General features: G+C 37.3%; 121 protein-coding genes and 4 tRNA genes (1 of these 125 cut by a window edge). 56 read left to right on the plus strand and 69 right to left on the minus strand.

The genetic code is table 11. The features are described 5' to 3' along the window. Window positions 1–89 precede the first annotated feature (89 nt). The 26 genes from CQA43_RS03580 to CQA43_RS03695 all read right to left on the minus strand — a co-directional run bounded on the left by CQA43_RS03580 (window position 90) and on the right by CQA43_RS03695 (window position 21,428). Complete coding sequence (locus tag CQA43_RS03580; protein WP_115551252.1) at window positions 90–731, minus strand: glycosyltransferase; 642 nt, start codon at window positions 729–731, stop codon at window positions 90–92. Next, window positions 731–1,855 carry an N-acetyl sugar amidotransferase gene (locus tag CQA43_RS03585; protein WP_115551253.1) on the minus strand — a complete coding sequence of 375 codons (1,125 nt, stop codon included), beginning with the start codon at window positions 1,853–1,855 and terminating at the stop codon, window positions 731–733. Before CQA43_RS03585 ends, CQA43_RS03580 begins: the two co-directional genes overlap by 1 nt. An 11-nt stretch (window positions 1,856–1,866) precedes the next feature. Then, window positions 1,867–3,138, minus strand: a complete 1,272-nt coding sequence (locus CQA43_RS03590; RefSeq protein ID WP_115551254.1) for a glycosyltransferase family protein — start codon at window positions 3,136–3,138, stop codon at window positions 1,867–1,869. A 6-nt stretch (window positions 3,139–3,144) separates the two neighbouring features. After that, window positions 3,145–3,378: a phosphopantetheine-binding protein gene (locus CQA43_RS03595; RefSeq protein ID WP_115551255.1), complete on the minus strand. Its 234-nt coding sequence runs from the start codon at window positions 3,376–3,378 to the stop codon at window positions 3,145–3,147. Window positions 3,379–3,380: 2 nt separating this feature from the next. Then, window positions 3,381–4,295 (minus strand): ketoacyl-ACP synthase III, encoded by a 915-nt coding sequence (locus CQA43_RS03600; protein WP_115551256.1) that lies wholly within the window; start codon window positions 4,293–4,295, stop codon window positions 3,381–3,383. A gap of 14 nt (window positions 4,296–4,309) precedes the next feature. Then, on the minus strand, window positions 4,310–4,825 hold the full coding sequence (locus CQA43_RS03605; protein WP_181881613.1) for a hypothetical protein: 516 nt from the start codon (window positions 4,823–4,825) through the stop codon (window positions 4,310–4,312). Continuing rightward, window positions 4,785–4,916, minus strand: a complete 132-nt coding sequence (locus CQA43_RS09865) for a hypothetical protein (protein ID WP_281270098.1) — start codon at window positions 4,914–4,916, stop codon at window positions 4,785–4,787. The genes CQA43_RS03605 and CQA43_RS09865 overlap by 41 nt, the downstream gene beginning before the upstream one ends. Continuing rightward, window positions 4,906–5,535 carry a hypothetical protein gene (locus CQA43_RS03610; protein ID WP_115551258.1) on the minus strand — a complete coding sequence of 210 codons (630 nt, stop codon included), beginning with the start codon at window positions 5,533–5,535 and terminating at the stop codon, window positions 4,906–4,908. The genes CQA43_RS09865 and CQA43_RS03610 overlap by 11 nt, the downstream gene beginning before the upstream one ends. Then, a complete protein-coding gene (locus CQA43_RS03615) occupies window positions 5,528–6,418 on the minus strand; it encodes an LbetaH domain-containing protein (protein WP_115551259.1) in 891 nt (296 codons plus the stop codon). The genes CQA43_RS03610 and CQA43_RS03615 overlap by 8 nt, the downstream gene beginning before the upstream one ends. A 25-nt stretch (window positions 6,419–6,443) precedes the next feature. After that, the gene (locus CQA43_RS03620; RefSeq protein WP_115551260.1) at window positions 6,444–6,728 is read right to left on the minus strand and encodes a polysaccharide deacetylase WbmS family protein; all 285 of its coding nucleotides are present in this window, start codon (window positions 6,726–6,728) and stop codon (window positions 6,444–6,446) included. Then, window positions 6,712–7,164, minus strand: coding sequence for a polysaccharide deacetylase WbmS family protein (locus tag CQA43_RS03625; protein WP_115551261.1), 453 nt, complete (start codon window positions 7,162–7,164; stop codon window positions 6,712–6,714). The genes CQA43_RS03620 and CQA43_RS03625 overlap by 17 nt, the downstream gene beginning before the upstream one ends. A gap of 38 nt (window positions 7,165–7,202) precedes the next feature. Then, window positions 7,203–7,874: a formyltransferase family protein gene (locus CQA43_RS03630; protein WP_115551262.1), complete on the minus strand. Its 672-nt coding sequence runs from the start codon at window positions 7,872–7,874 to the stop codon at window positions 7,203–7,205. After that, the gene (locus tag CQA43_RS03635) at window positions 7,871–8,866 is read right to left on the minus strand and encodes a peptidoglycan bridge formation glycyltransferase FemA/FemB family protein (protein WP_115551263.1); all 996 of its coding nucleotides are present in this window, start codon (window positions 8,864–8,866) and stop codon (window positions 7,871–7,873) included. The genes CQA43_RS03630 and CQA43_RS03635 overlap by 4 nt, the downstream gene beginning before the upstream one ends. A 39-nt stretch (window positions 8,867–8,905) precedes the next feature. Beyond that, entirely contained in the window at window positions 8,906–9,832 is a 927-nt protein-coding gene (locus CQA43_RS03640; RefSeq protein ID WP_115551264.1) for a sulfotransferase domain-containing protein, read from the minus strand. 9 nt (window positions 9,833–9,841) lie between these two features. Next, window positions 9,842–10,447: an acyltransferase gene (locus tag CQA43_RS03645; protein ID WP_115551265.1), complete on the minus strand. Its 606-nt coding sequence runs from the start codon at window positions 10,445–10,447 to the stop codon at window positions 9,842–9,844. 7 nt (window positions 10,448–10,454) lie between these two features. Next, window positions 10,455–11,537, minus strand: coding sequence for a DegT/DnrJ/EryC1/StrS family aminotransferase (locus tag CQA43_RS03650; protein ID WP_115551266.1), 1,083 nt, complete (start codon window positions 11,535–11,537; stop codon window positions 10,455–10,457). Next, window positions 11,534–12,502 (minus strand): dTDP-glucose 4,6-dehydratase, encoded by a 969-nt coding sequence (locus tag CQA43_RS03655; protein ID WP_115551267.1) that lies wholly within the window; start codon window positions 12,500–12,502, stop codon window positions 11,534–11,536. Before CQA43_RS03655 ends, CQA43_RS03650 begins: the two co-directional genes overlap by 4 nt. Then, window positions 12,502–13,464, minus strand: coding sequence for a Gfo/Idh/MocA family protein (locus CQA43_RS03660; protein ID WP_115551268.1), 963 nt, complete (start codon window positions 13,462–13,464; stop codon window positions 12,502–12,504). Before CQA43_RS03660 ends, CQA43_RS03655 begins: the two co-directional genes overlap by 1 nt. After that, on the minus strand, window positions 13,448–13,945 hold the full coding sequence (locus CQA43_RS03665) for an acyltransferase (protein ID WP_181881614.1): 498 nt from the start codon (window positions 13,943–13,945) through the stop codon (window positions 13,448–13,450). Before CQA43_RS03665 ends, CQA43_RS03660 begins: the two co-directional genes overlap by 17 nt. A gap of 66 nt (window positions 13,946–14,011) precedes the next feature. Beyond that, complete coding sequence (locus CQA43_RS03670; RefSeq protein WP_147290082.1) at window positions 14,012–15,142, minus strand: radical SAM protein; 1,131 nt, start codon at window positions 15,140–15,142, stop codon at window positions 14,012–14,014. Continuing rightward, a complete protein-coding gene (locus tag CQA43_RS09470) occupies window positions 15,043–15,300 on the minus strand; it encodes a hypothetical protein (protein ID WP_115551271.1) in 258 nt (85 codons plus the stop codon). The genes CQA43_RS03670 and CQA43_RS09470 overlap by 100 nt, the downstream gene beginning before the upstream one ends. A gap of 65 nt (window positions 15,301–15,365) precedes the next feature. Continuing rightward, window positions 15,366–16,436, minus strand: coding sequence for a radical SAM protein (locus tag CQA43_RS03680; RefSeq protein WP_147290083.1), 1,071 nt, complete (start codon window positions 16,434–16,436; stop codon window positions 15,366–15,368). A gap of 68 nt (window positions 16,437–16,504) precedes the next feature. Next, on the minus strand, window positions 16,505–16,669 hold the full coding sequence (locus CQA43_RS09475; protein ID WP_181881615.1) for a hypothetical protein: 165 nt from the start codon (window positions 16,667–16,669) through the stop codon (window positions 16,505–16,507). A 64-nt stretch (window positions 16,670–16,733) separates the two neighbouring features. Then, entirely contained in the window at window positions 16,734–18,038 is a 1,305-nt protein-coding gene (locus CQA43_RS03685; protein WP_115551273.1) for a radical SAM protein, read from the minus strand. 10 nt (window positions 18,039–18,048) lie between these two features. Then, on the minus strand, window positions 18,049–19,359 hold the full coding sequence (locus CQA43_RS03690; protein ID WP_115551274.1) for a radical SAM protein: 1,311 nt from the start codon (window positions 19,357–19,359) through the stop codon (window positions 18,049–18,051). After that, the gene (locus CQA43_RS03695) at window positions 19,356–21,428 is read right to left on the minus strand and encodes a tetratricopeptide repeat protein (RefSeq protein ID WP_115551275.1); all 2,073 of its coding nucleotides are present in this window, start codon (window positions 21,426–21,428) and stop codon (window positions 19,356–19,358) included. The genes CQA43_RS03690 and CQA43_RS03695 overlap by 4 nt, the downstream gene beginning before the upstream one ends. Window positions 21,429–21,685: 257 nt before the next feature. On the opposite strand from CQA43_RS03695, the gene CQA43_RS03700 reads away from it, so the two are divergent. The 5 genes from CQA43_RS03700 to CQA43_RS03715 all read left to right on the plus strand — a co-directional run bounded on the left by CQA43_RS03700 (window position 21,686) and on the right by CQA43_RS03715 (window position 26,756). Beyond that, window positions 21,686–23,269 (plus strand): flagellin B, encoded by a 1,584-nt coding sequence (locus tag CQA43_RS03700; protein ID WP_115551276.1) that lies wholly within the window; start codon window positions 21,686–21,688, stop codon window positions 23,267–23,269. A gap of 75 nt (window positions 23,270–23,344) precedes the next feature. Next, a complete protein-coding gene (locus CQA43_RS03705; protein ID WP_115551277.1) occupies window positions 23,345–25,306 on the plus strand; it encodes a motility associated factor glycosyltransferase family protein in 1,962 nt (653 codons plus the stop codon). Further along, a complete protein-coding gene (locus CQA43_RS09870) occupies window positions 25,303–25,434 on the plus strand; it encodes a hypothetical protein (protein WP_281270099.1) in 132 nt (43 codons plus the stop codon). The genes CQA43_RS03705 and CQA43_RS09870 overlap by 4 nt, the downstream gene beginning before the upstream one ends. A 273-nt stretch (window positions 25,435–25,707) precedes the next feature. Beyond that, window positions 25,708–26,037: a hypothetical protein gene (locus CQA43_RS03710; protein WP_115551278.1), complete on the plus strand. Its 330-nt coding sequence runs from the start codon at window positions 25,708–25,710 to the stop codon at window positions 26,035–26,037. Next, window positions 26,010–26,756 carry a DMT family transporter gene (locus CQA43_RS03715; protein ID WP_245944206.1) on the plus strand — a complete coding sequence of 249 codons (747 nt, stop codon included), beginning with the start codon at window positions 26,010–26,012 and terminating at the stop codon, window positions 26,754–26,756. The genes CQA43_RS03710 and CQA43_RS03715 overlap by 28 nt, the downstream gene beginning before the upstream one ends. Window positions 26,757–26,913: 157 nt before the next feature. On the opposite strand, the gene pseH (CQA43_RS03720) is transcribed toward CQA43_RS03715, so the two are convergent. From pseH (CQA43_RS03720) to aspS, 10 genes are all read right to left on the minus strand, one after another. Next, entirely contained in the window at window positions 26,914–27,474 is a 561-nt protein-coding gene (gene pseH, locus CQA43_RS03720) for a UDP-4-amino-4,6-dideoxy-N-acetyl-beta-L-altrosamine N-acetyltransferase (RefSeq protein WP_115551280.1), read from the minus strand. Then, window positions 27,434–28,087, minus strand: coding sequence for a formyltransferase family protein (locus CQA43_RS03725; RefSeq protein ID WP_115551281.1), 654 nt, complete (start codon window positions 28,085–28,087; stop codon window positions 27,434–27,436). Before CQA43_RS03725 ends, pseH (CQA43_RS03720) begins: the two co-directional genes overlap by 41 nt. Before the next feature lie 11 nt (window positions 28,088–28,098). After that, a complete protein-coding gene (pseH, locus tag CQA43_RS03730; protein ID WP_181881616.1) occupies window positions 28,099–28,716 on the minus strand; it encodes a UDP-4-amino-4,6-dideoxy-N-acetyl-beta-L-altrosamine N-acetyltransferase in 618 nt (205 codons plus the stop codon). 9 nt (window positions 28,717–28,725) lie between these two features. Further along, entirely contained in the window at window positions 28,726–29,472 is a 747-nt protein-coding gene (locus CQA43_RS03735) for a cytochrome c biogenesis protein CcdA (RefSeq protein WP_115551283.1), read from the minus strand. 24 nt (window positions 29,473–29,496) lie between these two features. Then, on the minus strand, window positions 29,497–30,771 hold the full coding sequence (locus CQA43_RS03740) for a TRAP transporter large permease (protein WP_115551284.1): 1,275 nt from the start codon (window positions 30,769–30,771) through the stop codon (window positions 29,497–29,499). 17 nt (window positions 30,772–30,788) lie between these two features. Continuing rightward, a complete protein-coding gene (locus CQA43_RS03745; protein ID WP_115551455.1) occupies window positions 30,789–31,391 on the minus strand; it encodes a TRAP transporter small permease in 603 nt (200 codons plus the stop codon). A gap of 47 nt (window positions 31,392–31,438) precedes the next feature. Next, complete coding sequence (locus CQA43_RS03750) at window positions 31,439–32,467, minus strand: DctP family TRAP transporter solute-binding subunit (RefSeq protein WP_115551285.1); 1,029 nt, start codon at window positions 32,465–32,467, stop codon at window positions 31,439–31,441. Between the two features lie 170 nt (window positions 32,468–32,637). Further along, a complete protein-coding gene (gene ppa / locus CQA43_RS03755) occupies window positions 32,638–33,156 on the minus strand; it encodes an inorganic diphosphatase (RefSeq protein ID WP_115551286.1) in 519 nt (172 codons plus the stop codon). A 35-nt stretch (window positions 33,157–33,191) separates the two neighbouring features. Continuing rightward, entirely contained in the window at window positions 33,192–33,764 is a 573-nt protein-coding gene (locus CQA43_RS03760; RefSeq protein WP_115551287.1) for an adenylate kinase, read from the minus strand. A 13-nt stretch (window positions 33,765–33,777) separates the two neighbouring features. Beyond that, the gene (gene aspS, locus CQA43_RS03765) at window positions 33,778–35,529 is read right to left on the minus strand and encodes an aspartate--tRNA ligase (RefSeq protein ID WP_115551288.1); all 1,752 of its coding nucleotides are present in this window, start codon (window positions 35,527–35,529) and stop codon (window positions 33,778–33,780) included. Window positions 35,530–35,800: 271 nt separating this feature from the next. Here aspS and CQA43_RS03770 point away from each other — a divergent pair, with 271 nt between their 5' ends. Next, window positions 35,801–36,211, plus strand: coding sequence for a Fur family transcriptional regulator (locus CQA43_RS03770; RefSeq protein ID WP_115551289.1), 411 nt, complete (start codon window positions 35,801–35,803; stop codon window positions 36,209–36,211). Here CQA43_RS03770 and CQA43_RS03775 read toward each other — a convergent pair. The 6 genes from CQA43_RS03775 to CQA43_RS03800 are packed head-to-tail and all read right to left on the minus strand — an operon-like array spanning window position 36,208 to window position 40,678. Further along, a complete protein-coding gene (locus tag CQA43_RS03775; protein WP_115551290.1) occupies window positions 36,208–36,720 on the minus strand; it encodes a YhcH/YjgK/YiaL family protein in 513 nt (170 codons plus the stop codon). The genes CQA43_RS03770 and CQA43_RS03775 overlap by 4 nt on opposite strands. Window positions 36,721–36,729: 9 nt before the next feature. Next, window positions 36,730–37,197, minus strand: a complete 468-nt coding sequence (locus tag CQA43_RS03780) for a SixA phosphatase family protein (RefSeq protein WP_115551291.1) — start codon at window positions 37,195–37,197, stop codon at window positions 36,730–36,732. 17 nt (window positions 37,198–37,214) lie between these two features. Then, a complete protein-coding gene (locus CQA43_RS03785; protein WP_115551292.1) occupies window positions 37,215–37,895 on the minus strand; it encodes a 5'-methylthioadenosine/adenosylhomocysteine nucleosidase in 681 nt (226 codons plus the stop codon). Between the two features lies 1 nt (window position 37,896). After that, window positions 37,897–38,817, minus strand: coding sequence for an ACP S-malonyltransferase (gene fabD / locus CQA43_RS03790; protein ID WP_115551293.1), 921 nt, complete (start codon window positions 38,815–38,817; stop codon window positions 37,897–37,899). A gap of 11 nt (window positions 38,818–38,828) precedes the next feature. Then, window positions 38,829–40,448 (minus strand): arginine--tRNA ligase, encoded by a 1,620-nt coding sequence (gene argS / locus CQA43_RS03795; protein ID WP_115551294.1) that lies wholly within the window; start codon window positions 40,446–40,448, stop codon window positions 38,829–38,831. Next, the gene (locus tag CQA43_RS03800) at window positions 40,448–40,678 is read right to left on the minus strand and encodes a twin-arginine translocase TatA/TatE family subunit (protein ID WP_181881617.1); all 231 of its coding nucleotides are present in this window, start codon (window positions 40,676–40,678) and stop codon (window positions 40,448–40,450) included. Before CQA43_RS03800 ends, argS begins: the two co-directional genes overlap by 1 nt. Window positions 40,679–40,888: 210 nt before the next feature. Here CQA43_RS03800 and CQA43_RS03805 point away from each other — a divergent pair, with 210 nt between their 5' ends. Continuing rightward, window positions 40,889–42,838 (plus strand): methyl-accepting chemotaxis protein, encoded by a 1,950-nt coding sequence (locus CQA43_RS03805; RefSeq protein ID WP_115551296.1) that lies wholly within the window; start codon window positions 40,889–40,891, stop codon window positions 42,836–42,838. 17 nt (window positions 42,839–42,855) lie between these two features. On the opposite strand, the gene uvrA is transcribed toward CQA43_RS03805, so the two are convergent. Next, window positions 42,856–45,696, minus strand: coding sequence for an excinuclease ABC subunit UvrA (gene uvrA / locus CQA43_RS03810; RefSeq protein ID WP_115551297.1), 2,841 nt, complete (start codon window positions 45,694–45,696; stop codon window positions 42,856–42,858). Between the two features lie 247 nt (window positions 45,697–45,943). Here uvrA and htpG point away from each other — a divergent pair, with 247 nt between their 5' ends. Further along, window positions 45,944–47,827 (plus strand): molecular chaperone HtpG, encoded by a 1,884-nt coding sequence (htpG, locus tag CQA43_RS03815; RefSeq protein ID WP_115551298.1) that lies wholly within the window; start codon window positions 45,944–45,946, stop codon window positions 47,825–47,827. A 79-nt stretch (window positions 47,828–47,906) separates the two neighbouring features. Here htpG and CQA43_RS03820 read toward each other — a convergent pair whose 3' ends face one another. The 8 genes from CQA43_RS03820 to purD all read right to left on the minus strand — a co-directional run bounded on the left by CQA43_RS03820 (window position 47,907) and on the right by purD (window position 56,589). Further along, window positions 47,907–49,163 (minus strand): glutamate-5-semialdehyde dehydrogenase, encoded by a 1,257-nt coding sequence (locus CQA43_RS03820; RefSeq protein WP_115551299.1) that lies wholly within the window; start codon window positions 49,161–49,163, stop codon window positions 47,907–47,909. Between the two features lie 87 nt (window positions 49,164–49,250). Next, a tRNA-Leu gene (locus CQA43_RS03825) sits at window positions 49,251–49,334 on the minus strand. A 37-nt stretch (window positions 49,335–49,371) separates the two neighbouring features. Beyond that, window positions 49,372–49,677, minus strand: coding sequence for a F0F1 ATP synthase subunit C (locus tag CQA43_RS03830; RefSeq protein ID WP_026943810.1), 306 nt, complete (start codon window positions 49,675–49,677; stop codon window positions 49,372–49,374). A gap of 104 nt (window positions 49,678–49,781) precedes the next feature. Beyond that, window positions 49,782–51,980, minus strand: coding sequence for a polyribonucleotide nucleotidyltransferase (locus CQA43_RS03835; protein WP_115551300.1), 2,199 nt, complete (start codon window positions 51,978–51,980; stop codon window positions 49,782–49,784). A 15-nt stretch (window positions 51,981–51,995) separates the two neighbouring features. Then, window positions 51,996–52,721 carry a phosphoribosyltransferase gene (locus tag CQA43_RS03840; protein WP_245944207.1) on the minus strand — a complete coding sequence of 242 codons (726 nt, stop codon included), beginning with the start codon at window positions 52,719–52,721 and terminating at the stop codon, window positions 51,996–51,998. A 9-nt stretch (window positions 52,722–52,730) separates the two neighbouring features. Next, on the minus strand, window positions 52,731–54,866 hold the full coding sequence (locus tag CQA43_RS03845) for an LPS-assembly protein LptD (protein WP_115551301.1): 2,136 nt from the start codon (window positions 54,864–54,866) through the stop codon (window positions 52,731–52,733). Beyond that, window positions 54,859–55,329 (minus strand): RDD family protein, encoded by a 471-nt coding sequence (locus CQA43_RS03850; protein ID WP_115551302.1) that lies wholly within the window; start codon window positions 55,327–55,329, stop codon window positions 54,859–54,861. The genes CQA43_RS03845 and CQA43_RS03850 overlap by 8 nt, the downstream gene beginning before the upstream one ends. Window positions 55,330–55,332: 3 nt before the next feature. Continuing rightward, window positions 55,333–56,589, minus strand: coding sequence for a phosphoribosylamine--glycine ligase (purD, locus tag CQA43_RS03855; protein WP_115551303.1), 1,257 nt, complete (start codon window positions 56,587–56,589; stop codon window positions 55,333–55,335). Window positions 56,590–56,995: 406 nt separating this feature from the next. Between purD and CQA43_RS03860 the strand changes: the two genes are divergently transcribed. Beyond that, window positions 56,996–57,499, plus strand: a complete 504-nt coding sequence (locus tag CQA43_RS03860; RefSeq protein ID WP_115551304.1) for a c-type cytochrome — start codon at window positions 56,996–56,998, stop codon at window positions 57,497–57,499. A gap of 121 nt (window positions 57,500–57,620) precedes the next feature. Further along, window positions 57,621–59,027: a glutamate--tRNA ligase gene (gltX, locus tag CQA43_RS03865; protein ID WP_115551305.1), complete on the plus strand. Its 1,407-nt coding sequence runs from the start codon at window positions 57,621–57,623 to the stop codon at window positions 59,025–59,027. Window positions 59,028–59,144: 117 nt separating this feature from the next. Here the strand turns inward: gltX and CQA43_RS03870 are convergent, their stop codons facing one another. Then, the gene (locus CQA43_RS03870; protein ID WP_115551306.1) at window positions 59,145–60,173 is read right to left on the minus strand and encodes an RluA family pseudouridine synthase; all 1,029 of its coding nucleotides are present in this window, start codon (window positions 60,171–60,173) and stop codon (window positions 59,145–59,147) included. Between the two features lie 149 nt (window positions 60,174–60,322). Here CQA43_RS03870 and CQA43_RS03875 point away from each other — a divergent pair, with 149 nt between their 5' ends. The 6 genes from CQA43_RS03875 (at window position 60,323) to pseF (ending at window position 65,844) form a co-directional block, all read left to right on the plus strand. Beyond that, window positions 60,323–60,808, plus strand: a complete 486-nt coding sequence (locus tag CQA43_RS03875; RefSeq protein WP_220271598.1) for an EcoRV family type II restriction endonuclease — start codon at window positions 60,323–60,325, stop codon at window positions 60,806–60,808. A 26-nt stretch (window positions 60,809–60,834) separates the two neighbouring features. Beyond that, the gene (locus tag CQA43_RS03880) at window positions 60,835–61,320 is read left to right on the plus strand and encodes a DNA adenine methylase (RefSeq protein ID WP_115551307.1); all 486 of its coding nucleotides are present in this window, start codon (window positions 60,835–60,837) and stop codon (window positions 61,318–61,320) included. Window positions 61,321–61,500: 180 nt separating this feature from the next. Further along, window positions 61,501–62,829: an adenylosuccinate lyase gene (purB, locus tag CQA43_RS03885; protein WP_115551308.1), complete on the plus strand. Its 1,329-nt coding sequence runs from the start codon at window positions 61,501–61,503 to the stop codon at window positions 62,827–62,829. 165 nt (window positions 62,830–62,994) lie between these two features. Then, on the plus strand, window positions 62,995–63,981 hold the full coding sequence (pseB, locus tag CQA43_RS03890) for a UDP-N-acetylglucosamine 4,6-dehydratase (inverting) (RefSeq protein WP_115551309.1): 987 nt from the start codon (window positions 62,995–62,997) through the stop codon (window positions 63,979–63,981). Next, a complete protein-coding gene (gene pseC, locus CQA43_RS03895) occupies window positions 63,978–65,138 on the plus strand; it encodes a UDP-4-amino-4,6-dideoxy-N-acetyl-beta-L-altrosamine transaminase (RefSeq protein WP_115551310.1) in 1,161 nt (386 codons plus the stop codon). Before pseB ends, pseC begins: the two co-directional genes overlap by 4 nt. A 1-nt stretch (window position 65,139) precedes the next feature. After that, window positions 65,140–65,844, plus strand: coding sequence for a pseudaminic acid cytidylyltransferase (pseF, locus tag CQA43_RS03900; RefSeq protein WP_115551311.1), 705 nt, complete (start codon window positions 65,140–65,142; stop codon window positions 65,842–65,844). Between the two features lie 13 nt (window positions 65,845–65,857). On the opposite strand, the gene CQA43_RS03905 is transcribed toward pseF, so the two are convergent. After that, window positions 65,858–67,309 (minus strand): LTA synthase family protein, encoded by a 1,452-nt coding sequence (locus CQA43_RS03905; RefSeq protein ID WP_115551312.1) that lies wholly within the window; start codon window positions 67,307–67,309, stop codon window positions 65,858–65,860. A gap of 226 nt (window positions 67,310–67,535) precedes the next feature. Here CQA43_RS03905 and CQA43_RS03910 point away from each other — a divergent pair. The 3 genes from CQA43_RS03910 (at window position 67,536) to CQA43_RS03920 (ending at window position 68,595) form a co-directional block, all read left to right on the plus strand. Further along, window positions 67,536–67,613: transfer RNA gene (locus tag CQA43_RS03910), tRNA-Pro, on the plus strand. Between the two features lie 18 nt (window positions 67,614–67,631). Continuing rightward, window positions 67,632–67,708: transfer RNA gene (locus CQA43_RS03915), tRNA-His, on the plus strand. Window positions 67,709–67,830: 122 nt separating this feature from the next. Then, a complete protein-coding gene (locus tag CQA43_RS03920) occupies window positions 67,831–68,595 on the plus strand; it encodes a complement resistance protein TraT (RefSeq protein ID WP_115551313.1) in 765 nt (254 codons plus the stop codon). 24 nt (window positions 68,596–68,619) lie between these two features. Here CQA43_RS03920 and CQA43_RS03925 read toward each other — a convergent pair whose 3' ends face one another. Continuing rightward, the gene (locus CQA43_RS03925; protein ID WP_115551314.1) at window positions 68,620–69,414 is read right to left on the minus strand and encodes a TatD family hydrolase; all 795 of its coding nucleotides are present in this window, start codon (window positions 69,412–69,414) and stop codon (window positions 68,620–68,622) included. Between the two features lie 59 nt (window positions 69,415–69,473). Here CQA43_RS03925 and ribE point away from each other — a divergent pair, with 59 nt between their 5' ends. The 6 genes from ribE to CQA43_RS03955 all read left to right on the plus strand — a co-directional run bounded on the left by ribE (window position 69,474) and on the right by CQA43_RS03955 (window position 74,126). Then, a complete protein-coding gene (ribE, locus tag CQA43_RS03930; protein WP_115551315.1) occupies window positions 69,474–70,097 on the plus strand; it encodes a riboflavin synthase in 624 nt (207 codons plus the stop codon). Further along, window positions 70,097–70,381 (plus strand): EscU/YscU/HrcU family type III secretion system export apparatus switch protein, encoded by a 285-nt coding sequence (locus CQA43_RS03935; RefSeq protein ID WP_115551316.1) that lies wholly within the window; start codon window positions 70,097–70,099, stop codon window positions 70,379–70,381. The genes ribE and CQA43_RS03935 overlap by 1 nt, the downstream gene beginning before the upstream one ends. Window positions 70,382–70,610: 229 nt before the next feature. Further along, window positions 70,611–71,444 carry a flagellar hook-basal body protein gene (locus CQA43_RS03940; protein ID WP_115551317.1) on the plus strand — a complete coding sequence of 278 codons (834 nt, stop codon included), beginning with the start codon at window positions 70,611–70,613 and terminating at the stop codon, window positions 71,442–71,444. Window positions 71,445–71,455: 11 nt separating this feature from the next. After that, window positions 71,456–72,247 carry a flagellar basal-body rod protein FlgG gene (flgG, locus tag CQA43_RS03945; protein WP_034290788.1) on the plus strand — a complete coding sequence of 264 codons (792 nt, stop codon included), beginning with the start codon at window positions 71,456–71,458 and terminating at the stop codon, window positions 72,245–72,247. A 125-nt stretch (window positions 72,248–72,372) separates the two neighbouring features. Further along, on the plus strand, window positions 72,373–73,227 hold the full coding sequence (locus CQA43_RS03950) for an alkaline phosphatase family protein (RefSeq protein ID WP_115551318.1): 855 nt from the start codon (window positions 72,373–72,375) through the stop codon (window positions 73,225–73,227). Window positions 73,228–73,283: 56 nt separating this feature from the next. Continuing rightward, a complete protein-coding gene (locus CQA43_RS03955; RefSeq protein WP_181881618.1) occupies window positions 73,284–74,126 on the plus strand; it encodes a phosphoethanolamine transferase in 843 nt (280 codons plus the stop codon). Window positions 74,127–74,159: 33 nt separating this feature from the next. Here the strand turns inward: CQA43_RS03955 and mnmA are convergent, their stop codons facing one another. Both mnmA and CQA43_RS03965 read right to left on the minus strand, forming a co-directional pair. Next, the gene (gene mnmA / locus CQA43_RS03960; protein WP_115551320.1) at window positions 74,160–75,215 is read right to left on the minus strand and encodes a tRNA 2-thiouridine(34) synthase MnmA; all 1,056 of its coding nucleotides are present in this window, start codon (window positions 75,213–75,215) and stop codon (window positions 74,160–74,162) included. Beyond that, the gene (locus CQA43_RS03965; RefSeq protein WP_115551321.1) at window positions 75,212–75,634 is read right to left on the minus strand and encodes a hypothetical protein; all 423 of its coding nucleotides are present in this window, start codon (window positions 75,632–75,634) and stop codon (window positions 75,212–75,214) included. Before CQA43_RS03965 ends, mnmA begins: the two co-directional genes overlap by 4 nt. A gap of 94 nt (window positions 75,635–75,728) precedes the next feature. Between CQA43_RS03965 and CQA43_RS03970 the strand changes: the two genes are divergently transcribed. Beyond that, window positions 75,729–76,088 carry a diacylglycerol kinase gene (locus tag CQA43_RS03970; protein WP_115551322.1) on the plus strand — a complete coding sequence of 120 codons (360 nt, stop codon included), beginning with the start codon at window positions 75,729–75,731 and terminating at the stop codon, window positions 76,086–76,088. A gap of 169 nt (window positions 76,089–76,257) precedes the next feature. Here CQA43_RS03970 and CQA43_RS03975 read toward each other — a convergent pair whose 3' ends face one another. From CQA43_RS03975 to CQA43_RS03985, 3 genes are all read right to left on the minus strand, one after another. Next, window positions 76,258–77,904: a hypothetical protein gene (locus tag CQA43_RS03975; RefSeq protein WP_115551323.1), complete on the minus strand. Its 1,647-nt coding sequence runs from the start codon at window positions 77,902–77,904 to the stop codon at window positions 76,258–76,260. Continuing rightward, window positions 77,901–79,097, minus strand: coding sequence for a hypothetical protein (locus CQA43_RS03980; RefSeq protein ID WP_115551324.1), 1,197 nt, complete (start codon window positions 79,095–79,097; stop codon window positions 77,901–77,903). Before CQA43_RS03980 ends, CQA43_RS03975 begins: the two co-directional genes overlap by 4 nt. Window positions 79,098–79,221: 124 nt before the next feature. Then, a tRNA-Glu gene (locus tag CQA43_RS03985) sits at window positions 79,222–79,297 on the minus strand. Window positions 79,298–79,379: 82 nt separating this feature from the next. Between CQA43_RS03985 and CQA43_RS03990 the strand changes: the two genes are divergently transcribed. Genes CQA43_RS03990 through CQA43_RS04005 form a run of 4 tightly spaced genes read left to right on the plus strand, consistent with a single transcriptional unit; the run spans window position 79,380 to window position 83,050 of the window. Continuing rightward, window positions 79,380–80,492: an epoxyqueuosine reductase QueH gene (locus CQA43_RS03990; RefSeq protein ID WP_115551325.1), complete on the plus strand. Its 1,113-nt coding sequence runs from the start codon at window positions 79,380–79,382 to the stop codon at window positions 80,490–80,492. Between the two features lie 56 nt (window positions 80,493–80,548). Further along, complete coding sequence (locus tag CQA43_RS03995) at window positions 80,549–80,788, plus strand: DUF2443 domain-containing protein (protein WP_115551326.1); 240 nt, start codon at window positions 80,549–80,551, stop codon at window positions 80,786–80,788. Window positions 80,789–80,836: 48 nt separating this feature from the next. Next, entirely contained in the window at window positions 80,837–81,583 is a 747-nt protein-coding gene (locus CQA43_RS04000; protein ID WP_245944208.1) for an EI24 domain-containing protein, read from the plus strand. A gap of 15 nt (window positions 81,584–81,598) precedes the next feature. Continuing rightward, on the plus strand, window positions 81,599–83,050 hold the full coding sequence (locus CQA43_RS04005) for a replicative DNA helicase (RefSeq protein ID WP_115551458.1): 1,452 nt from the start codon (window positions 81,599–81,601) through the stop codon (window positions 83,048–83,050). Between the two features lie 134 nt (window positions 83,051–83,184). Here CQA43_RS04005 and CQA43_RS04010 read toward each other — a convergent pair whose 3' ends face one another. Then, window positions 83,185–83,967 carry a pyridoxine 5'-phosphate synthase gene (locus tag CQA43_RS04010; protein WP_115551327.1) on the minus strand — a complete coding sequence of 261 codons (783 nt, stop codon included), beginning with the start codon at window positions 83,965–83,967 and terminating at the stop codon, window positions 83,185–83,187. A gap of 82 nt (window positions 83,968–84,049) precedes the next feature. On the opposite strand from CQA43_RS04010, the gene CQA43_RS04015 reads away from it, so the two are divergent. The 16 genes from CQA43_RS04015 (at window position 84,050) to CQA43_RS04090 (ending at window position 97,080) form a co-directional block, all read left to right on the plus strand. Beyond that, window positions 84,050–84,877 carry a 3'-5' exonuclease gene (locus CQA43_RS04015; RefSeq protein WP_115551328.1) on the plus strand — a complete coding sequence of 276 codons (828 nt, stop codon included), beginning with the start codon at window positions 84,050–84,052 and terminating at the stop codon, window positions 84,875–84,877. Window positions 84,878–84,892: 15 nt separating this feature from the next. Beyond that, a complete protein-coding gene (locus CQA43_RS04020) occupies window positions 84,893–85,807 on the plus strand; it encodes a PDC sensor domain-containing protein (RefSeq protein WP_115551329.1) in 915 nt (304 codons plus the stop codon). Between the two features lies 1 nt (window position 85,808). Further along, complete coding sequence (gene hisH, locus CQA43_RS04025; RefSeq protein ID WP_115551330.1) at window positions 85,809–86,417, plus strand: imidazole glycerol phosphate synthase subunit HisH; 609 nt, start codon at window positions 85,809–85,811, stop codon at window positions 86,415–86,417. Window positions 86,418–86,425: 8 nt separating this feature from the next. Next, on the plus strand, window positions 86,426–87,133 hold the full coding sequence (gene hisA, locus CQA43_RS04030) for a 1-(5-phosphoribosyl)-5-[(5-phosphoribosylamino)methylideneamino]imidazole-4-carboxamide isomerase (RefSeq protein ID WP_115551331.1): 708 nt from the start codon (window positions 86,426–86,428) through the stop codon (window positions 87,131–87,133). Window positions 87,134–87,269: 136 nt separating this feature from the next. Continuing rightward, window positions 87,270–87,644: a chemotaxis response regulator CheY gene (locus CQA43_RS04035; RefSeq protein ID WP_115551332.1), complete on the plus strand. Its 375-nt coding sequence runs from the start codon at window positions 87,270–87,272 to the stop codon at window positions 87,642–87,644. 2 nt (window positions 87,645–87,646) lie between these two features. After that, window positions 87,647–88,546 carry a 50S ribosomal protein L11 methyltransferase gene (locus CQA43_RS04040; protein ID WP_115551333.1) on the plus strand — a complete coding sequence of 300 codons (900 nt, stop codon included), beginning with the start codon at window positions 87,647–87,649 and terminating at the stop codon, window positions 88,544–88,546. A gap of 2 nt (window positions 88,547–88,548) precedes the next feature. Next, a complete protein-coding gene (gene ftsH / locus CQA43_RS04045; protein ID WP_115551334.1) occupies window positions 88,549–90,480 on the plus strand; it encodes an ATP-dependent zinc metalloprotease FtsH in 1,932 nt (643 codons plus the stop codon). 9 nt (window positions 90,481–90,489) lie between these two features. After that, entirely contained in the window at window positions 90,490–91,191 is a 702-nt protein-coding gene (locus CQA43_RS04050; RefSeq protein WP_181881619.1) for a phosphatidylserine decarboxylase, read from the plus strand. A 12-nt stretch (window positions 91,192–91,203) separates the two neighbouring features. Next, window positions 91,204–91,944, plus strand: a complete 741-nt coding sequence (gene pssA, locus CQA43_RS04055; RefSeq protein WP_115551335.1) for a CDP-diacylglycerol--serine O-phosphatidyltransferase — start codon at window positions 91,204–91,206, stop codon at window positions 91,942–91,944. A 120-nt stretch (window positions 91,945–92,064) separates the two neighbouring features. Continuing rightward, window positions 92,065–93,606, plus strand: a complete 1,542-nt coding sequence (locus CQA43_RS04060) for a 2-isopropylmalate synthase (RefSeq protein ID WP_115551336.1) — start codon at window positions 92,065–92,067, stop codon at window positions 93,604–93,606. A 78-nt stretch (window positions 93,607–93,684) separates the two neighbouring features. After that, entirely contained in the window at window positions 93,685–94,035 is a 351-nt protein-coding gene (gene secG, locus CQA43_RS04065) for a preprotein translocase subunit SecG (protein WP_115551337.1), read from the plus strand. Window positions 94,036–94,045: 10 nt separating this feature from the next. Next, window positions 94,046–94,606 carry a ribosome recycling factor gene (frr, locus tag CQA43_RS04070; protein WP_115551338.1) on the plus strand — a complete coding sequence of 187 codons (561 nt, stop codon included), beginning with the start codon at window positions 94,046–94,048 and terminating at the stop codon, window positions 94,604–94,606. Window positions 94,607–94,627: 21 nt separating this feature from the next. After that, window positions 94,628–95,239: an orotate phosphoribosyltransferase gene (gene pyrE, locus CQA43_RS04075; RefSeq protein ID WP_115551339.1), complete on the plus strand. Its 612-nt coding sequence runs from the start codon at window positions 94,628–94,630 to the stop codon at window positions 95,237–95,239. A gap of 18 nt (window positions 95,240–95,257) precedes the next feature. Beyond that, complete coding sequence (locus CQA43_RS04080) at window positions 95,258–95,791, plus strand: RDD family protein (RefSeq protein ID WP_115551340.1); 534 nt, start codon at window positions 95,258–95,260, stop codon at window positions 95,789–95,791. Window positions 95,792–95,846: 55 nt separating this feature from the next. After that, on the plus strand, window positions 95,847–96,530 hold the full coding sequence (locus tag CQA43_RS04085) for a F0F1 ATP synthase subunit A (protein ID WP_115551341.1): 684 nt from the start codon (window positions 95,847–95,849) through the stop codon (window positions 96,528–96,530). Further along, window positions 96,514–97,080 (plus strand): thiamine phosphate synthase, encoded by a 567-nt coding sequence (locus tag CQA43_RS04090; RefSeq protein ID WP_115551342.1) that lies wholly within the window; start codon window positions 96,514–96,516, stop codon window positions 97,078–97,080. Before CQA43_RS04085 ends, CQA43_RS04090 begins: the two co-directional genes overlap by 17 nt. 64 nt (window positions 97,081–97,144) lie before the next feature. Here the strand turns inward: CQA43_RS04090 and CQA43_RS04095 are convergent, their stop codons facing one another. From CQA43_RS04095 to CQA43_RS09875, 4 genes are all read right to left on the minus strand, one after another. Next, entirely contained in the window at window positions 97,145–97,822 is a 678-nt protein-coding gene (locus CQA43_RS04095) for an MOSC domain-containing protein (RefSeq protein ID WP_115551343.1), read from the minus strand. Continuing rightward, a complete protein-coding gene (gene trpF, locus CQA43_RS04100; RefSeq protein WP_245944209.1) occupies window positions 97,813–99,330 on the minus strand; it encodes a bifunctional indole-3-glycerol phosphate synthase/phosphoribosylanthranilate isomerase in 1,518 nt (505 codons plus the stop codon). The genes CQA43_RS04095 and trpF overlap by 10 nt, the downstream gene beginning before the upstream one ends. After that, entirely contained in the window at window positions 99,330–99,626 is a 297-nt protein-coding gene (locus tag CQA43_RS04105; protein ID WP_115551344.1) for a hypothetical protein, read from the minus strand. The genes trpF and CQA43_RS04105 overlap by 1 nt, the downstream gene beginning before the upstream one ends. Window positions 99,627–99,817: 191 nt before the next feature. Then, a complete protein-coding gene (locus CQA43_RS09875; protein WP_281270100.1) occupies window positions 99,818–99,952 on the minus strand; it encodes a hypothetical protein in 135 nt (44 codons plus the stop codon). A gap of 167 nt (window positions 99,953–100,119) precedes the next feature. Here CQA43_RS09875 and CQA43_RS04110 point away from each other — a divergent pair, with 167 nt between their 5' ends. The 4 genes from CQA43_RS04110 (at window position 100,120) to trpA (ending at window position 105,436) form a co-directional block, all read left to right on the plus strand. After that, window positions 100,120–101,640: an anthranilate synthase component I family protein gene (locus tag CQA43_RS04110; protein WP_115551345.1), complete on the plus strand. Its 1,521-nt coding sequence runs from the start codon at window positions 100,120–100,122 to the stop codon at window positions 101,638–101,640. Beyond that, window positions 101,637–103,256, plus strand: a complete 1,620-nt coding sequence (locus tag CQA43_RS04115) for a bifunctional anthranilate synthase component II/anthranilate phosphoribosyltransferase (RefSeq protein WP_115551346.1) — start codon at window positions 101,637–101,639, stop codon at window positions 103,254–103,256. The genes CQA43_RS04110 and CQA43_RS04115 overlap by 4 nt, the downstream gene beginning before the upstream one ends. Before the next feature lie 120 nt (window positions 103,257–103,376). Continuing rightward, a complete protein-coding gene (gene trpB, locus CQA43_RS04120) occupies window positions 103,377–104,672 on the plus strand; it encodes a tryptophan synthase subunit beta (RefSeq protein ID WP_115551347.1) in 1,296 nt (431 codons plus the stop codon). Beyond that, window positions 104,669–105,436, plus strand: coding sequence for a tryptophan synthase subunit alpha (gene trpA, locus CQA43_RS04125; protein ID WP_115551348.1), 768 nt, complete (start codon window positions 104,669–104,671; stop codon window positions 105,434–105,436). The genes trpB and trpA overlap by 4 nt, the downstream gene beginning before the upstream one ends. A 27-nt stretch (window positions 105,437–105,463) precedes the next feature. Here the strand turns inward: trpA and CQA43_RS04130 are convergent, their stop codons facing one another. The 3 genes from CQA43_RS04130 to CQA43_RS04140 all read right to left on the minus strand — a co-directional run bounded on the left by CQA43_RS04130 (window position 105,464) and on the right by CQA43_RS04140 (window position 108,369). After that, window positions 105,464–106,432 (minus strand): hypothetical protein, encoded by a 969-nt coding sequence (locus CQA43_RS04130; protein WP_115551349.1) that lies wholly within the window; start codon window positions 106,430–106,432, stop codon window positions 105,464–105,466. A gap of 54 nt (window positions 106,433–106,486) precedes the next feature. After that, entirely contained in the window at window positions 106,487–106,981 is a 495-nt protein-coding gene (locus tag CQA43_RS04135) for a hypothetical protein (RefSeq protein WP_245944210.1), read from the minus strand. Between the two features lie 296 nt (window positions 106,982–107,277). Then, window positions 107,278–108,369, minus strand: coding sequence for a deoxyguanosinetriphosphate triphosphohydrolase (locus CQA43_RS04140; protein WP_115551461.1), 1,092 nt, complete (start codon window positions 108,367–108,369; stop codon window positions 107,278–107,280). 94 nt (window positions 108,370–108,463) lie between these two features. On the opposite strand from CQA43_RS04140, the gene CQA43_RS04145 reads away from it, so the two are divergent. Next, window positions 108,464–109,228, plus strand: a complete 765-nt coding sequence (locus CQA43_RS04145) for an MBL fold metallo-hydrolase (protein WP_115551350.1) — start codon at window positions 108,464–108,466, stop codon at window positions 109,226–109,228. 28 nt (window positions 109,229–109,256) lie between these two features. Here the strand turns inward: CQA43_RS04145 and CQA43_RS04150 are convergent, their stop codons facing one another. Together CQA43_RS04150 and rpsO are read right to left on the minus strand one after the other, a co-directional pair. After that, window positions 109,257–109,892: a Crp/Fnr family transcriptional regulator gene (locus tag CQA43_RS04150; RefSeq protein ID WP_245944211.1), complete on the minus strand. Its 636-nt coding sequence runs from the start codon at window positions 109,890–109,892 to the stop codon at window positions 109,257–109,259. Between the two features lie 125 nt (window positions 109,893–110,017). Then, window positions 110,018–110,293, minus strand: coding sequence for a 30S ribosomal protein S15 (gene rpsO, locus CQA43_RS04155; RefSeq protein WP_115551351.1), 276 nt, complete (start codon window positions 110,291–110,293; stop codon window positions 110,018–110,020). A gap of 188 nt (window positions 110,294–110,481) precedes the next feature. On the opposite strand from rpsO, the gene flhA reads away from it, so the two are divergent. The 5 genes in view from flhA to CQA43_RS04180 are tightly spaced (at most 10 nt apart) and all read left to right on the plus strand, a layout consistent with a single transcriptional unit that may run on beyond the window. Then, complete coding sequence (gene flhA / locus CQA43_RS04160) at window positions 110,482–112,701, plus strand: flagellar biosynthesis protein FlhA (protein WP_245944212.1); 2,220 nt, start codon at window positions 110,482–110,484, stop codon at window positions 112,699–112,701. A gap of 8 nt (window positions 112,702–112,709) precedes the next feature. Beyond that, a complete protein-coding gene (locus CQA43_RS04165; protein WP_115551353.1) occupies window positions 112,710–113,798 on the plus strand; it encodes a DHH family phosphoesterase in 1,089 nt (362 codons plus the stop codon). After that, window positions 113,791–114,024, plus strand: a complete 234-nt coding sequence (locus CQA43_RS04170; protein WP_115551354.1) for a hypothetical protein — start codon at window positions 113,791–113,793, stop codon at window positions 114,022–114,024. The genes CQA43_RS04165 and CQA43_RS04170 overlap by 8 nt, the downstream gene beginning before the upstream one ends. A 10-nt stretch (window positions 114,025–114,034) precedes the next feature. Beyond that, window positions 114,035–114,763: a phosphoribosylglycinamide formyltransferase gene (gene purN / locus CQA43_RS04175; RefSeq protein WP_115551355.1), complete on the plus strand. Its 729-nt coding sequence runs from the start codon at window positions 114,035–114,037 to the stop codon at window positions 114,761–114,763. Next, on the plus strand, window positions 114,763–114,844 hold the beginning of the coding sequence (locus CQA43_RS04180; RefSeq protein ID WP_115551356.1) for a glycosyltransferase family 4 protein. Its footprint extends 1,007 nt past the window's final position; 82 of the gene's 1,089 nt are visible here — the first part of the coding sequence; it begins with the start codon at window positions 114,763–114,765; its stop codon lies beyond the right edge, outside the window. The genes purN and CQA43_RS04180 overlap by 1 nt, the downstream gene beginning before the upstream one ends.

Raw genomic sequence — 114,844 nt, forward strand, 5'->3', positions numbered from 1 at the left:
GAGTGTTTGATAATAATCTCGTTGATAATTTGGAACGAGCATTAAATCAAGGTGGAATCTGGAATCCACATAATCCATTGTTTCAATCATTACTTCAATGCCTCTCTCGGGTGATGCCATTCCGTGATAAATGAGTTTGATTTGTTCTGTTTCTTTGGAATGGGCAAATAATGTGGGGGGGGGGCAAAATAATAGGCTGCTGATGTAATTACATCACATTTTATGCCATAGTTTTTGGTATATTCCTCTGCGATTCCTTGCGAAACAGAATAGACATAATCAGCTTGGGGGAGGTAGGTTTGGCATAGGTAATGTTTATAGGGCGCAAAATAGAATCTCCACCAAAAAGAATGTTCAAATTCCTTTGGGGCATATTCGTGCATATCCACAATAACTTTCGCGCCTTTTTTGTATTTTAGCACAAGTGGCAGGGATTCCTCATTGTGTGCGATGATAATATCAAACTCTTTATCCTTTAGCTTTTTCTCTGCTTCTTTTATTTGTGGTAGATTCCAATAGACTTTTTCATAGCATTTAAAAAACAGCCAAAATCTTTGGATTAGTTTCATCTTAAATGTCCATTTGGGCTTAGAAACTATAATAAAATCAAATTTCCGACTTATACCATAACCTAATCCGCTCATATGATACTTGCTACTTAAAATATCATATTCCCTTCTTGCGCGTGGATCATTGTGATGATGAAAATGTAAAATTAAAATTTTTTTCATTAATTAGTCTCCCAAAAATAAGAAAATGGGAAATAAACATCAAAATACTTTTGTTTTAAAAGATACAATTGATGATTGTTAGCATATTCTGTATAATCCCTTTTGGGTGATTCCATAATGGTTTGCCATTGTGCAGGAGTTAGTTGTAATTTATCAAGAATATTGTTTAAATCTTGTTGCAAAGATTCTTCTGTTGGTGCAACCAAAAGTTGTTTTAAAGCCTCTTCTCTACTCATTCCTCCAGATAGAATCATACTTGAATAATAAGGTTTTCTAACATCATAACCAAATTTTTTCATCAAATAATAGGATTGAAAAAATTTCGTCCAAAGGGATTCCTCGTGCTTCTCTCCATAGTTTTGCCAATTATAACTTGCGTTCAATATAGAAATAGCTCCTTTTTTATTGTAATTGATATAGTTTAATGGGGAAATGATACGAAATTTTTTAATAAAAGGATAATAGAACCAATATTTTAAAAACCCTACAATAGGATAAGTCTTTAAAGGTATCTCGCCAAACTTTTTGTGAATATCTTTGAGTTGCATAGAATCAATGCTAGAATGCACCCAAGAGGTTGGAAATATAGACTCTGTAGCCAAATTGAACCCGCTTAAAACATGGCGAATATTATTTTCAACTGCATAACCATAAAGACTAGCGAAAAACGCATGGTCTTGTGGTGTATCACAATTTGCCACACCGCTTTTGAGAAATGCCACTTGTAAATCCCGCATTTCATTCCAATCAATTGTGATTGTATGCAATGGAATCTGAAGTTTATTTACAAGTTTTTTAATATTCTCATTTGCTATTTGTGTATTCCACCCCGCATCAATATGCACCGCCAAAATACGCAACTCATAATTTGTTTTCATATAATGCAACACATAAGAACTATCCACACCACCGCTTAAACCAATGATGACATCATAAGCCTTATTTTTGCATTCCTCTTTGATTTGTTGTATTTTAGAATCTAACTTTTCTTTTGTGCAATTTTGCCATTGCGGTATCACAAAATCGTCATACCTATGACAATGATTACATATTCCCTTTTCATCAAAATATATTAAAGAATCGCTTGTATCCATTACACAACGACTACAAACTTGATATTTCATACAAACTCTCCTTAAGTAGCAAAATTTAATATATTTTTCTCTAGCTGTGGATTATGTTTTAATAGCAAAGCATATTTGCCTTTCTCTGCTATATATTCTTTTAAAAATTCACGCACTACTTGGTGGCTTCTACCATAGTGCCAAAGCCTCTCATTCTCCAATGGGTTGCACCACCATTCTTGAGGAATGTTATTGCAAATTAATCGTTGAAATTGTTGAGCAACAGCAACTTGATTCCATTGCTCTGTAACAAATTGATATGCTTTTTCTCCCATCGTTATTCTGTATTGCTTATCTTTAAGCAGACGCACAATTAAATCCTCCAACTCTTCAGGCAATCCACACACCACAGGAGGTATTTTTTCTTTATCCTCAAAATCATCATAAAAATAAGGCATATCATAACCCGTTACAATAATAGGCTTTTTTAAAAAAGCTACTTCCCTTGAAAATCCTGCCATATATCCACCACCAGAATAAAGCTGGTCAATTGCAAAATCACAAGTTGCTATATGATACAAAACTTCTTGATTACTTATATCTGAAAGCAAAACAAACTCTATATCATATTTTTTTTTGAGTGATTCAATTACTTCCAAGATAACGGGCGTTCCTTTTGCTACCTGATTTGTAGGAGCGTGTATAATTTTAATTGTTTGCTTTTTATAATAGGAAGTGGGAATGTTTTTTATTTGAATATAACTATAATCCGTAGGCAATCCAAAATAACGATAATCAATATAAGGCAAAGTTTGAAAATGTGATGCTGCTTTGTAGCTAACAATATAGGAAGCATATTTTTCAATAATTTCAACTCTTTTCTTTGTCTCTAAGGTTAATTGATAAATATCCTCTATATTTCTTCCAACAAAAGAACCATTTAAGTAAGGGGGTCTAAAATCTGAACCCATAACTTGAAAGATAATTTTTTTGTTAAAAAATTTTAAAATAGGCAATTCTTTATAGCCTAAAAACCTTGAATATGCCATCAAAATAAACACATCATAAGTTAGCAAACAACGTATAAACAAGATAAATCTTGCCAACCAAGAAAAAGGCGAGAAAAGATGCTTTAATAACAAAGTTTTTTTATATTTGCTATACATTTTAATTGCATACTTAGCCAATGAAATATTCCAATTTCGTGTGATTAGACTTTCATCAACACCAAATTTATAATCATTAAGCAAAATAATATCACTAGGAATACCCAATGAATCAAACCCTCTCTTAAGATTCTGCAAATCATTTGAAATTTCATTTAACCCCAGCAAGATTCGCATTAATTTCTACTCCTTACCTTGCAGATACTCTTGAATCCCCGCAATACTCTGCACCAAATGTAAGTCAGTGTCTGGAATCTTAATCTTGAATTTTTCCTCTAGTTTAAGATATAAATTTGCCATATCCAAACTATCTACGCCTTGCTCCACAAGCCCTAACTCATCGGATAACTCATCAACTTCACTTAAAATATCAATTTCTTTAAGAATCCCTCTAATTGCTTCTTTACTAACTTTCATTTTCACTCCTTTGTTAAAATTGAACTTGCCCAAGAAAATCCTACACCAAAACCACTTATTACAATTTTTCTTGCATTCGCGTGGAGATGATTCCTTAAAACTAGCGGGATAGAAGAGGAAATTGTATTGCCATAATCCAAAATCTCATAAGGCACTTTAGAACTATCCACTCCTAGCCTCTTGCTAATCGTCTCTACAATATAGCGACTTCCTTGATGCAAGATAAATAAATCAATCTCTTGAATGTTCAGATTCTCCATTGTCAAAAGTTGCTGAATCTGTTTTGGCACTTCTGTGGCAGCGAAGCTAAATACTTGTCTTCCATTCATTTCCAATTTTTGATTGCGACAAATTAAAGAATCCCAACCCAAAACACCATCACTACCAAATAAAGTTTTTTTAGGATAAAAAATTGCTCTTTCCCCCAAAAGCGTAACAGAAGCAGCATCACCAAAAAGCAAAGCAGTATCCTTGTCCTTTTTATCTACTATCCGTGAGTAAGGGTCAGCCGTAAAAAGCAACCCGCTTTTAAATCCATTACAAAGCATAAAAGATTGCAAAATAGACAAGCCATAAACATATCCTGAACACCCTAGAGAAACATCAAAACAAGCAGTATTTTTATCCAATCCCAGCTCTTTGTGCAATAAAGCGGAAAGATGAGGTACATTATAATCCGGATTTTGTGTGATGACTGCAACAACATCAATCTTTTCTATATTTACTTGATGCTTTAATTCCTCAAAAGCCTTCAAGCACATTGTTAAAGCAGTCTCACTTTTGTCCATTATGGAGTGATTAAGCACCCCTATTTTATCGTGTAGGAATTTTTCTTCTAAACCATATTCTTTTGCTAAAGCATTGTTAGAAACTCTATTTTCAGGAATATAACCTGCAATCCCTACTATCCCTATCATTTCAAATTATCCTTTTATTCGTCATTCTTACAAGAAAAATAAATTTGTCCTACTTCTTGTCCATCAACAGATATGGCACTTTGCATTAACTGATAATTAAAATGCGCTTTGAAATGAAGTTGTATTGTTTCAAAATCTTTAATAAAGCCATTTTTAAGCTCAAGACGCGAAAAGTAAAACTTTCCCTTAATATCGTCAAAAATTTTAGAAAGTGAAGATTTATTCAAAGAAACAAGATGTTCAATGAAAGAATATTGACTATTTTTGGAAATACTTGCTTCCTCGCCATTAAATATAGCTTCTTTCATAATTACACTCTCATCATATGGAATTCTTTTTGTAATTTCCTTTTCGTATTCTATTCCAAAAACTTTAAAACTTCCTCTTTCTTCATCTTTAAATTTTGCCATACACAAAATCTCTGTTAAATTCTTGGGCTTATCTGTTGTAAAACAAAGATTTCTTTTTGCAAGATGATGAAACACTAAATCAAGCTGCAAAATGCCCCCCCCCCCCGCCGCCGACAACATTTTCTAGTAGAAAATCATAAATACTTGTGCCATGCACATATTGTCTATTGCCCTTAAATACAAAATCACTATAAAGATTCCTAAAACACATAATCCTCTCCTTTAAGCGAAAAATAGATAAATCCTACACTTTTTTGATTGATAAAAATTTCTGTTTTAACAATTTGAAATTCAAATCTTGATAAATATTGCAAATGAATTTCTTGGATTCTACTTTCATCTATCACTTGATTGAGTGTCAATCTTGAAAGAAACCATTTAAAGTTTTCAATTTCGCTTTTAAATAGAAAATTAAGCAATTCTTTATTCATTGCAATTACATAACGCACGACAGAAATCTTTTGAAAAGGAGCGTTCAAATAAATATTGCTATCGTGGATTATCGCTGTTTTTAGAATCTCTTTTTCATCATAAGGGATTCTTTCTTTTATTGTTTGTATCTCCTCTTGATGATAACCATAAAGCTTATAGGTTCTATCCGCACATTTCAAATTTAGAACAACTTTGATAATGCTATTTTCTCGCTGCTTATCAAAAAAAATAAGGTTTTGATGAATAATAGAGCGATAAGTAAAGTCCAAGCTTTTTATATCAGAAAATCTTTGTAAAAGTTTTGGTAAAAAAAGCTCATAAATCGTCCCACCTTGAATATAGTTTCTATCGCCTAGATAATACAAATTATCTAGCAAAATTGGTTGAAATTTATCCATTTCTAAACCTTGCAAAATTACGAATATTTTTAATATGTTCATACGCAAAATTTCCAGAAATATCGGAGTTTTCAGGATAATTTTGCACTACAACACTGCCAATTCTAACCCTTGAATTTGCGCCAATCTTGATTCCGTCCTTAATCGTTACAGAAGGTCCCAAAATTACATTTTCTCCAAGTTTTGCGCTTCCACCTACCAAACAATTCCCTGACATTCGTGTAAGCTTACCAATACTACAATTTGCCGCAATATTACAAAGAACTGATACAGATACAGAATCCTGTAATTCCGTAATCCCCCACACAGACTTGCTCACAACGCTATTATCCATAATATGCACATTGTTGTTAATTTTAACACCACCATAACGTTTAATCATAATTTTTTCATTACCATTATAAGCCAACTCTAACCCTTGCGCACCAACAACCACGCCATTCCCCACATAAGAATCATTCCCCACATAAGAATTAGAGGCAATATAAGCATTCACACCTACTTCTACATTATCTCCCAGATAAACATTCTCTTCAATATACGCAGTTGGGTGAATTTTTACATTGACGCCACGATAGCTTTCTATATGGCAAATATGCTCTTTAAATCTTGAGCCATATTGGTTATGAATACTCCAAAAATAAAACTTTGGGTTGCTTGTGAGGAGGATTAAAATTTCTCTTTTAATGTAAGGCTTCAATTCCAAATAAACAGATTCTGTTGTAAGAAGAATTATGATATTTGGATTAGCAACTGCCTTTAAAAAAAAAGTTTTATTCTCGGCATAGCTTAATGTATTCTCAACCATAGATTCTACCGCACCAAGATGCTCTACACCCCATTTTTCAAGAGAAATTATATCCATATTCAAATGCAAAACCATATTTTATCCTCGTGTATCACCTGAATTAATTTAAAAAAATATTTAAAACACTGCGACTTCCAATGGGAGAATCCCCTTGATACTTCTTAAGCTGCTCATAATTTTGAAAATAACTTCTCGCACTTTCATAACGATTTAGAGATTCCGTGTTCAAAAACAAATTGATTGGGTGAAAAGAAATAATAAAGTAATGATTTTCAAAAAAAGAAAATCGCGTAAAATCAATTTTTTGTTCATACATACAAGCCACATCATCTGCCCAATGATAAGGACATCGGATTAATCTGTCCCAATTAATATAAGGCTTCAAAATACCCCCCCCCCCCCGCAGCCATAGCAGGAATACAAATATTACTCTCGTGCGTAATACCTAGATTTTTAGCCTCTTGCAAGATTCTGCTAGAAATTCCAAGACAATGGCTTCTCATAGATTTAGCCTCTGGGACAATATTTAAAAAATGTTTTAATACCTCTTTATAATTTTTACCATAAGTAAAATCTCCCTCCAACAGAGGATTGAAGTTAGGGTGGATTCCAAGTTCAAAATTTGGATTTGCGCGTAACCGCTCCAAAAGTGGAGTTTCGTGCGTTACAAACCAAGTTGCTTTAACATTAGCTTTTTCTATAATATCAATGCAATATTCCAAAACCTCATCACTTGCCCAATCTATATCAAAGGTTAAAAATATCTTTTGATACGAGCTAGGATTCTCTAAATCAATTTCACCTATATTGCCAAAAAACAAAATTACACCCAATCATTTAAATTAAAGATTCAATTATATCAAAATATTTGGAGCAATTTGGAATCCATTGCATTAAAAAATTTTATGGATTCTATCGGGATTGTTAATTGTGGCTCAAATCCTGTTTTTTGCACTACACCTTTAAGAGTATGAAATGTTTTGCCTAAAGATAATTTATAAATAAAGTCTAGCCCCAAAACCGCCTGATTCACGAATAGTCTATGACGATACAACTCAAAGTCATCTTCTACCCTTTCTATCATACAACGCGCAAGAATCCCTCCGCAATCTACTTCTTTGATTGCATAATGAATACTTGCCCCATAAAGCATATCTTTGTTATCAAAGGCTTGTTGGATAGAATTTAACCCAATATATTTTGGTAAAAGACTTGGGTGAAAATTAAACATTCTTTTACGATTATCCCCATAACACTCCAATAAATCGTAACGCAAAATTTTATTACAAGACAAAAAGACATAATCTATTTTTTCACTCAAAAACCATTCTTTTGCCTGTGATTCAAACTCCATATCTCCACATTTTTTAGCATAGATTGTTTTACTTAATTTCTTATCTTGCAAAAACGTCATTACTCCACAATCCCTATCGGATAGCAAAAGGATTTTATCAACTTTCAACAAATGTTTATTGTTCCAAATAAATTTAAAAAACGAACCCTCTCCCGTGCAGAAAAATGCAATATTCATTCGCTCTCCCTTAAAATGCTAAATGGAACAACATAAAAATAAGGATATTCCCTCAATAGTTCCGAAGCTTCAGCATTTAAAATTTTTTGATTATTCAATTTGCAATAATAATTATAACGTTTTTCCATTGCACCAAATTTTTCTTTAAATTTATATAAGCTTTCCTGACTTCTCCAAGTCCCACCCCAATTCCACCACTGACAACCACTCTCATAAGCTTCCGCCATAGCAATATAAATCAACAAAGGGAGAGCTTGCAGATTCCTAAACTCTAGCAAAGTCGCTGGTGTATAGTATTCTACAATTCCTCCAAAATAAAAGAGTAGCGAAGCTGCTATGGGTTTATTGTTGTAAAATGCCATATAAATTTTATACTCTGTATTTTCAAAATATTTAGCAATTTTTTCAAAGAATCTTTTTTCTTTTGGGATTCCATTATTAGCCAAAATATTCTTTCTATGCGTTTGATATAAAAAATCAATCTCTCTTGTTATAGCAACTTTTATATTCTCTTTAAGGGCTTTTTTGATATTGCGTCTCGCACTAGGAGCAAATGAAGCCAATAAGGAATCCCTATCCACCAATTTCGTCCATTGAGAAAGTCGCCTATCCACAAAATCGTGCAAAATACCGCCAGATTCTATTATCAACGGATTTTGAATATAATTTGCACTCGCAAATACAGAAGCAAGTTGATTATAAGATTCTCTTAAAAGAAAACTAGCCTCCGCATTATTTGCGATAATTCCCCCATTGCTTCCATAGAATGGCAGAGAATTTAAAACTTCTCCATACAAACCATTTTTAGACATCAAGGGCAAGATTCCGCAAACCTTATCTCCCTCCAAAGCAACCATATAGTGAGAACTGCATTGCAAAAAATCTTCTAAAAGATTCTTAAAAGGCAAAGAGTAATAGAGAGTTGCTGACATAGACTCTAAAAATGTATTATATGAGCTATGCAAGCGAAAATGTAGCTTTTCAACTCGCATAACACACCTCGCAAATTGAAAAGCAATAAAAATAATCAGCTAAACGCCCCCCCCCCCAGAAATTGTTTGCCAAGATCTCACATCAAAATCCACCATTTTTTCCAATTCTTCTATGTCAAATTTAAAAATCTCTTGCAAAATTTTTTCACAATCTTGTGGTATTGCTTCTTTTTTGCCTTTGAGATTCTCTTGAAGTTGCAAATATTTTTGTTTGTCTTGAATCTCTACATTTTCCTCTTTGCGAATATCATTTATTAAAAATCTGAATTTATCTCCGCCAAAATAATCTCTTAGCTCCTTTTGCACTTTAGCACTTACCACACTTGGGCTTGCGTGAATTGGTGCAGGTAGTGGCATAAAAGCGGTATCTAAAAGCCCCAAGAAACGATAAATCTTGAAAAGTGGCTCTAAATTGTCATTAGAGAGAGATTCTGACTTAATACATAAAATCTGCTCTTTGGGGAAAAATTCTAAAAATTCTTTAAGCTGCTTAGCATAAAATCCTCTGCCTGTGTAATCATAAGGTTGAATCTCACTCCAAATCCCATGTGATTCTTTGATTCTAATTTTTTCTCGCTTGATTGCATCGTAAAAACTCAATTCCTCTAAACCCTGCAGTGCAGTAAAGCGATAATTCCCCCACGCTCTTTGAATAGGATTGCGCAACATAAAGATAAATTTCATTTGCGGAAAATCCTTAGCAATCCTTTGAGCAACTCTTGCTCCGCCATAGAGATAGGAGCTAGAACGCTCTCCAACAGCCCTTTTATCTTCAGATGCTTCGCTGAAATATTCTTTTAAATACCACTCTAGCCCCTTTGCATATTCCCAACTCTTGTAGTAATAATGAGGCTCTGGGATTCTTCGCTTTGGCAAATAGACTTCGGAATGTTGAATAAGAAGCTCATATAAATAACTTGTTCCACCTGCGGCAGTGCCACCGATAATAAAATTAGGAGTTTTCACGCTGCCCTCCTATGCCACAAGAGGGCTGGGGCTTTTAAGAAATCCCCCCCCCCCACACACTAATGGATTTATATCTTTCATATTTCCTCCTATGTTTGTTGAAATAATTCTTGCAGGACACCCTGCAACTTTTGTATAAGGTGGGACATTTTTATTTACAAAGCTACAAGCCCCTACAATAGCTCCCTTTCCAATTGTAACGCCCATACTTATCACTGAATTAGGACCAATATAGCAGTAATCCTCTATTACAACAGGAGCATATTCAAGTGAGCCACCTCCTTGATGAGACCACTGCACACTATTGTGTGTATAAATCTGCACTCCAGCAGAAATAGAACAAAACTTACCAATTCTTAACCCCCCGCCTCCATCAAGAATACAAAAAGGACCAACAAAGGTATTTTCTCCTACTTGCACATCGCCAAAAACATAGACATTATCATAGCAGTTACTTCCCTCTCCCCATTGTAAATAATTTGCCTTTTCCCAACGATTACTAAGATATTCATTCAAGGGCAAGACTCTATTATATTTTATCTTTTTTCTATCCCTCAAATAAGAAAAGAAACTAAATATCTTTCTTTTTTGCTTTAAAATATTTTTATTTTTCATTGCTTTCCTATGTTAAGAACTTTTGAATAGTTTGAGAAATATACTCTACATCAACCCCCTTATAGCAAGGAAGTGTTAAAGTAGAATCTTCTAAAAATTTTGCATTCTTTTGAATCGCATTGTATTTATTCTTGCAAAAAGTTGTGCCACTTAAACAATAAGTGCCCAAAGTGCTTTCTATACCATTTTGATATAAATAAGTAATTAAATCATCTCTACAAATATTTTTTGGAACAACAAAAACCATAGACTGCACATTAAAAACTACTTCTTTATTAATTTCTTGAGCTTGGAATCCTAAAGGGTTCAAATATTGAATATATGCTTTCCTGATTTGGTTTCTTTCTTGAATGATATTGTCTAGCTTTTTTAACTGCTTGATACCCATAACAGCTTGTAATTCTGGAAGTCTATAATTATAACCAAAATCCACAAAGTCAAATTTATCTTGATGAAACACTGCTCCGTGATTTAATTTGATTTCAAAAAATTCCTTAAAACTTTCCTCATTAAAAACAACCGCCCCTCCTTCTCCTGTCGTTAAGAGTTTTCTAGGGTGAAAACTAAAACAACCCAACTCACCAAATGTGCCGGCTTTTTTACCGCACTCACTGCTGCCTATTGCACAAGCTGCGTCCTCTATCAATGGAATTTTATAATGCCGACATATTTCTTGAATCTTAGAAACACCACTAGGATTCCCTAGTGCATGCACAAAAATAACTGCTTTGGTCTTTTCAGAAATTTTCTTTTCAATCTCCTCTGGAAGCATATTAAAAGTAGATAAACAAACATCTGCAAATATCGGTTTAATTCCTAAATCCTCCAATACATTTGAAGTAGCAGGAAAGGAAAAGTCTGATACAATTACCTCATCTTGACTTTGCAGATTCAATGCCTTAAGGCAAATACTCAAAGCAGTAGTTGCTGATGTGGTTGCATAGGCATATTGGATATTCATGTAATCTTGTAAATTTTGCATAAATTGCTGAATATATTTGCCCTTTGTCAGCCAACCAGAATCAAAAATCTCTTTAAAATCTTCCTTGACTTCGTCAAAATGAATATAAGGTTGAATTAACTTTATCATTTAATATGCTCCCGATACCATTGTATGCTTCGTTTTAAGCCTTCATCAAAAGGAGTTAGTTGATAGTTAATTAAAGTTTTAATTTTCGCATTGCTTGCATTATGGCATTCTACATCAGAATTTCTAGCAGGTTTTTTTAAAATCTCCCCCTTAAAATCCATAAACTTTACAATTTTATTGATGACTTCTTGGATGGAAATTTGCCCCTCTGTTGAAATATTGACACTTTCTCCCCTTGGCATTAAAGGATAAACTTTGATAATTGCGTCAATCGTATCCTCTACATAGATAAAATCCCTGCTCTGCAAACCACTCCCATAAATCTCTGGTGAGACTCCTTTTAATATCCTATAAATTGTAATAGGAATCACTCCTGCTAAATAACCCTTATAATTTTGTCTAGGTCCATAATTATTAAAAGGTCTTACAATAAAAGAATCTAACCCAAACATAGAAACCCAACTTTTCAAAGCTATATCAGCAGCAGCCTTACCTGCTGCGTAAGTTGTAGTTGGGTTAATAGGGTGCTGTTCGTCCATTGGCTCATAAACTGCACTACCATAGACTTCTGAAGTTGAAAAATGCACAAGCGTTTGGAACAAACCCTTTCTTTGTGTTTCTAAAAGGTTGAGCATTATTGCGCTATTGACGCTAAAGCTATTTTTCGGATTCACAAATGAATAATTAAGAGCTTTGGTGGCGCAATTAAAAACAATATCTATTTTATGTCGCTCAAAAATATATTCCACAGATGAAAGAATCTCCATATCGTCTTTATAGAAAATAATTCCTTTTTGAATAGCAGATTTTAGATTTTCTTCATTACCCAAAAATAAATTATCAACCACAATAACTTGTTTTGCCCTTTCTTCGAGCAGTTTATCTACTAAATGACTGCCAATAAAACCAGCTCCACCTGTAACAAGAATCACACTATCATAAATAGGCTTCCTTAAAGATTCCATTATAATCCTCTTTTAATTTGGGATTGAATCTCATAAGCAACTTCCATAGCCACTAAAGCATCTTTTGCCTGAACAACCTCTCTTTGATTGCCCCTACAAACTTCAATAAAATCAATCAATTCTAATAAAAGTGCTTCTCTTGGCTTCACATCAATAGTTTCCATTTTAGAAGTAATAGAAACATTTTCAAGATACTGCTCTAAAGATTGTTTATTTACAAAGACTTCTTTGCTTAAAAGATTGCAATCCACATACATATTATCACAAGTAACACTAATATATCGCATACGCTTTTCTGTGATACGACTAGCGGTAATGGAAGAAAACACACCATTTTTATGTGTAATGATTGCTCTTGCAAATTCTATCATCTCTCTCTCACAACAACCGTAAGCATAAATGTTATCCACTGCACCATTGAGATACAAAGCTAAATCAATATCGTGAATCATCAAATCTATCACAACATCTACATCAGTAATGCGACTGCTAATTTTATTTGTCCTTGTAAAATCCATATTAATCACTACTTGACTATTATGGATTGCTTTTTTTAAGGCAGTAACTGCTGGATTATAACGCTCTATAAAACCTACTTGTAGGCACATATTGTGTTGTTGGACATATTGTGCGATCTTTTTGGTTGCCTCCAAAGTATGCGCTAAAGGTTTTTCAATAAAAATATTTTTTACTAATGGAGCAATCTTAAAGAAATAATCACTATGCGTAAAAGTAGGGGTTACAATAATCACACCATCTACCTTTTTCAAATCTTCATCAAGATTTGTTGAAAGTGGCACTTGATATTGTTTAGCAATCTCTCTAGCAGAATCTTGAGCAATATCGTAAATAAAACTAATCTCAACATGCTTTAACATAGATAAAATGCGCAAATGATTCTGCCCCATTCTGCCAACACCTAGTAAGCCGATTTTTATCCATTTGTCAGTTTGGCTTAGCATTGACTTTATTCCCCATTTTATCAATATAACTATAATGTTTTGCTGGATTCCCTATTACAAGACTATAATCCTCTACATCTTTGGTCACCACGCTACCTGCAGCCACCATTGCATACTTGCCAATCGTAACACCGCAAACAATTGTGGCATTTGCACCAATACTTGCCCCTTTTCTGACAAGAGTTGGTGTTATCTCCCAATTTTCATTGAAAGCTCTAGGAATCTTATCGTTTGTAAAAGCAACATTTGGTCCAACAAACACATCGTCTTCCAAAGTAACCCCTTGAAAAACAGAGACACTATTTTGAATCTTGCATCTTGCACCAATGGAAACATTTTCAGCAATATACACATCCTTAGAAAGGATACAATTTTTACCAATATTAGCAAACTCACGGATTTGGACATTCTGCCAAACCTTTGTTTCCTCTCCAATTTTTGCCTCTTTTGCAACATTTGCAGTAGAATGAATAAAAACCATAAAAAACCTTTTATTTAGGTTTTTTATTATCTCACAAGATAACTTAAAAAAACAATTTTAATTTAACTACAAGATTCCATCTTGCTTCATTTTAGTAACGAGATTGTTTTGATACATATAAAGCAATACATCATCAGGTAACATAGAAATTTTTTCTGGGATAGAAAAATATCTTTTCAACCTTGCATTCGTAATCTCAAAATATCCCTTATAAATATTCATTGTGTTTTTATCTATCACTCTAGTTCTATAAGAGGGACACCTATAACACAATCCATTGAGTGCAGATTCAACAAATTCACTATTAATTGCCTTTATTGCATCATCTAAACTATTGATATAAATATTTTGAGTTTTGCTTTCTAAAGCTTTTGGATAAGATGCCATATAGCAACAAGCCATAATATCACCATTGACTTGGATAATGCATCCTCCAAAATCCTCACATAGCAGAATCGGGTAGCGACTATTTCTATCACTTTGTTGTTCCCTATCATCAAAAGTTGTTTCTCGAATCTTTACAATCTGATTTACATTAGCAGATTTAAAGGTATCTAAAATCGTATCAAATTCATCGTGATTTTGGATTTGCTCTACAAAATTAACTTGCTTATAAACATTGGATAATTCACCAATTAAAAAAGGAGCATTTATTGTATTCTCAAACAACTTTTTATTACCCCCTCTTATGGATTGAAATAAATTAAAATCCAATGTATCAACACTTGCGCAAAGAATGCTTATATTAAAATTCTTTAGTTTTTTTATTGTTTCTTTATCCAACAAAGAAGCATTCGTGGTTACAGATACACTGACACCTAATTTGGTAGTATATTCCAAAAATTCCTCCCAATGAGGATACAAAAAGAATTCGCCTTGTGGCGTCAATCCTATGTTTGTTATTCCATATTCCACAATTTTATCTACAGCCATTTTTGCCATTTCTAAAGGCATATTTTTATTTTTTAATTCAGGATTATTGGAATAATATTTCGTCTTATAAGGATTGTCTTTTCCGTGCCAAGGACACATTGGGCAATAATAATTACAGAAAGTTGTTACTTGTAATGTAATGGTAGTTGGCTTGAATTGAGTAATCAGGAGTTTGGCAATTTCATTGATTTGCTCTTGAGGTAAAAACTTTGGCGGTTCTTTATCCCACTGATTGCTTTCCTCCCAAGATTCAGGAGATTCCAATAAATGATGACACGGATAACGAAAGAATAACCCCCCCCCCCCGCAGAATTAGCCTCTATTAAATTATTGCTTTTATTATAATTTTCGCTCGTTACACAAAAAGATAAATTCTCATTTCTCCATTGTTCAAAAAGCGGTTGTAAAACTGCTGGTGTCATAAAAAGCCTTTGCTTGTTAGGATTCGAAGCTTGATTATAACATAAACTTTAGTTATCTTTCAATACTACAAAATTCCATCTTGTTTCATTTTGGTAACGAGATTGTTTTGATACAACCATAATAAAATATGATTTGGGGTGCTTTGCAAATCTTTTGGAACCTTAAAATATTGTTTGAATTCTTGTTCATTTATAGCAAGATATTTTCCTTCAATAGACATTTCTTTTTGTCGTTTAAAAGTCATTTGATACAAATCGCAGTTACAACACAACTTCATTACATCTTCATCTTTATTTACCATTAAGGAATGTTGATAAGAAATTACTTCCTCTATGGAATGTTCTTTTAAAGAACAAACACCTAGTTTATGCTTGATATATTTATAGCGATTCGCAAAACCACAACAAGTAACAAGATTTCCATCTATTAAAATCACAATATTATTATAAGCTCCACACAATCCGTGAATATATTGCTGTCTATTAATTGGTAGAATCGTCATTTCCTTATCGCAACTTGTATGCAATTCAATGCCACAAGAAATAAATTTCACATTAGAGTTTTCATAAAATTTAAGTACCTCCTCCTTTTCTCCAATATTTGGCTGTTGTTGAACAAAATGCACGTGCGTATAAATTCCTGATTCTGCTGCAAGAATTGGAGCATTAATAGCGGTTTGATAATCCTTTTCTTTTGGGCTTCTCACTTTAGCATAAGTTTCTTGTTTGACAGAATCAATAGAGAAAATCAACTCATCAAACCTTATATCCTTAAGCTTAGCAATCACCTCTTTTGTGAGAAAAGAGCCATTAGTTGTTGCAGAAATCTTTAAACCCTTTGATTTAATGTAGCGACTAATTTCCTCCCAATAAGGATAGACAAAAAATTCTCCACTAGGAGACATTGCAACCATATTCGCACCATAATCCACTATTTTATCCACATAACCTTTCGCTTCCTCTAAGGGCATATTTTGGGGTTTCAAGCTTGGATTATCCTTGAAATATTTTCCCTCGTAACCCTCCCCGTGAAATGGACACATTGGGCAAACATAGTTACACTTTGTAGTTACTTGCAGATAAATTGTTTTGGGTTTGGCATTACACAGGAGACAAGATGCGATTTTTTCTACCAATTCCTTTGAGATAAACAAGGGAGGCTCTCCATTCCAATTATTACGCTCCTCCCAATCTCCAAAAGACTCTAATAAATGGCTATTAGGATAACTAATCCCCCCCCCCCCGACAGATTATTGGAATCTTTGTTATAAATTCCATTTACTTTATTGTAATTTTTGTTATTAACACAAAAACAAACTCCTTCTTTTCTAAGTCGTTCAAAAAGCGGTTGTAAAACTGCTGGTGTCATAAAAAGCCTTTACTTATGAGATTCAAAGCTTGATTGTAACATAAATTTTAGTTGTCTTTCAATATTACAAGATTCCATCTTGCTTCATTTTGGTAACGAGATTGTTTTGATACATATAAAGTAAAACATCATCGGGTAAAGAAGAGATTTTCTCTGGGATACAAAACCAAATCTCTCTACCAAAATTTCTTAAAACAAAATATCCCTTTTCTACCCTTTTTTCTTGAGTGCTTACAATGCTTGGAACATAAGCACCACACTTTTTACACTTATCAATCATTAAAGGATTCTTTGCTAAAAAATTGTGCAACTTGTCTAAAGATTCTCCAAAAGTTTTATCATTTAGCACATTGGGTAGATTGTTTTTAATTTCATTGATAAAATAATACATAGAACAACAACCCACAAGCGTTCCATCTAATAAAATAATGTATTCATTACCTGCGCACAATCCGTGAATATAATGTGTTGCTTCACGAAATTCTCTTACTCTTTTGATATTCTTATCACTTACCTCACATTCAAATCCATTTCTAATCTGTTGGATTCTATGGGGACGATAATATTCAAGAACTTGCTTAAAGCCACCCTTATTGACTTTCTGCTCTGTAAAATGGACAGCAGTATAGATTCCAATATTTTTAGCAATAATTGGAGCTTGCAAAGCATTTTTATAATATTTATGATTGGGGCTTCTTACTTGTTTATAAACTTCTTCATCAATAGAATCTATACTAAAATTAATCTCATCTACTCTAGCATCTTTCAATTTATCTGCCATTTCTTTGTCCATTAATGACCCATTAGAAGTAAAAACAACATAAAAGCCTTTTGCTTTGCAATATTTAATAACCTCTATTAAATGGGGATACAAGAGAGGCTCACCTTGTGTTGTTAAACTAATACGAGAAATACCATAATCAGAAACTTTATCAATAATTTTATACGCTTTCTCCAATTCCATATCACCAACAAATTGTGGATTATCTTGAAAATATGATTTCTCTCCAAGATACCCCTTGCCGTGGAATGTACACATTGGACAAGCATAATTGCATTTGGAAGTTAAATATAAGGTTACAGAATAAATTTTTTTACGATTTTGGAGTAGCCATACTGCTATTTTTTCAACTTGCCAACTAGGCAAATAATCTGGAATTTTATCATTCCAAAGATTGCTTTCTAACCATTTGCCCCCCCCCCCGCACAATTCATCAGGCAAAAAAGGGTATCCTATTTGTGCATTCTCCTTTAGACTATCGGATAAATATAAAGATTCTGTTTTATTATAATTTTCATTTGTTACACAAAATGGAATCCCCTCCTTTCTCCATTGTTCAAAAAGTGGTTGTAAGATTATCGGTGTCATTTTACTCCTTTTATAAAATTTTGTCCTGCTTCATTTTAGCAACAAGATTGTTTTGATACATATAAAGTAAAACATCATCGGGTAAAGAAGAAATTTTACTAGGAATCTTAAAATGTTGCTCATTATCATTATGTCTTATTGCATAATACTTTTTATCAATAAATTTTTGGCAGTCAATATTGGAATAACTATTATACAAATCGCAATGATGACACATATTCATCATATCTTCATCTCTATTGATTAATAAATCATAATTATATTTAATGACTTCAGATAGACTATGATTTTTTAATGAACATTTATCTAGTTTAGGCTTTATTGCGGAATATCTCGTCCCCATTCCACAGCAAGTGATAAAATTACCATCAATCATTATACCACTATCATAGGCATTGCATAAGCCGTGTATATATTCGTGTCTCAATATGGGCAATTTAGCGCGATTTTGGTTGTTATCCGTATATCGTTGGACACAGCAAGAAACACTATTTACCCCTCCCTTTTTATAAAATGTGAATAATTCCTCTTTTTCTCCAATATTTGGCTGTTGCTGAACAAAATGCACGTGGGTGTAAATTCCTGCTTCTGCTGCAAGAATTGGAGCATTAATAGCGGTTTGATAATCCTTTTCTTTTGGACTTCTCACCTTAACATAAGTCTCTTTGTTAATAGAATCAATGGAAAAAACCATTTCATCAAAACCCATATCTTTAAGCTTCTCAATCACTTCTTTGGTTACCAAAGAACCATTTGTGGTGGTAGAAATCCTCAAACCCTTTGATTTAATATAACGACTAATTTCCTCCCAATAAGGATAAGTAAAAAATTCTCCCTGTGGCGACAAAGCCACCAACTCTATCCCATACTCTGCCATTTTATCTACATACATTTTTGCATCTTCTAAGGGCATATTTTGAGGTTTTAAGCTTGGATTATCCTTGAAGTATTTTCCCTCATAACCCTCCCCGTGGAATGGACACATAGGGCAGACATAGTTACACTTGGAAGTTACTTGCAAATACATTGTTTTTAATTTTATATATTTCAACAAATGCATTGCTATTCTTTCCACCATTTCTTTGGGTATAGCTTTAGGAACTTCACCCTCAAACGCATTTCTCTCTTCAAAATCCCCAATTTCTCCCAATAATTCTCCATAAGGATAAACAATAGTGCTAATAATGCCCCCCCCCCCGCTATCTTTCGCTTGGGACTCACGATTTATTATTACCTTATTATAATTCAAGTTGGTTACGCAAAAAGAAAGATTCTCTTTTTTTAACTCATTAAATAATTCCTGCAATATAATTGGCGTCATACCGCTAATACCTCCAAAATCAATTTCATAAAATCATTTTGCTCCATTTTATGATACAAACCATAATGCACCCTAAAAAAGCTAATAAATTTTTCCCGTTTTTCAGCATCATTAAAAATACTTATTATATTATTTAGGTTTTCAATACATTCTAAAGCATTGCTATACCAAGTATTATCTGCCAACCAAAAATACTTTTCAAATTCTTTAAAAGACAAGGGTGAATTTTCTGCCAAAAAGAAATTTTGCTTACATACTTCAATGGATTGTAAGCGAATATTATGTAATTCTTGTTTTGTTATACTTAAAAGTGCCATACAAGAAACACCTCTGAATTTATATGTAAATTCTGTCCTAGATTCTCCCTGTTGCATCGGAAAAGTATCACAAAATATATCAATAATATGCCCATAAATATGTGGATCTACGAATCCGGGCATAAAGAATCGCTCCGAGATTCCAAGCTTTTCAACTTTCTCTCTAATCACAGGGATATTCCCAGCTCCAGCCGCAATGAAAATCGTATTTTTGTGCTTTTGCATTACCTCCGCAATCGCCCCTAAATACGCATCACTATCCACTTTTACAAGCCTTCCAATCACGCCTAGCACAATCGTGTCTTCCCCAATAGGATACTTGGCTTTCTCTGCTGCAATCGCTTCGGGTGCGCGGGGCGGATTATAGAATCTATCCCTATCCATAGGCACAGCAATTAAATCAAATTTGTATTTTTCACCTACTGCACAATGGCTTATCCTCTCATCAATCCCGCTAATATCATACCTGCCATTCCCGTGGCTCCAAAAGATTTGCTTCGGCGCACTTCTTGTAGCAAACAGAAAATCACTCCCATCAATCGTTCCTGTGGAGATGAGAATATCTATTTCATCAGCAAGGATTCTATTTCTAAGCGTCATTGCCTTTTGCAAATGCGGGACATAATAGCTATACTCTTGCACCAAGCCAAACGCAGGACTCACCACAGACGCACCAATCTCCACCAAAGATTGCATAGTTGGAATATCATCAATACTCTTTTGAATATATGCCATAGAATACACCACAATTTCGTATTGACTTGCAAACTCCTCCTCACTTAGCAACGCCTTAATCAGCGAATACTCCACCTTATAAGGCGAATTTGCAACGATTCTATCCTTTAAGATTCCAATTTTTATTTTGCGCCCCGCACTCCTATCCACCGCTTTCTTGCATTGTGGCAAAGTCTTGCCATATTCCACGAAATAAGGCTCTACAAGCTTCACAACCTTATCATTGTATTCCTGCCAATCCTCCTGCGTCTGTGCAGAATTTCCAAATTTATGGTAAATGTAAAATTCCACATACATTGCCAAATCCAAATTTCCCTGCTCCAAAAGCCGCTTTAACACAGAAAGCCACACCGGAAAATTCTCGCGCCATTTTAAGTCATTGAAATAATGCTTGACATTCCAAAAAATATGCATACTCCACAGAAAAATAGTTTTTTTCTTTCTATCTGAAATCTGCCAAAAATACTCCTCCTCCAAAGCCTCTTTTTGAATCTTTAAAATCCACTCAATGGGGAGTTGATAATAAAAGCAAAAATCTAGCACAAAGACATTGAGCCCCTCCATATATTGCTCAACCAAATCCAAATAAATAATATGCCGCAAAAAGAACTTAATCGCCTCTTCCCTATCGCCTCTAAGCAACATTGCCACGCTAATACAATTAATAAATACCAATCGCTCATAGTCAGATTCCGTGCTTTTGACATAACTTACCAAATCTATGAAGCTATCAAACCGCGCGTCTTGTGGAATCTCATAATCTGCACCACAACCCCCAAAGATTCCAAAGCACCATAAAAGATTATAATCAGGAATATCGCCTTTATGATAAATCAAATCTAATGCTTTTTGTCGCAACAATGCGATAATTTCTAAGCGCGTTGCAGATTCTAGCTCCTCTTGCCCTTGCTTCCCAAGGGAGCGAATCAGCAAGATTACCTCATCAAGTGCTGTTTTATAACTTGCCGCCTTTAATTTTGTTAAAATTTCTTGTCCAATTAATTGTGTAGGTTGCATTGTTCGTCTTTAGTTTTAGGATTCTGTAAATATCGGCGGATTTTAGCAAAACTTTAGTTAAAATCAATAATTTTGGTTATTTTGTCCCTGCAAATCTGCAATGCAAGATTCCGTATTTATGGTTTTACACATTGCCACAATTCTTCACAGAATCTCACAACGACAGAGAATTATCTCTTTTGTGAAGCACAATTTTAAAAAGTGGAACACCATTTGCTTTATCCTCTGCAAATTCAAATTTTTGCAAAGGATGCATAATGAGTTATAGGATATACACCAATGTGAATGCGTTAAACGCGCACACTTCAGGAATTGTGAATAATCGCAATATGTCAGAATCGCTAGAGAAATTAAGCTCTGGCTTACGAATCAACAAAGCAGCAGATGACGCTTCAGGAATGGCGATTGCCGATAGTTTGCGTTCTCAAGCTGCCGCTCTTGGACAAGCTACCAACAATGCTAATGACGCAATCGGTATGATTCAAACTGCAGATAAAGCGATGGACGAGCAAATCAAAATCTTGGATTTAATCAAAACCAAAGCAACACAAGCTGCACAAGACGGACAAACTAGAACAACAAGAAATGCTCTCCAAAGTGATATTTTAAGACTTATGGAAGAATTGGATAATATTGCAAATACTACAAGCTTCAACGGGCAACAAATGCTCTCTGGTGCTTTTACAAACAAAGAATTCCAAATTGGTGCTTATTCTAACACCACAGTAAAAGCTTCTATTCAGCCAACAAACTCTCACAAAATTGGACATGTCCGCTATGAAACTGCTGCTGAAATGTCTGTAAGTGCTGGAACAAGTAGCTTGACAGAAGTTACGCTTAGATTCTTAAATACCGATGGCACAAACAACTATGCAATTGAATCTGTGAGAATCTCTACAACTGCTGGAACAGGAATCGGTGCTCTTGCAGAAGCAATCAACAAAAACTCTGACACATTAGGCGTGCGTGCGACTTATATCGTGCAAGGACAAGGAGCAGGCGCAATTGGTTCTGGAACCGTGCGCGGACTTACAATCAACGGAATCAAAATCGGAGACATCAACGATGTAATGAAAAACGACTATGATGGCAAGCTCATTGCTGCAATCAATGCACAAAAAGAGCGCACAGGGGTGCAAGCCTCTCTTAGTATCTCGGGCGCATTGCAACTCACAAGCAACGACGGACGCGCAATTTCTGTGCAAGTAGATGGTGGCTCACACGTGATTAATGGTGTCAATAGTGCAAATGCTCCTCTAACTGCTGGTGGTTCTTTTGCTGGAGTTTCAGGCACAACACACGCAATTGTTGGACGCTTAACCTTGATTCGCCTTAATGCAAGAGATATTTTAGTCTCTGGTGCAAATTTCTCTCAAATTGGTTTGCACTCTGGCGCAGCAAACATTGCAGCAGGCTCTGGATTAGCACAATACACCGTCAATCTCCGTAGCGTCAATGGAGAGTTTGGCGCAGATATTGCCTCTGCGATTGGTGCGAACTACAATACTGCAGTAGCATTTGTCAATAAAGGTGGAATCGGAGCAGGTGTAACAAGTATGGAAGGTGCAATGGCAGTTATGGATATGGCACAATCTGCGCAAGAACATCTAGATAGAATCCGTGCAGATTTGGGTTCTGTGCAACAACAACTTGTTGTAACCATTAACAACATTACCGTAACACAAGTCAATGTCAAATCTGCAGAATCTCAAATCCGTGATGTGGATTTCGCAAGCGAATCTGCAAACTTCTCTAAAACAAACATTCTAGCGCAATCCGGAAGCTTTGCAATGGCGCAAGCTAACCAAGTGCAACAAAATGTTCTTAAACTTTTACAATAACTAAAGCCCAACTTTTTGGGCTTTTTTGCTATAATCTTTTCCGTATTTTATTTTCACCAAACTTAAGGAATCCCTATGTCCCAATCTCTAAATTCCCGTTTTGATAAAAATCTTAAAGCCCTCTTTAAAGTCAATCCCTTACTCGCAGCACAACTCCAAATTTTAGAACCCAATAAAAAATACGAAGTCTATATCGGGCAAGACCCTTTGAATATTAATATTTACGACAAGGAAAACAAAACTGCACTTTATGCCAAAGAACCGCTAGTGCAAACATTAGAAAAAATGAAAGAATTTGAACCTTTCAAGCTCTATCCATTTTTTTATTTTTTTGGCTTTGGCAATGGAATCTTTTATCGTCTCTTACTCAATGAAAATTCAAAAACGATAAAAAAACTTTTTATTTTTGAGCCAGAGCTAGAAATCATCTATATTGCGCTAAATTTCGCAGACTTCAGTGCAGAAATTGCAGCGGGAAAACTTTTGATTTTTTGGACGGGAACAATAAGTTTTGGGGAATTAGATTCATATTTGGCAAGTGAGGGACAATGGATTTATTCTCGCATTTACAACTTACATCTTTACAATAGCTATTATGGACGATACGATAAAGAATGCTTGAATTTAAACTCAATCATCACGCGCTCTCTAGGACACCACGTCATTTCTGTGGGGAACGATTCTACAGACGCACTCATCGGACTAGAACATCACCTACAAAATCTCCCAGAAATGATTACAACACCCTCTATGAAAGAACTTATTTCAAAAGTCAAAAACACAAATACCGCCGTGATTGTTTCTACAGGACCTTCGCTTTATAAGCAATTACCGCTTTTAAAGCAATATGCACCTTACCTCACAATTTTTTGCGTAGATGCTTCTTTCCCAATTCTCACTAAACACGGAATTAAACCCGATATTGTTGTAACCTTAGAACGCGTAGAACCTACTGCGGATTTTTACAAAAAAACTCCAAAATCCGCGCAAAAAAATATTATTTTCGCGCTTACGAGTATCGTGCATCAAGAAACAAAAAACTCTATCACGCAAGGCATAAAAACTTATAGTATGCGCCCCTTTGGTTACACAAGATTTTTTGATTTAAAAGAATATGGTTATGCAGGAATCGGAATGAGTGCTGCAAATATGGCTTATGAGTTAATTGTGCATAGTAAATTTGAAAAATGTATTTTTATCGGGCAGGATTTAGCCTTTTCGCCTGATGGCAAAACACATTCCAAAGATGCGATTTTTGGCGAAAATGAATCTCAATACAAAAAATCCGATAACGCGTTAGAAAAAATTTTAGTTCCTGCTTATGGCGGAAAAGGCTTTGTAGAAACAAACAATGTTTGGAAAATGTTTTTGAATTTCTTTGAAAAAGATATTACTGAAACACCTTATCCACTAGAAGTGATTAATGCCACAGAGGGAGGAGCAAGGATAGAGGGGACAAAAGAGATTCCATTCCAAGAAGTGCTAGAATCCCTACCAAAAGTAAAAAAATCTCTTATTCAGCTTACACCACCTACCAAAGCAGAAATTGCTGCCAACAAAAAACAAATGGAAGCAAAAGTGAAAGAATTTTTAGACTATGGCTACAAAAAGAAAAAAATGGTAGAAAAACTATTTTTAAGAGTTGTCAAAATGACAGAAGAGTTAGAACGATTGAATCGTGAAAATAAACTAGAAAAAATCAATTTTACCAAAATGGATAAATTGCTAGAGGAAATTGATGATGTCAAAAATTTCTTTTTAGAAGACGCTTTTATTAAAGTTTTCATTGACGCTGTGCAATCCTACATCGTGCATCAAGAATTAGAATTTGCTAAAATTGTCGTGCGCCCTGTGCATACCCTTATTGAAAAGCAAGTCAAACAAATTGATTGGCTTTATGCACATAAATATTGGCTTTTTTCTCTTGCAGGTGGAATGGACGCAGCTTTAGAGACTGCTAAACGCGCAGCTAAAACTTGGATGAATATTCCAAAGAAATATGACACTACAAATACCATTACAAAGGAAACTAAATGAAACTTGTTTATGCGCCAAGCTTTAGAGAATCTCAAGACATTCTGCACGCCAATGTTTTATGTGGTTATGACATTTCTGTGCTTGAATGCTTACTAAAAGCAAATAATGGGGGGGGGGGGGCAAAATAAATGAAGTCCTCTATCTTCCAAACCCTAAAACTCCAAAATCTTACAATAAGGTAATTTTAGACTCCCTCCCCTCTATTAAATCCATAAAATCCTTATCGGGTGCTAGAAGCTGTGATACCCTCATCACAGACCTCTCTACACTTGCTCTTATGTTTAATCTACAATTTTTAAAGCCTAGTGTGCTGTTTTTGTTAGGCAAACCCTAAAAGATTTGCCAAATCTAGCACCAACCAAGACGCAAGAGATTTTAAACTTTATTCAAGAGGACTTACTATGAATACTCAATACCAAATCAATACTTTCATTCAACTTACCACCCAAAAAATCAAGGAATCCCTAAGCTCTAAAAGAAAGAATATTGCTATTGTCTCTTATTATCCCACCTATCGTTCCAATTATGGTAATCTCATCACTGAACTAAAGAAAGATTACAATGTGATTACTATTGTAGATAGAATCTTAAATGATGATTTTAAAAAATCCGCACACGCTAACTTTCACTTCCCTTGGCGTATCATAGATGGAGAAACACACTATTACCTAAACACCGATATTCCTAAATTGGTTATTGTTTTTTGTTTATTTTATGTCCAAGATTCCTAAAATCTACCCTAAAGGACGAATCTTATCTAATTCTAGCCGGACTTAGCGGAATCACAATTTACAATCTCTTTTTAAATCTTGCAATGGATTATTCTAAAGTATCAAATGTCAGTGTCATCATTGCAACAGCACCACTTTTTACTGCGCTACTTGCAGCATTTTTAAAAATCGAAAAACTTTCATTTATCTTTTTTGTTGCCTTTATCTTGTGTATGAGCGGAATCGTGCTTTTAAGCTATGAAGATGAGGGATTCTCCTTTAACCCTTTGGGTGATAGTTTTGCGCTTTTATCGGCACTTGGCTGGGCAGCTTACTCACTTTTAATCCTCAAGATTATGCACAAGAGAGGAAATCTTATCTTGATTACACGCCGCATAATCTTTTATGGAATTTTAGGAATGCTGCCGAGCTTTTTATTTTTGGATTTTGCTCCAAATTTAATACTTTTATTAGATCCAAAAATCGCTTTTAATCTGATTTTTTTAGCACTTTTTGCTTCAGGATTATGCTTTTTATTATGGAATCACGCAACACTACTTATCGGTGCTATTAAAACAAATGTTTATGTTTATTTAACACCTCTCATTACTATTATTGTTTCTTTTTTTGTTTTGGGAGAAAAACTCTCTATTTTAGCCCTATTTGGTGCATTCTTAACTCTTCTCGGAGTTATCTTAGCGGAGTCCAAATTCTCAAAACCTATCTCCTTAATAATTTAAGCACCCTTGTAAGCACTTCCCTCTTTCACACTATTCTTTTATTGCCATCACAAGAAAATCTTTAGGCTTTTTGCGACACATAATGCAGAATCTCACCTTTTAGGATTCCATTGTAAAGTTTTCTGTATGCAAGATGACAGATTGTTTCGTTGTTGTTTCACTCCACCCCGCAATGACGAAGTGGCAAGATTCTTGTGTTATCTTTGCACATCTCTAGCACTTTTTCGCCCTTGACTTCCTTTTCTTTACTGATTTGGAAGCCGAATTTCTTATGCAAATTTATTACCTGCTTGTTGAGCGCAAAGACTTCCAAAGTAAGCTGCCTAGCTCCCAAAATATCAAAGGCAAACACCAAGCTCACTTGTTCTAAAACGCGTCCGATTCCGCTTAGGCTTAGGTTCGGATTGCCAAAGAATCCAAACTCCACTTCCTCACTACTTTTCTTACCAAAATTAATACTCCCCAATCCAACCCCACAAAATCGCAAAAGAAAATATTGTTTTTGGGGATTCTGCCTTAAGGATTCTATAAAGGCAAAATGTTCTGCAAGCGAAATTTCCTTTTGATTATAAAGATTTTTGGCAACTTCAGGATGGTTGCGCCATTGCAAAACCTCTTTCTTTTCCAAATCACTTAAAACAACATAATCCTCTAGCTCCAAGCAAAGAATCTCTAAATTATTCCCCCCCCCCCGCAGAATCGGCAGAATCGCAGACATAGATTTTTAGCACAAATTTTTTACCCTCTTTAATAAAAAACGCAGGGAACTCCTCATTGCTCACAATCCTCAAAAGATTAAATTGCGACTCCAAACTTTTTGCAATATCTAGCTCACTATCTTTTGGGCTTCGCTTAGGGTAGAAGCTCTCCTCTCCGCTCTGCGCCTTTGGACTTAAAGTTGGGAATTTTTCCAAAAACTCCAAACATAGCTTTTGGCACATCTTGGCTTGCTTGTCTCTTAGTTCCTCATAAAGCTCTAATCCGCTTAAATGCAAAGTTTCTTGCAAATAAATCGCGCCATTATCTGCTTTTGCATCTGCTCTAAAAAGCGTAAAAACAATGGAATCCTTACCCTCTAGCACCTGCCAAAAAAGAGGCGACCAACCTTTGCCTTTGGGTAGTGCAGACGCGTGAATCACGAGATTGTATTCGTGCAAATCTAAAAACTCTTGCTCTATTAGTTGATGATAGGAGAGGATAAAAACGATTCCATAAGATTCCTTTAAATCTTTATGAGAAAAATACAGCTTGGCATTTGGAATCTTGCTTTCTAGCTCTTTTGCATAAGGGATAAACCACTGGTTTGGAGAAGTAAGAATCGCCACCTTCATCTATGCCACCTTTACGCGCATAGGCTTAAAAATGGGCTTGGAATCGCCCTTAAGCTTTGCGATTCCACATTTTTGGAAGCTTTGTGTATTTTGTAAGCAAGAAGTGAATAATCCTGTGTAGCTAAAATTGTAGTTTGTGTGGAAAAAAAATGGAGTAAAGTGGCTTTTATTGCCCCCCCCCCCGCAGAGAATACGAAATAACTCATTTGCGCGTCCTTATTTGTAAATTGAAAACCAAATCTTTGGTAAAGAGAAATCGCCTTTTGATTCGTGTTCAAGGCACAGGCGTAAATTTTCACAACTCCTAGCGTCTCTTGCGCGTATTTTAGCATTGCTTCCATTAATGCCGCTCCATATCCCTTTAAATCTGGGTTTTGATAGATTCCAAACTCACAAGAGATTCCGTGCTGAATGTCTATAAAGCAAAGCACCCCCAAGATTTCATCGTCTTGCAAAGCCAAAAAATATTGTTTCGTGGAATCCTGCTTCAAGGATTCCATAAATTGCAAGTGTTCTTTTAGCGTAATCGTCTGTGTTCTCATCAAAGGGGCAATTTTTAGGTGATTGCGCCACCCAAACACCAAAACCTTTTCTATCTCATCTAAATCCACAAAATTTTTTAACATCATCACAGAATCCTAGCCCAAAATCCCTACAAGATAAGCGGATAATGCGCTCATTCCTCCACTTACAACAAGGATTCCAATGCAAATCAAAAGCCCTCCTGCACACCATTCAATCCACTTAAAATAAGCCTTAATCCATTCTAAAAAATTAAAAGCATAGCCAATGAGTAGTGCGCAAAACAAGAAAGGGAGCGAAAGTCCAAGCGTGTAAATCACAAGCAATGCAATTCCGCTTCCCTCTTCTAAACTAGCTAGGGAAATAATGCTTGCCAAAATTGGACCCACGCAAGGCGTCCAACCGAGTGCAAAACTCACGCCAAGCAAAAAGGGGGCGAAAAAGTCTTTCAAAAAAGAAAAGTTGTATTCTGTGCAAAAGTTTTTTGTATAATTTAAAAATGGAATCCTCAAAATTCCTAAGATATGCAGCCCAAAGATAATTAAGATTCCACCTGCAAGATAACGCAAAATAGGGCTTAAAAGAATCCATCCTTGTAAGATTCTAGCAGCCACTGCACCCAATAGGACAAAAACGATTCCAAATCCCAAAACAAAAAATACTGCGCTTCTTAAGATTCTAAATCGCTTCCTTAAATCCAAGTTTTTAGAATCTTTCATTTCTCGTAGTGAAATTTCAGAGATATACGAGAGATATGCAGGAATAAGTGGCAAAATGCAAGGGCTAATAAAAGTTAGAATCCCTGCGACTAAGCTGATTAAATGTGGAGCACTCTCAAAAAACCCAAACAGTGATTCTTCCACCCTTACACCTTGCAAACCTTAAATTTAATCAAGTAAATTTGGCAACCAAAGTGAAATTTCTGGCACATAAGTAACAAGCCCAAGCCCTAAGAGCAAGACACAGAGCCAAGGAATTACCGAGAGGGTAACATCTTTGAGACTTAAACCCGTAAGCGAGCTTGCTACAAAGAGATTTAAGCCCACAGGCGGGGTTAGCATACCTAGTTCCATATTGACAATCATTGCGATTCCAAAGTGAATCGGGTCAATTCCTAGTTGTAAAGCTATCGGCAATAATAAAGGTGTCATAATCATCACGACAGAGCTAGGCTCCATAAATTGTCCCATAATAAAAAGTGCGATATTCACTAAAATCAAGAATAACCACCAGCTCATATTCATATTCACTAGCGATTCAGCAATCATATGTGGAATCCGCTCACTTGTGAGGAAATGCGCAAACACAACCGCAAAGCCAATGATAAAGAAAATCATTGCTGTGGTAATTGCTGCGTCCAAAAGCACTCCATAAAGCTCTTTTATCTTAATATCTTTATAAACAAAAATAGATACAATGAAAGCATATACTGCACTAATTCCCGCTGCCTCTGTGGCTGTGAAAAGCCCTGCGTAGATTCCGCCAATCACCACAATCACAATGAGTAATGCCCAAAATGCTTCTTTGAATTTAGCCCAACGCTCACTAAATTTTGCAGGTTCTGTCGCTTTGAATCCTAATCGTCTCGCACCAAAATACGCATAAACCATCATCATTCCACCAATCATTACACCCGGAATAACGCCTGCCATAAATAATTTTTCAATAGAAACTTCCGCAGTTACCCCATAAACAATCATTACAACAGAAGGTGGAATCAAAATCCCAAGACTTCCCGCAGAAGTAATCGCCCCTACTGAATAGCTTTTGGGATAGCCTGCTTGGCTAAGAGCCACAAACATTACAGAACCAATCGCAACAACCGTCGCAGGAGAACTTCCACTCACAGCAGCAAAGATAATACAAGCCAAAATCGCACTCATTGGGAGACCACCGGGTAAATGCCCCACAATGCTTCTTGCAAAATCTACGATTCTTTGTGCAGAGCTTCCTTTGCTCATCAAAGAACCCGCCAAAATAAACATTGGAATCGCCATTAAAGCAGGTTTTAAGCCATTAAGCATAATTTCAGGCACACCCATAACATCATAAGAGCTAAACAACAGCATTGTAATTACCGCACTTACCCCAAGAGAAATGGCGACTGGCACACCTACTAATAACAAACCAAACAATACAATTAGCAAAAATGCAACACTCATTAATTCTCCAAATTTTACTAATCTTTAATCACAGAATCGTGAATCATCTCTTCCTCTGCATTTTTTACAACTTTGTCTGCATCTGTCCAAGAAACTTCATAGATTTTTTCTATGGAACGATAAGTTGCTCCTAAAAATGCAATAGGCAAACAAAGGAGAAACACCCACAAAGGCACTTCGTGTAACGCTTCACTCATATAACCAATTTCATAGTTCAAATAGCAAACCATTAAACTAGCATAAAACATAAAGCCTAGAAAAATAGAATTGAGGATATGTGTTAATAGCACACAAGTTTTGGCAAGTGCTGGTGGAAACTTCTCAACTAGCATAGTTACAGAAATATGCACACCCTTTCTAAATCCATACGCCGCACCAAAAAATGCTGACCACAAAAAACAATATCTTGCTACTTCCTCTGCCCAAGTGAGCGAGCCAATCTCTGGATAGAATCCCGCAATGTAACGCACACTCACATTAATTGCGGTAATTGCGATTCCAAGTGCCATTCCAATGACTGCAACATTTTTATTGATTCCTGCAATAATCTTGTCTAAAATAGCAAAAAGCTTATTGACACCAGAATCCTTATGTGCCCACAAAAAAGGTTTCTGAATCATTAATAATAAATTGCGCAAAATAAACCTTTCAAAAATAATCTGCAAGATTATTTTGTATTCAGCGTTTTCTCAATCAAATCTTTGCCGATTAAATCATAAAACTTAGGGTAGATTGCAATCATCACATCTTGCCATCGTTGTTTTTGTGCTTCATCTAACTCATAGATGGTTGTATTTGTCTTATCATCAGCTTTTAATTTATCTAGCAACATTTTTTCTTCCTTAGCACTCTCTTCGCGTTCAAAAATTGTTGCTTCGCGCATTGCAGTAGAAAATTTCTCTTGCAAATCTTGTGGCAATTCTTTCCAAAACTTCTCACTTGCAACAACTAAATATCCCAAATAACCATGATTTGAAATCGTAATAGAGCTTTGCACTTCATAGAATTTAGAATTATAGAGGTTAGAAAGCGGATTTTCTGCCGCATCTACTACACCTGTTTGCAATGCAGAATACACTTCACCAAAAGGCAAAACTTGCGGAATCGCTTTGACAGCTTTTGTTTGTTCTTCTAGCACTTTAGAACTCATAATTCTCATTTTTTGCCCTTCTGCATCACTTGGTTCTATGATTGGTTTTTTGTTTGTGCTAAATTGTTTGAATCCTGCGTCCCAATAATCAAGCGCAATGTAACCTTTACTTGAAATCACATCTTTTAGGATTTTTCCTACTTCTCCATCCATTACTTTATGCAAATGTTCAGTATCGCGGAAAATAAAAGGAACGTCCCAAAGATTAAACTCTTTTGCAAAAGGCGTAAATTTTGAAAAACTAGGTGCTGCAAGTTGCACATTGTTGCGTTTAAGTTCTTGAAAAACCTTGTCATCATCTACAAGTTGTGCTGAAGGAAATACATGCACTTTAATTTTCCCCTCTGTGAGCTCCTCCACTCTTTTGGCAAAGAAATCCGCTGCTCTCCCTTTTGGTGTATTTGCGCTCACAACATGCGCGAATTTCACCTCATAAACCTTATTGGAATCCCCCTTAGCAGCGGCACTAGCTTCTTTATTATTGTCTCCACCGCACCCTATTAATCCAAATACAGCCAAAACTGAAACTAAAAGAATTTTTTTCATTTTCCTAAATCTCCTAACACAAATATTATTCACTCAACCTCTGTGAGATTCTATGTATTTTATACAAAATCTTCTTAAAAGACAAAATCAACTAAACCACTTTGGTGTTTTTAGTGTAGAATTTTGCAACATTATGCACCAAAAATGAATTTTTGAAACAACCTAAAAATTTATTTGTAATTTTTGATTGCTTTATCCAAAATTTCTTTGGCAGCATTTAAATCTTTGTATTCCTTAACTTTCACCCATTTATTTGGTTCTAAAGCCTTATAAGTTTCAAAGAAATTTTTAATCCTATCTAATGTGATTTGTGGCAAATCCTCTAGGCTTTGGATTCTATCGTATCTTGGATCTATCTTACTAATAGGCACAGCAAGGAGTTTTTCGTCCATTCCACTTTCATCTTCCATAATCAAAACACCAATCAAACGCGCTTTAATTACACTTCCAGCCTGCAAAGGATATTCGTTTAGCACCAACACATCTGCTGGGTCTCCATCATCACTTAGTGTATTTGGAACGAAACCATAATTCGCAGGATAAAACATTGCACTATACATTACCCTATCTACCACGACTGCACCAGATTCCTTATCAATCTCATATTTAATGTTACTTCCATAAGGAATCTCAATTATAACATTGAGTTTATTAGGATTCTCTCCTACACTGATTTTTGATACATTCATCTTTTTATCCTTTAATAATTTAAGTAGAATCTCTACTAAATTTTAGATTTAATAAAAGCTTCCATTTCGGAAGTAATTTCCTCAATCGTGCGCTCACCACTGATTTTTTTCAACACAGCTTTTTTGCTATAAAAATCCTGAATCTCCTTGAGCGGTGTTTGATAAACTTCCATACGATTATTGAATACTTCTACATTATCATCTGCACCTCTAGCGCGTCCAAGCACTCTATCACAAGCAGTTTCTCTGCTTACTTCTACTTCAATCACACTGACAAGCTCAATATCTTTTTTGTCTTTTAGAATCTTATCTAGCTCCAACATTTGCTCCACGCTACGAGGATAGCCATCAATGAGCACAATATCTTTCACCGCATTGGCTATCGCATCTACAATTGTTTTGACGACAATTTCAAGCGGCACAAGATTCCCTTTGCTTGTATAGCTCTCAATTAGCTTTCCAAGCTCACTTCCGCTTGCCACTTCTGCACGTAATAATTCCCCGGTAGAATAATGCACAATGCTCTCACTATTATTCTTGCTAATAATCTCTGCGTCCGTAGTTTTACCACTTCCGGGTGCCCCGATGACTAAAAATAACTTTTTCATAAAATCTCTCCTTTTATTGTTTGGTTTCTCTTACTTTGATATGTAGCTCCCTTAATTGCTCCTCACTTGCCTCACTTGGTGCATCTGTTAGCGGACAAGTTGCCTTTTGTGTTTTAGGAAACGCAATCACATCACGGATAGAATTTGCCTTGCAAAGCAACATAATAATCCTATCTAAGCCAAATGCAATTCCGCCGTGCGGTGGCGCGCCAAATTGCAAAGCTTCAAGCAAAAAGCTAAATTTATTTTTTGCCTCTTCCTCGCTAATTCCAAGCAATTTAAACACGCGGCTTTGAATCTCTTCTTTATGAATCCTAATGCTTCCGCCACCGATTTCAAAACCATTTAATACGACATCATAAGCCACAGAGCTAATCTCTTCAACATCTTCTACATCTAAATTTTTGGGCATTGTAAAAGGGTGGTGTAGAGCCGATACACTGCCATCTTCATTGCGTTCAAACATAGGAAAATCCACAACCCATAAGAATCTATAAAGATTCTCATCAATAAGCCCCATATCTTGGGCAATTTTCTGACGCAAACGTCCCATATAATCCCATACGATTTTTTTCTCTCCCGCTCCAAAGAATACAATATCTCCGACTTTTGCCCCTACGCGTTCTATGAGATTTTTGAGATTTGCCTCACTCAAAAATTTAATCAAAGGACCTTTTGCGCCCTCTTCTTTGATTTGGATATACGCCAAACCTTTTGCTCCAAATTTGCGCACAAATTCCTCTGCCTCTCCCAAAGTTTTGCGTGTGAAAAATGTATCGCCTTTTTGCACACACAGGGCTTTAATACGATTATTTTTGGAATCCTTAGCAATCTTAGCAAAAATCTCATTGCTAGATTCCGCAAACAAATCTGACACTTCCACTAAGGGCAACTCATAACGCAAATCTGGTTTATCGCTGCCATAAGATTCCATTACTTCTTTATAAGTATGATGTTCAAAAGGAGTTTGGATTGCGATTCCGCAAACTCCAAAAATCGCCTTAAGCGTCGCTTCTGCAGCCGACATTACATCGTCTTGGGTGCAAAAACTCATTTCCACATCAATTTGCGTAAATTCTGGTTGCCTATCAAGTCGCAAATCTTCATCTCTGAAACATTTTGCAATCTGAAAATACTTATCAAATCCGCTAATCATCAGCAGCTGCTTAAATAATTGAGGGCTTTGGGGCAAGGCATAAAATTCGCCGTGATGCACACGACTAGGCACAAGATAATCCCGCGCACCCTCTGGCGTTGCTTTCGTTAAAATCGGAGTTTCAACCTCTAAAAATCCCAAGCTACTTAACGCATTTCTTGTCGCTTGTGCCACCTTGCTTCGCGTGATAAAAATCTCTTGCAAACGCGGATTGCGCAAATCCAAATAGCGATATTTCAAGCGCACATCTTCCCCCACACTTTCATCTCCTACCGCAATAGGAGGTGTTAGACTTTTGTTTTCAATCTTTAGAGATTCCACCAACACCTCAATTTTCCCTGTTTTTAGTTTAGGATTCTCTAGTCCCTCGCCTCTTGCGCGCACTTTTCCTTTTGCCAACAAAACATATTCATCACGCACTTCGCTCGCAATTTTATGCGCCTCTGCGCTATCCTTCGGGTCAAACACAAGTTGCACAAGCCCGCTGCGGTCGCGTAAATCAATAAAAACGATTCCTCCATGGTCGCGATAAGTATTACACCAACCGCATAAACTCACCATTTCTCCAATATTTTGCTCTCCCAAATCTGCGCAATAATGGCTTCTCATGGTATTTACTCCTAAAAAATAACAAAATAATTTGTGATTGTATCAAAAAATAATAAAAGGCAAAATTAATCTCAAGCCTTTAAAGTCGTATCGATGCAAATTAAGATTCCTAAATAATTCATTCATCACAAAATCTTTCCATTCCATAAAAAATAAATGATTACTTTGTGTAATTATTTATTGATAATCTTTCTTGATAAATAAAAATAATTTTTGTAAAATTAATTTTTAAGAATAAAATTTTATTAGCCCATATTATTAGGATATTGAAATGTTTGAAAAAATTTTAAAAGAAAATCACCTCAAAATTACTCCCCAACGTTTAGCAATCCTGAAAGAAATCCAAAAATTTGGACATATCAGCATTGATGAAATTTATGAAAATGTCAAAGAGAGCAATCCCTCAATGTCTCTTGCTACAATTTACAAAAACCTTGCTTCTATGCAGGAAGCAAGAATTATTGATGAAGTGAAATTTCCCAACCAAAAGCAACGTTATGAGCTTGTGAAAAACCAGCATATGCATCTTGTTTGTGAAAAATGTGGAAAAATCACAGATATGGCACTTAATTCTTCCGTGGAATCACTCAAAACCGCTTGCACCGATATTTCTTCTTACAAAATCAAAGAAATCTCTATCGCAATGATTGGAATCTGCCCACAATGCCAAACCAAAGCTTAAAAGTTTAATTTAACATATTGTTTAGGAACTTTAACAACTACTTTCTGCACAAGCGAAGATTCTGCATTTGCAGAGATTCCACCCGCATGCACATCAAGACTTTCAAACACCGCAAGATTGCCGGGAAATAATTGAATGCTTGAAAGAAAAGCACTTGCGTGATATTCAATCAAATCGCGTGCATCATCTAAAGGATTCTTAATCTCGCAAAGACTATTTGGAGCGATAAAAAAAATCTCCTTGCCAAAAACTACCATTTGAAAATCAACCATTTCACTATGGCTTTCATAAAAAGCTTCTTTTGGCATTTTGGTATTATAAGCCTGCTCAATGGCTCGCACCCCCCCTTCAAAATACACCACAAATTCCTCCCCCGCTTTTAAAGCTATAATCCTCTGATGCACTTCACTGCTTTCATCTAAAGCATCAAAAAGATAGCCAAAGATTCTGCTTAACACTTCATTTTTCTTAAATTTGTTTGCCACATCTGGCAAATAACCCAAAAACATAGAATCCCTTTAGAAATTATGCAACCCTACAAGCAGCCAATCATTCTCACTTTCGCGTTCTAATTCTACCACGCAACCTTTACCCACATACAAATTCAAAGTTCCTTTAGCACAGATAAATCGCACAAACTCACTAATGCTTGGCTCGTGTCCAACAACAACTAAAGTTTGCCAATCTTCTTCAATCTCATCTTTATGCCCTAAAAAACCTTGTAATCCTTCTTCAGGATTAATATTTGGATTTAAGAAAAAAGTGCTATGGGATTGTTTTTTAGCAATATACTTTGCAGTATCACACGCACGCAAAGCAAGCGATGAAACAATTGCATCTACATCGGGGTATTTTTTTGCAATATACTTTGCAATTTTTTTCGCTTGTTTTACACCTTTTTTGGTAAGCGGTCGTTTCATATCATCTTCGCCTACCCACTTTTCTCTATTCTCTGCTTTTGCATGTCGCACCAAAATTAAACGCATTTCCAAACCTCCTTAAATTAGATTTTTTCTATCATTTGAATTACAAATGCAATGTTTCTCTTACCACTTTCTTCCTCATTGTATTCCTCTAGCTTCTCATCATTCACGCTATCGGATATAGTCCGAAGAATACAAAAAGGCACTTTGAGATTCTCACACACCACCGCTACGCTTGCACCCTCCATTTCTACTGCGTCCGCTTGAAAAGTCTCACGTATCCATTGTTTCTTGTCTTTTTGATTGACAAATTGGTCCCCTGAAGCAACGATTCCCTCATAAATTTGAAATCCAAGCTCACTTGCCACTTCTTTTGCAATCGCATTTAATGTGGAATCACTTTTGACAAATGTCTCACTCCCAGGAACAAACCCATAAGGATAGTCAAAAATTGTCAAATCCACATCGTGCTGACACAATTTACTTGCAAAAAGCAAATCTCCAACTTTATAACTTGGATTGATTGCGCCCGCAATTCCATTAAATATGATTTTTTCACAACCAAAATGTAAAATCATTGTGCTAGCGGTCAATGCTGCATGTACCTTGCCGATACGACTACATGCGAGCATTGCAGTCTTGTTTCCTGCTTTAATCTTATAAAAAGTATTGCCACCAAACTCCAAAGTTTCATAATCCTTGTAGTGTGCAAGCACAGGAGCAATCTCCTCTGGAAGCGCGCCAATAATACCAAATGTCATTTTAATCCTTTTGTAAAAAATCTTGAATCTCTGCATAAGTCTGCAAAGAAATCGTTTCTTTTTGACTCAATCGCTTATTTAAACCTTTTAACACATTGCCTCCACACTCTATGAAACCCTCAATCTCTGCATCATTCCCACGAATGGATTGTTTATAAAGCACAGGTGAAACAAGCTGCTTTGCCAACAAATCCAGTGCTTGTGCTTTACTCCCATAAGGTTTTGCATTTACATTTGAAATAATAGGAAAGGCAAAGGAATCCCCCAATGCTTCCTCTAGCAACACCCTAAAATCTGCGCACATTCCCTCTAAAATAGGACAATGGCTTGCCACAGACATCGGAAGCATTAAGGCGCGTTTTGCACCCAATCCTTTAATCTCCACTTCTAAGGTGGATAAATCCTCTCTGCTTCCTGCAAGCACCATTTGTCCATCGCCATTATAATTTGCACACCAAACTTTCAAGCCTCTATTGCGTTTTTTTGCACAAAACTCTTCTAATATATTATCTTCTAGCCCAAGCACAACCATCATACCTGCCGCTTTGGACTTGCAGGATTCCTCCATTAAATATCCTCGCTTACTAACCAATGAAATGGCTTGCTCAAAGCTCAAAGCTCCACTTGCGCAGAGCGCACTAAATTCTCCCAACGAATGCCCTAACCCAAAAGAAATTTTATCTTTTATTTTTGGCAAAATAAGAGAAAATACACTATAACTCACCAAAAGAATCGCGGGTTGTGTGTATTGTGTTAAATTCAATTTTTCATTCTCTTCAAAGCAAAGTTTTATCATATCTTCTTTTAGAATCTCACTTGCTTGCTCAAAATACCTCTTAACCTCTGTGCTATTCTCAAATAAGTCTTTACCCATTCCAATACTCTGACTGCCTTGACCGGGAAAAATTAATGCTTTACTCAAAATTACTCCTTTTACATACTTTCTTTAGCTTTAACACCAAGTAACGCAAGCCCTAAATTTAAAGACTTTGCAACAACAATTAAGACTTTTAGAATCTGCTCTTCTTTGGCAGTGGTTAAAATTTTTGTCTCATTATAGAATCGGTGGAACTCTCCTGCAAGATTTTTCAAAAAATCCACAACCTTATTGGGCGCGCGTTGCACAAAAGCATCTAACAACACCTTATCAAGCCCGAGTGAAAGCACCAATAAATCACGCAAGTTTTCGTCCATTTCTTTTAGAGATTCTACATATTGCTCTTTGGGGGTATTTTTAAAATCTTGAATCTCAAAACGTGATTTGGTAAAAAGCGTATGAATCCGTGCGTGTGCATAATTGATATAATACACAGGATTGCTTGCATCTTGTTTTTTCAACTCTTCTATATCAAATTCCAAATGCGTGTCTGCTTTTTTGCTTAAAAAAATCAAACGCAAAGCGTCTGCACCAACTTCCTCTACGATTTCTTTCATCAAAATAAAATTACCCGCGCGCTTGCTCATTTTATAGGCTTCGCCCCCTTGAAGTAAAGCAACCATTTGCGACAAAAGCACCTCTAGTTTATTGCTATCGTATCCCAAAAAGTTAATAGCGGCTTTCACGCGCGCAATATAGCCGTGATGGTCTGCTCCCCAAATATTAATATAGCGCGTAAAAGGGCGAATAAACTTGTCTCTGTGATAAATAATATCTCCCGCAAGATAGGTTGGCTCTCCACTTTCACGCACAATGACGCGGTCTTTTTCGTCTCCATATTCACTAGATTTTAGCCACAATTTACCCTCTTGCTCATAGACGCCATTGTTCGCTTTAAGTGTGCGCAATGTGGAATCCCAAGCCGTAAAAAGCCCCTTTTCACTCACATAGTTATCAAATACGATTCCAACTTGTGCTAAATTTGCCTTGATTTCCTCTAGCATTTTATCTTTTCCAAAGCAACTTAAGATTGCAATCTGTGATAAATTTTCAAAAACTTCCAACCCCAAAGAATCCTTTGCTTGCTGTGCTAACAAAAGCACATATTCACCCTTATAGCAATCCTGCGGCAACTCATAGGGTGCGCCAAAAAACAAATGTCGTCCAGCATAATAAATGGATTTACCCAAATTTTCTATTTGTGTGCCTGCGTCATTGATATAATATTCTGTTGAAATGCAAAATCCCAAAAACCTGCCAATACGCGCCAAACTATCACCAAAGATTGCCCCACGCGCGTGTCCAATGTGCAAAGGACCTGTTGGATTTGCGCTCACATATTCTAGCAAAATACGCTCCTGCACATCTTGCGATTCTACATTTGAAGCTTGACTTGCAGAATCTTGTTGCAAGAATTTCCACGCACATTGCGCTAAAAACATATCACTTAGACTAAAATTCACGTAACCATTCAACACATTCACACTCGCAATTTGCGGCAAAGATTCTAACTTTTGCGCAAACTCTTGTGCAATGGCTTGCGGACTTTGTCGTAAAGTTTTGGCAAAGCTAAAAGTTGGCAAAGCAAAATGACCAAATCTCTTGTCGCGTGGCTTTTCTAAAATACTAGAAATCCCTAACGCTTCCTCTATAATCTGTTTGATATTTTGTGTCATTAGGATACTTTTGTTGTCTCGTTTGCAGGATTAGCTACGGATTCCTTTTTGTCTTGTTCAATCTTCGTATTTTGTGCTGTTATTTCTTCGTCCTCTTCTTTGACTGCTTTTTTGAAATTTTTAATTCCTGAACCCAAGCCTTTAGCCAAATCTGGAATCTTTTTTGCTCCAAATAACACAACAATAATCAATAGCACAATGAGCAGCTGCTGAACACTTGGCATCATCATCAAATCCTTTTTATTTATGAAATTTTGCGGATTATAACATAATTCCTCTTGCAACTACAAAACCACTAATTTTTAGATTCAATTTTTGAATCAATGTTACTAATTTTCAAAAATCATTAACTTTTGCCGATATTTTGGAATATTAATGAAAGATTTAATTGTTATATGCTATTCTTAACAAAAAGTTAATCTTAAGAAAAGGTTAAAGCAATGAAGTTATCTTTAAGCTTAAAAGCAACATTAAGCATTACATTCACGGCAATAATTGGGTTTTTAATTTTTGGGATTTTACAATATCAAATGACCAAAACTAGCACTCTATTATCTGAAACAGAAAGCTACCAAGGCAAGCTAAATTCTATCCAACTCTTGCTCATTTCTTATATTAATGAAAAACAAGTTGCCATCAATCAACTTAAAGACGATATTGCTAATCATTTAGATGATGAAGCAAGCATTGCTAAAAGCCTAGAACTTGTTGAAAAAACAAGCGGATTCAATCTTGTATATTTTGGCGTGGAGGAAAATGGAAGAATGCTCCGAAGCAATGGAAATCATGTCTTTCCAGAAAGTGGCTATGACCCGCGCAAACGCAGTTGGTTTTATGATACGAAAGCGCAAAATAAACCAATCATTTTAAACAATGCGTGGTTGCAAGCAAGCAAAAAACTTCCTGTTTTTGGCTTTGGAGCACCACTCCACCACAAGGGCAATTTTTATGGTGTTGTCAGTGGAGACATTGCATTAAAACCATTAAACAACTATTTAGAATCCCTTCAAAAAGGCGAACATTATACAATTTTTGCAACCGACCCGAGTGGCAAAATCATTCTTTCGCAAAATGCCGATGAAATCCTCAACCAAAGTGAAATCTCCAAATTATTAGTAGAAAAATCCAAAAACCATCAAAATGAATTTATTTTCTTTGACCAAGATAAACACCAAAGATTCGGAATCTGTTCTTTAAACTCATTAACTGCGTGGAATGTTTGTTTAGTAGGAGACGAGGCAACCTTATATCAATCCATTCGTGAAAACACTACTTTCCTAGCCATTTCATTGCTTATCTTTGCAATTATCCTTATCGTGCTGATTAATATTTTTGCACGCAAAATCCTTAACCCCATTAAGACTTTACGCAAAGGAATCTTAGACTTTTTTGACTACTTACATCTCAAAACTACAAGTGTAAAACTGCTCCATATTAACACCAATGACGAATTGGGAGAAATGGCAAGAGCCATTAACGAAAATATCAAAGAGATTCAAACTAATTTAGAAAAAGAGCGCACTTGTGTGCAAGAAACATTAAAATCTCTTGAATATGCAAAAGAAGGTAATTTTGGAAGATTTATAGAAGCTGAATCCAACAATAAACAACTCAACAACATTAAACTTTATCTCAATCAAACACTCCAAGACCTTAATCAAAACTTTGAAATCATTGAAAAGGCACTAGAAAGCTACAAAGGAGATGATTTTACCCATATTGCAGAGACAAGCAATAGTAAAGGTGCATTGCTTCGTGTAGTAGAAAACATCAACGATTTAAGAAGTTATATCCAAAATATGCTTCAACACTCTAGCGGAATCGCACAAACACTCAAAGGGCATTCTAGCACTTTACAAGAACGCGTAGCAAACCTGCAAGCTTCTTCTCACGCACAAAGCCAATCCCTAGAGCAAACGAATTTAGCTGTATCAGAAATCACAGATTCTATGCAAAATGTTGCAAGCAAAAGCAGTGAAGTAATCCAGCAAAGTGATGATATTCGGCAAGTCGTCAATGTGATTAAAGACATTGCAGACCAAACCAATCTTTTAGCCCTTAATGCAGCCATTGAAGCAGCAAGAGCAGGAGAACACGGAAGAGGATTTGCAGTTGTTGCTGATGAAGTGCGAAAACTAGCAGAAAGAACAGGAAAATCTTTAAATGAGATTGAAGCAAATGTGAATGTTCTTGTGCAGGGCATTAATGATATGAGTGAATCCGTCAAAGAAGAAACTAAAAGCGTAGAACAGATTAGTCAAGTAGTAGAAAAATTAGAACAACTCACGCGAGAGAATGAATCTATCGCGGACTCTTGCGCAGAAATTTCCAAAGTTGTAGATAATCTTGCAACCGAAGTATTGAATGAAACAAATAACAAGAAATTCTAAGAAATCCCTTATACGGCTTAGGATTCCGCTCCTAATTCTTTAGCCAAAAACTTTCCTGTATGGCTTGCTGTTTTTTTATGTCTTCTTGCAATACGTTCTGGCGAACCACTATCTACAATCTTGCCTCCATTGCTTCCCCCTTCTGGTCCAATGTCAAGGATAAAATCTGCATTTTTGATAATATCCAAATTATGCTCAATCACAATGACACTATTTCCCAAATCTGTTAAATGGTGCAATACACGCACTAATCTATCCACATCTGCAAAATGCAATCCGGTAGTTGGCTCATCTAAAATATAAAGTGTCTTGCCTGTATCTTTACGACTTAGTTCTTTGGCAAGCTTAATGCGTTGCGCTTCCCCTCCACTTAAAGTTACAGCATTTTGTCCCAAAGTAATATAACCCAAACCCACATCTTGTAGAGTTTTAAGCTTTTGATAAATGCGTGGAATCTTAACAAAAAATTCGCAGGCTTCATCTACACTAAATTCTAGGACTTCCGCAATATTTTTGCCTTTATATTCTACCTCTAAGGTTTGAGTATTGTAACGCGTGCCGCCACACGCATCACATTTCACCATAATATCGGGTAAAAAGTGCATTTCAATCCTAATCTCTCCCTCTCCCATACATTTTTCACATCTTCCACCTTTGACATTGAAACTGAAACGACTAATGCCATAATTACGAATCTGTGCTTCTTTTGTTTGTGCAAAAATCTGTCGAATCTCGTCCATTGCTCCGGTATAGGTTGCAGGATTGGAACGAGGCGTGCGTCCAATGGGGCTTTGATCAAGATAAATCACTTTGTCTAGCTTCTCCAAACCCACAATTTCCACACCATCAACTTTTTTTACTTTTTTGCGATTATTGAGTAGCTCTTGAGCCACAGGAAGCAAAGTTTGCAGGACAAGAGAACTTTTACCACTCCCACTCACACCCGTTACACAGACGAAATTTTTAATCGGCAGTTTTACATTAAGATTATGAATATTGTTAATATTGATATTTAAAATCTCAATCCATTCCTCTTGCTTGCGACGCACAAAATATTCTATTTTTTTTGCGCCACTTAAATACTGCGCTGTTTGGGTTTTACTTTTTAATAATTGCGTCAGATTCCCACTAAATACGACTTCACCGCCATATTTACCCGCTCCTGGTCCAATATCTACGATAAAATCTGCGTGTTCAATTGTTTCTTTATCGTGCTCGACGACGATAACAGAATTACCTTTTTGTTGCAAACTTCTTAAGGTTTTAATGAGTCTCAAAGTATCGCGCTCGTGCAACCCAATGCTTGGCTCATCTAACACATACATTACACCAGTAAGTCCGCTACCAATCTGACTTGCGATTCTAATGCGTTGTGATTCCCCTCCGCTGATACTGCGTGCGTCGCGTCCTAAGCTCAAATACCCAAGCCCTACATCATACAAGAAATAAAGTCGTTCGCAAATTTCTTTAAGAATCGGAGCGGCAATCATTGCACTTTGTGTATCCAAATAGGCAAAATTCACAGGATTGGCAAAAAATCCATAGCATTCTTCAATAGGCAAATCCAACAAATCCCCAATCGTCTTATTTGCAACCCTAACCGCCAAACTTTGTGGCAATAAGCGATGTCCTCCACATTCCTCACAAGTTTTTTCGCTCATATAATCACCCAAATCTTTGTTATCCTTAAACATATCATAAGCAATGGAAATCACCCCCACCCAAGGACGCTTAAGCTTAGAACTTTTCCATTGAAACTCTACTTCTTCTGTGCTTCCATATAAAATTAACTTTTGTTGATATTCGTTCAAGTCCTCAAAAGCAGCTTGAGGATTAATCTGATTTGCCAAACAAAAAGCACGGAATAACTCATTGTAGTAACTTTTATTAAACCCATAAATAATCCTAATCCCGCCTTCACTCAAAGGCAAACTAGACTGAATAACTTTCTTCGTATCAATACTATAACGAATCCCTAAGCCGTCGCATTTGCTACACGCTCCTTTTGGGGAGTTAAAAGAGAAACTAAGAGGTTCTAAGGGATTAAAGGAAACCTTGCAATCAAAACAAGCCAAATGCTCGCTATAATGCACTAAAGTTGGCTTGGATTCCTTCTCTTCAGGCAGAATCTCAATCTCTACTTCTCCATAAGATTCCTTTAAAGCCTTTTCAATGTCTTGTGCGATTCTGTCCTTGTTTGCCTCATTGACAACGACGCGGTCAATCACGACTTTAATCGTATGTTTTTTGGTCTTAGCAAGCGAAATTTCCTCATCTAAGCGCACAAGCACACCATTAATCTGTGCTCTCACATAGCCTTTTTGACGCAAGGATTCCAACTTATCATTAAAAGTCCCTTTTTTTTCGCGAATAATGGGGGATAAAATCAAAATCTTAGAATTTTCCTTGATTTTTAGCACTTGAGCGATAATATCACTCGCATTCATTTTTGAAATAGGTTTGCCACACAAATGACAATGCTGCACACCAATGCGCGCAAAAAGCAAGCGTAGATAATCATAAATCTCTGTGATTGTTCCCACCGTGGAGCGAGGATTTTTACTTGTTGTCTTTTGGTCTATTGCAATGGCTGGAGTTAATCCCTCTATCTTATCTACATCTGGCTTACCAATTTTATCCAAAAACTGCCTTGCATAGCTTGAGAGGGATTCTATATATCTACGTTGTCCTTCTGCATAAAGCGTATCAAAGGCTAAAGTGCTTTTGCCACTGCCACTTAAGCCTGTAAGAATCACAAGTTTATTTTTGGGGATATTCAAACTGATGTTTTTTAAATTGTTTTCTTTTGCGTTTGTAATAATGATATAATCAAGCGGTGTTTTAGTTTTTGAATCCAAAATAAGCCTTTATTTCAAATAAGTTAATCGGTAATTATAACAAAATCCAAAAGATTTAACGCAAATAAAATCAAAGTAAGATAAAGATTTGCAACAAGATTCTTTCTTTTTATTTAAATGAAAGATTAGCAATTACTTTGATATTAATGTAATAATAAAACTTGATAATAATAATATCAAGTTTATTGACATTCTCAAAACTTTTGCTATAATTTCAAGAAAATTTTATGATTCAAAAGGAAAAACAATGGCAAAACATACTTTTCAAACGGAAGTCAATCAACTACTAGACTTAATGATTCACTCGCTGTATTCTAATAAAGAAATTTTTTTACGCGAGCTTATTAGCAATGCTTCTGACGCATTGGACAAATTACAATATTTAACCCTCACAGACGACAAACTAAAAACATTGGATTTTACTCCCAAAATTGATATTGCCTTCGATAGCGAAAAAAATATTTTAACCATCAGCGATAGCGGAATCGGCATGAATGAGCAAGATTTGATTGAAAACTTAGGCACAATCGCTAAAAGCGGCACGAAAAATTTTCTTTCTAAATTGAGCGGGGATAAGAAAAAGGATTCTGCACTCATTGGGCAATTTGGCGTGGGATTCTATTCTGCCTTTATGGTGGCAAATAAAATCATCGTAACAACAAAAAAAGCGGGCGAAACACAAGGTTTTGCGTGGATTAGCGATGGAAGCGGAGAATTTGAGATTGAAAAATGTGAAAAAGAATCACACGGAAGCGAAATTAAGCTCTATCTCAAAGAGGAAGAAAAAGAATTTGCGAATCGTTGGAAAATTGAAGAAATTATCAAAAAATACTCCGACCATATTCCATTCCCTATTTTCTTACACTATACAGAAACTAAAAGCGAAGGAGAGGGAGAGAGCAAAAAAGAGATTATAGAACAAAAAAATGAACAAATCAACAAAGCTTCTGCACTTTGGAGAATCTCTAAAAAAGATTTGAAAGATGAAGAATATAAAGAATTTTACAAAAATTTAAGCTACGATTCTAGCGACCCGCTTTGCTGGATTCATACGAAAGTTGAGGGAACACTAGAATACACTACTCTGTTTTATATCCCACAAAGCGCACCTTTTGACCTTTATCGCGTGGATTACAAAAGCGGCGTGAAACTCTATGTCAAACGCGTTTTTATCACTGATGACGATAAAGAACTTTTACCCTCTTACTTGCGATTTGTGCGCGGAATCATTGATAGTGAGGACTTGCCACTTAATGTAAGCCGGGAGATTCTACAACAAAACAGAATCTTAAGCACGATTAAATCCTCTTCTACAAAAAAAATCTTAAGCGAAATAGAATCACTCCAAAAAGACGAGGAAAAATACAGCAAATTTTATAAAGAGTTTGGACGCTGCTTGAAAGAGGGAGTTTATAGCGATTTTGAAAACAAAGAAAAACTATTAGAACTTTTGCGATTCCAATCTACCAAAAGTGAGGGCAAAGAGATTGCATTTAAAACCTACAAAGAGCGTATGGGTAAGGAACAAAAGGCGATTTACTATCTACAAGGTGAGGATTTAGAACTCCTTAAAAGCTCCCCACTTTTAGACGCATTCAACAAAAAAGGGATTGAAGTTTTACTCTTCGCCGAAGAAATTGACGGAATCGTAATGCCAATGGTGCATGAGTATGACAAGATACCTTTACGTGCCATCACTTCCAAAGAAGCATTGGAGAATTTGGGAGAGGAAAGCATAGAGGAGGACACAAAAGAGAGATTTAAATCCTTGCTTGAAACTTTCAATAAAGCCCTAAGTGATGAAATCAAGGAAGTGCGCTTAAGTGCGAGACTCATTGACGCCCCCTCTTGTATCGTAAGCGACCCAGAAGATCCAAATGCCGCAATGATAAAAATGATGAGACAAATAGGTGCAATGGGTATGGGTGCAGATATTCCAGAACCCAAGCCAATTTTAGAACTCAATCCAAACCATACGATTCTTACTAAGCTACTAGACGCAGAGACACAAAAACAAGAGGAAGTTGCGCATTTATTACTTGAAGAAGCCAAACTACTTGAGGGAGGCAAACTCAAAGATGTAAATGCGTTTGTCAAACATCTTAATACTCTTTTACAGAATAGTTTGTAGATTCTTAGAGGGAAGCAACCCCTCTAATGAACGAATTTTACTTTATAATAGAATTGCCCTAATATTATGCCGCGACTCCTTAACGCACTTGTCCATTGCCATAAACTTTGTATTTATAAATCGTTAGGGATTCTACACCCATAGGACCGCGTGCGTGGATTTTGGAAGTAGAGATTCCAACTTCTGCACCATAACCAAACTCCCCGCCATCACTAAAACGAGTGGAAGCATTCGCATACACACAGGCAGAATCTACTACATTTAAGAAATGCTCTATCGTGCTATAATCCTCGCTCAAAATCGCCTCACTATGCCCGCTTCCAAACTTCTCAATATGTTCTATTGCCTCTTCTGTATCCTTAACAATGCGCAAGTTTAAGATATTTTCTCCATATTCTATATAATAATCCTCCAATGGAATCTGCTCGCATATGATTCCACTAACTTTTAGAATAGCACAAGATTCCTCATCGCCTTTTAGAATCGTGCCATTTTGCTTTAGAGATTCTGCGACTTGCGGCAAAAACTCCTTTGCAAAGACACGTTCTACAAGGAGAGTTTCACAAGCATTACAAGTGCTTGGACGCGAAGTTTTTGCATTGACAATCACCGCAATAGATTCAGGAATCTTGCAAGTGTGGTGTGCAAAAATATGACAAACACCCTTGTCGTGCTTGATAACAGGCACTTTCGCATTCTCCGATACAAAAGAAATCAACCCCTCTCCCCCGCGTGGAATCACTAAATCAATGGAATCTTTTGCACTTAAAAGTTCCTTTAGCTCCTCTCTATCCTTCATAAAGGGCAACAAAACCATACAATCCAATGGCAAATGGTATTTCTTTAGCATTTGATGAAAAACCCGCATAATAGCTTCATTGCTTCTCTGTGCTTCTTTTCCACCTTTTAATACACACGCATTCCCGCTTTTAAAACATAAAGCCGCAACATCACTTGTTACATTGGGGCGTGATTCATAAATCGTAGCAATCACACCAAGCGGCACACTTACCTTTTGTATCCGCAATCCACAATGGTTTGTAAATCCCCCTAAGATTCTATTTAACGGGTCTGGAAAATCTGCAATCTGGCGCAAGGATTCCGCCATATTGAGAATCTTCTTAGGATTTAATTCCAACCTTTCCATCATTGCATTGCTCAAATCCAACTCTTTTGCCGCATTCAAGTCTTTTTGATTTGCATCTATTATCACATTTTGAGCTTCCAATAACAAATCCGCACAATCATATAAAAAACTAATGCGCGTTTGATGAGGAAGTGTCGCTAGCATCTTTTTGCTTTCTTTTGTTTTTTGTAATTGTTCTTGTAAAGACATCGTTGCTCTTTGTATTAAAATAACTAAAATCTTAGCATAAATGTTTGAATAAAAATAAAAAAATCGTTTAAAAAATGAGAGAAAAAATGGTGCGCTGAGCGAGACTTGAACTCGCATGGGTCTCCCCGCCACCCCCTCAAGATGGTGTGTCTACCATTCCACCACCAGCGCACAACCTTAGGGAATCCCTAAGGAAAAAGCTATAAGATTAGCCTAAGAATGGGTTTGCATAAAGTAGAATCAATGCAACAACAAGAGTATAGATAACTTGTGCTTCAATCATCGCAAGTGCAATAAACATCGTTGTCATCAATTTACCACCAACACCGGGATTTCTAGCCATACCAGAAATTGTTGCAGCTGCTGTGCTACCCATACCAATTGCACCACCAAGTGCCGCGATACCCAAACCTACGCCTGCTGCAATTGCAGAATAAGACAATAACATTTCGTTACCTTCCGCAGCAAACGCTACACCAGCTAATGCAAAAAACACTAAAAGTAATTTTTTCATTTGTTCTCCTTAAAATTTCAAAGTCCGTTCGGATTCATTCCCCTACTTATCACTTTGTAGGGCAAAATTATAACGCGTTTAGCTAAATTTTTGTTTAATTTAAGCTATTCCACAAGCCCTAATTCTACTTTGTTTTTATTAAGCGATAGCACTTCTACACGCACTTCATCGCCCTCTTTTAAGTAATCGCTAATCCGTTCATTTCTGTTGTTGGTTACCTTAGAAACATGTAACAATCCATCGTAATTATGAGGCAACTCTACAAACGCGCCAAATTCTACAACTTTTTTTACTTTACCTGTGTAAATATCACCCACTTGGTACAATTCATAAAGATTTGGTTTATTTTCTTTGGTATTTGCAATATTCAAAATATGCTCTTTTGCCGCATTCACTTTTTGCTTATTTCCCCCACTCACTTTCACTTCGCCATTATCACGATTCAAGTCAATCGCGACTTCAAATTTTTCAATAATTTCTTTAATCGTTTTGCCTGCTTGTCCAATCACTTCTACAATCTTGCTAGGGTGAATCGCAAAGATTTGTGAGCTAGGCAGAGATTCTGTATTTAAGACAATCTTTTCTTTTGCCTCTTCCATTAATCCCAAAATTTGCAAACGCGCCTCTTTAGCTTGAAAAAGCGCGTTTTTTAGTATTTCCGTTCTTAAACCCCCTAGCTTAATGTCCATTTGTAGTGCAGTGATTCCATTTGTACTTCCGGCAACTTTGAAATCCATATCGCCATCGTGGTCTTCTAAGCCCATAATATCTGTTAAAATCGCATATTTTTCCCCCTCACATACAAGTCCCATAGCAACTCCTGCAATCAAAGAAGTGCATTCAATATCCGCAGCTGCCAACGCTAAAGAGCCGCCGCACACTGTTGCCATAGAAGAAGAACCATTGGATTCTAAAATTTCAGAGACTAAACGAATCGTTTTAGAATCCCTATTAATCAAACTGCACTCTAGTGCGCGTTTTGCAAGATTTCCGTGTCCTAACTCTCGCCTGCTTGTCGCACCAATGCTACTTGCTTCCCCGACGCTAAAGGGTGGAAAATTATAATGCACCATAAAACGTTCCTTAGAGGTTGCCTTTTCTGTAAGTAATTCATAATTTTGTGCGTCCATCTCCCCTCCAAGAGTGCAAACCACAAGTGCCTGCGTCTGTCCTCGTGTAAAAAGTGCGCTTGAATGCGCTTTAGGCAAGAAATTTGTTTCAATGCTGATAGGACGAACCTCCTTTAAGCACCTGCCGTCCGCGCGTTTGCCCTCCTCTAATATCATTTGTCGGATAAGCGTGCGCTTTACTTTAGTGAGCGTTTCATTAACACGCTCTTCTAGTGATTCTATATCGTCTGAACTCTGTGTCTTCCAAGATTCCATAATTTCCTTAGCAAAGGCTTTTAAGCGGCTATTGCGTTCTGTTTTGGACAACGACTCAATCACTTTGCGTAAAGGTTCTAAATAATTTTGACAAATAAAATTTTCAATTCTTTCACAAACAAAGCTCTTTCTAGCTCTTTCTAGCTTTAGAGGCGACTTGACAAAAGGCGCGAAAGATTCCTTGATGAGCCGACTTTTAAGAGCAATCTGCGTACGCGCCAATTCTAAAGCCTCTATGAGTTTGTCCTCCTCTAATTCATTTGCGCTAAAGGAAGTGATTTCCTTCTCTTTTAAGGTTGTCATTAGGCTAAGAGGATTGCTAGAGGATTTTACCTTTACACCGCCAAAAGTGCGCATTTCAATCATTAACAAATCCTCATTCACACCGCTGACTAGCAAATCCAAAGTGCTTTGCTCCTGCTCATTTGGAGTTGGATTAATCACAAATTCCTCTGCAATTCTACCAATCCGCACGCCATTAACAGGAAAATGAAGCGGAATCTCGGAAACATACAAAGCCGCACTCGCAGCATTCAAAGCCAAAATTTGTAAATCACCATCACTCTCTGCGCTTAATACCATAATGGTAATTTGTGTAGGATAACAATAATCTTTTGGAAACAATGGGCGCAAACTGCGGTCTATAATTCTAGCTGTAAGAGTTTCGAAATCACTAGGCTTTGCTTCTCGTTTGACATAGCCACCCGGAAATTTTCCTGCAGCATAGGATTTTTCAATATATTGCACGGTTAAAGGCAAGAAATCCTCCTCTACCACGCAATTCTCATCAATTACCACCGTAGCTAGTAAAACATTATTGCCATTTTTATAATACACACTTCCGTTAGTTTGTTTAGCAAATTTATCAAAAATATATTCTTCTTCTTTACTCAAAAACATTAGTTTTGCTTCGTCCATTCTTCCTCCTTGAACTTATGGTTGTATATTGTTAAAAATTTCTTCAATGACTGAAGATTCTATTGCAGGATACTCTTTATAATAATATCCAATATCTACAAAATTTTTAGACCGATAAAGGCAAAAAATTCCGTCGGTTGCTTCGTCCATCACTTCTGCCACTTCAATGGGCGCAACAGGACAAGCAAAATGCACGGTTTTTGCTTGTAAGGTAATCACGGATTTAATAGATGCTAATGCAGTTAAACCACTATCAATCCCTTCATCTACAAGCAAAACGCGTTTGCCCTTAAGAGAAATTAAGGGGTTACCTTTGCGGTATTGATAAATGAGAGGCAACATTTTATCCTCGTATTGTCGTTGCACTTCGCCATAAATATAATCTAGGCTAATTTCAAAAGAGCGCACTAAAGCTTCGTTTATCACAACATCGTGCGTTTCAGTCGCCATTGCAATTTCACATTCTGGATTATTTGGTGCTAAAATTGGCGAAGTAAAGAGAAAAGCAAGCGGTGCTTTAATCATCTGTGCCAAACGATGCGCAAAAAGCACTCCTGCAAAAGAAATCCCCACAACAACGCAATCTTGCTTTTCAAAAAAACTCAAGGGCATATTATGCAGTAGTTTTTGCAATGCGTCATTGCGATTTTCAAAGAGAGTCTTTCGTCGCATAGAGTGCATTGTATTACCGATAAAATTGCCTCCAATCGTGCTAATAATTTCGCTATTTAAATTTCCCATATACTTGTCCTAATTGCCTACTTTTACATCACTGCTTAATAAAGGAATAAATTTAATTGTAAATAACACATATTTATCGTCTTTTGCTTCTGTTCCGTGCGTAGTCAGCATTGGATAGATTTCACTTACATATTTAAGCCCAAAAGAAAAACAACGGATAGAAGTTTCAAAGCCGACTTGCCAAGTCTTAAAGTAACGTTCCTTATAATCATAGCCCGCACTTGCAAAAATGTCAATGGATTCAAACTCTTTCTCAAATCCTGCCATTAGGTAATTTGCCTCGCCAAATCTCCCACGATTCCAATCAATATCTGCAAAAGATTGACGGAAAAAATGTCCAAAACTTGCATTCAAATACTCGCCGTCATAACGCACTTGATGTGTGGCTTCAGAAATCTTTGCCTTTTGATGTGAATAAAAAATGCTACTCAAAAAACTCCATTGATAATCATAAAAGTATTGAATCTCGTTTTCAAACTCTCCCATTTTGTGATTATCCTCCAAATAAAAAGGCTGCTTGAAGCGATGAGACAAAAAAAGTGTATCACTAGAATCATAAAAGTATTGAGAGCCACCAAACCGCAACTCTTGTCTATGACCGGGCAATGTAAAAAAGTCTTGAAAATCACCTTTTTCTCTATCAAAGCCGGGCAAAATATAAGAGGATTCCAAACTAATTGTATGCCCAAAGTCTTCATATTGCTTCACTAAATCAGAATTGACTTTGAATTGATAATATTGCGAATAGTAACGTCCGTCTTCTAATTTTTTTTGTTTTGTGTTGCTGTAGTTAATTTGTGTGGCATAAAAAATGGGTGAAGCCGAGAGATTGACAAAGTCATTCAAAAAACTTTGTGTATAGAGGATAGGGAGATGTGCTTCTTGCTGCACTGCACGATAACCCTTAGGACGCGTCCAGTTTTTGGCTTGATAGTCAAAACCATAGTATAAATTATCCAAAAACAAAGAATCCATTTGGCGATGGTATTGCACCTGTGGCAAAGTTTGTAGAGTCTCCGCATTGCTTGTTTTTTCTAAATCCGAATAATAGCGTCCATAAATACCCAAATAATCATTTTTACTTTTTAAAAAATAATTCAAACGGGAAGTCAAAAGACTGCCTTGTAAATCTGCACGTTCCCTCGTGTCTCTATCTGTTAGACGAAAATAATCAATATCAGAAATTTGCGAAATATCCGCATAGATTCCATCTTCATAAAAATAATTTTGTGATTTTGTTAGCAAATCTTTACGCTCGTATTTGAGTTGAAATCCAAAATGAGCCTGATTTTCTAAATCATAAGTTCTCTGATAGCTATCTGTATCGCCAAAATAACCAAAATTTGCCCATAACATTTCGTCCCTATCGTCTATGATTCTAAATTCATTATAGAATCCCGCACCCCTCTTTGTCCGAATTTGAGGAGCAAATGTCATATCCCACTCCTCTTGTGGAGCAATAAAAATGGGTTGGGAATATAAAAAACCATCGTCTTTTGAGTTTCCAATTTCAGGATAAAGCAAACCGCTTTTGCGCTTGTAGCCCAAAGAAAAAGAAAGATAAGGGAAATAAAGCACCGGCATATCATAAATGCAAAGACGAGGATTCCAAACGCTCAACCATTCTTCATTGACATCATATTGACTTTTACTTGCTTTTAATTGCCAAATTGGATTATTCACACTACAAGTTGAAATCGTTGTATCCTCTGTCTGATAAACATTCTTATCATATTGCGCACTTTTTGCATCTACCCATAAACCACTCATAGAATCCTGCAAATAAAAAGGCTCTAAAAAGGAATAGTCTTGCTGCATTTTAATCTTAATCTTTTGAGCTTTCAGATAAAGTGCATTTCCTTTATAAGCATTCACATTGCCACTTAGTGTGATTTCCCCGCTTTGTGTATCATAAGTCGCTTCATTGGCAGTTACAAAATAGTCTAAGTTAATCACCGTGGCATGCCCCTTGCCAATCACTTGAGATTGACTATATTCCATATCGTCAGCCAAAAACTCAAAAATAGCTTCTTGTTGGGAATTAAACTGCTTGATAGATGGACGTGCTTGTAAAAAATTTGGGACAAACAATGCAAAAGCCGCTACGCTTGATACAATTCCAAAGACTTTAGACAATTTAAGCATTATAGGGCTTTAGCTCCACAACGAGTGTATTGGCTGCTATATCGTGCAAGCCTCTTTTTAGAGGATTAGCAAAAATATAAAAGAAGGGCAAATACATCAGAAATTCATTCAATGTGCGCAAAAGTGAGCGCAAAAACGCTTGCCAAAAACTAGGATTATCCAACAACCCTAACTCTATCACGCGAATCTTCACGACAATTTTTCCAATCGTCGCTCCATAAAACTGCACAAAAAGCCAATGATATAAAATGCGGATTCCATAAAGAATCGCCCAAGAGCTAGAAACAATCGCCAACATTGCTTCTACATCGCCCGTATTTTGCATAATGCTATCCCAATAAATCCCAATGATTACCATACTTAAAAGTAAATCATCAATCAAATGTGCCACGATTCGCTTCCAATAAGGAGCAACTTCAATTTCTTCACGTGCTAAAATTTCTTCAATCTTATTGGTATTCATTGCCTACCTCAAAGCTTGATAGGCAATATCTTTGCGATATTGCATTCCTTCAAAATTAACAGATTCCACTTGTGCATAAGCATTTTTAAGTGCCTCTTGCACATTATCGCCCTTACCCACACATACAAGCACACGTCCTCCGGTTGCGAACAAATCCTCTCCCTCTTTGCTCACTCCTGCAAAGCTAATATGGGATTGCGTATTATCCAAAGAACGAATCACAATTTTTGCTTTGGGAGAACTTTTGTAAGGATAGTCCTTAGAAGCAACCACAACTCCTACACATACTTTGGACTCTAACTCAAATTGCACATTTTTCAAATCCCCTCTAGCGCACGCTAAGAAACAATCCAACAAACCATTTTTAAAAAGCGGCATTAACACTTCGCATTCTGGATCGCCAAAGCGAACATTAAACTCTAGCAAATAGGGCTTACCTTGAACAACCATAATCCCACAAAATAAAGCTCCATTAAAAGGATTTCCATCCTCTGCCATACCTTTAAGTGTCGGCACAATAATTGTGGATTTGACTTCTTCAAGGATTTGCGCATTTACCAAAGGAGCAGGAGCATAAGCCCCCATTCCTCCTGTATTTGGACCTTTGTCTTTGTCCAAAAGTCGCTTATGGTCTTGCGCGGCAGGCAATACAATGAAATCCTTTCCATCGCACATTGCAAAAACAGACAATTCAAATCCGTCTAAAAATTCCTCAATCACAATTGTTTTACCCGAATCCCCAAAACTCTTTCCGTCTAACATTTCCTTCGCTGCTATTTTTGCTTCCTCGTGGCTTTGGGCTATAATGACGCCTTTGCCTGCACACAAACCATCAGCTTTTACGACAATAGGCAAACTTAAAGCGTCAATAAATCTGCAAGATTCTACATAGTCTTGCGTTTGAATAAAACGTGCTGTCGGGATTCCATATTTTTGCGCAAACTTTTTCATATAAGCTTTCGAACCCTCCAAACGCGCGGCTTTTGCGCTTGGACCAAAGACAAGGATTCCATTTGCCCGCAAAGAATCCGCTAAACCATCTACCAATGGTGCTTCAGGACCTATAATCACAAGTCCGATTCTTTGTATCAATGCAAAATCTATAAATTCTTGTTGATTTGCAAAATCAATATTTTTGCCAAGTTTGCTTGTTGCACCATTGCCCGGATAAAAATAAATCCCGTCTATTCTGCATTCCTTTTGCAATGCAAGCCCAATTGAATATTCACGCCCGCCGCTACCCACAATAACAATTTCCATATTTTACAACCTTAAAATTTTTGTTTTTAAAACTTTCAAGATTTTTTAAAAGAAAAACTTTCAAAACAAAAATATTATTCTCTATTTTTTACAAGACCCAAGCAAGCGTTACTTATTTGTCTAGCCCAAAAATAGGCAACGATTCTAGCCATAAGCAACTTATTAGGCGGCAGATTCTCGTCTCAACTTAAGAGACTCAAACGAAAACACCATCACACAAAGCCAACTATACAACCAGCAATACTTAAATTATGTTGGACTCCAAAATTAAAGAAATGCGCTTTGCTTAGGCAAAAGGAATTATAAACTATCCTAGCTAAAGTGGCTTTTAACTTTAAACCAAAAATTAATAAAGTTTAGGCAAAATTGCGCAATTTAAATTCAAAAATAACAAGGAATCCCAAAAATGAAAAAAATTTTATCAGCTTTTGTTTGTGCCGCAGTTTTAAGCAGCACACTTCCTGCAAATGAATGCGTCTGTTTTGAACTCAAAGGTGAATTTGGGGAAGAAATCAAAGCCATTTTGCAAAAATATTCCAAAAATTTAGGCTCAAAAGACATTAAAGTCGTGCGTGAAGACGCGGATTTGACACTTCAAGAACGAAATTTTTTAGATAGTCTCTTAGGCACAGGTTCCGTAGCAAGCACAGCTAAAACAGCAGATTTAGAAAAAGGCAAAAAACTCTATGAACGTGATTGTGCAAATTGTCATGGGCAAAAAGGTGAAATTGCTGTAGCAAGCAAGCCCGCAATTAATACTTGGAAAGCAAGTGAAATTGCAAGTGAAATTAAAACCTACCAAAATCAAAGCTTTGAAGGACAATCTCGTTTTATCAAAAACCAAGTAGCGCAACGTTATACCAGACGCGATATGGACGATATTGGTGCATATATTGAAACACTAAAGTAAAGGACATTAAAGTTTAAAAAATAATGTGAAATTCCTCTACTTTGAGTAAGAATTTTTAAGCAAAAATTTCAGCAATCTTAAGTTAAGATTCTGCAAATTACATAAAATTTTAAGGAATAATATGAGCAAAATTGTAACAAGATTTGCACCTTCTCCTACGGGTTATTTACATATCGGTGGCTTACGCACCGCACTTTTTAACTATCTTTATGCAAGGGCAAATGGTGGAAAATTTTTATTACGCATTGAAGATACGGATTTAGCACGCAACTCAATAGATGCCAAAGAAGCAATTTTGCAGGCATTTGCTTGGGTTGGAATGGATTATGATGGCGAAGTTGTCTATCAAAGTCAAAGATTCTCGCTCTATCAAGAATACATTGACCGCTTATTAAAAGAAGGAAAAGCATATTATTGCTATATGCAAAAAGAGGAATTAGACAAGAATCGCAAAGAGGCGGAAGCCAAAGGGCAAGTGTGGAAATACGACAACCGCTATCGTGATTTTACAGACACGCCACCTGCTGGAGTAAAACCTGTTGTGCGAATTAAAGCACCCACAGAGGGGGAAATCTGCTTCCTTGATGGCGTCAAAGGTGAAATCAGAATTGCGGCAAAAGAATTGGACGATTTCATCATTGCACGCAGTGATGGCACACCCACTTACAACTTCGTCGTAACGATTGATGACGCGCTTATGGGGGTAACAGATGTGATTCGTGGCGATGACCATTTAAGTAACACACCCAAACAAATCATTCTTTACCAAGCATTAAGTTTTGTGATTCCGCGATTTTATCATGTGCCAATGATTCTCAATCCTCAAGGGCAAAAACTTAGCAAACGCGATGGTGCAATGAGTGTTATGGAATACAAAACTCTAGGTTTCCTGCCCCAAGCCTTATTGAATTTTCTTGTACGTTTAGGTTGGAGTCACAAAGACCAAGAAATTTTTTCTATGCAAGAAATGTTAGATTTCTTTAATCCCAATAGCTTAAATAGTGCTCCCTCTGCCTACAATAAAGAAAAGCTTTTGTGGCTAAACGCACACTATTTACACAAACTAGATTGCAAACAAATCAATACATTATTGCCTTTTTATGGCGCAGAGATTCCAAATCAACGCGCACAAGAGATTCTGTATCCCGAAATTAAAGAACGTTCTAAAACACTATTGGAATTTGTTGAAATCCTAAAAACTTGTTTGACTTCTGTCGTAACTTATGACGAAAAAATGCTCCAAAAAGTCAAGAATGAGGAGAATATTCACTTGTTAAAAGAATTTATGATTTATTTGCAATCCCTAAAAACACCTTTTGAAAATGTGCAAGAAGCAGAACAAGAAATTGCGACTTTCGCAGATTTTCAAGGAATCAAGGCAAAAAGCTTTTTTATGCCTTTACGCTTTGCTCTGCTTGGCTCACCCGGTGGCGTTGGAATCGCGCCCTTGATGAGCGCATTAGGAGCTGAAGTGGTCATAGAAAGAATCAAGCAAGCATTAGAAATTTTAAGCAAAAGCGATTCTTAAAACCAAAAATCCCTTATGCAAAAAGATTAAAAGAGCAATCTTTTAAATCTGGATTCTATCTGCCTTTTTGTTGGGCAGTTGCACAAGCATTTTATGGATAGAATCCAAATCAAAATTTCAAGAAAATGGAATCTCAAAAGTTTTGCTACTTTGAAAATCATAGGTTTTACCTTCAAAGTTAAATTTCAAATGATAAGCGTGCAACATCAAGCGCGTTGCCCCAAAGTAAATCTCTCGCCTCCTATTGCTCAAGCCATATAAAGAATCACGGGAAAGATTTTGTGATTTTGCGGGGATAAATTCCGCGTCTAAATATTCCCGACTATGCACATCTAACGCTCCATAGAGAGGGTCTCCCAAAATCGGAAAGCCAAGCGCATACAAATGCAAGCGAATCTGATGTGTGCGCCCGCTTTTTGGACGCACTTTTAACAAAGTGCATGGCACAGTTTGCAAGTTAGAATCTCCACCAAAAGATTTTTGCAAGCAAAAATCCAACACTCCTAACATTTCAAATTCGCTTTTTGCCTCCCTAAAGGATAGTGATTCCGCTTCACTCTGCCCTAAAAACTTAGAACGTACGCACAAATCCCCGCCTTTTGGTTGTGTTGCAAGCGGCAAAGAGAGGCAAAAATCTCTCCCCCTCCAATTACTTTTACTCAAATCCCCACGCACAAGAGCTAGATATTCTTTTGTAATGTGATGATTTGCAAACATTGCACCGAGCTTTGTAATACTGCGTGAATGCTTACCTACAAGCACAAGCCCGCTAGTCTCCTTGTCAATACGATGAACCAAGCTAGCCTCCTCCCCATAAAGAGAGCGCACCTCATCAACAAAGCTATGGTGTGCAAATCTCCCTTTAGGGTGAATGAGCATTTTAGCTGGCTTCTCAAAAAGCGCAAAATGTTCATTCTCATAAAGTGGCTTTAAGCCGACAGAATCAGCTTCAAATATGAGAATACAAACACTTTTTTCCAATATCTTGGCTTTTTCATTATTCTTTAGAGGTTTGCCCTCATAAATCACTTTGCCTTTATTAATATATCTTTGCGATTGTGCCATATTTAAATGCAAACATTGCATTAAGAATTGATGAGCTTTCATTGGTTTTGGAATAGGAAATTCTTTTAAAACAAAGGGCATTTTGTAACTTTTAAGTAGGATTGTGTTAGGATATTTTAACATAAATTGAAAGATTTAATTTCTTATATAGAAAAGCGACACAAAAATGCAAAATATCCTACAAAGGCAAGGCGAACAAGCTACAAACTACCGATAATCAAGGAACAAAAATGAATAAGCAAGAGTTTATACAGAACTTTAGAAATTTTCTTGATACCCTACAAGATAAAATCTGCGAAGACTCTAAATGGAAAATTAAAGGTTTTACTCTAGGTTCACACGGAGAATATTTTAAAAATAGAGAATCTAACAAGAATATCCAATTCCCTTATAATCAATATCAAGGACATTTTTGCTTGGGTGTAATTTATGATAGAATAATGATTGATGAACTCACGCGTTATGGAATTGATGATTTAAAAAAAATTCCGTCTGTGATACAAAATCTCACTTTATTTTTTGTAGAGAAATATAAAATAGCTAGCGATTCTAGTGGTAGTGGTAATACTGCAAATATACGTAGCATTAAAAATATTGATGATATTATCAATGAGAGAGGTGTATTTGCAAATCTTGGTGAGGAAATTTTTGATGATTATTGGATAAATTATGGGCAAATCAATATTACAGATTCTAAAGAAAATAACAAAACTTAAAGAGTATTTAATATATAGGGATAGAAATGAAAATTAAGATTCCACCACTTAAAATTCAAGGCATCAAAAGTAAGCTAGTCTGCTCCATTAAAAGCACAATGAAGTGGGATAATCAAGGAATCTACTTGGAGCCATTTATGGGCAGCGGTGTTGTAGGCTTTAATATCGCACCTAATGGAGACTTTATTTATTGCGACCCACCTTATATTGATAGGCATTGTGATTATTTTAATGCTTGGAATGAAACGAAAGAAAAAGAACTTTATGAAATTTTATCTAGCACAAAGGCAAAGTTTATACTCTCAACTTGGCATAGTAACCGATATAGAGAAAATAAGTATATAATAACATTATGGAATAGATTTTATAATGACATTATTGAGCATTTTTATCATTTGGGTGCAAGTGAAAACAATAGAAACGCAATCAAAGAAGCATTAATAAAAAACTATGTTGTGGATACAAATTTTATACCAAGTAATCCTGCAAGACAAAAATCTTTATTTGGATAAACAATGCACACTAGACTCTATAAATCACTGCATTCGGTTGGCAAAGGTAGAGCAGTTAAGATTTTATTCGCAAATGGCTTCAATAAAAATATGTATAGAGTGCATAACAAGAAGCAAAAAGATAAGTAATGCTTTATGAAATCTCAAATTACAAACTTTAATTTACTTTAAGGAGAAAATATGGTAGAACGATATGCAAGAGAAGAGATGAAAGGGCTTTGGGATTTAAATGCGAAATATTCTGCTTGGCTAGAAGTAGAAAAGGCATTGGTAAGAGGGTGGAATAAACTTGGGTTAATTCCTAATAGTGATTGCGAAAAAATCTGCAAAAATGCAAAATTTGATATTGCGAGAATTGACGAAATTGAAGCAGTTACAAAACACGATTTAATTGCTTTTACAACGAGTGTGGCGGAATCTTTGGGTGAGGAATCACGTTGGTTTCATTATGGTATCACCTCTAGTGATTGTATTGATACTGCTGTGGCACTTCAAATGCGAGATTCCTTAAAAATCATTATAGAAGATGTCAAGCATTTATGCGAAGTGATTAAAAAAAGAGCACTAGGACACAAGGAAACCTTAATGGTGGGACGCTCTCACGGAATCCACGGCGAACCCATTACTTTTGGGCTTGTTTGTGCGATTTGGTATGATGAAATCAAGAGACATTTGAGAGCCTTAGAAGCCACCTTAGAAGTGATTTCAGTGGGGCAACTAAGCGGTGCGATGGGAAATCTCGCACATACACCTATGGAGCTAGAAGAACTTGTCTGCGAGGATTTAGGGCTAAAAGCCGCACCCGCTAGCAATCAAGTAATTCAAAGAGATCGCTATGCAAGACTTATTAGTGATTTAGCACTTCTTGCAAGCAGTTGCGAAAAAATCGCCATAGAGATTCGGCATTTACAACGTACCGAAGTCTATGAGGCAGAGGAATATTTTTCACAAGGACAGAAAGGGAGTAGTGCAATGCCACATAAGCGGAATCCCGTGTTGAGCGAAAATATTACCGGGCTTTGTCGTATGATTCGCTCTTTTGCGATTCCAGCTATGGAAAATGTTGCGTTGTGGCACGAGCGAGACATTAGCCACTCTAGTGTGGAGCGGTTTATTTTACCTGATTCTTTTATTACCACAGATTTTATGCTTCATCGCCTAAGCGACTTGCTTGAGAAGCTTGTCGTCTATCCTAAAAATATGATGAAAAACCTCAATTTAACAGGTGGGCTTGTCTTTTCACAACGCATTTTACTAGAACTTCCCAAAAAGGGCGTCAGTCGTGAAAATGCCTATAAGATCGTGCAACGCAATGCAATGAAAGTATGGACAGATTTGCAAGAGGGCAAAGCCGCTCTTAACAACAAAGGAGAATCTCTTTATTTGCAATATTTATTGTCCGATTCCGAATTGGTTGGGTTAATTGGAGAAAACGCCATCAAAGAATGTTTTGAATTTAGCTATTACACCAAAAATGTAGAGGCAATTTTCAAGCGCGTGTTTGGATAGCCTAACACCTCACAAAGCCTTATTTAGAGGATATTTCAGCCCGTTCTTATCCTTGCAAGCCGATTTGTCGGCGTGGCAATCTACAATATTGAATCCCACAATAAAAACAATGAAATATCAGATTTTATAGTATAATTAAACCCTATTTTTTACATAAGGTGCAAAATGTTCAATGATAAAAGTATTCTAATCACCGGTGGCACAGGGAGTTTTGGTAAATGCTATACCAAAACACTCCTAGAGCGATACAAGCCCAAAAAAATTGTCATTTTCTCCCGTGATGAGTTGAAGCAATTTGAAATGGCACAAACCTATAACGCCTCTTGTATGCGATATTTTTTAGGTGATGTGCGTGATGAAAGCAGACTCAAAGAAGCGACCATTGGAATTGATTACATTATCCACGCCGCAGCACTCAAACAAGTTCCAGCCGCAGAATACAATCCAACAGAATGCATTAAAACAAATATTTATGGCGCGCAAAACGTCATCAATGCAGCCCTTAGCAATGGAATCTCAAAAGTCATTGCACTTTCCACCGATAAAGCGGCAAATCCTATCAATCTCTATGGGGCGACAAAATTGGCAAGTGATAAGCTTTTTGTCGCGGCAAACAATATTGCCGGAATGCGCAAAACTCGCTTTTCTGTCGTGCGTTATGGTAATGTTATTGGCTCACGTGGCTCTGTCGTGCCATTTTTTCAAAAGCTCATTTGTGAGGGAGCAAAAGAGTTACCTATTACAGACCCAGAAATGACACGCTTTATGATTACTTTGCAACAAGGAGTGGATTTTGTTTTGAAAAACTTTGAAAGAATGAAAGGTGGGGAAACTTTTGTCCCTAAAATTCCATCAATGAAAATAACCGAAGTGGCGAAAGCTCTAGCTCCAAACTTACCTCATAAAATCGTCGGAATCCGACCGGGTGAAAAAATCCACGAAACGATGTGTCCGAGTGATGATAGCCATATTACCTATGAATTTAACGACTATTATGTCATTGCGCCTACAATTCAGTTTAGCTTCATTACCGACTTTAGCACCAATGTGTTAGGTGAGAGTGGAAAGCTTGTGCCACGCGGATTTTCTTATGATTCTGGCACAAATAAACAATGGTTAAGTTGTGAGGAATTTTTGGAGTTGCTACAATGATTCCTTATGGCAAACAAGAAATTACAGAATCAGATATTAATGCGGTAATAGACGCTCTCAAATCCCCTTTGATTACGCAAGGACCAAAAGCACAAGAGTTTGAAGAAAAGATAGCGAGTAAAGTGGGTGCGCAATTTGGTGTGAGTTTCAATAGTGCAACAAGCGCGCTCCATTGCGCCGCTCTTGCTTTGGGGCTTGGCAAAGGAGACTTTTTATGGACGACACCCAATAGTTTTGTTGCGAGTGCAAATTGTGGAATCTACTGCGGTGCAAAAGTAGATTTTGTAGATATTGATGCACAAACCTACAATTTAGACACAAAAGCGTTAGAGAAAAAACTCAAAAATACTCCCAAACGCAAATTACCGAAAGTGCTTGTAGCCGTGCATTTTGCCGGACAAAGCTGCGAGATGAAAGAAATTTATCGCTTAAGTCAAATCTACCGCTTCAAAATCATAGAAGACGCTTCACACGCACTTGGTGGAAGCTATTGTAAAATTCCTATTGGAAGTTGTAAATGGAGTGATATTACGATTTTTAGCTTCCACCCTGTTAAAATCATTACTTGCGCAGAGGGTGGAATCGCCACGACAAACAATGAAAAATACGCAAGCAAAATGCAAATATTCAAAAGCCACGGAATCACAAAAGACACAAAAAGATTCAAAGGTGAAAATGCTGGGGCTTGGTATTATGAGCAACAATTTTTGGGCTTTAATTATCGCTTAAGTGAATTACACGCAACACTTGGAATCTCGCAATTAACGCGACTAGAAGAATATGTACGCGTGCGCAACGCACTAGTAAAAACCTACAACGAAAATTTAAGCAATTTGGAGCTGATTTTGCCCTATGTTGCACCTTATAATTACAGTGCATTCCACTTGTATGTGATTTTACTCACCAAAAAAAGCGGAATCAAACGCAAAGAATTATTTGGCAAATTACAGGCAGCTGGAATCGGTGCACAAGTGCATTATATCCCAATTCACTTGCAACCCTTTTATGCACGATTTGGTTTCAAAAAAGGAGACTTTAAAAAGGCAGAATCCTACTATCAAAACGCCATTAGTCTGCCACTTTTCCCAACTTTAAGCGAACAGGAGCAGCAAAAAGTGATTGCGACTCTACAAGAATCTGTGCGCAAAAAGGACTAAAATGGAATCTTGTGTGTGCGTAATCCCCGCACGCGGTGGGAGTAAGCGAATTAAAAGAAAGAATCTCAAAAATTTTTGTGGCAAACCCATTTTGTCTTATAGTCTGCAAAATGCGCAAAAAAGCGGAATCTTTGATAAAATTCTTGTTTCAAGTGATGATGAGGAGATTTTAGAATTTGCCAAAAGTTTTGGAGTTAGCGCATTGAGGCGTCCAGAGAACTTAAGCACAGATTATAGCAGCACAAGAGAGGTGATTTTGCACGCAATAGAATCCCTTGAAATGCAAGAAGTAGAATCGCAAGATTTATGGATATGCTGCCTCTATGCAACTGCACCTTTGCTAGATTCTAAGACACTTACAGAATCTTTTTTGCAAGCGAAAACCTACGCGTCCTCTTGCTATTGTTTTGGTGCAGTGGAGTATGATTACTCGCCTTATCGCGCCTTTAACATTATAGAAAATCACAATAAAATGCTTTTTAAAGAGCATTTTTCTAAACGTTCGCAAGATTTAGAGAAAATCTACCACGACGCAGGGCAATTTTATTTCGCACGCTCAAGTGTATGGCGCAATCGTGAAAATATTTTTGAGGATTCTGTGAGTATTGTGCTACCCCCTATGCGTGTGCAAGATATTGACACACTAGAGGATTGGGAGCTTGCGGAGCTTAAATTCAAGCTTTTAGCCAATTCTTGTAGGAAATAGGTTAGGCGAGATTCTATTGCGCAAGATTGAGAAGCTTGTAACGCAGTTGCAATTCTAAAAATTCTTGATAAATCTTGTGGAATTCCAAATGCTCCTCATCAAGAGCAAAGCTTTCTTCTGTGCTAAGCAAACTTTGATTATCTTTATACTTATATCCAAGATTGGAGCTACGCGGATAAATCCCCTCATTGTCAATCCATACTTCCGCATTAAAGCCAAATGCAAATTTATCATTCTCTTGCGTCTCTAGCAAATTGCGTCCGCCAAGATGTAAGAATCTTGTTTCGCTCAAAGTCAAGGCATAGAGTGTGGGGAATATATCCTTATGCGAGCCAATCCGAGTTTTGTCATAGACTATTTCTCCTTGATAGGCTTTTGGAACATAAAGATAAAAGGGCACGCCATAAGCTAAGGCTTTTTCTGTATTAAAATCCATTGCCACTCCCCTTACTCTATGGTCTCCTGTGGCAGCAATAATTAACTTGTCTTTTAGCTCACTTTGCTTGACTTTGCTTAAGAATCTCGCAAATTCATTGTTGGCATAAACATAAGTATTTAGGATTGCGGAAGTGTTTTTGGGTATTTTGTCAAAAATCTCTAATGGAATTTGCTCTTTAGAAAATAAAATCGGCACTTCAGGATAAGGGGGATGGTTTGAAACACTTAAAGTGAGAATCAAAAGTGGCTCTTTTGCACTAGATAAAAGCTCCAATGCCTTTTGATACATAAACTCATCACCTACACCATAATGAGAATGAAAATGTATTTTACTTGAGTTTGGATAATCTTGAAGTAAAGCAACTTCATCAATGATTTCATCAGCACCTTGCGCTTTCATAAAAAACCCCAAATCAGACCAAGTTGAATTGCCCGCAGTAAGAAAAATCACTCTATAACCTTGCTGCTTATAAACTTCTATTGGGATAAAGGGTAAATAATGTTCCTTATATTTTGATTTTGAAAGCACAATAGGACTTTGGAAAAACAAACAAAAGAAACTTGAGGCTGTGCCATTTTGGCATGGTAAAAAACGTGTCCATACAAAATCCTCTTCAAAATGTTGCGCAAGTTCGCCTAGCAGATTCAAGTTTCCCTCTTGCAAAGACAGCATTTGAGTGCCAAAACTTTCCATTAGATTCACCATAATATGCGGTGGATTCTTAAGTGCAAAGTCATTTTTGGGAGTTGTGGAAAAAAGTGGAAAGATTTTTGATAATTCCTCTAATCTCTCCATATTAGCAGGTTTTAAATCCAAAGTGTCTTTTTGATAATCTCTTAATGCAAAACTAAAACTCATCAAAGGATTGAGGGCAAGAGAATTAAAGCTTTCTATTTTGGAGAAACGATAATTTCCAGCCCTCATTGCAACATAGCTAAAATGTCCCCTTAAAGCCAATACATAAAGCGCAAGAAAAATCAAAAGCAAGCTCAAAATCATAGGAAGTTTAACATTAAAAGTAGGCAATTTTAAACGCAAGATCTTTGTATTCAATCACACACAAAAGGCGGTAAAAACGACTGCACAAAAAAATAAAAGTAAAGCTCAAAATCTGTAAGACAACCAATCGCATAAAACTCCTTCTTAACTCCTTCTTTTTGCAAAATGAAAGTTTCTATTATAGCATATTTGCCTTGATAGAATATTGACAATCAAGGTTTTACAAAGTATAATTACGCTTCTTTTATTTAGTCGGGGCGTAGCGCAGTCTGGTTAGCGCACTTGGTTTGGGACCAAGGGGTCGAAGGTTCGAATCCTTTCGCCCCGACCATTTTCCTAATCTTAAATGGTGGGCGTAGCTCAGTCGGTTAGAGCATCAGATTGTGGTCCTGAGGGTCGTGGGTTCGATTCCCATCGCCCACCCCATTGAAAACCTTTTATTATTTTAGAATCTCATTCTTTTTCTTTCATTATCTTGCTGTTATCCAAAAAGTTAGATAAATTTAGTATAATATTTATAATATTTATTTTCTCAAAAAGGTTCATCAATGAAAACAATATGGCTTCCTCTTTTATGTATCTTAGCATTAAGTGGTTGTGTTACAACAACAATGCAAACAAAAGCGACAATGTCGCAAAGCATTTTTATAGACCCTGTTGCAAAATCCAAACAAACGATTTTTGTTGCACTGCGCAATACAAGCGGACAAGAAATTAATTTGGAATCTAAAATTTTACAAAAACTACAAAACAAAGGCTATATTGTCGTAGATGACCCCGAACTTGCCAATTTCATCTTGCAAGCCAATGTGCTTTATTGTGATATTAAGCAAGAAAACAATGCGGTAGGTGCGGGTGTCTTAGGCGGTGCTGTGGGTGCTGGCGTGGGTGGATATAATCACAACTCCGCTACTGGAACGGTGGTTGGAGGATTGGCAGGTGCAGCTGCTGGTGCAATTCTAGGAAAACTCACAGAAGATACGATTTTCCAAATGCAAGTCGATATTAATGTGCGCCAAAGGATTGAAGGTGGCACTATTAATTATAATGCAACAGATAGCGGACAAGCTAGCGTGCGAGATGGACGACGAGCGGGCTTACTCAATAGCTTTGGAGGAAATGTCGCTAGCACGCAAGGTGGTGGCAAACTCAATGCCAATCAAGTCCAATATAGCGGACAAACTTATACTGGCAATTACTCTGAAAAATCCACCACACTTTTTGCGGAAGCAACGAAGCTAAATCTCACATTACAAGAAGCGATTCCTGTTTTAGAGGACAAAATTTCTACGCAAATTTCAGGAATTTTCTAGAGAAAATTTGAAGCGGTTAAGATTCTACAATTCCCCAAAAAGCCTTGTAGTGTTTTGGTTGATTTGATTTGCCAACATTTCTTTGGGTAGGTTTAGAATCTCGCTCATTTTTTCTAATACCAAAGGCACAAAGCTTGGCTCATTACGCTCTCCTCTGTGAGGGTGAGGCGTGAGATAGGGCGCGTCTGTCTCAAGCAAAAGCGAATCAAGCGGAATCCTAGGTAATACTTCTACAAGTTTTCTCGCATTTTTAAAGGTTAAAACCCCCCCGATTCCATAATAAAAGTTAAATTTTGCCAAAGAGAGCAGCTGAAAATCCGCATTAAAACAATGCAGGATTCCACCTTTAAGTTTAGGAGCGTAAGTTTGCAAAATCTCCAAACTATCCAACGAAGCGTCTCTAATATGCACAATCAAAGGTTTTTGAGATTCTATGGCGAGATGGATTTGCGCAATAAAAACTTCTTTTTGCTTTTGTTTTACCTCTGCTTCAGATTCCACACAAAAATCCGCAAGATTATCCTCTATCCTATAATAATCTAGCCCACATTCTCCTACCGCCACACATTTAGAATCGCTTAAAAATTCTTTAATGTAACCTTCATCATATAAATGCGCCAAATCTGGATGCACACCGCTTGCAAAATAAACTTCTGCATAAGTATGCGCCAATTCTTGCGCCCTCCTTAAGTCTCTAGGGTCAGCGGCAGGGATAATAAAACGTGTGATTCCAACCTTTTTGGCACGCTCTATCATCAAAGGAAAATCCTCTATAAATCGCTTATCGTCTAAATGGCAATGCGTATCACAAAGCTGCATATTGCTCCTTTTATGCTACAATTTGCAAATTTTAATGCAATTTTACTTAAAGGTTGGAAATGTTTACAGGACTTGTGCGTGAGTTTGGCAAAGTCAAATCCTTGCAAGACGCAACATTGACTTTGCTTGCAAAACATAAACCTCAAATCGGAGATTCTATCGCAGTCAATGGGGTTTGTCTCACAACAATTCAAATCTTAGATAAGGGCTTTATGCTAGAGCTTAGTGAGGAAACACAACAACACATTGCGCTAGAGACTTATACAGATTGGGTGCATATTGAACCCGCTATGCGCCTAAGTGATAGGTTAGATGGACATCTTGTGCAAGGGCATATTGATGGAATTGGGGAAATTGCAAAAATAGAATCCAACAGAATCGGCACGGACTTTTTTATCCGCACGACTCCAGAGATTCTCGCACTCTGTGCGCCAAAGGGAAGTATTGCAGTCAATGGCATCAGTTTGACGATTAACGAAATCCTAGAAAATACTTTGCGCTTGACGATTATCCCACACACTTTGCATTCTACGCTTTTTAAAACCTACAAAGTCGGAATGCGTGTCAATATAGAAACCGATTGTCTTGCACGCCTCGTGCGACACTTTCTGCAATCACCACAAGAAAAGCCAAACCCAAAACTAAGTTGGGAAGCGGTAGATAGAATCTTGGGAAGCTACTAATGCCACCGCTACTCAATCAAAAAGCTGTCGCCCTTGCTTATGAGCAAAACAAACAACGCGCTCCAAAAGTTATAGCCAAAGGTGAGGGATTTCTTGCGCAAAGAATCATTGAAAAGGCAAAGGAATACGAAATCCCCTTATTTCAGAGCAAAGCACTTGTGGATTCGCTAATTAACCTAGAATTAGACGAGGAGATTCCACCCACACTTTATAAGGCAGTCGTAGAAGTCTTTATTTGGCTTTACAAAACCGAAAATAAAGCACAAATGAGCAATAAAAAGTGAGGATAAAGAAAACACTTAACGAGGCAATCTATAATATAAGCAATCAAAATATTTAGTGGCAAGATAAAATTATGGATTGCCACGAAAATTTTTTAAATTTTCTCGCAATAATGTAGTGGCAAACTTAGCTCTTGGGAGATTCAACAATTTTATTTTAAAATAATTTTAGAATCTCATTTTGGAACACCTTTTGCTTTAACTCTCACAAAAGTTTAACAAAAGGCATAAAATGCAAGGTGGATATTATAGCTCTGTCGGCGGTATGGTTACACAAATTGACCGCTTAGATGTAATTGCAAACAACATCGCAAACGCAAATACAACCGGATTCAAGCGTGATGATGTTGTGATTGGAGATTTTTTAAGACTTTATGAACAAGCAAAGGACTTTTTGCCTATTGATGAGCAGACAAAAGACGCGGCAAAATTTTACAATCGCTCTTTGAATCGCGTGCCACAAATCGTAGAAGAATTTACTGACCGCTCACTTGGCGGAATGATGCAAACAGACAATACCTTTGATTTCGCACTTGGGCGAGAAAATGCGTATTTTATGATTGAAACACCCGAAGGAATTCGCTACACACGCGATGGTTCTTTTGTGTTAAACGAACAAGGCAGATTAGTCAATAAAGAAGGCTATCCCGTGCTTCCTCGCGAATATTTGGACGCTCCACAATATATTGAATTTATTGATGGATTCCAAGTAGAAGTGGATACCAATGGAAATGTTTATACGCGAGACTTAAACAATGAGGGAATTAGCGAAATGGCTTTGATGACAAATATCGGAATCGTAGCCTTTGAAAACCCAAAATATCTTAAAAAAGTAGGAGATAATCTCTACTCTTACCCAGAGGAGCGCAACAACGAGCGCGAAGCACTAGAACAAAGTGGCGCAGTGCGTCAAGGGTTTTTAGAAAAAAGCAATATTAATGTTGTCTATGAAATGACTGGATTAATTGAAGCAAACCGCTTAGTGGAAGCCTATTCCAAAGTGTTAAAAACACATATGGACGAGCTAAACACAGAAGCCATCACAAAACTAGCAGCAAAAGCATAAAAGGATTCCAAATGATGAGAGCACTCTACACAGCAACAACAGGTATGTTAGGACAGCAATTATTTATTGATGTTACTTCAAACAATATTTCCAATGTCAATACCTTTGGCTATCGCAAGGAACGCGCTGAATTTGCGGATTTGTTCCACCAAGTGATTCAATACGCAGGTTCAAGCACTTCAGAGACTACTCTTAGCCCAACAGGAATTGAAGTGGGATTAGGTGTGCGCCCTACTTCGGTTCAAAAGCTATTTTCTCAAGGAAACTTCAAAGAAACAGAGCAAAACCTTGATATTGCAATCACGGGCAATGGATTCTTTCAAATTGAACTTCCTGATGGCACGATTGCCTATACGCGTGATGGAGCATTTAAACGTGATGATGAGGGTAATGTCGTCAATTCTCAAGGTTATTTACTCGTGCCAAATATCACGATTCCAGATGACGCAAGAGAAATCAATATCGGAACAGACGGGACGGTAACCGTTGTGCAAGGCAACGCTACTGAAGTCAATCAGTTAGGACAGATTGAAACCGTGAATTTTATCAACCCCGCAGGCTTGCACGCGCTAGGCGATAATCTTTATCTCAACACCAACGCTTCAGGAGACCCAATCGTTGGCACTCCGGGACTTAATGGCTTCGGGCTGCTAAGACAGGGATTTGTAGAAACAAGCAATGTGAAGTTGGTAGAGGAGATGACAGATTTAATTGTCGGGCAAAGAGCCTATGAAGCCAATTCTAAGTCTATCCAAACAGCGGATTCTATGCTCCAAATTGTCAATCAACTTAAACGTAACTAACACGCTATTTAAGAGAGGGCATTCTATGCCTTTCTTTGCAAATCTCCCCTTTCTTGCAATTTTAAAGGACTATTTATCCAAAAAATATTAAACTACGATTTTAATATTAGAATAAAGGGCTTAAAATGTCTAGCTTTTTCTCCTTTTTAGAACAGAATTTATCTAGTGTTTTATTTATCTTTATTTGCAATGCGATTCTTTTATTTTTTTGGAATTATTTTTCTTATTTTTACGATTCTATCCCTTGGTTTTTAGAAAAGCTCACCAAATCCCTCCTTAGCACAATCTTGCTAGAACTCCTTTGCTTACACCTCGCCTTTTTACTTTTCCCAAGCAATCTTGCGCGCACTCTTTTGTTATTACTTGTAGGTTTAAGTGCGATTGCACTTATCGTAGAGGGATTTTTGCTGTATTCTTATCGCAGTCTCATCACACCCTATGTTCTTGACGCAATCTTGCAAACAAACTTCAAAGAAGCAAGAGAGTTTTTCATTGCTTTTTTGAATCTCAAGATTTTCTTAATTGCCCTTGGATTCCTATTAGCTGGTTATGGTTATTTTAAGTTTTTCCCAACCCCACAAACAACCCTGTCTCCTAGATTGATTGGAATCTTTTTTGCGCTTTATGTGCTGCTTAGTGTGATTTTCATCGCAGATGTTGCCAATCGCTACTTCAAGCACAAGCCCGAACCTTTTGCGAAGCTCAACGAAAATTCCCTCACGCGACTTTTTTATAGTATTCGTCAGTATTATGGTAGCACGAGCTTCTATACAAGCTACAAACAACTTGTAAGCAATTATCAAGCCTTGCGTGAATCCTATCAAGGTAAAATCTCCAAAAGCTCCGATTCCCCACAGCATATTGTGCTAGTCATTGGGGAATCCACACAAAGAAATTTCCTTGAAGTTTATGGTTATGAGCTTCCCAATACCCCCTTTTTAAGGAGCTTTGCAAATAATGAGGGGGGGGGAGGCAACTAGCGTTATTTAGCGATACAATCGCATCTTTTGCGCAAACCAAACTCGCCTTACAACATTTGCTCAATTTCTCCAATGCTGGAGATAGTCAATGGAATCAATCCTTAGACCTTATCAATCTTTTTTCGCTTGCAGGATACAAAACTGCTGTTTTTTCCAATCAAGAAGTTGTCGGCTCAGAAGTCAATGCCTTTTCCTCTATCGCATCTCTTGCGGATTATAAAGCAAACTTAAACAAGTTCATCACAAGCTCCCGCATTGCAGAAAGTCAAATTACATACGATGGATTCCTTTTGCCTTTTATTCAATCTGCACTAGAGCAAAATCCTACCGAATCTCGCCTAGACATTATTCATTTAATGGGGACACATTTTAACTACGATAAACGTTACCCCAAAGAATTTGCGAAGTTTAATGCAAACGATATTCATTATCCAAGTTTTGCCGATAAGAAACAAAAGGAAATCATCGCTACTTATGCCAATGCGGTTTTGTATAATGATTATATTTTGAATGAGATTTTTAAAATCTATGCAAAGAGTGATTCTATTATTTTTTATCTTAGCGACCACGGAGAGAGTTTATACGAATACAAGGGCAAATTAGGGCATTTTGTAACTTCAAGATTCACTGCCGAAGTGCCATTTCTCGCTTTAATGAGTGAAGAATTTATCCAAAAACATAAAGAAACTGCACAAAAAATCCAAGCGGCTAAAGACAAACCTTTTGTGATTGATGATTTGATTCATCTACTCTGCGATGTTGCACAAATCCAAGTCCAAGACTATAACGCAACCAAGAATCCACTCTCGGCTGAATTTAATGCAAAAAAGATAAGAATCTTTAATCAAAAAGCAGATTATGACAAAGAGTTAAAAGGAGAAATTGCGCAACCAAAATAAATTACAGAGATAGCAAAGAATCGCAAGGCGGATTTAAACAATAAAGCCACCTCCTAATACTTTGTCGTCCTCATAAAGCACCAAAGCCTGCCCGCTTGCTACGCCAAAGGCTGGCTCTTGAAGATTTGCAAGCAAGATTTCTTGCTTTTTTCCTTCCGAATCCTCCTGAATTAATTGCACTCTTGCCTTGACCTTGTGGCTTTTATAGCGAATCTTTACTTCACATTCTAGGGCTTGTTGCTCTGCAAACATTTCTTTTGGCACAGAAAAATTAATTGCCCGCACTTGATAAGTCGCCAATTCGTCCTTTTCACCCGCAACAATCGTATTTTCCTGCGGATTAATCTTTAACACATAATGCGGATTCAATGCGCCCTTAATCGTAAAGCCCTTGCGCTTACCAATCGTGTATTGCATATAGCCTTTATGTGTGCCAATCTCCTTACCTTGTGTATCCAACACCACTCCGGGAGATTCTACATTATAATGTTTTTCCAAAATATCTATGTAAGTATTTTCCACAAAACAGATTTCTTGCGAATCCTTATAACTCTCCAAAGTCCCAAGCCAAGGAAGCTCCTTTAATGCAATGGGCTTAATCTCTTGCTTCCTTTTATCCCCCAAAGGAAAAAGAATGCGCGGAATCCACTCTTTTTTGAGCCCAAACAAAAAATAGCTTTGGTCTTTTGTCGTATCTATGCCTTGCGCAATTTTGCCCTCTTTGACTTGCGCATAATGTCCTGTGGCAACATAATCATAGCCTAATTGCTCCGCCAATCTAAAAGCAATTCCAAATTTCACCAAAGGATTACATAGAGCACAAGGATTTGGCGTTTGCCCCTTAGCATAGGATTCCACAAAATAATCATAAACACTTTTTTTGAAAAGTTCGCGCTCGTCTATTATCGCATAAGTAATGCCCAAAGCCTCCGCACATCGTTTGATATTTGCCTCATAGTATTGGTGCTTTGCCTCCTTATCGTGTAATTTCAAATACACACCATATACAAAATAACCTTGCTTTTGTAGCAAATAGGCGCAATAACTAGAATCTACTCCTCCACTCATTAATAACAAAACTTTTTTCATTTTTTCCTCATAAATGTTAATTTTTCACTTAACAAAAGTTTATTATCTGTGTATTTTGCCCATAGAATCTCCAATGCAAAAATCTCACCATTACCGAGTTTGGCAAAAGGAAAGCGCGCATAATAGAGATTCTTTTGCTGTAATGTCGCTCGTTTAAAAAACGTCTTAATTTGCAAACCTTGAATCCTGCCAAGATTCTTAGAATCCTTTGCAATAATAACAGCAACTTTTGGGTTTAAGGCGCAAAGTTGAATATGTTTAGAATCCTGCGCGCTCTTAAAAAGCAAGCTAAGATTCGCTTCATCAAAGGCATAATAACAACTTGCGCTATAAACCTCTAATGTATCAGAATCTGCTTCAACGACACTCAAACTTAACAAATGATATTTTTTGATAAAATCTTTTATTTTTGGATTCATAAGATGGAATTGTAGCTAAAATTTTGGCGAAAACGAGGGAAAGACATTCAATAAATGGTAATATTTCGTATCCTAAGAAATATAAGAAGTTGCAATGAAACCAAAATATCATTTTTTCAAAAATACAAAATACGCTTTATGCGGAGTTTTGGCAATGTTAAAAAACGAAGCGGCTTTCAAACTAGAGTGCCTCATAATCATTCCTTTGCTTTTTGTCGCTTTTTATTTAGAGATTCCGCTTGAAAAACGCATTCTTTTGATTGCTGTTTTGTGGTTAATTCTTATTGCGGAATGCTTCAATTCTGCCATTGAATCCTGCGTGGATTTAATCACGCAAGAATTTCACGCAAAGGCAAAAATAGCCAAAGACTGCGCTTCGGCAGGTGTGTTTTTCGCAATCTCACTTGCGATTCTTACTTGGGGGCTTGTTTTGGGGGATTTGTATCTTTGGTGATTATCCGCATTTGTGCGCAAGATTTTTTAATTTAGGCTGTTTTACATTTGCTTTTTCTCTGTCCCCGCAAGATTCCACGAGGAATTGTGGCAATCTATAATGCAGAATCTCACTTACAAAGATTCCATTTTGTCATTACGAGATTCCGTAAGGAATCGTGGCAATAACCCTACATTTCCATTTCAAACTTGCTTCCTCTTAACTTGTCTTTCTCCTCTAGTTCCGAGAATCTTATCATATTCTCCACATTTTGTATTTTATGCAGCGCATTTGCCACGAGCTCCTTGCCATCTCCTATTGTTAGGATAAAGGCGGAGCGACCATTTTGGAAGCTTAATTTGCGGATAAATTCCACTCCAAGTTCCGCTAGAGAGACAATAGAGCCATTCATATTTATGTCTGCGCCTATTTTGTTAAAGTCTAGCTTGTTTAAATCCTCTTCATCAAAGCTCATAGCCTCGCTAAACGCATTTGCCCTCTCGCTTCTCTCTGTCAAGTCGTTAAAATTCCCATCGCTCGTGTATAGCTCATCAAGGCTTAGTCGCATTGTCCTGCCTGAATCAAACTTCAGCGTAAGCATTCCATTATCATCTAGCTTCATTCCAACGACAGAATCCACATCTTTTAGCGCACTAGCGTATTTCATAGCAGTAGAGGAGCTATTTAACCCATTGTAAAACTCTCTAAAATTTGCCTCGCTAAATTTCATTCCTGTGATTGCTTGAAATTCTTTGCGGATTGCTAGTTTATCGGCTTTGTCATCATTATAATAGTCATTATACATTTTGTTAAAGCGATTCTGCAAATCTTCTAAATAGTCCTCTCGCTTCCCATATTTCCAATCTTCTCTGCCATCATATCCGCTAAATCTAAGTCGCTCTAGCTTTAGCCCTCCGTTTAAATCCGTCTTAGAGTATGCGAAATCTAGGGATTTTAAGAGCTTTTCAAAGGTTAGCCTCTCTAGGCGGTATTCGTCTTTATAGGTTTTTGTTAAATCTATCCAACCGCTTTCATCAGCGTTTGCTGCGAACATTTTTCTAATTTGGTCTTTTTGCGTGTCATTTAGCTTCTTATAGCTTTCCTCTGGGCGAAATAGACTTGTTCCGCTTTCTAAATTTCCTTTATTGTAGCCATATTTCTTTATATTCTCATCTACATCTTTTTGCGTATTTACAAACTTCGTCAAATCAAGTGAGCTATAAACATCGCTAAATTTTAAGATAACTTCCTCGCCCTTAGAGTTGTAGCCCTTTAGCTTTAGCTTACTAAAAAACTCATCGCTAGAATCTAAGAATCCATCTTGATTATCATCTAGGTTAATGAGCTGCCCCATATAGCCTATGCTTCCAACTCCATATTGGTCATTATCATCATCTAAGTCTAAGAAAACCTGCATTTCCCCCACAGGCGTATTTAAATACTTAGAATTTCCAGCGGCATTAAGCATATTTCCGCCACCACCATTTGCGCCGCTCCAGCGATAAGCATCATCAAAAATGGTTCTACCAAACTCATCATAAGAGATAGAGTGAGAGTGGAAGCTAGGAGTGAAGTAGTTTAGCTTATCTCCATTTAGGCTTGAGTGCGAACTAAGCCCAAATGATTGAATAGAGCCAAAGCCTAAAGCGTTTAATACCCTAGCCCTCGCATTTTCTTGCGCTTGTCTTATGCGTTCTTGTTCTGCCTTTGCCGCCGCTTCTGCTTGAGATTGTTTGATTGCTTCCTCTGTGAGTTTGAGGTTGTCATTGGTCTCTAATGTGCCTAGATTATTTGAAACCAATTTGGGATTGATATGTGTTGGGTTATTGATATTCATTTTCCTGCTCCTTGCCGATTTATCCGCCAATCAATTAAAAGTATATTTAATGTTTGTGGGTCGTAATAAACATCTATATCGTTAAGATTCAAAATAGACGAAGTTCCGCCGCTTAAGACCGTGTAAGATTCTTGGATTAAAGTGTTAATGTCATAAGTTATCTGTCCTCCTGTGGAGAAAATTAACTTTTCTTTGGCATTGTAGTTATCCATAAGCTCAAACATTCCCACAACAGGATTATAAAAAAGCTCTTTAGCGTTAATATAGAATCTTGTTTCGTCATTTTCTAAATATCGCATTAAATCAGTTACGCTAAAATACCTCTGATAAGAAGCATCCTTTGAAAATTTAATTGTCTGATTCCCAAAAGTTTTTTGGACTAATTCTTCATCACTTCCATCCTCTGCTTTCCAACCAATTTGATAATCTAACACTTTTTCTATTGCTTGAATATATACCCATTTGTTAAGAGGAATCGGCTTTGTCGTGATAATGCGTTCCGTAGAATAATCAGAATACTTTGTGGTAACAGAAAGCAAACCAGAGGGCAATAGTTGAAAATTAAAATACTGATATTCCCAAGCTGGGTCGCTTTGTTTGTATATTTCGTTTCTGTTAAATAACGAAATGGCTTCAGAGAAATATCCGCCAAGTTTTATCCACATTCCAAAGCTATTAGAATAAGGCATACCCCATTCAGGATATTTATCTGTCGGATTTCTCCCACCATTATAATAAGTCCTTGCATTTACATATTCGCTATAAAGCTCTTGCTTGTCGGGATTCCACTTTTGCACCGCATAGTCTTTTGGGCTATCCAGTCTGCTAGAATCTATGGTAAGGATATTTCCAACTTCTGCGAATGGTTTATCTGTGGTATAAGTTACATACAAAACGACATTACCCGCACTATTTCTAAGTGCTACAAGCGAATCGGTAGAGGAGTTAAAAGGTGGAATCACATCGTTATTATAGGGATAAGTCCCACCTCTTGCGTTCTTAGCCACCTTTGTTTGTTTATTTTGTGGAACTTTTATCGCAGATTTTACTTCCTTTGGGAAGTTTTGTAACATTTCCTTCGCTTCTTTGCCACTTAGTGCCTCGCCTATTTGCACTTTGGGTTGTATTTGTGCAAAAATCAATGTGCTAAACGCACTAGAAAACACCAAGCCAACCAACAATTTCTTGAGCATTTGCCCCTCATTAATTCAAGATAGTATTTATTATATCGGATTTATTAAAGAAAAGTTAAGAGAATTTTAACATTTAAGAATGCATTAAGTTGGGATTGCAAGAAATACGAGATTATTTAAAAGTTGGCGACCCTTGGAAGATTTGAACTTCCGTATATGCCGTGAAAGAGCATTATCCTTGGCCACTAGATGAAAGGGTCGCAAGAATTTTAACATATTTCTGATTAACTTGTGTTAGGTTATGCTAAAATTTCGTTTCATTTAGCCCAAAAAAGAGAGAAAATGTCGTCTGTCCCTTATGATTTTAGCAACCAAAACGCAACCCTAGTGCATATTTGTTGCAGCGTAGATAGTCATCACTTCCTAACAAGTCTCCAAAAACTTTACCCCCATAAGCATTTTTGCGGATTCTTTTATAACCCCAATATCCACCCCTATGAAGAGTATCAACTGCGCCTAGAAGATGTCCAACGCAGCTGCAAAATACTTGGGATTCCGCTTATTGTTGGAGAATACGACGACAAAGAATGGCTACAAAATGCCAAAGGCTTAGAAAACGCACCCGAAAAGGGGGAGCGGTGTAGCTTTTGCTTTGACTTTCGCTTAAACAAAACTGCTCAAATTGCCAAAAAAACGCATTGCACAGAATTCACCACTACTCTACTTGCAAGCCCAATGAAACTACAATCTGAACTTTTTGCACAAGGTGAAGTGATTGCTAAAAGTTGGAATCTTGACTTCCTGCCCCTTGATGTGCGAAGCAAAGGGGGCACAAAAGTGCAAAACGAACTTGCAAGAAGTGCAAAGCTCTACCGCCAAAACTACTGCGGCTGCCTTTTTGCCCTCAAAGCCCAGCGAGACAAATCCCAAAAAAACGCGCTAGAGTTGCTCTCGTCCTTAAACGCACCACAAGGAATAAGGAATCTCCCCGCGTTGCGATTCCATAATTTTCAAACGCGAACGAGACTAGAGCAAGCAGACCAACCCTACCAAATCCTTAAACGCAAAGTTTTACACTACCAACTTCTTAAAGGCAAACTGACTTGCCAAAATCAAACAATTCCTAGCTTTATTTGCGATTATTCCCTACTTTCCAAACCCACCAAAGCAAAAGTAGAATTTTGGCATAATGGAATCGGATATGCCAACAAAGAAGGAATTTTGCTACTTTTATTTGAGAGTTTCAAAGATTTATTAAAAATATCAGACTTTTCCACTCTCTTGCGGCAAGGGCTTTGTGAGGAAATTCAGTTGCTTTTGCGCCACAAAATTTATCCCTATGGGTTTTTTACCTCCCCGCTTTTAATCATAGAGCAACCTATTTTTAATGATTTTACACTAGAAATTTCGCATACTATGCAAGAGGAAATCTTGGAGGATTTTCTCCCTTTGTAAAAGTTGCGTAAAAATGCTAAAATTTTGGCTTAAAACTTAGCAAGGAAGGATAAAAAATGTTTGAACGCATTGACGGAATCTTGCGTGAAATTGAGGAAGCACAGGCAGAGATTCAGTTGCTTTTAGGAATCGCAAAAATTTCTTTTGTAGATTATATTATGATTAAACGTGGCTCACAAGATATGCCAGAAGAGCTTGGCGCGTGGAATCTCCAACAAATTGACAACGAAGTCTCGCGTCTCAAAGAGGCAATTGACACACTCAATAAAATCAAAAGAGAAGTTCTCACTTGGTGAATTTTTGGATTCAATTTTTATGATTTATTGCAAAAATTAAGGACAACTATGCAATCAAAAATGCAAGAGCAATTCACCCAAACAAAGCACTATTTCGCGCTTGCCAAAAAGGATATTTTCACGCCTTATTTACTAGGCTTGACTTTCTTACCTTTATTTTTTGCGCTACTTTTTATCGGTGGAATCTTTTATTTCTTTGGCAACACTTGGTATGCCACGCTTTATGATTCTTTGCGCTGGGATTTAAATCTCTCTATTACTTGGCTTGCTTGGATTCAAAGTAGCCTAGATTATATTATCCAAACCACGATTTTTATTTTTTTAGTTTTTTTATTTTTGATATTTTCGCTCTTACTTACATTGACGATTTGTTCTTTTTTAGCACCTTTTGTCGTCCATTTTGTGCGCAATAAACACTATCCTACCTGCCCTTTAGAGGGTAATACAAGCACATTAGTTTCTTTGTTTTCTTTACTTGGAGTTTATCTCTTATATCTTTTGTTTTTAGTGCTTTTATTGCCTCTTTATTTTGTGCCCTTTATAGGTTCATTTGTGATTTTATTGCCAAACTTTTGGCTCTTTTCTAAAACATTAGTTGCAGATGTGGGCGAGGGAATCTTTGAAAAAAAAGAGCTTAAACGCATTAAATTAGAACAAAAAAGTAGAATCCGCAACGTTGTTTTGCCCTTGTATGGCTTAAGTCTAATTCCGATTATTGGATTTTTCGCTCCTGTTTTTGCGCTCACAACCTTAGCACATTTGTTTTTAAATCTCAAAAGCAACGCAACATTTTAAGGAATCAATATGGAAATGCAATTACAAATTGAACGCGCTGTTTTAAGCTCTATTTTATTTGACCCAGAGCAGTTGGATTTTATCGCGGAATCACTTGTAGCAGAAGATTTTTCTTATCCACCACACCAAAATATTTTTTCTGCGATGTTAGAACTTCGCCACACTGAACGCCCTATTGATGAGGAGATTATTCTTGGACTCTCTACCAAAGCACGTCCGATTGCTCAAGAAGAAATGTTAAATATTCTCTCCACAAGCCCTATCAGTGATTTAAAATCTTATGTTCAAGAAATTTTAGAATCCTCTACCAAGCGCAAACTCCATTCCTTTGCTATGAAAATCACTCAAAGCACGGCAGAGAGCGAAACAAGCTCTAAAGAAATTATGGATTATCTCCAAAGTGAGCTTTATAAGATTGGCAATGTGCAACAAATGCGGGAATTTAGGGATTCCAAAGCAATTATTAAAACAACTTTAGAATATGTTACAGAAATGAAAAAACGTGGAAATAACCTGCTCATTGGCGTAGATACAGGCTTTGCAGGTTTAAACAAAATGACAACAGGATTCAACAAAGGGGATTTGGTTATCGTTGCTGCGCGTCCGGCAATGGGAAAGACAACACTTGTATTAAATATGGCACAAAGAGCCTTAGATACAGGGAGGGGGGTAGCATTTTTTAGTCTTGAAATGCCTGCGGAACAATTAATGCTAAGAATGCTCGCTGCTAAAACCTCTATCTCTTTGCAAAACTTGCGCGTTGGAAACTTACAAGAAGAGGAATGGGGAAATCTCACCTATGCGGCAGATGTTATGAGCAAATCTCCTTTGTTTATTGACGACAATAGCTTGCTTACGATTCATCAACTTAGAACCAAACTAAGAAAAATCAAAACCAAACACCCAGAAATCGGACTTGCTGTCATTGATTATTTGCAACTGATGAGTAGTGCTAACAATAAAGATAGGCACCAAGAAGTTAGCGAAATTAGTCGCGGACTCAAAATGATTGCGCGCGAATTAGAGATTCCAATCATTGCGCTTTCACAACTCAATCGTAGCCTAGAGAGCAGGAGCGACCGCCGCCCAATGCTTTCAGACTTGCGCGAATCTGGCTCTATTGAGCAAGACGCAGATATTATTTTGTTTGTGTATCGTGATGCAGTTTATAAACAAAAAGATGAAAAAGAAAAAGAAGAAGCCGCCAAAAAAGAAAACAAAGACTACAAAAGTACTTATATCCCGCGTAATGAAGAGGAAGCAGAAATTATCATCGGCAAGCAACGCAATGGACCAACCGGCACCGTAAAACTAATATTTCATAAGCATTGCACGCGTTTTGTGGATTTGAACAATTCTAATCCAACGCTTGAAATTGTCTATGAGCAAACCTCACAAAACACACAAACACAATTTATGCCACCACAAAACGAAGAAAAAAATCCTATTGATATGCCACAAATCTGACACGACAACGCAAGGGCAAATCCAAAGTATCCGCGTCCTTGCAATGAGGACAAAACATACTAGGAGTTGGGGGGTTAAGAGCTAACTTTGCTAAGCAGAATCCCCTACCCCCTCTGAATAATGGAATCTCAAATCTAACCCTTTATCAACTTCGCCATTTCTTTAATGGCATTTTCAAGTCCGCTAAAAATAGCGCGTGCGATAATGCTTTGTCCGATATTAAGTTCTCCAATCTCAACAATAGATAACACAGGAGCAAGATTAACATAGTTCAATCCGTGTCCTGCGGCAACTTCCAATCCTAACCATTTTGCCTCTTTTGCGGCATTCTGTAAGCTTTCTATGGAATCCCTCAAAGCCACTTTTAACTCCTCTTTTGGCAAGTTTAGGGATTCTATACTATGGTGCGTGCGGGGTAAATTAGAATTTAACATCAAATGCAAATTCGCATAAGCGCCCGTATGAATCTCTATCATTTGCGCACCAACTTCTTTAGAAGCGCAAATTTGGTCTAGTTGCGTATCAATAAAAAGTGAAACTTCTATGCCCTTTCCCCTAAAAGATTGTGTAATTTCCGCGATTCTATCAAAATTTCCTATAACATCTAATCCACCCTCTGTGGTTACTTCTGCGCGATTCTCTGGCACAAGCGTAATGCGGTGTGGTGCGACTTCTAGCAAAAAGTCTATGATTTGCGGATTAATGGAGCATTCCACATTAAGAGGCAAAAAGGAGCTTTCGCGAATGCGTTTAATATCGGAATCGTGCATATGTCTGCGGTCTTCACGCAAATGCAAAGTAATCTGGTCTGCCCCTGCCCTTTTGGCTATAAATACTGCTTCTAGCGGGTCTGGGTCGTTGATTTTCCGCGCCTCACGCAGTGTTGCAATATGGTCAATATTTACTCCAAGTAGCATAATTACCCCTTTATTTTACATATCAATTTGGATTCTAACTAAAATTACTTTAAAATACGCAGTTAAAAACAAAGGAGTGCAAATGATTATTGTATTTGATTGTGAAACGATTTTAGATGTAGATTTAGTTCAAAAAGGCTTTAAAGCAGAATTTGAAAAACGAAATATCAAAATAGAATCCCAAAGTGATTTAGAAATAAGCAAAGCCGCAATGGAGATTCAAAAAGAACTAAGCAACACAGAATTTTTGCCGATTTGTTATCATCAAGTCATCAGTATTGCAGCCGTGTATTGTGATGAGTATGGACGTTTTATCAAGGTAGGCAACTTCAAAAGCAGTGGAAATTCCAAAGAAGAACGAGAAAAATCATTGATTACGTCATTTTTAAATTATCTCAACAAACATCAACCAAAACTCGTAAGCTTCAATGGACGAGGATTTGATATGCCAATGTTGCTTTTACGTGCAATGAAATACAAGCTCCAAGCAAATGCGTATTTTGAGGAAAACAACGCACAATTTAATAAAAGCAAATGGGAAAATTATCGCCAAAGATATAGTGAGAGATTCCACACGGATTTATATGATAGCTTGGGAAACTATGGCAGTGCGCGGAATCTCAAACTAGATGCTCTCGCAAATTTAGTTGGCTTTCCGGGTAAATACGACACGAGCGGAGAGCAAGTGTTGCAATTATATTATGAGGGCAAACAAGACAAAATTGATGAATATTGTCAAAGTGATGTTCTAAACACTTATGGACTTTATCTTAATTATGAATTGTTAAAAGGAAATTTAACCTTGGAGGATTATCAAAGTATTTTGGAATCTTGGCAAGCAAAATTACCAAAAGATATGGGTTATTATCCTGTATTTTTTGATACAATTTCTACCCAAATTCAATCTTAAATTTAAGGAATTTTTATGTTATCAAAAGACATTGCACATTTTAGCGAAATGCGCTATGAGATTCGTGCGTATTTATGTTTCTTAATGCAACGCAATATCAAAAATCACTTGCCACATATTGAATTAAATAAAATTGTTGATGGAATCAAAAAGATAGAAAAAGAAGTGGGAATCTTTGAACTCATTTATGTATTAGATTCTAGCGGGAGTTTAGTAATAGACGGAATCTCTAGGGATTCTAACATTGAGTGCAAAAAAGGTGAAAACCATAATGAACGCGCCTACTTTTATCGCGCAGTGAAAGAAAAAAAATGTATCCTAACAGACCCGTATCCCTCTTTAGCAAGCGGTAATCTTGTCATCACAGTTTCCTATCCTCTCTATAATGATAAGGGGGATCTTGCCTATGTCGTCTGTATGGACGTGCGTTTGGAGCGAAGTTTGGAGCTTGTGCGCACCACACCTTTGTTTGGATTTTCTTTTGGAATTGGCAAATGCGTTTATTTCCTAATGGCTTTGTCTCTCTTCCTTGTCTGCTCTTTGCTGCTCATAAAGGGTAGCATTAGTTTATGGGACGCCTTATATCGCTTTGGAAGTTTGGAGATTTTAGATATTAAAGATGTTTTTGAAGCAACGATTCTTATTACTTTAAGTTTGGCTATTTTTGACCTTGTGCGCGCAATCTTTGAAGAGGAAGTTTTGGGGCGTCAGAAGTCGCAAGATTCTAAAGTCGTGCATAAAACAATGACGCGATTCTTGGGTTCTATTGTGATTGCTTTAGCCATTGAATCTTTAATGCTAGTCTTTAAATTCGCAATTACTGCTCCAGAAAAGCTGCTTTATGCTGTTTATCTCATCGTTGCGGTAACCTTTCTGCTTGCAGGGCTAGCATTGTATGTCAGACTTACTGCGAATTTAAAACGAGATTGATATGCTCGGCATTGTAAATTATGGAATTGGAAACCTAGCAAGCGTCCAAAATGCAATCCACAAGGTTGGTAAAAAAGCCCATATCACGCAAGACCCGCAAAATCTCAAAAACTACAATTCTCTTATTTTGCCCGGTGTTGGAGCATTTGGCGACGCAATGCAACACCTAGCACGCAATGGAATGCAAGAAGCAGTGCTAGAGTTTGCCAAAAGCGGCAAGCCTCTACTTGGAATCTGCCTAGGAATGCAATTATTGTTTCAAAAAAGTTATGAGTTTGGCGAACATTTGGGCTTAGGATTGATAGAGGGGGAAGTGGTGAAATTTGAAAAAAGCTCCTTAACTCCAACGCAAAAGATTCCACATGTGGGTTGGAATTATGTGCAAAAAATCAAAGAATCGCCACTTTTAAGTGGATTAGAATCGCCTTTTTATCTCTACTTTGTGCATAGTTATTATGTGAAAAATTTGCAAAATGCCATTGGAGTAAGTCAATATGGAACGGAATTTGCCTCTATTGTGCAAAAGGATAATATTTTTGGAATCCAACCACACCCCGAAAAATCGCATAATGTGGGGCTTAGGATTCTACAAAATTTTGTCCATTTATAAGGAGTTGTATGCAAATTATTCCCGCAATTGATTTAAAAGAAGGCTGTGCCGTGCGTTTAAAGCAAGGTTTAATGGAAAGTGCAAAAATCTATGCAAAAGAGCCTACCGAGCTTGCAAAACATTTTGAAACTTTGGGAGCAGAATATTTGCATATTGTAGATTTAAATGGCGCATTCGCTGGCACTCCAAAGAATCGTGCCGTGATTGAAAAAATCTGCAAAAATTCTAAGCTTAAAATTGAAGTAGGTGGTGGAATCCGCGAGGAAGAGACGATTAAAGCTTACTTGGATTTAGGAATCTCACGCGTCATTTTGGGTTCTATTGCACTAAAAAATCCAAACTTTGCATTGGAAATGGCAGAAAAATATCCCATTGTCATTGGAATTGACGCGAAAGATAACAAAATTGCCACAGAGGGTTGGGCTAAGGGCGCAGACACTTTAGCGTGGGAATTTGCAGAACTTTTTAAAGGAAGCAAGGTTCAAGCAATCATTTGCACCGATATTGCACATGATGGAATGCTAGATGGAATCAACTTGGAATTTACAAAAAAAATTCAAGACAAGAGCCAAATTTTCACTATTGCAAGTGGCGGGCTATCTTGTCAAGAAGATTTTGAGGCACTAAGAGAGGCGGAGATTGGTGGCGTAATTGTGGGCAAAGCATTTTATGAAGGTAAAATTGATTTACAAAAAGCCTTTGAAAAATTTCAATAAATATTAAGTTTGTCATTTTAGATTCTTGATTTATTTGAAATTTTATGTTCGCTTTATGCGAAATTATGCTATTATATCAAGTTATTGTTATTTTTCAAATTTTTAAAAAAGAAGTTTTATTTTATAAGGAGTTAGCATGAAAATGGTTGTTGTAGATGATAGTTCAACTATGCGAAGAATTATCAAGAATACCTTAGCAAGACTTGGCTATGAAGACATTTTAGAGGGCGAAAATGGTGTAGAGGGCTGGGATAAAATGAATGCCAATCCCGATACCAAAGTGCTTATTACCGACTGGAATATGCCCGAAATGAATGGATTAGATTTGGTAAAAAAAGTGCGTGCAGATGAACGTTTCAAAGATATTCCAATCATTATGGTTACTACTGAAGGTGGTAAAGCAGAAGTCATCACTGCGCTAAAAGCAGGAGTAAATAACTATATTGTTAAACCTTTCACTCCACAAGTCTTAAAAGAAAAATTAGAAGTTGTTTTAGGCGTAAATGATTAATTATGGAATCCTACTACAATTGTCTAAGCGTTAAAGCGGATAATTTTTTATGGTTATTGCAAGACAAAGCACTAGAAATAACAGGTGAGGCAATTGAAGAGATTGAACAAGGATTCATTGTCCGCACAGAGGCTGACATCAAGCCGATAAAATTACAATTAATTGCGTATGCTAAAGAATTAGAAACGATAATGTCGGATTCTATCAATTTAGAATTTTCCGAAGAAACTTTGAAAAATCAAGATTGGATTGCTTCTTATCGTAAATCCATTACACCCATAGAATGTGGCAAGTATTATATTCACCCTTCGTGGTTTGAGGGAAAAAAAAACAAAATCAATGTCATTATTGACCCCGCACTTGCTTTTGGAAGCGGGCATCACGAAAGCACTTTTGGTTGTTTGGAAGCATTAGAAAACCTAGAGCACACATTCCAAGAAATAGAACTTCGAAATAAAGAGAAAGAAAATAGCAAGAATTGGTCAAACGCACTCAAAGACAAGACTATCTTAGATGTCGGGTGCGGAAGCGGAATCCTAAGCATTTGTGCTAAAAAAAATGGCGCAAAAGTATGGGCATGCGACACAGATGAGCTTGCGATTGAGGCAACAAAAGACAATATGGTAAAAAATAATGTCCTCTTAGATAAAGTCTTTTTAGGTTCGCTTCACACGATTCCAACTCAAAAAGGAAAATTTGACATTATCCTTGCAAATATTCTCACAGATGTCATTGTCGCACTACCTTTAGAATCTTATGTGAAGCAAAAGGGATATTTGATTCTATCTGGTATTTTAGAACAATATATACCAAAGGTTCTTAATAAATTCAAAAATTTTAAAATAGTTTCCCAAAAAATTAACAACGAATGGGCAACTCTAGTCTTACAAAACAAAGGATAAATATGCAAAAACCTAATAATAATCCAAATCCACAGGACAAAAAGCCGAATAATTTTTTTAATCAAAATCCGCTTTTAATGTTTGTTCTGTTTGCAATCATCGCAATCGTTATCTTTCGTATGCTATCGCCAGCAAGTGGAGAGATTAGCAAATTAAGCGGAGCAACTACAACAAAAACGATTAATTATTATGAACTCAAAAAACTGATTGAAAACAAAGAAGTAGATTTTGTCGCAATTGGACAAACCAACATCAAAGCAACAGCGGAAAATGGAGGAAACAAAATTGCCTACAATGCTCAACGAGTTAATCCAGATAGCACATTAATCCCTTTGCTAGATGAAAAAGGCGTAGAATACACAGGCTACAACGAAAATAATTGGCTAAGTGATATGCTTTTTGGTTGGGTTTTACCTGTGTTCATTTTCTTTGCAATTTGGATGTTTTTGGCAAGCAGAATGCAAAAAAATATGGGAAATGGAATTTTGGGTATTGGGAGCTCTAAAAAACTTGTCAATGCAGAAAAACCGAATGTCAAGTTTGAGGATATGGCAGGCAACGCAGAGGCAAAAGATGAAGTAGTTGAAATCGTAGATTTTCTAAAGAATCCCGAACGTTACGCAGCATTAGGAGCTAAGATTCCTAAAGGTGTTCTACTTGTAGGACCTCCCGGAACCGGTAAGACTTTATTAGCCAAAGCCGTAGCGGGCGAAGCAAGCGTGCCGTTTTTTTCTGTCAGCGGAAGTAGCTTTATTGAAATGTTTGTAGGTGTAGGGGCAAGTCGTGTCCGAGATTTGTTTGAAAATGCCAAAAAAGAAGCACCAAGCATTATTTTTATTGATGAAATTGATGCGATTGGCAAAAGTCGTGCAGCAGGCGGTATGATAAGCGGCAACGATGAGAGAGAACAAACCCTAAATCAGCTTTTAGCCGAAATGGACGGATTTAATTCCGATGCATCGCCAGTTATCGTTCTAGCAGCCACTAACCGACCCGAAGTGCTAGACCCTGCGCTTCTACGCCCGGGCAGATTTGACAGACAAGTTTTGGTGGATAAACCGGACTTTGAAGGACGAGTTGAGATTCTAAAAGTACATATTAAAAATATCAAACTCTCAAGAAATGTGGATTTGTTTGAAGTAGCAAAACTCACTGCTGGACTTGCAGGGGCAGATTTGGCAAATATAGTCAATGAAGCTGCACTACTTGCAGGAAGAGGAAACAAAAAAGAAGTGGAACAGAGCGACTTTTTAGAAGCGGTAGAACGCGGTATTGCAGGATTAGAGAAAAAATCGCGCAGAATCTCACCTAAAGAGAAAAAAATCGTAGCTTACCACGAAAGTGGGCACGCACTCATTGCGGAAATCACCAAAGGTGCAAAAAAGGTAACAAAAGTTTCTATTATTCCACGCGGACTTGCCGCATTGGGCTATACATTAAATACGCCAGAAGAGAACAAATACCTTATGCAAAAGCATGAGTTATTGGCAGAAGTAGATGTGCTACTAGGAGGTAGAGCGGCAGAATCCGTGTTTTTAGGCGAAATCTCAACAGGAGCAAGCAACGACTTAGAACGTGCTACGGATATTATCAAAGCAATGGTGAGCTACTACGGAATGACAGATGTAGCGGGGCTTATGGTGCTTGAAAAACAACGCAATGTTTTCTTAAATGGTGGCTTGGGAAGCAGCAGAGAATATAGCGAGGAAATGGCTCAAAAAATGGACGAATACATTAAAACCCTCTTAAACGAGCGTTTCAACGCAGTAAAAGAATCCCTAGAAATCTATAAAGAGGCGATTGAAAATATCGTCAAAGAGCTTTTTGAGAAAGAAAATATTGATGGACAAAAAGTGCGTGAAATCATCAGCGAATACGAAAAAGCACACAATTTAGAAAGTAGAATCGTCGCAGAAGAAAAAGAAGAAATATAAGGAGATTCAATGAAAACAACCACGGAAATGATTGCAAAAGAAGGCTGGAAACCTATTGGTGTAGGGCTACTTTTATTATTGCTTAGCGGGTTGTTTGGTTGGAAAATCTTTGCATTCCTTTGTCTTCTTGTAACTTTGTGTTTAATGTATTTTTATAGAAACACCGAACGCATTATGGAAGATAATGCGAGTGATTCTCTTTTGTCCCCTCTTGATGGCGTGATTAAAAATATAGAAAATAAATCCGATGGCATTTATTTGCAAATCAGCAAACCTATCTGCTTCTGTGGTATGCTTAGAATGCCTTTGGCGAATCTCGGTAAATGCGGTGAGGCTTTAGAGATTGAACATATCAAAGGTTTAAAGAATGGTGATGAAATTACAGGAGAGCGCATTACCCTTGCTTTTCATCGTGAAACTGACAAAACCCCTACTTCAACACTTTATCTTACGCTTTATCCAAAATATTTCGCACAAACCTCTTTATATCTTTGGGATTCCAATTTTAGACTTGGCGAACGCATAGGATTTTTCCTTAATGGGAACGCAACCCTAAAGATTCCTCTAAACTCCGAGCTTAGAGTAAATATTCACGATAAAATTTTGGGTGGCAAAACATTGCTTGGCAAAGTCCAATCCACACAAAGCGAAAGAGATTTAAAGAAAATCCAAGACGCCTACGATTCCAAGGACGAGCAACAGCAGGATTAGGAACACTAAAAAATGAAAATTGACCCATTGTATATTTTACCCAATCTCTTCACGGGTGTTAGCATTTATATTGGAATCTTAGCGGTTTCTTATGCCTTTATTGGACGCTTTGAGCTTGCGTGCTGGCTCGTGCTCGTTAGCCTCATTTTTGATGGATTAGACGGGCGAGTCGCGCGACTTACGGGCACAACAAGCAAATTTGGTGTAGAATTTGATTCTTTGGCTGATGTGGTTGCCTTTGGTGTAGCCCCCGCAATGATTTTATTTTTCTATGGTGGCTTCCATTATGGTAAATTTGGGGTTATGGTTGCGGGATTGTATGTCGTCTTTGGTGCAATTCGTCTAGCGCGCTTTAATGTAGCAACAAGCAGCAATGAACCTAATGTATTTATTGGGCTTCCGATTCCTTCAGCAGCAGTTTTTGTAGTGAGTTGGCTACTTTTTGAAATGGAATTTCTCAAACAATATCCACAAGATTCTGAAAATATCTTTTTGCTTCCTTTGATGATTGCAAGCTTGATTGTAGCTTTTCTAATGGTGAGCAATGTGCGCTATCCAAGTTTCAAAAAAGTAAGTTTTGAAAAAATTAGTTTTGGTAAAGTTATTGTGCTTTTGATGATTATTTTAGCGATTTTATTTATTTATCCTATTTTTACAATCGTTATTTTAATTAGTCTTTATGTTTGCTTTGGTCCTATGCGAGCAGGTTATTATCTTTGCGTTAAGCATTTTTATAGAGAACCAAAGGAATAAAATGCGTATGCGATTTTATACTTATTATAGCCACACAAAAAATCTTTTAACCATTTCAATGCTCTCGCCACTGGGAATTTTGGTTTTTTATAAAAAGATTTCAAATAACAAAGGATAAAAATGGAAAGAATTAAAATTTTTGATACAACCTTAAGAGATGGTGAGCAAAGTCCCGGCGCTTCTATGAATACAGAGGAAAAAATCAAACTTGCTTTGGCGTTGGAACGTTTAGGCGTGGATATTATTGAAGCAGGTTTTGCAGCGGCAAGTCCGGGAGATTTTGAAGCGATTAGCAGAATCTCGGAAGCAATTTGCAATAGCACGATTTGTTCTCTTGCAAGAGCTGTGCCAAAAGACATTGAAAGTGCAGCAAAAGCATTAGAAAAAGCCAAACTTAAAAGAATTCATACTTTCATCGCTACAAGCCCAATCCATATGGAATTTAAACTCAAAATGCAACCCAATGAAGTGATTAAACGCGCGGTAGAAGCAGTGAGTTTAGCCAAAAGCCTATGTGAAGATGTAGAATTTAGCTGCGAAGATGCAAGCAGAAGCGATAGGGGATTCTTAAAAGAAATTGCTGCTGCAGTCATTGAAGCGGGAGCAAAAACACTCAATTTACCCGATACGGTGGGTTATAGATTGCCACAAGAATTGGGCGCAATGATTCAAGAGATTAAAGCATTTGTCGGAGATTCCGTGATTCTCTCTGTGCATTGCCACAATGACTTGGGGCTTGCGGTGGCAAACTCACTTGCTGGAATTCAAAATGGAGCAAGACAGCTTGAATGCACGATTAATGGACTAGGAGAACGCGCAGGAAATACTGCACTAGAAGAAGTTGTTATGATTCTAAAAACGCGCCAAGATATTTTTAATGGATTGGATACGCGTATTAACACCAAAGAGATTTATGCTTGTAGCAAACTTGTCTCTGATATTACAGGAATCCGCCCACAACCTAATAAAGCAATCGTTGGAAAAAACGCATTTGCCCACGAAAGTGGAATCCACCAAGATGGTATGCTAAAACATCGTGAAACCTATGAGATTATGCGTGCTAGTGATATTGGAATCCCGGAAAACAATGGCTTAGTTCTTGGCAAACATAGCGGGCGCGCCGCTTTCAAAGACAAGTTGGAAAGTATGGGATTTGGGGAAATTTCACAAGATGATTTGGATAAAGCCTTTGAAAGATTCAAAGTCCTATGTGATAGGAAAAAAGAAGTCTATGATGAGGATATTCGCTCCATTATGACAGAGGAAACAACAAAGATTCCTCAAGTCTTTGAGCTTTTAGGTTTGCAGATTAGCAGTTGCTCTAGTGGCGTGCCTCACGCGGCAATTTCTATCCAAAAAGACAGGGAAACAAGAATAGATGCGGCTATTGGCAATGGAAGTGTAGATGCGATTCTAAAAACGATTGATAGAATCAGCGGATACAAAGGCGTCTTAAAAGACTACAAAGTAGAAGCAGTAAGTGAGGGAAAAGATGCTTTAGCCAAAGTTGTTGTGAAAGTAGAATTTGACCCTGAAAAACCCGCTGTAATTGGACACGGATTGCACTTAGACACAATGCAAGCAACTGCGAGAGCTTATCTTGGTGCGCTCAATAGTTACTTGTCTATGCGTGAGTTGATTACAAACAAAACGATTTGCTAACTTTAGCAAGCTATTAGATAAAGTGCGCTAAAATGCGCGGAGTTTTTTTGAGATTAAAATAGAATATTAAGGAAAACTATGACAGGGATTTTATTAGTATTGCAGTTTGTATTTGCAATCTTAATTACAACGATTGTTTTATTACAAAAAAGTTCAAGTATTGGTCTTGGCGCATATAGTGGCAGCAACGAAAGTTTATTTGGGGCTAAAGGACCAGCAGGATTTTTAGCAAAAGTAACCTTTGGACTTGGTTTGTTATTTGTCATCAATACGATTGCATTAAGTTATCTTTATGTGCAAGATTCTAAAAGCTCTATTGTAGATAAAGTAACGATTCCAACCCCTGTTTTGCCGCAGGATTCTACGCCCAATAACGCACCTGCTGCCCCCTTAGCACCTCTTGCACCCAATAATACAGAATCCAACTAAAGGAATCCTAATGGAATTACAAGAAATCTACACACATACAAAAGAAACAATGAATAAAAGCATTGAGGCAATGAAAAAAGAATTTAGCACTTTACGTAGTGGTAAAGTTTCTATTGCGATTTTAGATTCTATTCGCATTGATTATTACGATACACCCACTCCGCTTAATCAAGTAGGTTCTGTCATTGCACAAGATGCAAGCACAATTGTCATCACTCCTTGGGAGAAAAACTTGCTCAAAGACATTGAACGCACGATTCAAGAAGCAAACATCGGTGTCAATCCAAACAATGATGGCGAAACTATCAAGCTCTTTTTTCCTCCAATGACAAGCGAACAGCGCAAGGAAATCGCGAAAGAGGCGAAAAACATTGGCGAAAAAGCAAAAGTAGCAATTCGGAATATTCGCAAAGATTCTAACGACAAAGTCAAAAAACTAGAAAAAGACAAAGCTATCAGCGAAGATGAGGCTAAAAGAGGGCAAGAGGAAATTCAAAAATTCACCGATGAGGCAGTAAAAAAGATTGACGAACTAGTCAAACACAAAGAAGAGGAATTGCTCAAAATCTAGCCTTAAAGTAAGGAATCTCTAATGAATATTACACAAATCTACAAAAACGCTGGTGCGCTTTTAGAAGGGCATTTTTTGCTTAGTAGCGGGAGACATTCTCCCTTTTATTTGCAATCTGCAAAGGTACTAGAAAATCCAAAAACGGCTGAAGAATTAGGTGTGGCTTTAGCAAAAATCATTCAAGATTCTAAAATCAAGGTGGATTGCGTATGCTCTCCCGCACTTGGTGGAATCCTAGCAGGCTACGAGCTTGCGCGCGCGCTTAGAGTGCGTTTTATTTTCACAGAACGCGTGAATGGCATAATGACTTTAAGGCGGGGATTTGAAATCAAGCCAAACGAGAAAATTCTTGTGTGTGAAGACATTATCACCACGGGTGGTTCGGCTAGGGAATCTGCACAAGTCGTAGAAAAACTTGGCGCACAAGTCGTAGGATATGCTGCCTTGGCAAATCGCGGGATTTGCAATCGCTACCAAAGCTCTCATCAATTTGAAGCCAAAGAATGCAAACTCAATCCTAGTTTGCCACTTTTTGCATTAGAGGATTTTATTTTTGAAACCTTTGAAGCGCAAGATTGCCCTTTATGCCGACAAGGAAAGGTAGCGATTAAACCCGGAAGTCGGGGCAATTAAGAATCCTAAGGATAAAAAATGCGTTGGAGAAAAGTCAAACAAAATCCAAAACCTCCAACACAAGCCAAACATAAGGCAAATTCCGCTCTCCCACCGACCAATGCCTTACCTCATCGGCTCATACAAGAATTAGAACAAAACTCGTCTGACTCTTTGCAAATCGCCAATTTTTGGGAGAGAGGCAAAGCACAAGTGATTGATACTTTTATGATTTACTTGCCGCTTTTATATTTTTTAACTTATGTTGTCGTCGGCAGTGCGCAAGGATTCCGTGATTCCACTTGGGCTCCCTTTAGCGGAGTTTTGATTTATGGAATCCTTGTCGCCTTGCTTTTGGCATTCAAAGGACAAACACCGGGCAAAAAGGCTTATAATCTATGGATTGTCAGAGAAAATGGAAAAAATGTAACATTTGCTTTTGCTCTTTTGCGATTCTTTGCTTTTCTTCTCTCTGGCGTCAGTATCGTAGGAATCTTTATGCCTTTGTGGCGCAGAGACAAAAAAGCATTGCACGATATTTTGCTCAAAACCCTCATTCTCAAAAAAGGTTAATTTTCTATTAAATTTATTTTTGGCATAATTATTCACTTTTAAAGGAGTATTAGTTATGGACGGAAGATTATTTACTTTTCTAGGATTGGTTAGCCACGACCACGATTTTATTATCGCATCTCATACAATTTTAGTCGCAATTATTGCAATTATTTTAGCTAAACTTGCTACTTCAAAACTACAAGTTGTACCCGGCACAATGCAAAATATCTTTGAAGCATTTTTGGGTGGGGTTATTTTTATGGCAAAAGATGTGATTGGCGAGGAGAAAGCACGCAAATATTTGCCTCTTACTGCAACAATCGCACTTTTTGTATGTTTGGCTAACCTCATCGGAATCATTCCGGGATTTGAAGCACCCTCCTCTAGCCTTAGCTTTACGCTTACACTCGCACTTGTTGTATTTGTATTTTATAACTTTGAAGGAATCCGCACCTTTGGAATCGTAAAATATTTTGCGCATTTTGCTGGTCCTATTAAACCATTAGCCCCACTGATGTTCCCTATTGAAATCATCTCTCACTGCTCAAGATTAGTCTCTCTCTCTTTTCGTCTCTTTGGAAATATCAAGGGAGATGATATGTTCTTACTTGTAATGTTAATGCTTGCTCCTTGGGTTGCACCACTTCCAGCGTATTTGCTGCTAACTTTTATGGCATTTTTGCAAGCTTTCATCTTTATGATTCTGACTTATGTATTCTTAGCAGGTGCCGTTTTGGTAAGTGAGGAAGCCCATTAAGGCTTACCTCATCACCGAACCTACGCTTTACCCCAAAACTCCTTCAGAATTTCACGACTTTTATATTAGAATCCTTCAAAAACATTCTATTGATTTTGCTGCCTATCGCGACAAGGAATCACATTTTAGCCCTGCACTAATGGAAGTTTTTTTAAACCTCAACCGCTCTTATGGAATCTCAAGCCTCCTTAACTCCAACCTAGACTTAGCTCTTGAGTTCGGCTTTGATGGGGTGCATTGCAATGGCACGCAAATACGACAAATCAAAGCTGCGCGAGAAAAGCTGCCCCTAGTATTTTTCAGCGCACATTCACTTCAAGAAATCCAAGAAGCCGATAAACAAGGTGCAAATGGAATCACGATTAGCCCAATCTTTAAAACCCCAAATAAAGGCACTCCTCTGGGCATTGATTTTTTAAACAGCATTGAACCTAAAAATCTAAAAGCAGAACTTTTTGCACTAGGTGGAATCATCACACAAGCACAACTCCAAGAAATCGCCACAACAAAAATCCAAAATTTTGCCTCTATTCGGTATTTTTTAGGGTAAAACTACAATCATTTTATTTATACAATTCGATGAAAGTCAAGCAAAAATCCTTGTTCTATCAAACTTAGCTTCGACTAAGTTGCCAATCTAGCAAACTAGACTCCCTAGTCCTCAAGCGCAATTCTACATTTCTTTTAAACTCTTGCGCTAGTTTTGGATTGGCTAATAAGGCTTGGAGGGATTCTTTACTTGGATTTTTGTAGGTTTGGTGCGCACATTGCAGAGTTGTGGAATCTTGAGCGGATTCTAAACAAATAGCAGAATCCTTTTGAATCCTGCCGCCTTGTATCACGCGCAAATAAAACCCAACACAACCTGTTTCAAAAAGAAATTTTGCTAACGCGTTTTTGTCCTGTGGGCTTGGATACAAACTCGGAATCTTAAAGCACTGCACACGCGGCATAGAAATCTCTAATATTACTCCATTCTCAAAACAAAGCCTATCCCCCACGCATAAATCCCCCGCCTTTACCTCCTCTAGCAAAAGATTCTCGCCCATTCCTCCATAAGGAATCTTCAAGCCTAAACACTTGCGCCACTGCGCATACGATTCCACATCGTAAGCGAAAACAGCCTTGTTTGCCCCTCCGTGATGGATTGTATCGGCGATTTCATTTCCTACAATCCCTTGATGGGTAATTTCTAGCGATTCCACCTCACGCCCTTTCATCGCACTCAAAAAAGAAGTTTTACCACAAGAATATCTTGCAATTTTCCCTATAAAAAGCCCATTTAAACGCACATTTCACCTCGCTTTTTTAGAATTGCAAGGAGTTTTTGCAATTTCACAGAATCCTTTTTGCCGACTTTTGATTCTATGCTAGAATTAATATCTAGCATTTTTGCGCCAATCTGCCTTAAGGATTCCACATTATCCACACCTACGCCACCAGCGACACATAGAGTTTGCACTCTTGCCTTTAAAGATTCCAAAACATCTAAATCAATCCCTTTCCCACTGCCCCCACCCAATGCACTTTTAGAATCCAACAGCACAAAAGGGCTGATAAACTTACCCAAATCCTCTGCACACTCCACATTCCAAACCTCATAAAAGGCGAAATCCGCCTCCCTTAACTCCACCCCACCAAAACAAGAATCTTTAACACTATGGAGTTGTAGCGCATCAACTACGCCCTCTTGATACAACTCTATCGCGGTTTGCATTTGGTTTTCATCGTCTTTTAGCACAATGATTTTAAGAATATTAGAAAATCTCTCCAACTCTCTTGCGATTTCTCTGATATACTCTATTGCGATATATCTTGGAGATTTTGGCTCTATGATAAATCCTAAAGCAGCAATTTTATCCTTTGCATAAAAAGGCTTTAATTCTTGCAAAGCCTCTGCACACATCAGCGCGTCTTGTGTGTTTGTGATTCCGCAAATTTTTAAGAATCCTAAAGGCGAATTTAGCAATCTAAAGACATTTTGATAAAAGGCATTGGGAGAGTTTTTTCCACATTCTATCGCTCTTTTTAATTTCTCTAAAGCAAGCTTGGGTTTATGATTTTTTACCAAATAACTCCCACATAAGATTCCATTAAACCCTAAATTTCCCACAATAAACCCATCAAAATTGCAAAGTAAGGAGGATTCAAAAATCACCTTGCTTTGCGGATTTTTTGCCTGGATTTGGTTTAAGAGGCAATAGGCTTGGATTCTATCAATCACAAAAGTATGCAGATTGCGCGAATTAATCCCAATAAGTTTTGCTCCCAAAGGGGTGATAAAATCCACCTCTAGCGCATTATGCACTTCCACCAAAGGCGTTAAACCCAACTCCAAACATTTTTCATAAAGTGCGCGTAGCTGCAAAAACCCACCATAGGGGTTGTTTTTTCCAATAAAAACCGCAGCAATCAGCAACACCATATCCGCGCCAAAATCGTAAGCTTCCTTGATTTGCCCTAATTGCGTAACAAAATCTTTTCGCAAGACACAGGCATTAGGATTTGCAAGTTTAACTTCCTTTAAATCCTCTAAATCCCCCTTGAAATAATCATTCTCACACAGCACAGAAATTGCTCCCGCTCCCCCTTGCAAATACTCTTTTGCAAGTGCGCTAGGATTTGGAATCACACCAATATTTCCCGCACTTGGACTTGCCCTTTTAATCTCTGCAATCATAAAAGTAGAATCAAGATTTGGCGCATTTAGCGGAGTTGTGCGCTCACAAGAGCGCAAAGCAACCTTTTGCTTTTTATCTAAAATCTCTTTTAAAATCGTTGGCATTGCGTTAGGTTGCATTATAATCCTTTTAATGAATTTGTGTGTAGATAAAGCAATCTATGATACAGAATCTCGCTTAAAATGTCAATGGCTGGGCTTTCTGTCTCTCCCATATACAAGCCTTTTTGAATCGCGCTTTCAGATTCCAAAACTCCTAGCACATTTTCTAACATTTCTTTTTGCTCACTACTAGAAGCACTCACAAAACTTTGATTCCAACTTACATTTGCCCTCTGCCAATTCACTTTAAGAATGTCCATATTGTTTTCTTTTGCACATTGTTGAATCGCAGAGACAAGTTGTGCTACGAACATCGTTTGTCACTCTTCACTATAAAAATCCACGCCAACTTGCCTTAAAAAATCACTAAAATTTGCAAAACCAGATTTTTGCGATTCTTGATTCTCTACATAGAAATAGATTTAAATTCAAGCGTTCCACTTGTGTTGGTAGGTTTTGAAATATCCCAATAATTAATAAAAACCATCTACGATATTATCTCCATTTAAATCCACTCCTTCAGATGATAATTGTGTTGCGTTGTTTCCTGCAAATTTACACTATCATAGCTATGTCCGCCATAGCCTTCAACGCCAGTCCAAACATTAGCTAATGCAAGATTTAAAAATTTTCTTGTCATTTTAGCTCTTTAAAATAAGATATGCGGAATTTTAAACAAAAAGCATTTCTTAATCCATTGTCTTTAATTTTTTATCTTTTTGCTAGATTAATTCTTGAGATTATATTAATTTTTTAATGTTAATATTGTAGAATCCGAGCAAAATCCTTAATCAATAAAGAAGTGTTATGTTTGAGTTTCTAAAAAATCCCAAAAATCAAGGAGCAGCCCCGAGTTTTAGCATTCAAAAAATCTCTGCCTCCAAGCTCACGCCTCTAATGGTTTGCGAGGCAATGAATGCGCCTATTTTACTTGAATCTGCGTTTTTGGATACCGGCAAGGGGCGGTTTTCTATTCTTGTGCTTAAAGAAGCTTTTAGAATCATAAAAGAGCGGGGCAAAGTCTTTTTGTGTGAGGATTCTAGTGGGCAAAATTTAAAGAAGCACGATTTAGGCAAAATTAAACAAATCGGCAGCTTCACTCTGCCACAGAATCCTAAATTTTTAGATTTCTTAGAGGCTTTTGCCACATTAACGCCAGAGCTAGATTCGGAGAATATCCCTAGCACAGAGATAGAATCCCTGCATTTGCCATTAGGAGGCGTTGGGTATTTGGGATATGAGTTTTTTAGCGAGATTGAGGAGGTAGAATTTAATAATCCAACACTCTATGAAGTGAGCGAAAATGCCTTTATTTTCGGGCGAGATTTTGTCATCTTTGACCATTTTTATGAATCACTTTATATTCTTTGTGTAAGTTTTAAGGGAGAATCCAAACCGCAAGATACTCAAAAAAGAATGCAGGAGTTAGTATCTACATTAGAGCATTTGAGTTTGTCGGATAAACCTACGCAAAAGTATCATTCCGCCATTACTTCTAAAGATAAGAAATCTTATTATATAAAAATGGTGCAAACAATAAAAAAAGAAATTTATAAGGGTAATTTACTCCAATGTGTGCCAAGCCAAAGTTTGGAGATTACAAGCACTCTACCACCTTTACAAGCCTATATGAATCTACGCATTGCAAATCCAAGCCCTTATATGTATTATTTCAACTTCGGGGATTTTGAGATTATCGGAAGTTCGCCTGAAGTGCTTGTGCGCGTGAAAGAGACTGCGCTAAATTCTGCACAAGTTACGATTCGCCCAATCGCCGGGACACGTGCTAGAGGCAAGAATGCCCTAGAAGATTCCAAGCTAGAGGAGGAATTAAAGGCAAATGAGAAAGAAAATGCCGAGCATTTAATGTTGCTAGATTTGGGACGCAACGATGTGGGCAAAGTGGCAAAGGCGGGAAGTGTGTGCGTAACAAAAGAAAAGGTGATTGAAAAATACGCAAGAGTAATGCACCTAGTCTCTGAAGTGCAAGGTGAAATGGATTTGACGACGCATAGAAAAAAAGACGCACTTTATGCAGCATTCCCTGCCGGGACGGTGAGCGGTGCGCCAAAGATTCAAGCCATTCAAACCATAGAATCCCAAGAAACGCATAAACGCGCAATTTACGCAGGCGCGATTGGTTATTTTGCCAAAAATGGCGATATGGACTTTGCGATAGCCATTCGCACGGCAGTTTATCAAAAAGGCATATATTATCTTCAAGCAGGAGGCGGAATCGTGATGGATTCATCAGAGGACGCAGAATATGAGGAGACGAGAAACAAAATGCGCTCCTTAGTGGAAGCGATTTTAGGGGGTGAGAAGTGATTTTACTGATTGATAATTACGATTCTTTTACCTATAATATTTACCAAGCCTTTAGCACTCTTGGTTATCCGATTAAAGTCTTGCGCCACGACAAAACTAACCTAGAGGAGATAGAGTCGCTAAATCCAAGCTATATCGTGCTAGGACCAGGACCCAAAACGCCTAAGGATTCCATATTAAACATCCAAATCGTGCAGAAATTTAAGGGAATCTATCCAATTTTGGGGATTTGTCTAGGACATCAGGCGATTTTAGCGGCTTTTGGTGTGGAAATCAAAAATGCGAAAAATATTATTCACGGCAAGGTAGAGCCGCTAAAACATAATCAAAAAGGAATCTTTCGCCATATTAGTCCAAACACTCCTATTGCGCGTTACCATTCGCTTGTGGGCAAAAGGGACGAGATTCCAGAATGCTTTATTATTAGCGGAGTGAGCGAAGATGGCGAAGTTATGGCGGTGGAACATAAGCAATACCATTTGATAGGATTGCAGTTTCACCCGGAATCTATCGGCACGAAAGAGGGTGTTAAAATGCTCCAAAACTTCCTGCATTATGCGCGTGAGCCAATTCCGATTAAAGACTATCTTAAAAAATGCTTAAAATTAGAATCGCTGAACTTTCAAGAAAGCTATAATCTAATGGACGAACTCACAGAGGGGAATTTGAGTGATGCGCAAATTGGTAGCATTCTTACAAGCCTTGAAATTAAGGGCGTAGATGAATACGAACTCGCAGGATTCGCCTCGGTGCTGAAGCAAAAGGCAGTGCGCTTTGAGGTTGGGGATAAGAATCGCATTTTGTTTGATATGGTAGGCACAGGGGGAAGTAGTGCGAAAACCTTTAATGTCTCCACGACTTGCGCCCTGCTTCTTGCCACACTTGCTAAGAGGGCGAATCTTGGAATCATCAAGCACGGAAATCGCGCCATTACTTCTAAGAGTGGCTCGGCGGACTTGCTAAGCACACTTGGAATTAATCCAAATATGGAGCTACAAAATGCAAAAAAGGCTTATGAGGAGCTAAATCTTACCTTCCTCTTTGCGCAGAGATTCCATTCTGCTATGCGCTTCGCCGCACCAGCTCGTGGGAGCTTAGGCTTTAAGACTGCTTTTAATCTCATCGGTCCTCTAAGCAATCCCGCACCCATTACGCACCAGCTAATTGGTGTGTTTGATAAATCTTACACAGAGATTATGGCGAGAGCTTTAAGCATTCTAGGGATTAAACGCGCAATGGTAGTTAGCGGACTAGATGGACTTGATGAAATCTCGCTCTGTGCGCCGACACAAATCACGGAGTTGCGCAATGGGGCGATTAAGACTTATATTTTTAATCCAATAGAAGTTGGATTGAATTTTGCTAGTTATTCTATGCTATGTGGCGGGGACGCGCAGGAGAATCTAAGAATCACAAAGGATATTTTTAACGCCTTGCCATCGCCTAAGCTTGATTTAGTCGCGCTAAATCTCGGGGCGGCTTTGTGCGTGTGTGAGCAAGTGGAATCGCTAAAAGAGGGATTCTTTAGGGCAAAGCAAATCATAGAATCTAAAGAGGTTTTTGAGGTTTTAGAGGGATTTAAACGCATTAGCAATTTGCGCTTAGAGGGCTTGTAGTAGCTAAATCCCTACTCTCTTGCATTCTTGCGATTCTGCATTGGGATACATCAAAATTTAAAGCAAAATTTTTTAAATCTTTGTTAGAATGTCGCCTTTAAATTCACACAAAGACGCGCAATGAAACACAAAATGTTTTTAGAATCCAAACAAGGATTTTTTGGCGAGAATGAAGGCGGTTTCCACGCATTTGGCGGACAATATATGCCAGAGATTCTACACTCTGCGTTAAAAGAGTTGGAGAAAGGTTACAAAGTAATTTTAAAATCCCGTGATTTTAAACAAGAATTATCCTCATTATATAGGGATTTCATCGGGCGTCCCACGCCATTAATTTATGCGAAAAATATTAGCAAACTTCTGCACAATGAAATTTATCTAAAGTTTGAGGGCTTGGCAAACACAGGAGCGCATAAGATTAACAACGCAATTGGACAAGTTTTGCTTGCCAAAAAAATGGGCAAAACACGCATTATTGCCGAAACAGGAGCAGGACAGCACGGATTAGCCACGGCGGCGGCTTGTGCGAAACTAGGAATGGAATGCGTTGTTTTTATGGGCGCACGGGATATTAAGCGACAATTTCCCAATGTATTTAATATGGAACTACTAGGCGCAAAGGTTAGGAGCGTAGAGAGCGGAAGCCAAACGCTTAAAGACGCCGTCAATGAAGCCTTAAGAGAATGGAGCAAAGAGAGCAAAAACACCTTTTATGTGCTTGGAAGCACACTTGGTCCTTATCCTTATCCCGACATTGTGCGTGAGTTTCAAAGTATTATTAGCAAGGAGCTAAAATCGCAGACAAAGGCATTTTTCAAAGGTAATCCAGATATAATGATTGCTTGTGTGGGCGGAGGAAGCAATTCTATGGGATTCTTTAGCCATTATCTTAAAAGTAAGGTGCGCCTCATCGGCGTAGAAGCGGGGGGCTTGAGCAAAGAAATAGGCAAGAATGCCGCGCGTATGGGCAATGAAAATGCAAATCTTTGTATTGCTCAAGGCTATAAAAGCTATTTTCTAAGCGATGAATATGGCAATCTACTAGAAACCTACTCTATCTCGGCAGGGCTTGATTATGCTGGGATTGGTCCTCAACTCGCGCATTTAAAGGAAATCGGGCGTGTGGAATTCTTAAGCGCACTAGATAGCGAAGCACTAGAAGCTTTGAGATTCTTTGCTAAAAATGAGGGGGTTCTCGCCGCACTAGAATCTAGCCACGCATTAGCAGGGGCATTAAAAATTGCTAAGGAAGTCAAAAACAAAAAAATCCTTGTCAATATTTCTGGTAGAGGCGACAAAGATATTTTCATCACCGCAAAAGCCTTGCAAAAAGAGCGTTGGGCGGAATTTTTGCAACAAGAGATTCAAGAAATGCAAAGTGCGGAATCCAAAAGCACAAAAGGAAGTAAAGAATGAAAAAAATTGCATTAATGGGGCATATTGTTGCGGGGTTTCCAAGCTTTGAAGCAAGTCTCAAAGCGGCACTTGGAATCGCGCAAGGCGGGGCGGAATACTTAGAGGTGCAGTTTCCATTCTCTGACCCAAACGCCGATGGAATCGCGATTGCTAATGCTTGTGAAGTAGCGCTTCAAAGTGGATTCAACACTGATTTAGGGTTTGAATTTATCACGCAACTCCAACAAAAACTTCAGCAAAACCAACTGCCAACGAAACTGCTCATTATGACTTATGGAAATATCTTGTTTTGTTATGGAATCCAAAAATTTTTGCAAAAGGCAAAAGAACGCGGAGTTTATGGGCTGATTGTGCCAGATTTGTCGCTAGATAATGATGAAAAATTGTTTAAAAAAGCTAAAAAGTTGGGATTAGAAAATATCGCGCTGATTGCACCTTTAACTAAGCCAAAGAGAATGGAGAGATTGAGTTGTATCAGTGGGGCTTTTATCTATGTCGTCGCACGCAATGGAATCACAGGGGACACTACGCAGATTGATGAATCCTTAATGCGCTATATTGAGCTTGTGAAAAAGCATTGTAAAAAGCCCATTGCGCTAGGGTTTGGAATCCAAAACAAAGAACAAATTGACGCTCTGCGCGGGGTTGTGCAAATTGCGATTGTCGGAAGTGCCTTTGTGCGTTTTATTGACAAAGTATGCAAAGAGGAGGGAGAAATTTCTGAAAAACTCTGCGCTTTTACCAAAGGACTTTTGGGGGATTAGTAATTTTCAAATAAATCCTAAACCCCTTTACCCTACTTTAGATTCCTTAAGCAGAGTTTGCATTATGGAATCTGTGGAATCGGTTTTAGCAAAGGTATTTTGAGGGATTCCATAAGCATTATAAGCTTGTTTGGTTTTTAATTCTTGATTTTCTTTTTCTAGTTTATCTCTTTGCTCTAAGACTTCAAAGAAAGTTTGTGAGGAATCAAAGGTGGAGGCAAAGGAAGCACTTTTTGTAAAAACAATTTGAACTTCCCCTTTATAATAATCCTTAAAAGGCAAATCGTCCCCATTCCAAGAGATAGTCGCATCTCCTAGCTTGAAAGATTTATTATCCAAAGCTCCACCTTGATTAAATAAATAAGATGCGACTTTTTCTAAAGCATTTTGAATAGTATTTTTTTGGTTTTGTGGAATCTTATTAAAATATTCCGCCTGATAGAAAAAGCCGCTAATGGAGGTTGCGAGGGCATTAGAGTTTGTCATATAGTCTGATAATTTTTGTTTAAAGTCGTCGGACTTGTTCCCATTTTTTAGTCGCGATAAAGCCTGTAAGGCGTCTTGTGTGGAATCCTCATAGGATTGTTTTGAAACTACTCTATTTGTCATCATATAGCCTGACAAGAGATTTTGAAACTCTTTGTCATTCATATTTTCATTAAAGCCTTGCAATAAAATATTTTCCATTTGATTAAACAGAAAATCTAGATTTGCTTGAAATTCATCTTGACTAGAAATCGGAGTATTTTTTGCTTGATTTTTAATACTTTCTTGATATTCCATCATTCCTTTGTGGAGTTTGTCATTGCCTATAATTAGGCTTGAATCAAGGTTTTGAATGTTGGAATATTCCTTAATAAATTCATACAGATTCTCTTTTGTCTTTACATTATCTTGCTTTATGGATTTTTCATTCTTTTCCTGCGTGGCTAAAGTGGCGGTATTTGCTGTATTTGCAGAATTAAAGTAAAAGTTATATGGAGAATGCACTTGCATTGCCTATCCTTTGAATAAAATCTATATAAAGGATAAGCAAAAAGTATGCCAAATTTACTTGAAATATTTAATATTGACTTTATCAGCTTTTATCCAAGAATAGACATTATCAAACGATTTAATCTTGCTACGAACTGCGTTTTGGTTATCTATCCTTTGAACATCACTTGAATTGTTAAGGTTTATTTTTACAATTTCGGCAGAAGTGCTATTTGTTCTAAAGTTATAAGTTGTAGCAACAGCCGCATAATAGTTAGAACCAAGATTAAAATAAGGCGTATCGCCACTTTCCAAAACAAGATGATAATATGCAGTGTAATAAATATTTTGCCCTAAATTATTTACAACGCCATAGTGTTTAGGAATATAGCCACTCAAATACGCCCCACCTACAACCTGCCTCATCTCCTCATCATTTAAGACTTTCACACCTGCACTTTGTTCGTTAAACTCTCCATTGGTTGCAAGAGCAATAAAATCTATTTCGCCTGCAAAGAGTATGCTTGTAAGCCCTAAACTTAGTAAAGTTCCTAAAACTAGCTTTTTCATTATTTCTCCTTTTTTAAAAATTTAAGATTTCATTATAAATTGTAGAATCTTAAAAATAAATATAAAATATTTTTTAACTTTTTAGTTTGTTTAAGGTTGTTACACAAAGGAACAAGTTTGCTTTGAACACTGCGTCATCGCGAGACTTCGTAAGAAGTCGTGGTAATCTACAATAAAGAATCTCACCGAAACGTTGGCAATGGAATCTTAAAGTTATGCAAGATTATAGATTGCTTCGCTCGCAATGACGCAGTGGAGAGCGTTATTTATAACGCATAGCAATCCACCACAAAAGTTTAGAATCCCAACTCGTGGTAAAGCGCAATGGCGTAGCGGTCTGTCATAGAAGCGATATAATCCGCGCAAACGCGATGTATCTTTTCTCCATTAGAGATTCTTGCTTGCAAATCCTTTGGCAAAAGATTGGTTTCGTTATTGAAGCAATCATAAAGTTTTCGCACACAACGTTTGCCCATAAACATTTTTTTGTAAATTTCTTGATGACGATAGAGACATTTTAAAAGAATTTTTTTGAGTGCTTTTATCTCTTGTTCTATTGTTGTTGTGTGAGAAATAGGCAAAGATTCCTTAGCAAGAGTAGTAAAGCACTGCACAGAATCCTGCGCAAAGGGCTTGTGATTATCCAAAATATCATAAACAAGCATTGTAATCAAACGTGAGGTGAAACGATGACGAAAGATAGAATCATGACGCACAATCCCCTCCTCTCTCTCCACAAACTCTAAGGCGCGCGCGACTAATGCGTTTTCTTTTAAATCCTCAAAGCCAATCAAGCCATATTTAATGCCATCGTCAATATCCGCGCTAATATACGCAATCTCGTCGGATAAATCTACAAGAATCGCTTCTAAACTTGGGTGAAATTCCACGCGAAAAAAATTTTGCAAATTGGAATTGATAAACGATTTTTCATAAGGATAAGAATGCTTTAAGACTCCCTCCAAAGTCGCAAAGGAAAGATTCAAACCCTCAAAATCTTTATACCGCTTCTCTAGTTTTGTTACCACCCGAAACGATTGGAAATTATGGTCAAACCCGTGATGAAAGCCATAATGACGCATTATTTTGTCTAGTTCATCTCCTCCTGCGTGTCCAAAAGGCGTGTGCCCCAAATCGTGAGCTAGCGCAATGGCTTCCGCAAGATTCTCATCTAATCCCAAATTTTTCGCTAAAGTGCGTGCAATCTGGCTCACTTCAAGCGAATGTGTCAAACGCGTGCGAAAATAATCTCCACTATGATTAATAAACACTTGTGTTTTGTATTCTAAGCGTCTAAAATACGAGCTGTGTATGATTCTGTCTCTATCTCTGCCAAACGCATCACGGAAATCTGGCGTAGCAGGATAGAATCGCTCTTGAGGTTGCATTAGATTTTGTGTCATTTTATCCGCCTTTTTTGGTATTATTTTAGCGATTTTGCGTTAAGATTCGCAAGATTTTGAGAAATTTTAAGGAAAATCTATGATTCTTTTTGAGAATGATTCTTTTATGATTTTGTGCAAAGCCTTTGGAGAATATCAGACAAATTGCTACCTTACGATAGATAAGCAAACTGATGAAGCATTGATTATTGACCCGGGAATCGGCGCAAGCACTTGGGTAATAGAAACCTTAGAGAGCAAAAAACCGCTTGCAATTTTGAATACACACGGGCATTTTGACCATGTTTGGAGTAACGCCGAGCTCCTTTCATATTTTGGTAAGATTCCGCTACTTTGTCCGCTAGAAGATGCTTTTATGCTAACAGAAGACTGCTTTAGCACCGGGCTACCCCAATCTACTCCTAGTTTGCTTGTGGGTGGCAAAGAGGGTGAAACCATAGAGAGAAAAACTGCAAATACAGAGAATCTAGGCAGAGAAAATCACTACACATTGGGTAATTTTATCGTAGAATTTTCTTGCTATCCCGGTCATACTCCGGGTTGCAGCGTGATTGTGCTTAGTTCTAAATTAACCAATACAGATTCTACATCTGCGCAAAACGCATCATCACAAAGTGAGATTCCACCTTTGTCCCAACAAAAAGTAATGTTTAGCGGAGATTTTATCTTTCATCGCTCCATTGGACGCAGCGATTTTCCTTATTCCTCTCATAGCGCAATGAAAGCGAGTTTAGAAAAATTTATGGAGAGAAAAGAAAATCTACTGATTCTACCCGGACACGGCAATACAACGAGTGTTGCGCAAGAGCAGGCAAATATTCCTTATTGGCTTGCGCGCCTTTAAGCTTGGAATTGGAATCTCAAGCAATTTATCAAAATAGCTCAATGATTCCTCGCCTTGTTTTGAGTTTGCCCTGCTTTTCTAGCTCCTTTAACACTCTTGAGACTGCCTCACGCGCACTTCCTAACGCATTGGCAATCTCTTCGTGTGTGATATAAAGCGTTTTAAAGTCCTTTGAATCCTCACGGCGCAAAACAGAACGCAAAAAATTCAAAACCCTATCCTCCAAAGATTCAAAAGCAAGAGAGCTCAAAGATGACACAACGCGACTTAAACGTTCTCCAATAAGTTCTGTCTGAAATTGTTTAGCAATGGGATACTTAAGACTTAATTCGTCAAAAATCTTGCTAGGTAAAATCAACACATTGGAAGTTTGAATGAACTCCAAACAAACATCAAAATGAATATTTTTTAAAATGCAAGTAGCAGAAAGAATACAAAATTCACTATTTTTTAGAACAAAAAGATTGATTTCCTTGCCATTTGGAGAAACGATAAATGTCCGCAAAGCACCATCTAATATCAAAACAAGTCCGCGACATTGCTCGCCTTTTAAAATTCTATAATTTTTAGGGAAACTTTTAGTGTAAGCACTCTGCAAATAAATGTTTTGGTCTGCTAGAGAAACTTCCCAAGATTCCATTAATTCTTTAAAGATTGCATTCAACTTCTACGCCCTATTTTCAAAATTTTAAATTATAGCTCATCTCACTTTAAGAAAATATAGCTTGGCGAAAGTGGGAAAACTTTTTAAAGTTTAGCAGGGAAAGAACACAAAAACAAAAACAGAGATTAACCTCTGTCTTTTAATCCTAATTTTTCAATCACATTTGCATAGCTTTTGAAATTTTTGCGACGCAAATAAGTAAGTAAGCCTTTTCTTTGAGAAACAAGCTTTCTAAGTCCTAAACGACTAGAATGATCTTTTGGATTTACCTTTAAATGTTGTGTAAGTGTTTTAATCCTATCACTAAGTAAAGCAATTTGCACCTCTGTAGAACCTGTATCTTTGGGATTTCTAGCAAAAGTAGAAGTAATTTCTCTCTTTTTCGCCGAATCTTGAGCCATTTTGACCTCCTGATTGGTATAATTAAATAAAATTTGCGATTTTATCATAAAAATGTAAAAATGCGCTAAAATTTTAACAATTTTCTTGATTTTATCGGCTAAAAACGACTAAAATTACAGATTGATTTATTTATTTTGGAGTAGATTTGGCAACAGCAGATAAAAAAGTGTCTTTATTAAGCAGGATTATGCCCTTTTTATCTTTTCTTTCAGGCTCAAAAGATTTAACGGTTGTCTTTTTTATTATTGCGATTTTAGCAATCATCATTGTGCCACTTCCAAGTTCTTTATTGGATTTTTTCCTAGCCATTTCTATTGCACTTTCGGCACTCATTATCCTCATAGCATTGTATGTCAAAAAACCCACAGATTTTTCCGCTTTTCCTACGCTTTTGCTAATTATTACTCTTTTTCGCCTTGCTCTTAATATCGCAACAACAAGAATGATTTTAAGCAATGGGCATTTAGGTCCTGAAGCAGTGAGCGATATTATCAATGCCTTTGGACAATTTGTTGTGGGCGGAAATTATGTTATTGGAATCATTTTATTTATTATTTTAGTCATTATCAACTTTATGGTTGTAACTAATGGTTCTACAAGGGTTTCTGAAGTTAAAGCGCGTTTTACACTAGACGCAATGCCGGGCAAGCAGATGGCGATTGACGCGGATTTAAACTCTGGAATCATTGGACAAGAGGAGGCAAAAGCAAGACGCGACGCCCTAGCAACAGAGGCAGATTTCTATGGTTCTATGGATGGTGCAAACAAATTCGTCAAAGGCGATGCAATTGCTGGAATTATTATCACGCTCATTAATATCATTGGTGGATTCCTCATCGGCGTTTTTCAAAAAGATATGACGATAGCAGATTCTGCTTCCACTTTCACAATCCTAACGATTGGTGATGGTTTGGTTTCGCAACTCCCTGCACTCATTGTCGCCACCGCCACAGGTATCATTGTAACGCGTTTTAGCAAAGAGGGTGAAAACTTTGCTTCAGGGATTATTGACCAACTCATCAACGAATCTAAAACACTTTTAATTGTGGGCTGCATTTTATTGCTTTTTGCTCTCGTGCCGGGCTTACCTACCCTCTCATTAGGTTTTGTAGGCTTGCTGTTTTTAAGCCTTGCTTTACTTTTAAGCAAGCAGAAAGAGGGAGAAGTGTGGAAATATGTAGAATCACTCTTTAAAAAAATAAAAAAAGCTGATAAAACCAAAGAGGGGGAATTGCAAGATTCTGACAATCTCCCTCAACGCAAACAAGCAAGACAGCAAGCCGCCGCCACTCAAGCAGCAAAACAGCCTCCCAAAGAAAATGAGGAAGAGCGCAAAAAACGCGATGAAGCAGAGATTGATAACGCGCTCAAAGTCAAAATCTTGCGTGTGGGGCTTGGGTATCAGCTCATCAAGTTTGCAGACCCTGCGCAAGGAGGCGAGCTCGTGAATAAAATCCGCCAAATCCGTAAAACAATGGCAACAGAATATGGAATCCTCGTGCCAATGGTGCATTTAAGAGATGATTTGAATTTACCTCCTGATGAATACCAAATCTTGCTTAAAGAAATTGAAATTGGTCATGGTAAAGTAATGACAGATAAATATCTTGCGGTTGCTGCAAGCGGATTTGCCGGGGAATTACCTGATGGAATCCCAACCAAAGAGCCAGTGTTTGGCTTGGACGCTTATTGGATAGATGAAAGCAAAAAAGAAGACGCAATTATTGAGGGTTACACAACCATTGATGGTGCAACCGTGATTAGCACACACATTCAAGAACTCATTAAACAACACGCAGAGGAATTACTCACACGTCAAGAAGTGTATAATCTGCTTGAAAAACTAGGCAAAGATTATCCGATTTTAGCAGAGGAAATCAAAGGTGTAGGCGTTGGCACGATTCAACATATCCTAAAAGAGCTGTTGCACGAACAAATTCCAATTAAAGATATGTTAAGCATTGCTGAAGCCATTGCAGATGGCTATCCAGCCTACAAAGGTGATTTGCCAACACTCACAGAATATGTCCGCGCATGCCTAAAACGACTCATTACGCATAATTTTCAAAATGACGACGGAATCTTGCGCTATTTTATCCTTTCTCCGGCATTAGAACAATTCTTGCTAGAACGTTTGCCAGACCAACAAAAAATGGGACAAAGGTTACGCCTAAGCCCGACAGAATCGCAAAACTTACTTGACGCACTTAATATTTCTCTCCAAAAAGGCGCGTCTATGGGTGCTGTGCCAACAATCATCGGCGGCACTTCTATGGTGCTAAGAAAGCCTTTAGCGATTTTCCTTGAGCAATATGGTTTTGGACGCAATATGATTGTTTTAAGCACCGCAGAGATTGATTATCAAAGCAAATATGAAATCTTGGGCACGGTTGAGTTCGCTCTGTAAGGAAAAATATGCAAATCTACCATTTATCTCATATTGACTTAGACGGCTATGGTTGTCAAATGGTAAGTCGCGAAATCTATACACGCGCGTTTGCGTCCGATTCCTTGTTAATGTTTTTTTATAATGCCAACTATGGCAAAGAAGTTAGTGCGTGCCTAGAGGAAATTTATCGGCAAATCAAATACACAAAAGCAAAGAATCCCAAAGAAAAAGAAGCACACATTTTGATTAGTGATTTGAATCTCACATCAGATGAATGCGAAAGATTAGTGCAATCCGTCCTAGAGCTAAATCTCAATGGATTCCAAATCACTTTTGAGTTATTAGACCACCACAAAAGCGGGCAAGAATGCGCACAAACTTATGAATGGTATTTTTTGGACACCAAACGATGTGCTACACATATCGTTTATGATACACTGCTTACGCGTTATGGGCTTTGCGATTCTGTAAGGCAATGGCTTGAACCAATGGTGAAAATGATTAATAGTGTGGATTTATGGTTGGAAGAGGGTTATGCCTTTGAGTTTGGCAAAGTCGCAATGCGAATGATTGTAGAATGCAAAGAGCTCAATCGCTTTATGTTTGATAAAGAAGACCGCGAATACAAACTTGCTTTATTAAAAGAATCCGCAAAATTTCTTGGACAAGAAAAGGGAGAAATTCTGCTAGATAATGCGATTTTAGAGATGAAAAAATGCTTTTTGAAAGGCAGCTTGTTAAGTGCCACACTTGATAATCTAATCTCAAAATACCAAAGCGAGCTTTTGGCGCAAAAAGCAGAATCTTGCAGTATATATTGGAAGCAATATAGAGGATTTTTGAGTTATAGCATTGGCAATATCTCAGTGCTTGCAAACTTATTTTTAAAAAACAATCCACAATTTAATTTCTTCATAGATGTGAGTGCGCGTGGAAATGTAAGCTTGCGTGCCAATAATGCTTGCGATGTAAGTGTTTTAGCGAAAAATTACTTCAATGGAGGAGGACACGCAAATGCAAGTGGTGGCAAAATAGATGGTTTTAAAGAAAGTTTTATCTATGATAATATTAAAGAGTGTGTGCAAAATATCTTAAAAGGAGAAGAATATGAATAAAGACAGAATCAAAGAGCTAGAAGAAGAAGTGGAGGAGTTATCCATTCAATTAAGCGATATGCTTTGCGTGACGTTAATCTTAAGCGGTGTGAAAGAATCCTCTATGCAAGAGGCATTAGACGCTTATATTGACGGATTAGATGAGCAAAGCGTAGAATATGGTGTCAATGAGATTTTACAGAATCTCAAGCAACTCAAACAAACACACCCGCATTTTTTTGCCTAAAAGAGATTCTATGGAAACAAAAAGAATCGCTATTTTATTTAGCGGCAATGGAAGCAATTTAGAGGCACTCATCAAATCTTTGCACAAAAAATGCTTTCTCCCTAGCAAACGACCCGAAAATATAAAACAAAGCACAATTGGAGGATTCTTAATTGGAGATGTTTTGATTGAGGGATTCTTGATTGGAGGATTAGCGCATACATTTAAAATAATAGAACCCGATTGCGCAAAGGGCAAACATTCCAACAAAGCCTTTAAGGTGGAGGTTGTCTTGGCTTTGAGTAACAAAAGCGACGCATTTGGACTTACGCGCGCCAAAAGACTAGGAATCGCCACAGAAGTGATTGAGAATGCAGGGAAAACAAGAGAGGAATTTGATGCACAATTAATTACAACCCTGCAAGAATTTAAACTAGATTTATGTGTATTGGCTGGATTTATGCGAATCTTGACACCGATTTTTACGCAAAAGATTCGCGCTATCAATATCCACCCCTCACTTTTGCCCCTTTTCAAAGGCGCGCACGGAATCTTAGAATCCTACAACTCACCTATGCGCCTAGGAGGTGTGAGTGTGCATTATGTCAGCGAAGAACTAGATAGCGGGGAAATCATTGCACAAGGAGCAATCACAAAAATTGCGGGAGAAAGCTTAGAATCCTATGAAGCACGTATCCACAAACTAGAACATACATTGTATCCACTTGCATTACTAGAAGCACTCACAAGGAAAAAATAATGCGCATTTTACACACAGAATGGTCGGGTGGCTTTGGCGGACAGGAGATTCGGATTCTAAACGAAATGCAAGAAATGCGTA

The organism is Helicobacter ganmani, assembly GCF_003364315.1.
In the GTDB taxonomy this organism is placed as follows: Bacteria; Campylobacterota; Campylobacteria; order Campylobacterales; family Helicobacteraceae; genus Helicobacter_D; species Helicobacter_D ganmani.

Excerpts from the sequence above, each read along its gene's own strand:
- trpA (WP_115551348.1), top strand. The coding sequence starts at position 104,669 with ATGAAAAAAATTGCATTAATGGGGCATATTGTTGCGGGGTTTCCAAGC.
- CQA43_RS04135 (WP_245944210.1), bottom strand. The coding sequence starts at position 106,981 with ATGAAAAAGCTAGTTTTAGGAACTTTACTAAGTTTAGGGCTTACAAGC.
- CQA43_RS03965 (WP_115551321.1), bottom strand. The coding sequence starts at position 75,634 with ATGAATCCAAAAATAAAAGATTTTATCAAAAAATATCATTTGTTAAGT.
- CQA43_RS03700 (WP_115551276.1), top strand. The coding sequence starts at position 21,686 with ATGAGTTATAGGATATACACCAATGTGAATGCGTTAAACGCGCACACT.
- CQA43_RS03935 (WP_115551316.1), top strand. The coding sequence starts at position 70,097 with ATGCCACCGCTACTCAATCAAAAAGCTGTCGCCCTTGCTTATGAGCAA.
- CQA43_RS03785 (WP_115551292.1), bottom strand. The coding sequence starts at position 37,895 with ATGACATTTGGTATTATTGGCGCGCTTCCAGAGGAGATTGCTCCTGTG.
- CQA43_RS03805 (WP_115551296.1), top strand. The coding sequence starts at position 40,889 with ATGAAGTTATCTTTAAGCTTAAAAGCAACATTAAGCATTACATTCACG.
- CQA43_RS04170 (WP_115551354.1), top strand. The coding sequence starts at position 113,791 with ATGAATAAAGACAGAATCAAAGAGCTAGAAGAAGAAGTGGAGGAGTTA.
- CQA43_RS03835 (WP_115551300.1), bottom strand. The coding sequence starts at position 51,980 with ATGGACGAAGCAAAACTAATGTTTTTGAGTAAAGAAGAAGAATATATT.
- CQA43_RS03660 (WP_115551268.1), bottom strand. The coding sequence starts at position 13,464 with ATGCTAAGCCAAACTGACAAATGGATAAAAATCGGCTTACTAGGTGTT.
- secG (WP_115551337.1), top strand. The coding sequence starts at position 93,685 with ATGACAGGGATTTTATTAGTATTGCAGTTTGTATTTGCAATCTTAATT.
- pseH (WP_181881616.1), bottom strand. The coding sequence starts at position 28,716 with ATGATGTTAAAAAATTTTGTGGATTTAGATGAGATAGAAAAGGTTTTG.
- CQA43_RS03875 (WP_220271598.1), top strand. The coding sequence starts at position 60,323 with ATGAATAAGCAAGAGTTTATACAGAACTTTAGAAATTTTCTTGATACC.
- CQA43_RS03590 (WP_115551254.1), bottom strand. The coding sequence starts at position 3,138 with ATGCGAATCTTGCTGGGGTTAAATGAAATTTCAAATGATTTGCAGAAT.
- CQA43_RS03600 (WP_115551256.1), bottom strand. The coding sequence starts at position 4,295 with ATGATAGGGATAGTAGGGATTGCAGGTTATATTCCTGAAAATAGAGTT.
- mnmA (WP_115551320.1), bottom strand. The coding sequence starts at position 75,215 with ATGAAAAAAGTTTTGTTATTAATGAGTGGAGGAGTAGATTCTAGTTAT.
- ppa (WP_115551286.1), bottom strand. The coding sequence starts at position 33,156 with ATGAATGTATCAAAAATCAGTGTAGGAGAGAATCCTAATAAACTCAAT.
- CQA43_RS03830 (WP_026943810.1), bottom strand. The coding sequence starts at position 49,677 with ATGAAAAAATTACTTTTAGTGTTTTTTGCATTAGCTGGTGTAGCGTTT.
- CQA43_RS04145 (WP_115551350.1), top strand. The coding sequence starts at position 108,464 with ATGATTCTTTTTGAGAATGATTCTTTTATGATTTTGTGCAAAGCCTTT.
- CQA43_RS03690 (WP_115551274.1), bottom strand. The coding sequence starts at position 19,359 with ATGACGCCAATTATATTGCAGGAATTATTTAATGAGTTAAAAAAAGAG.
- CQA43_RS03610 (WP_115551258.1), bottom strand. The coding sequence starts at position 5,535 with ATGGATAAATTTCAACCAATTTTGCTAGATAATTTGTATTATCTAGGC.
- CQA43_RS04035 (WP_115551332.1), top strand. The coding sequence starts at position 87,270 with ATGAAAATGGTTGTTGTAGATGATAGTTCAACTATGCGAAGAATTATC.
- CQA43_RS03780 (WP_115551291.1), bottom strand. The coding sequence starts at position 37,197 with ATGCGTTTAATTTTGGTGCGACATGCAAAAGCAGAGAATAGAGAAAAG.
- CQA43_RS03870 (WP_115551306.1), bottom strand. The coding sequence starts at position 60,173 with ATGCCCTTTGTTTTAAAAGAATTTCCTATTCCAAAACCAATGAAAGCT.
- CQA43_RS03595 (WP_115551255.1), bottom strand. The coding sequence starts at position 3,378 with ATGAAAGTTAGTAAAGAAGCAATTAGAGGGATTCTTAAAGAAATTGAT.
- purB (WP_115551308.1), top strand. The coding sequence starts at position 61,501 with ATGGTAGAACGATATGCAAGAGAAGAGATGAAAGGGCTTTGGGATTTA.
- pseC (WP_115551310.1), top strand. The coding sequence starts at position 63,978 with ATGATTCCTTATGGCAAACAAGAAATTACAGAATCAGATATTAATGCG.
- CQA43_RS03645 (WP_115551265.1), bottom strand. The coding sequence starts at position 10,447 with ATGAAAAATAAAAATATTTTAAAGCAAAAAAGAAAGATATTTAGTTTC.
- CQA43_RS09870 (WP_281270099.1), top strand. The coding sequence starts at position 25,303 with ATGAAACTTGTTTATGCGCCAAGCTTTAGAGAATCTCAAGACATTCTG.
- CQA43_RS03920 (WP_115551313.1), top strand. The coding sequence starts at position 67,831 with ATGAAAACAATATGGCTTCCTCTTTTATGTATCTTAGCATTAAGTGGT.
- CQA43_RS03580 (WP_115551252.1), bottom strand. The coding sequence starts at position 731 with ATGAAAAAAATTTTAATTTTACATTTTCATCATCACAATGATCCACGC.
- CQA43_RS03940 (WP_115551317.1), top strand. The coding sequence starts at position 70,611 with ATGCAAGGTGGATATTATAGCTCTGTCGGCGGTATGGTTACACAAATT.
- CQA43_RS03970 (WP_115551322.1), top strand. The coding sequence starts at position 75,729 with ATGAAACCAAAATATCATTTTTTCAAAAATACAAAATACGCTTTATGC.
- CQA43_RS03635 (WP_115551263.1), bottom strand. The coding sequence starts at position 8,866 with ATGCGAGTTGAAAAGCTACATTTTCGCTTGCATAGCTCATATAATACA.
- CQA43_RS03740 (WP_115551284.1), bottom strand. The coding sequence starts at position 30,771 with ATGAGTGTTGCATTTTTGCTAATTGTATTGTTTGGTTTGTTATTAGTA.
- trpB (WP_115551347.1), top strand. The coding sequence starts at position 103,377 with ATGAAACACAAAATGTTTTTAGAATCCAAACAAGGATTTTTTGGCGAG.
- flgG (WP_034290788.1), top strand. The coding sequence starts at position 71,456 with ATGATGAGAGCACTCTACACAGCAACAACAGGTATGTTAGGACAGCAA.
- CQA43_RS03615 (WP_115551259.1), bottom strand. The coding sequence starts at position 6,418 with ATGGTTTTGCATTTGAATATGGATATAATTTCTCTTGAAAAATGGGGT.
- CQA43_RS04130 (WP_115551349.1), bottom strand. The coding sequence starts at position 106,432 with ATGCAAGTGCATTCTCCATATAACTTTTACTTTAATTCTGCAAATACA.
- frr (WP_115551338.1), top strand. The coding sequence starts at position 94,046 with ATGGAATTACAAGAAATCTACACACATACAAAAGAAACAATGAATAAA.
- CQA43_RS09865 (WP_281270098.1), bottom strand. The coding sequence starts at position 4,916 with ATGTGTTTTAGGAATCTTTATAGTGATTTTGTATTTAAGGGCAATAGA.
- pseH (WP_115551280.1), bottom strand. The coding sequence starts at position 27,474 with ATGTCTGCGATTCTGCCGATTCTGCGGGGGGGGGGGAATAATTTAGAG.
- CQA43_RS04110 (WP_115551345.1), top strand. The coding sequence starts at position 100,120 with ATGTTTGAGTTTCTAAAAAATCCCAAAAATCAAGGAGCAGCCCCGAGT.
- CQA43_RS03990 (WP_115551325.1), top strand. The coding sequence starts at position 79,380 with ATGTCGTCTGTCCCTTATGATTTTAGCAACCAAAACGCAACCCTAGTG.
- pseF (WP_115551311.1), top strand. The coding sequence starts at position 65,140 with ATGGAATCTTGTGTGTGCGTAATCCCCGCACGCGGTGGGAGTAAGCGA.
- pyrE (WP_115551339.1), top strand. The coding sequence starts at position 94,628 with ATGAATATTACACAAATCTACAAAAACGCTGGTGCGCTTTTAGAAGGG.
- CQA43_RS03705 (WP_115551277.1), top strand. The coding sequence starts at position 23,345 with ATGTCCCAATCTCTAAATTCCCGTTTTGATAAAAATCTTAAAGCCCTC.
- CQA43_RS04140 (WP_115551461.1), bottom strand. The coding sequence starts at position 108,369 with ATGCAACCTCAAGAGCGATTCTATCCTGCTACGCCAGATTTCCGTGAT.
- gltX (WP_115551305.1), top strand. The coding sequence starts at position 57,621 with ATGAGCAAAATTGTAACAAGATTTGCACCTTCTCCTACGGGTTATTTA.
- CQA43_RS03750 (WP_115551285.1), bottom strand. The coding sequence starts at position 32,467 with ATGAAAAAAATTCTTTTAGTTTCAGTTTTGGCTGTATTTGGATTAATA.
- CQA43_RS09470 (WP_115551271.1), bottom strand. The coding sequence starts at position 15,300 with ATGACACCAGCAGTTTTACAACCGCTTTTTGAACAATGGAGAAATGAG.
- CQA43_RS04080 (WP_115551340.1), top strand. The coding sequence starts at position 95,258 with ATGCGTTGGAGAAAAGTCAAACAAAATCCAAAACCTCCAACACAAGCC.
- CQA43_RS03840 (WP_245944207.1), bottom strand. The coding sequence starts at position 52,721 with ATGGGAAATTTAAATAGCGAAATTATTAGCACGATTGGAGGCAATTTT.
- CQA43_RS03880 (WP_115551307.1), top strand. The coding sequence starts at position 60,835 with ATGAAAATTAAGATTCCACCACTTAAAATTCAAGGCATCAAAAGTAAG.
- CQA43_RS03655 (WP_115551267.1), bottom strand. The coding sequence starts at position 12,502 with ATGGAATCTTTAAGGAAGCCTATTTATGATAGTGTGATTCTTGTTACA.
- CQA43_RS04040 (WP_115551333.1), top strand. The coding sequence starts at position 87,647 with ATGGAATCCTACTACAATTGTCTAAGCGTTAAAGCGGATAATTTTTTA.
- CQA43_RS03725 (WP_115551281.1), bottom strand. The coding sequence starts at position 28,087 with ATGAAGGTGGCGATTCTTACTTCTCCAAACCAGTGGTTTATCCCTTAT.
- CQA43_RS04010 (WP_115551327.1), bottom strand. The coding sequence starts at position 83,967 with ATGCTACTTGGAGTAAATATTGACCATATTGCAACACTGCGTGAGGCG.
- CQA43_RS03630 (WP_115551262.1), bottom strand. The coding sequence starts at position 7,874 with ATGAATATTGCATTTTTCTGCACGGGAGAGGGTTCGTTTTTTAAATTT.
- CQA43_RS03775 (WP_115551290.1), bottom strand. The coding sequence starts at position 36,720 with ATGTTTTTGGGTTATTTGCCAGATGTGGCAAACAAATTTAAGAAAAAT.
- CQA43_RS04000 (WP_245944208.1), top strand. The coding sequence starts at position 80,837 with ATGCAATCAAAAATGCAAGAGCAATTCACCCAAACAAAGCACTATTTC.
- CQA43_RS03800 (WP_181881617.1), bottom strand. The coding sequence starts at position 40,678 with ATGATGATGCCAAGTGTTCAGCAGCTGCTCATTGTGCTATTGATTATT.
- CQA43_RS03950 (WP_115551318.1), top strand. The coding sequence starts at position 72,373 with ATGTCTAGCTTTTTCTCCTTTTTAGAACAGAATTTATCTAGTGTTTTA.
- CQA43_RS03695 (WP_115551275.1), bottom strand. The coding sequence starts at position 21,428 with ATGCAACCTACACAATTAATTGGACAAGAAATTTTAACAAAATTAAAG.
- CQA43_RS03770 (WP_115551289.1), top strand. The coding sequence starts at position 35,801 with ATGTTTGAAAAAATTTTAAAAGAAAATCACCTCAAAATTACTCCCCAA.
- hisH (WP_115551330.1), top strand. The coding sequence starts at position 85,809 with ATGCTCGGCATTGTAAATTATGGAATTGGAAACCTAGCAAGCGTCCAA.
- CQA43_RS04005 (WP_115551458.1), top strand. The coding sequence starts at position 81,599 with ATGCAATTACAAATTGAACGCGCTGTTTTAAGCTCTATTTTATTTGAC.
- purN (WP_115551355.1), top strand. The coding sequence starts at position 114,035 with ATGGAAACAAAAAGAATCGCTATTTTATTTAGCGGCAATGGAAGCAAT.
- rpsO (WP_115551351.1), bottom strand. The coding sequence starts at position 110,293 with ATGGCTCAAGATTCGGCGAAAAAGAGAGAAATTACTTCTACTTTTGCT.
- trpF (WP_245944209.1), bottom strand. The coding sequence starts at position 99,330 with ATGCAACCTAACGCAATGCCAACGATTTTAAAAGAGATTTTAGATAAA.
- CQA43_RS03820 (WP_115551299.1), bottom strand. The coding sequence starts at position 49,163 with ATGTCTTTACAAGAACAATTACAAAAAACAAAAGAAAGCAAAAAGATG.
- CQA43_RS09875 (WP_281270100.1), bottom strand. The coding sequence starts at position 99,952 with ATGACAAGAAAATTTTTAAATCTTGCATTAGCTAATGTTTGGACTGGC.
- htpG (WP_115551298.1), top strand. The coding sequence starts at position 45,944 with ATGGCAAAACATACTTTTCAAACGGAAGTCAATCAACTACTAGACTTA.
- aspS (WP_115551288.1), bottom strand. The coding sequence starts at position 35,529 with ATGAGAAGCCATTATTGCGCAGATTTGGGAGAGCAAAATATTGGAGAA.
- CQA43_RS04165 (WP_115551353.1), top strand. The coding sequence starts at position 112,710 with ATGCAAATCTACCATTTATCTCATATTGACTTAGACGGCTATGGTTGT.
- CQA43_RS03665 (WP_181881614.1), bottom strand. The coding sequence starts at position 13,945 with ATGGTTTTTATTCATTCTACTGCAAATGTTGCAAAAGAGGCAAAAATT.
- CQA43_RS04020 (WP_115551329.1), top strand. The coding sequence starts at position 84,893 with ATGTTATCAAAAGACATTGCACATTTTAGCGAAATGCGCTATGAGATT.
- CQA43_RS03925 (WP_115551314.1), bottom strand. The coding sequence starts at position 69,414 with ATGCAGCTTTGTGATACGCATTGCCATTTAGACGATAAGCGATTTATA.
- CQA43_RS04015 (WP_115551328.1), top strand. The coding sequence starts at position 84,050 with ATGATTATTGTATTTGATTGTGAAACGATTTTAGATGTAGATTTAGTT.
- CQA43_RS04060 (WP_115551336.1), top strand. The coding sequence starts at position 92,065 with ATGGAAAGAATTAAAATTTTTGATACAACCTTAAGAGATGGTGAGCAA.
- CQA43_RS03585 (WP_115551253.1), bottom strand. The coding sequence starts at position 1,855 with ATGAAATATCAAGTTTGTAGTCGTTGTGTAATGGATACAAGCGATTCT.
- CQA43_RS03710 (WP_115551278.1), top strand. The coding sequence starts at position 25,708 with ATGAATACTCAATACCAAATCAATACTTTCATTCAACTTACCACCCAA.
- ftsH (WP_115551334.1), top strand. The coding sequence starts at position 88,549 with ATGCAAAAACCTAATAATAATCCAAATCCACAGGACAAAAAGCCGAAT.
- CQA43_RS03605 (WP_181881613.1), bottom strand. The coding sequence starts at position 4,825 with ATGTTGTCGGCGGCGGGGGGGGGGGGCATTTTGCAGCTTGATTTAGTG.
- CQA43_RS03745 (WP_115551455.1), bottom strand. The coding sequence starts at position 31,391 with ATGATTCAGAAACCTTTTTTGTGGGCACATAAGGATTCTGGTGTCAAT.
- CQA43_RS03650 (WP_115551266.1), bottom strand. The coding sequence starts at position 11,537 with ATGATAAAGTTAATTCAACCTTATATTCATTTTGACGAAGTCAAGGAA.
- CQA43_RS04085 (WP_115551341.1), top strand. The coding sequence starts at position 95,847 with ATGGACGGAAGATTATTTACTTTTCTAGGATTGGTTAGCCACGACCAC.
- pseB (WP_115551309.1), top strand. The coding sequence starts at position 62,995 with ATGTTCAATGATAAAAGTATTCTAATCACCGGTGGCACAGGGAGTTTT.
- CQA43_RS04050 (WP_181881619.1), top strand. The coding sequence starts at position 90,490 with ATGAAAACAACCACGGAAATGATTGCAAAAGAAGGCTGGAAACCTATT.
- pssA (WP_115551335.1), top strand. The coding sequence starts at position 91,204 with ATGAAAATTGACCCATTGTATATTTTACCCAATCTCTTCACGGGTGTT.
- flhA (WP_245944212.1), top strand. The coding sequence starts at position 110,482 with ATGCCCTTTTTATCTTTTCTTTCAGGCTCAAAAGATTTAACGGTTGTC.
- ribE (WP_115551315.1), top strand. The coding sequence starts at position 69,474 with ATGTTTACAGGACTTGTGCGTGAGTTTGGCAAAGTCAAATCCTTGCAA.
- CQA43_RS03980 (WP_115551324.1), bottom strand. The coding sequence starts at position 79,097 with ATGCTCAAGAAATTGTTGGTTGGCTTGGTGTTTTCTAGTGCGTTTAGC.
- purD (WP_115551303.1), bottom strand. The coding sequence starts at position 56,589 with ATGGAAATTGTTATTGTGGGTAGCGGCGGGCGTGAATATTCAATTGGG.
- CQA43_RS03850 (WP_115551302.1), bottom strand. The coding sequence starts at position 55,329 with ATGAATACCAATAAGATTGAAGAAATTTTAGCACGTGAAGAAATTGAA.
- hisA (WP_115551331.1), top strand. The coding sequence starts at position 86,426 with ATGCAAATTATTCCCGCAATTGATTTAAAAGAAGGCTGTGCCGTGCGT.
- CQA43_RS03975 (WP_115551323.1), bottom strand. The coding sequence starts at position 77,904 with ATGAATATCAATAACCCAACACATATCAATCCCAAATTGGTTTCAAAT.
- CQA43_RS03860 (WP_115551304.1), top strand. The coding sequence starts at position 56,996 with ATGAAAAAAATTTTATCAGCTTTTGTTTGTGCCGCAGTTTTAAGCAGC.
- argS (WP_115551294.1), bottom strand. The coding sequence starts at position 40,448 with ATGACACAAAATATCAAACAGATTATAGAGGAAGCGTTAGGGATTTCT.
- CQA43_RS04105 (WP_115551344.1), bottom strand. The coding sequence starts at position 99,626 with ATGTTCGTAGCACAACTTGTCTCTGCGATTCAACAATGTGCAAAAGAA.
- CQA43_RS03845 (WP_115551301.1), bottom strand. The coding sequence starts at position 54,866 with ATGCTTAAATTGTCTAAAGTCTTTGGAATTGTATCAAGCGTAGCGGCT.
- CQA43_RS03760 (WP_115551287.1), bottom strand. The coding sequence starts at position 33,764 with ATGAAAAAGTTATTTTTAGTCATCGGGGCACCCGGAAGTGGTAAAACT.
- CQA43_RS03995 (WP_115551326.1), top strand. The coding sequence starts at position 80,549 with ATGTTTGAACGCATTGACGGAATCTTGCGTGAAATTGAGGAAGCACAG.
- CQA43_RS03685 (WP_115551273.1), bottom strand. The coding sequence starts at position 18,038 with ATGACACCGATAATCTTACAACCACTTTTTGAACAATGGAGAAAGGAG.
- CQA43_RS09475 (WP_181881615.1), bottom strand. The coding sequence starts at position 16,669 with ATGACACCAGCAGTTTTACAACCGCTTTTTGAACGACTTAGAAAAGAA.